This is a genomic window from Geomonas ferrireducens (genome assembly GCF_004917065.1).
In the GTDB taxonomy this organism is placed as follows: domain Bacteria; phylum Desulfobacterota; class Desulfuromonadia; order Geobacterales; family Geobacteraceae; genus Geomonas; species Geomonas ferrireducens.
Genome location: NZ_SSYA01000001.1, coordinates 1,275,361 through 1,390,703, shown reverse-complemented (window position 1 = coordinate 1,390,703; position 115,343 = coordinate 1,275,361). Strand labels below are relative to the sequence as shown.

Below are 115,343 nucleotides of genomic sequence, written 5' to 3'. Positions count from 1 at the left end.
TGCAAGTTCGACAGCAAGGAAGTCCCTTACGAGGAAATCGTGAAGGGGTATGAGTACAGCGACGGCGAGTACATCGTGCTCACCGACAAGGACTTTGAGAACGCGAGCCTTGAGAAGACCCATCTGATCGACATCGTCGACTTCATCGAGGAGAGGGAGATCGACACGCGATACTTCGAGAAGCCCTATTACCTCGAGCCCGACAAGAGCGGGCCGAAGGCGTACGCGCTTTTGCGCGAGGCGCTGAAGCGTTCCGGCAAGGTGGGCGTTGCCTATTACGTGTTGAGAAACCGCGGCAGTCTGGGCATTGTGCGCCCGCTCGGGGATCTGCTGGTGCTGAACCAGATAAGGTATGCCGAGGAGGTGCGCGACGCCGCGGAGCTTAAGCTTCCCGGCGACGAGCACGTGAAGGAGCAGGAAGTGGCGCTGGCGCTCACCCTGATCGACCAGTTGACGGTGAAGTTCGACGCTGCGAAGTACAAGGACCAGTACATCGATGACCTGAAGCGGATGATCGAGGAAAAGGCGCAGGGACGGCAACCAGTCGCTGCCAAGGCGCCGCCTCCGCCCAAGGTGGCCGACATGATGGCGCTTTTGAAGGAAAGCCTGAAGCAAAAGCGCAAGGAAGCGGCGTAGTCCGCAGCCGACCAGCCCCAGCGCCTACCCCCTCCCCAACCCTCCCCCTCCGGGGGAGGGGGCTCACGCCGCCCACGCCACCAAGCCGCAGCCCCGCTCCCCGGTCCACTCCCCCAGGCCAACGCCGCCTCCCCACCCCACAAAACATTCCCATGATTCCCATCACTCACATTCTTCCCATTACTCCCATCAGCCCCATCTGCCAAATTTCCCCCATCCTATTGCAAACCCGCCCCGCTCTGTTAGCTTTCTCTAATTGTTTTTCAGCCCCACCTTAATAAGAAACAAACCCCGCAGCTTCCAAGGAGGAATCAGCATGGAACAGAGCGAAAGCGAGCGCAGCGAATCCAGACCGTGGCAAAGGCCGCGGAAGATGAACGTCGGTCCCGCGGAGCGGAAAGCATCCCTGGCCGGAGGTGCGGCCCTGGCCCTTTCGGGGCTCAGGAATCTTAGCCGGAGAAACTACGCCTCCGGTCTCGCCATGATTGCCGCGGGCGGGATGTTCCTCTACCGGGGCCAGACCGGCTACTGCGGCCTGTACGACGCGATGGGGGTGGACACGATGCACACGCAACCGGGCGGTCTCAGGATAGAGAAGGCGGTGACCATCGGCCTGCCGCCGGACGAGGTCTACGAATTCTGGCGCAACCTGGAAAACCTGCCTCGCTTCATGAAGCACCTGGAAGCGGTTGAGGTCACCGGCCCGCGCACCTCGCACTGGAAGGCTACCGGCCCCGGCGGGATCAGCGCGGAATGGGACGCCGAGATGATGGAGGACACCCCGGGACAGCAGATCAGCTGGCACTCGGTGGGCGAGGCGGACATCCCCAACAAGGGGAGCGTCGAGTTCAAGGAGGCGCCGGGCAACCGCGGCACCGAGGTGAGGGTCACCATCGACTACTACCCCCCGGGCGGCGCCGCAGGTAAGGCCGCAGCCAAGATCGCACACGGCATCAACGCCCAGCAGTTGGAAGAGGACCTGAAGCGGCTCAAGCAGATCCTCGAGGTGGGCGAGGAAACCACGGCACGGCGCACCGCCGACTAAACCCGGCTCCCCGCCCGGCGGGGAAAGGAGGAGATATGAGGGCAGTTTGCTGGCACGGCAGACACGACGTGCGGGTGGACGAGGTCGCCGACCCGCAGATCTTGAGCAAAAACGACGCGATCGTGAAGGTGGCGCTCACCTGCATCTGCGGCTCCGACCTGCACCTTTACAACGGCTACGTCCCTACCATGAAGAAGGGGGACATCCTGGGCCACGAGTTCGTGGGGGAAATCGTCGAGGTGGGAAGCCGCGTCACCCGCTTCCATGTCGGCGACCGCGTCATCGTCCCGTTCCCCATCTCATGCGGCGCCTGCTGGTATTGCAAGCACGAGCTGTGGTCCCTTTGCGACAACAGTAACCCGAACGCCTGGATGCTTGAGCATATGTACGGCGACACCGGCGGCGGCATCTTCGGCTACTCCCACCTCTACGGCGGTTTCGCGGGGGGGCAGGCGGAGTACGTGCGCGTCCCGTTCGCCGACGTGGGTCTCGAGAGGATCCCGAGCGGCGTCCCCTACGAGCAGGTGGTGCTCCTGACCGACATCCTCCCGACCGGCTACCAGGCCGCCTACTACTGCAATATCAACCCCGGCGATACCGTCGCCGTCTGGGGGTGCGGCCCGGTCGGTCTCATGGCGATGATGTCCGCACGGCATCTGGGCGCGGAGCGCGTCATAGGCATCGACCGCTTCCCGGACCGGCTGCAGGCGGCGCGTGCCCAGTGCCAGGCGGAGGTCCTCAACTATGAGGAGGTGGATGTCGCTGAGGCGCTGCAGAATATGACCGGTGGGCGCGGCCCCGATTCCTGCATCGACGCCGTCGGTATGGAGGCGGTGGGAACCGGCTTCGAGGGGGTCTACGACTCGGTGAAGCAGGCCCTCAGACTGGAGACGGACCGGGCCTCGGCGCTGCGCCAGCTCGCCAAGGCCTGCCGCAAGGGCGGCACCCTCTCCATCGTCGGGGTGTACGCAGGCTTCGTCGACAAGTTCCCGATGGGCGCGCTCTTCGCCAAGGGACTTACCCTGCGCTGCGGCCAGGCACACGTGCACAAGTACCTGCCGCACCTGGTGAAGCTGGTCGCGGAGCAGCAGTTGAACCCGTCGTCCATCATCACGCACCGGCTCCCGCTGCAGGAGGCCCCCATGGGGTACAAGATGTTCCTGAACAAGCAGGACGCCTGCATCAAGATCGTCCTCGACCCGCAGGCAGGCGCCACGGGTACGGAGCGGGCGCCGCAAGGTGAAGGTGCGTGAAAAAAGGCAGCCGTCCAACGTACAGGAGGTGACCGATGGCTCAGCAGGATGAGAAACCATTCCCGCGCCAACGCCAGGAGCAGCCTGGCATCGAAGCGGAGATGACGCCTAAGCCGCAAAGCGGCGAGTTCGAATACAGGGGAGCCGAGAAGCTGAAGGAGAAGGTCGCCCTGATCACCGGCGGCGACAGCGGCATCGGCCGCGCCGTCGCCATCGCTTTCGCCCGCGAGGGTGCGAGTGTCGCTTTCGCCTATCTCGAGGAGGACCAGGATGCGAAGGAGACCCGCGACATCGTGGAACGCGAGGGGGTGCGCTGTCTCGCCTTCCGCGGCGACGTGGGGCAGGAAGCGTTCTGTGCCGACATCGTGGGGAAGACCGTGGCGGCCTTCGGCAGGCTCGACATCGTCGTCAACAACGCGGCCGAGCAGCACTACCGAGAGGAGCTGGAGCAAATCTCGGAGGAGCAGCTCGAGCGCACCTTCCGCACCAACATCTTCTCCTATTTCTTCCTCACCAAGGCGGCCCTGAAGCACCTGCAGAAGGGGGCCCGCATCATCAACACCACCTCGGTGACCGCTTTCAAGGGGAGCCCGATGCTGCTCGACTACTCCTCCACCAAGGGAGCCATCGTTGCCTTCACGCGCTCCCTCGCCCTCTCGCTAGCCGAGAGAGGGATCCTGGTGAACGCGGTCGCCCCCGGGCCGATCTGGACCCCGCTCATTCCAGGGACCTTCCCGGAGGAGAAGACCGAGAAGTTCGGCACCGAGGTACCGCTAAAGCGTGCCGGTCAGCCGGTTGAAGTGGCGCACAGCTACGTCTTCCTCGCCTCCGAGGGGGGATCCTACATGACCGGCCAGGTGCTGCATCCAAACGGCGGCACCATCGTCGGCGGGTAAGAGAGAAGCCCGGCGCGCCGCGCCGCCAACACAAGGAGTGCGACCATGTTATCTATGCGCGCCTACTTCAAGCTCGGGGACACCAGCTACAAGGATTTGGCGAAACGGGTCTTCCGCAAGTTCAGCGACGAGGACTGCCCCGAGCATGCGGCTGCCATGGCCTACTACTTCCTCTTCGCATCGTTCCCCTTCCTGCTTTTTCTGACCACCCTGATCGGGTACCTCCCCATCCCGCACCTCCTGGAGTACCTGCTCTCCAGCGCGCAGCGCTTCCTCCCATCGGAAGCCTTCTCGTTGATCGAGAGCAACATCCGGGCGCTTTTTATGAACAAGAAGGAAGGGCTTCTCTCCATCGGCATCCTTCTGGCGCTCTGGGCCTCCTCCAACGCCATCGTCTCGGTTATGGACGCGATGAACAACCTCTACGACGTAAAGGAGGGACGCCCGTTCTGGAAGGTGCGCCTGATTGCCATCGCCCTGGTGCTAGGTCTCTCCCTTCTCTTCCTCGGCGCGATGGTCCTGCTCATGTTCGGCCTCAAGATCGGAGACTTCATCGCCAACCTCATCAACTTCGGCATGGTCTTCAAGGCCGCTTTTGTCATCGCGCTGGTGCCGGTCACCCTCTTCCTGCTGGTGCTCGCCGTCGCGATCATCTATTACTTCACGCCGGACGTTGAGCACGAATGGAAGTGGATCAGCCCCGGCGCCGTCGTCGCCATCCCCTGCTGGCTCGCCATGTCCATCGCCTTCTCGTTCTACATCAACAATTTCGGTTCCTACGACAAGACCTACGGTTCCATCGGCGCGGTAATCGTCCTCCTTCTCTGGCTTTACCTGAGCGGACTGATCATCCTCGCCGGTGCGGTAATCAATGCCGTGATCGAGCACAGTTCGGAGGAGGGGAAGGAGCCGGGGGAAAAGGTGGAAGGGGAGCACGCCGCCGAGCGCGGCACCCATTCCAAAGCGGAGTCTCAGCAAAAGGCTAAGGAAGAGGCGGCAAGGTCGTAGCAAAAGCAAAAAGTGAACGGGATTTTGTACCGGAATCAGGATTTAGCATGAAACGTGACGCATCGGTTGAAAGGGTCTACTCCTCCCCCCGAGGGGGGGAGGTCGGGATGGGGAAAGGTTTGATGAAGAAGGAGGGGGTGCAGCTCAGCTATTTGATCTGTCCGCGGATCTCGCCCAGCGGGTAGGTCACCGTAAGCACGTCCACGTACGCCTCGCCCGCCTCGATGATCCGAACCAGGTCCTCCACGGTTTTACCTTCCAGCTCGCCAAGCAGGCTCTCGTCCGTAATGAGCCCCTCGTCCAGTATCCCCTTGAAGGGCCCCATCTTGGTCGGGCCGCCGAACAGGCCGACCAGAGGGGATCCGTTTTCGCCCGGTTTCCCGCGGTGAATGTGGGCCGCGGTGGGACTCGTGATCCTGCTCACGTTGAGCTCGTAGCTCATCTCCCCATCCTTGTAGATCATCTTCAGGTCCCCCCGGGCCGGGGTCTTCACGCTCGGCACCTCCTGCTTCCCGGAAAGCGTCGCCCGAAAGATCTTTTGTTCCGCGCCGGCCGCTGGGACCTGTGCAAGGGTCAGCATGCAAGCAAGTGAAAGCAGTAGTTTTTTCATGTCGCTCCCCCTTTTTACCAGTTTTGTGATCCGGTCCTGCAGTTTCCGTGGTGCGCCCGATTGCTGATCATCTCGTCACGCCCGTTTCCTGCGCGAGCAGTTGCAGGATGCCCGAGAGCGGAATAGAGACCCACTCCGGGCGGTTGTTGAGCTCGTAACCCAGCTCGTAGATCGCCTTGTCCAGCATGTACGCCTGCAGCATGATCTCGATCTCGTCCGCCTCGGCAGGCATGAAGTTGGCCCCGGCCGCCCTTTCCCGGTAGGCGTCGAGAAAGACCTTCGCGTTGTATTGGTACCAGGCATGGACCCAGGGGAGGAGGTAGGCGATGTCCTCGTCGCGCACCTGGGTCCGCTGCATGATGACGGCGTGCGCCGCATAGTGGAAGGAGCGCATCATCCCGGCCACGTCACGCAGTGGAGACTGCTTGATCCTCCGTTCGCTCAGTGACTTGATCGGCTCACCCTCCAGGTCGATGATGAGGAAGTTGTCGCCGGTGTAGAGGAGCTGCCCCAGGTGATAGTCGCCGTGAATGCGGGTTTTCATGGCGCCGAACTTGCGCACCAAAAACTTCTGGAAGACGGCGTAAAGGTCGTTCTCCATACTGAGAAGCCCCTCCGCGTCGCTCGCCGTATGCTGCGGTATGGCGGCCAGGTTCCTGCGCAAAAGCTCGAAGACCTTCCTGCAGCGGGTGCGCATGGACTGGTAGACGGAACGCTGGTACAGGAGCGCGAACGGCTCCGGTGCGAAATCGGGGTCGTCGCTGCGCGAGGAGATCGCGATGTGGAACTCGGCGGTCCGCCTGCCGATCAAGGCCACCATGTCGGGATAAACCCCCTGGATCAGCTCCAGAAGGGCCGGCGTATAGCCGCTCGACTCGTTGCCCGGATGGGGCTCGAAACCCGACTTCTTCGCCTCCTCGCGGTAAGCGAGGACGCGGTCCACAAACTGCCCCACTTCGCCGAGCGTGAAGGTCCAGGCGTCCCCCTGGTTCGGCACGAACCCCTGCAGGAGCCCGAGGGCGAAGAACTCGCCGCTGTTGCGCCGGTACTCCAGGGTTCCCCCTAACGGCGCGACATGCGGGAAACGGACCCGGTCGAGGAACCTTCCGATCTCGAGTTCAGGATGGGCCCCCTCCTCCATGCGCCGGTAGAGCTTAAAGAAGAAGTTGTTGCCGAAAAGAACGGAACTGTTGCTCTGCTCCGTCTTACCCACTTGCGACGGGAAGGGGGGCGCCTTCCCTTCCATGAGCGGCGAAATCGAGATGGCGGGCTGGCCCGACAGGCGTCCGCCATCCCCTTTCAGCGATTTCCTGCGCCAGATGAGCTCGAAGAGCACCCAGCGCAGGTGCGAGTTGTAGAGACCGTCGTAGAGGAGCCCCGGTCGGTCGCCGACCTTGAGCTGGCAGATCACCGCCTCCGGGGATGCGCCCAGAAGCGTTTCCCCGCCTCCGTCCATCGGGACGTAGTGCAGCGGTAGCAGGTACACCTCGGGGATCCCCTCGCTGTAGGTGACCTCCAGGAAGGTGAGGATCACCGAGGAGCCATCGATCGGAACGGGGAGTTGGTCGACGACGGAGAAGCGGACCATGATGCGGCTCTTCCCCTGGAACCAGCGCGCTTTTTTGAGGTAGTCCGGGAGGACAGACTGCTCCAGTTGGCGCAGCCAGGCGACTTTCAGCACGTTCTCCCAGCTTCCCGGCACCGCCACCTCCTCCAGCACCCCCTCCTCGCGCGGCTTGATCTTCTCGCGCCCGTCGGTCAAAAGGAGCAGATGGTAGTCGTACGCCCCCATGATGATCCCGTAGGGGGAGTCCTTGATGGCGGGGAAACGGTTGCGGCTGAACATCTCCTCCGGGTAGAAACCGACGAAACGGGGCTGGTTCACCTGCACGAACTGGGTGGCGCGGGAGAGGTTGATCAGCACCAGGATGGTCTGGTCCTCGTACTGGCGCAGCATGGCGAGCACCTTCGGATTGTCCAGCGGCACAAACTCGAGGCTCCCCCAGCCGAACGCCTTGAAGCGCTTTCTGAGGTCGATCATCCGCTTCATCCACCAAAGAAGGGAGGACGGGTTCTTCGCCTGGTTCTCGACGTTGCGCGCCTCGTAGTGGTACTCCGGGTCGATGATGGCGGGAAGGTAAAGCTTCTGGGGGTTCGCGGGCGAGAAGCCGGCGTTTCGGTCCGGGCTCCATTGCATCGGGGTACGAACGCCGTTGCGGTCGCCGAGATAGTAGTTGTCACCCATGCCGATCTCGTCGCCGTAGTAGACGATGGGGGTCCCCGGCATGGTGAAGAGCAGCACGTTCATGAGCTCGATCTTGCGCCTGTCATCCCCCATGAGCGGCGCGAGCCGGCGCCGGATGCCGAGGTTGATGCGGGCGCGCGGGTCGCGGGCGTAGATGCGGTACATGTAGTCCCGCTCCTCGTCGGTCACCATCTCCAGGGTGAGCTCATCGTGGTTTCTCAGAAACATGGCCCACTGGCAGTGCGGCGGGATGGCGGGGGTCTGCTGCATGATGTTCACGATCGGGAAGGAATCCTCCATCTGCAGCGCCATGAACATGCGGGGCATGAGCGGGAAGTGGAACGCCATGTGACAGGCGGCGCCCCCGCCGAAATAGGAGGCGGCGTCCTCGGGCCACTGGTTCGCCTCGGCGAGAAGCATCCGGTCCGGGTACTTGGCGTCAATGTAGGCGCGCAGCTTTTTCAGGAACTCGTAGGTCTCAGGGAGATTCTCGCAGTTGGTCCCCTCCCGCTCGTACAGGTAGGGGACCGCGTCGAGCCTCAGGCCGTCCACCCCCATGCCGAGCCAGAAGTCGATCACCTTGAACATCGCCTCGTGCACGCGAGGGTTGTCGTAGTTGAGATCGGGCTGATGCGAATAGAAGCGGTGCCAGTAGTAGCTCTTGGCGATCGGGTCGCGGGTCCAGTTGGAGACCTCGAAGTCCTTGAAGATGATGCGGGCGTCCAGGTACTTATCAGGGGTGTCGCTCCAGACATAGAAATCGCGCCAGGTGGAGCCGGGCTTCGCGCGGCGCGACTTCTGGAACCAGGGGTGCTGGTCCGAGGTGTGGTTCAAGACGAGTTCGGTGATGACCCTCATGCCGAGGGCGTGCGCCCCCTTCAGAAAATCCTGGAAGTCGCGCAGCGTGCCGTAATCGGGGTGGACGGTGCGGTAGTCGGCGATGTCGTAGCCGTCGTCCTTCAGCGGCGAGGGGTAGAAGGGGAGTACCCAGACCGCGGTGACGCCCAGGTCGCGCAGGTAGGGGAGCTTCTGCAAAAGCCCGCGAAAGTCCCCTATGCCGTCGCCGTTACTGTCGCAAAAGCTCCGGATGTGCACCTCGTAGATCACGGCATCCTTGAACCAGAGCGGGTTTTTCTCGTTGCGAAACGGCATGGCTTCCTCCTAGAAATAATAATCGAAGTCCGACTCGCGCTTCTGCCAGGTGCTGATGCGGTAGATGCAGGCCGGGTTCACCTGCGGGTCGAGCCGTACCGTGGTCATCCCCCCCTCCCAGATGGAGCGTTCGCCGCTGATCAGGTCGTGCAGCAGGTAGGACTGGCCGGGGGCTACGCCGAACAGATCGAGCGGCACGCGCAGCTTCGCGGTACGCGCCCGGAAAGGATCGAGGTTCACCGCCACCAGGAGCGAACTCTTCCGCTGTTTCGCCACCTTTACGTAGAAAAGGACGCTGTCGTCGTCCGACTCCAGGAAGGCGACGTTGTTGGTCCTCTGCAGCGCGGTGTACTCGCGGCGGATCCGGTTCAGCGTGATGATGAGCTCCCGGATGTTCCCCGGGGCCTTCCTGTCCCATTGCCGGATCTCGTACTTTTCGGCGTCGAGGTACTCCTCCGAGCCCTGCTTTTCCGGCATCCCTATGCAGAGCTCGTAAACCGGGCCGTAGATCCCGTAGCTGGAGGAAAGGGTACCGGCCAGGACCAGCCTGATCATGAAGGCGGGGCGCCCGCCGTACTGCAGGAACTCGGTGAGGATGTCCGGGGTGTTGGGCCAGAAGTTCGGACGCATGAACTCGCTCGTGTCGCCGCGGGTCAGCTCCATCAGGTAATCGGTGATCTCCCGCTTACTGTTGCGCCAGGAGAAGTAGCTGTAGGACTGGCTAAAACCGAGTTTCGCGAGCCGCGCCATGATCTTCGGCCTGGTGAACGCCTCGGCCAGGAAGATGACGTCGTGCGACTTCTCCTTCGCCTTCCCGATGAGCCACTCCCACATTGGGAAGGGCTTCGTGTGCGGGTTGTCGACCCGGAAGATGCGCACCCCCTGGTCCATCCAGAAGAATACGACCCCCTTCAGCTCCTCCCAGAGCTCCTCCCACTGCGGCGTCTCGAAGTTGATCGGCACGATGTCCTGGTACTTCTTCGGGGGGTTCTCGGCGTACTGCACCGTGCCGTCGGGGCGCCACTTGAACCACTCCGGGTGCTCCTTCAGGTAGGGGTGGTCCGGCGAGCACTGGAAGGCGAGATCCATGGCGATCTCGATGCCGTGCTTTTCGGCTTCCCGCACCAGGTCGCGGAAGTCCTCGATGGTCCCGAGCTCCGGGTGCACCGCCTTGTGCCCACCCGCCTCGGAGCCGATGGCCCAGGGGCTTCCGGGGTCGTCCGGTCCCGCCTCGACCGCGTTGGCCTTCCCCTTGCGCTTGCTGGAACCGATGGGATGGATGGGAGGGAGGTAGAGAACGTCGAAGCCGAGCTCCGCAACGTCGGGGAGAAGCCCGATGCAGTCGCAGAGGGTGCCGTGGCGCCCTTTTCCGCCCAAGGAGCGAGGGAAGAGTTCGTACCAGGAACTGAAAAGCGCCTTCTGGCGGTCCACCCGGACCACCAGTTCCTTCTGGTAGCGCGTGGCGAGCCCGCGCGCGCAGCAGGTGCTGACCAGGTCGGAGAGCCGCGTGTCGAGCCCTAAGGCCACCGCCCCCTCCTGGTTCCGTTCGGCAGAGAGCGCCGCCACCGCTTCGCGCAGCCGGGCCGCGTCCTCCTCCCCCGCCTCCGCCACCGCCTGCTCCAGAATCTTTCCACCGATCTGCAGATCGACCGCCACGTCCTGTCCCGCCTCGAAACGCTTCTGCAGATCCCGCTGCCAGGTGCGGAAGTGGTCCACCCACCCCGTGATGGTGTATTGGTAAAAGCCAGGGTGACCCAGGAGAAAGGAGCCCTGCCAGCGGTCGTTATCCAGGCGCTGCATCGCCGTTTCCAGCCAGCGCTCCTCCCCCACGCGGCGGTAAAGAAGTACGGCCACCACCTCGTCGTGACCGTCGCTGAAGACGTCCGCCTGCACCACCATATCGTCGCCGACCACGCGCTGCACCGCGAACCTGCCGCAGTCGATCTGGGGATGCACCGCCTCGATCGCTATCCGCGCCCTGCCTTCCATAGATCACCTCACTCAGATTCCAGCAGCGCCACGCTCACCTCGGCGAAGAGCGCCGCGAGGGGGAGGGCGCTTTGGTCGTCATGGGGAACGGCCTCGACCGTCGCGTCGTTCACCCCGTTTCTGAAGCGCCCCCCCACCCCTTCAGGAAGAAGCAGCACCGTGTCCTGCCAGACCGCCTCGCCTAAGGGGCTGCTCCCCTCCTCCGGCATCAGGGTCGCCACGAGCCGCGCCGCCGCGACGATCACCACCCGCCCTCCCGCTTTGCGTGCGAAGGCGCACAGATGTCGGCCACGCGCCCCTTTCACCTCCAGCGGCAGGTACTCGCCGCCGTCGAAGACGTCCTTGTGCTCCCGGCGGTAGTTGAGCACCCGGTAGATGAGAAAGAGCTTCGCCCTCTCGTCCTCCCGTTCCAGCAGCTCACTCCAGAGCCGGGGCGCACCCTCCTCCTGCTCGCGCCGCTTGAGTTCGGCTAGCGCCTCGATCCTCCTGCCGTAGTCCACCTGGCGCCGGTTATCCGGGTCCACCAGGGTGAACTCGATAAGCTCGGTCCCCTGGTAAAAGTCGGGAATGCCGGGGGAGGTCATCTTCAGGAGGGTCTGAGAGAGCGAGCTGAAGAAGCCGCAGCGGGAGAGCCGCCTTTGCAGCGGCAGGAACTCGCGCAGGAATTCGTTGTCTGGAGTACGCGCGAGAATGGCGTCGACGAAACCTGCCACCGCATCCTCGTAAGGCCCATTCGGGCTCACCCAGCTCGTGTTCACCTTCGCCTCGCGCAGCGCCTTGATCATGTACTCCCGGATGCGCCCCCGGAACGCCTCGTATCCGGCGTCGTCCACCTCGCCGACCGGCCAGGCACCGATCAGGGTCTGGTACAGGAGGTATTCCTCGTTGTGCTCCGGGACCCTGGCGTTCTCGATCAGGGAGCCGCGCCGTTTGTTGAGTCGGCTCCAGCGCGCCACCTGCTTCTGCCACAATGCCGGGATCTCGGAGAGCGCGTCGATCCTCGTGCGCACGTCCTCGCCGCGCTTGGAATCGTGCGTCGCCGTCGCGATCATGGCGTGGGGGAAGTTCTTGTTCCGCTCCAGGTTCTGCCCGTGGAAGGCCTCGAGCGTGGTGCCGAAGCGCCCCGGCATGCCGCCGACGTCGTTCAGGGAAATGAGACGGTGGTAGACGTAGAAGGCGGTATCCTCGAGCCCCTTGGCCATCACCGGCCCGGTGATCTGCTGGAAGCGCATGGCGAAGTAAAGCCAGTCGCGGCGGCTCTCTTCGCTTGCGCGCTCGGGGGATCTCAAAAGGAGCACGTCGCGCAGGAAATCGAAGACCGACCCGCTGATGGCGGGGTTACGACGCTTCGCCTTGGAGACCGCCGCGTCGATGTACTGCACGTCGCGGTCGCGCACCGAGGCGGAGTTGGCGTAGGTGCGGTACACCGGGAAGCAGGCGATCACCTCGCTTATGGCGCGGGCCAGGCTGTTCAGGGTGAAATCGCGGGTGAGACGGTCCTCCTCGGCGATGTTGTTCAACTGGTGCGCCAGCATGTTCACCTCGCCGGAGAGGGAGACCTGCATCACCAGCTTCTTCTTCTCGTAGACGATCTCGGTGAAATCGGACTCGTGCTTCACGAAGCGGTCGTAGATACAGTCGAACTGCTTCGCGACGTCGCTCGCCACGAAGAGGCCGTTCACGCTGTTCAGGAACTCGTAGCCGGTGGTACCGCAGACCGGCCACTGCTCGGGGAGGAGCTCCCCCTTCATGAGGATCTTTTCCACCACGGCGTAAAAAGGCTTGTAGCCCGGGTCCCTCTCCAGCACCTCGTCGTACTGCCGCGCCCACTCCTCCCGGATCGCTTCGGCACCCTCCTCGGGCGGGGCCCCCTCGCTTCTTTCCTTAAGATTCATCCAGGCGCTTTTCTGCAGGTGCTGCAGGTAGGCGACCGGGTCGTAAAGCCCGTCCACGTGATCGATCCTAACCCCGGTAACCTTCCCCTCCCGGATCAGCCGGAACAGCAGGGTGTGGGTCAGGTCGTAGACGGCCTGGTCCTCCATCCGGATCGCGGCGAGGGCGTTGATGTCGAAAAAGCGCCGGTAGTTGATCTCCTCGGTGGCGACGCGCCAGTAGGAGAGGCGGTACACCTGGTCCCGCAGCAGCCGGTCCAGCAGATCAAAGGAATTGGCGTCCCCTTTGATCCCGTTGAAGATGCCCACGTTTTCCGCAATTAACTCAGCCACCTCGGGGGAGTCCAGACAGAGCTGGGAGAGCCTCTTCTTGATGATCTCCTTCTCGCGGTGCCGCTCGTTCATCTTCTCCGGGTCCTGCTCGGTGGGAAGGGGTAGGTGCTGAAGGGCGGTCTCGATGCTGAGCAGTTCCTGGAGCGGCCCGGCCTCCGGGGGGAGCTTTTCCTTCAGCGCGTCCAGCCGGTGCTGCAGGATCAACAGGTAACTGCGCGGTTCCACCGGGATCTGCAGCGCGTTGCACTGGACGAAGAAGGCGCCGTCGCGGAAGAGAAGCTGCAGCCCTCCCCCCTCAAGCACCCGGCCGTACTGGTCACCAAGAAGGGGTAGCAGCACCTTCCCGGTCAGCTCCTTTTTCACCGGCTCCCAGTCGATGTCGAAAAAGTGGGCGCAGAGCGAACTCATCCCGTTCTCGAGCACGTCCATCCACCAGACGTTGTCGCTGCTTTCGATGCACATGTGGTTCGGGACGAAGTCGAGGATGTGCCCCATGTCATGGCGGGAGAGCTCGTCGACAAAGGCCTGGTAGTTTCCCTCGTCGCCGAGCTCCTTATTGAAGATGGTCTGGTTCACGACGTCGTAGCCGTGTACGCTCCCCTCCTTCGCGGCTAGGTAGGAGGAGGCGTACACGTCGCTGACGCCTAGGTCGTGCAGGTAGCCGACGATCCTTTCGGCGTCGGCGAAGGTGAACCCGGCGTTGAATTGCAGCCGGTAAGTGGCACTTGGTATGCGGGCCTGCGGCAGGTGCTGGTCCATGCTCTCCCCCGTCTATCCTTGCGGCAGCACCGCTCCTGTGTTGAAGCGCAAGGTGTCCCCGAGCCTTTGGAAGGCTTCGAGCCACTGGCTTGCTCCTTCCTCGCCCTGGCCGGAGCGCTCGAGGAACTCGGGATAAACGGTCTTGGCCAGCGTGTAGTAGTCGTTCTGCATCTGCCACAGCACCAGGTTGATCGGGATCTCGTTCAGCAGATCCATGTACTTCTGCATCCTTCCGATCACTTTCACGTCGGTCGGGTCCTGGACCAACTGGGCGGAGAGCTTCTCCAGATGACGCCGCATGTAGTATTCGGTCTCGGGCTCCTCGATCCCTACCCCCCAGGTCCTGATCTGGCCCACAATGCGCCGCACGGCCTCCTCGTCGACGTCCTCCTCGCTCATGGCGTGCTTGAGCGCCTCGTTCAGCGCCGGCTGGGCCACGGCCATGAAGACGTGCGGCACCGGCACGCGGGTCTCCTTCACGAACTCCATCAGGGGACGGATATGTTCGTACATCTCCTGATAGCTTGCGATGCTCTCCTCGAGGTTCTGTTTGATGATCTGACCGATGATCTTGCGCTGCTCGTCACTGAAGAGGTTCAGAAGGGAGAAGCTGTGCGTGCCGAAGTGCTTGTCCATAAGGAGCACCAGGTCCGAGTACAGCCCCTTGTCGAAGGCGGCGCTCATCTCCTCGCGCATGGCGGCGTATCCACCCTGGTCGCAGACCTCCATCACCCCACCCTTGAAGTCATGGCTCCCGATGCGCACGACGCAGAAGGTGAGACAGCTCTTCTCCTCGGTGATCTCGCTCGCGACGTGAATGCGCCCCATGGCGATGACCGCATCGGGATTCGCCACCTTGTGGTATTCCTCCCTCGCGATGGCGTAGCAGTAGATCTGGGAATGCTCCTCGTAATCCTCATAGAGGGAGCTGAACGCGTAGTGAGCACCCACCTTCACTAGGTCGAGCCGTATCGGGAGCACGAAGTTGCGGTAGATCCAGAGTCCGTCCTGGTAGTCCGGTATGTTGCTCTTCGCCTCCTTGAGCCGCTCGAGAAACCCCTTCTCCACCGGCCCATCGACCACCCCCTCGGAAAGCTGCAACGCCCGGCTCGCGTAGTCGATCACCTGAACGGTCTCAAGCCCGGAGAGTTCGTCGAAGAACCAGCCGCAGCTCGTGTACATGAGCATGGCGTGCCGCTGCATCTCCAGAAGCTTGAGGGCCCGGATCTTCTCCTCCGCCGTGAGTTCGCGTAAGGCGTGTCGGGAAAGGAACTGCTCCGCCACCTCCATGCCGCGATTCAGGATCACCTCGACGTACGCGTCGCGCACCCGCCATGGGTTCTTGAAGAGCTCGCGCCCTTTCTGTTCGAAGCCCTTCGCCAGCCGGTCCCGCAGCCAGTCGAGAGAGGCGCGCAGCGGCTGGCGCCACTGCTGGTTCCACCCGGGTACGCCGCCGGAGCAACCGCAATCGCTATTCCAGCGTTCCACCCCGTGCGCGCAGCTCCAGGAGGTGCGCTCGTGGATTCTCACCTCGGTGTCCGGGGGGCAAAGCTCCAGGTATTCACCGTAGTTGGTGAGCCGCGCCAGGTTATTGCTCTCGATGTGGTTCAGGCAGGCGGCAAGCGCCATGTCGCCGAACTTCTGGTGATGACCGTAGGTCTCCCCGTCCGTCGCGATGTGCATGAGCTGGGACCAGCCGCGCTCGTCGTTGAAACCACCGACCAGCCTGCCGGCGAGCGCCTCTCCGCTCTCGAGGAGTTTTTCGAAGGCTACGGCACGGGAAATGGGGCCGTCGTAGAAGAAGAGGTTGATGGAGCGACCGGATGGGAGGTTGCAGAGGTAGCAGCGGGTCGGGTCGATCTCCGCCTCGAGCCACTCCTCCTCGCCGATGGCGCGATAAGCCGCGGCCTGGTGCGGCGCGAGGATGGTGTACTTGATCCCCTGTTCGGCGAGGATGTCGAGCGTCTCGAGGTCCACCGCGGTCTCGGCGAGCCACATCCCTTCCGGGAAGCGCTGGAAGCGCTTCTCGAAGTCGGCAATGCCCCATACGATCTGGGTCCGCTTGTCCCGCGCGTTGGCCAGCGGCATGATCATGTGGTTGTAGACCTGAGCGATCGCCGAGCCGTGACCGGAGCGCCACTCTATGCTCTGCTTGTCCGCGTCGAGGATCGCCTGATAGATCCTGGGGGCCGCCTGCTCCATCCAGGAGAGGACCGTGGGGCCGAAGTTGAAGCTGATCTTCGCGTAGTTGCTGGAGATGTCCATGACCCGGCTGTCGCCATCCAGGACGCGGGAAGCCGAGTTCGACGCGTAACACTCGGCGGTGATGCGCTCGTTCCAGTCGTGATATGGGAAAGCGGAATCTTGTATCTCTACAGCCTCGAGCCACGGGTTCTCCCTGGGAGGCTGGTAGAAGTGACCGTGAATGCACACGTAACGCTGGGTATCGTTCTCCTGCGCCATGACTTCCTCCTCAAAGCTTCGCGCTGTACACGACAACGCTGAAGGGGTTGATCCTCACTGTCTCCTGATGTCCTCCGTTACCCGCCTCTATCCTTTCCGGTGCTTCCTCACCCGGGCCGCGCCACTCCGCGGCCGAGGAATCGAGCACCCGCTCCCAGCTCCCCCGGAGAAGGGCAAGCGGGACCTCCTGCTGGATGTTGCTGAAGCTGAACAGGCAGATGGCTGCCTCCCCGTCGGTCCATCTCCTCAAAAAGAGCACCTTCTGCTCGGGCAGCCCGGAAACCTCCATGGCGTCGCGCTGGAAGACCCGCAGGGCCGGAAGCGAGCTGCGCAGGGAGAAGAGCTTCTTGTAGAAGGCAAGGATGACCGCCTGCTCTCCTTCTTTCGGAGTCCCCACGCTCACCTTCGACTCCAGAAAGGTCTCCTCCGCCGCCGGGTCCGGGATCTCCCCTTCACAGACGCCGGATGCGTGCTCCTCGTGTTTCCCTTTGCGCACCATGTCGACGAGCTCCGGGTCGCTATGGTCGATGAAGTAGTGGAACGGCGCGCGCTCGCCGTATTCCTCCCCCATGAATAGAAGCGGCAGGTAAGGGGAAAGGATGACGGCCGATGCAGCGAGGAGGAGCTGGTTCAGGGGAAGGGTGGCGCTCAGCCGGTCACCGCACTTGCGGTTGCCGACCTGGTCGTGGTTCTGGGAAAAGACGACGAACTGGAAACCGGGATGCCGCTCGGTCGGGCCGCCGTGGCGCCGCCTGCGGTAGCGGGAGTACTCGCCGGTGTAGACGAACGCCTCGCTGAAGGCCTTCTGCAACTGCGCGAACTGCCCGAAGTCCTCGTAGTAACCGGTGGTTTCTCCGGTCAGCAGGGCGCGCAGGGCGTGGTGGAAGTTGTCGCACCACTGGGCGTCAAGGCCGAAGCCGCACTTGTCGGGGGAGTTGATCAGGCGGACGTCGTTGGTGTCGTTCTCTGCGAAGAGGTAGATCCGGCGCCCAAGACGCTCCCGGTGCCGGTGCACCTCGTCGGCCAAACGCCTTAAAAGCGGCTTCGGCGTCTGGTCGAAGATCCAGTCCACCGCGTCCAGGCGCAGCCCGTCGAAGTGGAACTCGGTGATCCAGTAACCCGCGTTGGAGAGGAAATACTCGAGCACGGGGTCGCTGTCGGCGCCATCCAGGTTAATGGCACGCCCCCAGGGAGTGCGGTACTTGTCGGTAAAGTAGGGGCCGAACTCGTCCAGGTAGCACCCCTCCGGTCCGAAGTGGTTGTAGACCACGTCCAGGAGGACGGCGAGCCCCTTTCTGTGGCAGGCGTTCACGAGGCGTCTGAGGCCGTCGGGCCCGCCGTAGCTGTGCTGGGGGGCGAAGTGGTACACCCCGTCATAGCCCCAGTTGCGCGTTCCGGGGCACTGAGAAACCGGCATGATCTCGATTGCCGAGACCCCCAGTTCCACCAGGTAGTCGAGGTGCTCGATGACCGCCTCGAAATTCCCCTCCCTGGTGAAGGTGCCGACGTGGATCTCGTAGATCCGGTAATCCACCAGTGGGATCCCCTGCCACCCCTCATCCGTCCAGGTGAAGAGCCCCGGGTCCACCACCTGGGACGACTCGTGCACCCCGTCGGGCTGGTGACGCGAGAACGGGTCGGGGTAGGTCTTGCCCGATTCCAGTTGAAAAAGGTAGCGGTCGCCGTCCATCACGCCCGGAACGGACACCGAGTAATACCCCTTTCCCTCGGGCTGCATCGGCACCGTCCCTGCCGCCTTCCCTGACAGGATAAGAACGCTCGCCGCCTTCGACTTCGGGGCCCAGAGCCGGAACTGAACGCCTTCCTCCAACACCGTGGCACCTGATTCCATCCGCCAACCGCTCGCAACCATACGCCACCTCCCGGCCCGTGACGTCCCCGCCATGGGCCTTACGCATCGGCGCAAAACCTCATCAACGATACATGAGAGCCCCCCCGTGTCAACACGTCGAAATGACGCAGTTCCAGGGAGTGTTAGGCCGCTAACATTTTGTTTTTCATTAACAAAGGGAGCCCGAATCCTGCCGGACCCGGGCTCCCTTTTCATCGGTGAACCGCGCGGGCTTTGAACCGCACTGACGCTGTTAGAAACCTCCCCCGGATTACTTGCGCACCGTCGGGAGCGCCTCGCGGATGAAGGAGAGATGGCGCTGTTCGTCGGCGTAGTTGGCGCGCACGATGGCGGAAATATCGACGGGAAGATCCAGTTTCGACGCCTCCTCGTAGCGGCTTGTGGTGAGCCGCTCGTTGCTCTCCATTGCCTCAAGGGCACCCTTCGTCCCGGTCAGACTCCTGAGAGCGGTGAAGCCGGAGATCAGGAAACCTTTGAAGTCCGAACTGAGCTCCGGCGGCGTCCCTCCCAGTTCCAACATCTTCGCCGAGAGAAGGTCGATGTGCTTTCTGTGGTCGGCCTGGAACTGGATCAGCTTGTCCTTGATGATCGGCTCGTTAACGTTCTTGATCGCCTGATCGTACGCATGGGTTGCGTCGACGTCGAGCTGGATCAGTTTTTCCAATTGATCGAGAATGTCGTCCCTGTTCATGCTGTTACCTCCGGATAGATTTTGGTTGTCCGCACTGTTTTCCCTCCTGCAGGCAGCATGAAGCGCTGATAGCATGGACTGCAGCCCCTATTCCTCCTTCATCTTTTCGCGCAGGACCCAGTTGTGCCCTGTGGATCTGCCATGATTTTCTCCCGCCTCGCGGGCCATTTCCCTGCTCTCAAGCCAGTCGGTTATCGCACCGCAGCCGTCCTTGCACTCGGGGAGGTAGCGGTACTTTGTGTAGTCGAAGTCCATGGAGCCTCCTTTACGGTCCCGGCGTCAGTTGCAGTCTTCGGCCCAGAGGCACCCCTGCTGGCCGCACTGCCCCGACTGCCCCGAATCGAAACACGCGATATTCCCTTCTGTGCTTTGGATTAGGCGGATCAATTCGCCCTTTTTCAACTTGCCGCAGGGGATCTCCATACGTTGTGCTATTTCCTTGATTTCCTGAACCTTCATCTTGCTTCTCCTTTCTGCGCCTCAGTGGGCCTCGCTTCCTTAAAATTGACAACGCCTAATAATCTAACCGCCGGTCTCCCGTTGTCAAAGACAAATGGCGATAATCCCTCCCCGGATGACCATACCTCTAAACTAAGTTGCCGAGGGTCCCCGCCCCCGGAGGGGGAGGGACAGGGAGGGGGCTCCACGTGCTTCCCCCCTCCCGCCCTCCCGCCCTCCCCCCTCCGGGGGGACGTGTGCCCACCGCCACTTACAATGCGCAGATGATGAAGTCGTCCCGCGAGCCTGAGGTTTTCGCTGTGATAGACTCATGTGCAGCAAAAGGAGGTGTTCTCATGGGGCTGGAGGAATACCGTCGCAAGCGGGACCTGGGGAAGACGCCCGAGCCGTCGGGCCAGGGCGGGAAGGGTTCGAACGCGCTGCGCTTCGTGATCCACAAGCATGCGGCCTCGCACCTGCACTACGATTTCCGCCTCGAGATCGACGGGGTGCTGAAGAGCTGGGCGATTCCGAAGGGACCGTCCCTGGACCCGTCGGTGAAAAGGCTCGCCATGATGGTCGAGGATCACCCCTACGAGTACGGCGATTTCGAAGGCGTCATCCCGAAGGGCAATTACGGCGCCGGGGAGGTGATCATCTGGGACACCGGGACCTTCCACGCTGCTGCCTCCGAGGAGCGGGAGCGGAGCCTCGAGCTTCTGCGGGAGGGGCTGCGGAAAGGGGACCTGAAGTTCATCCTGCGCGGCGAAAAGGTGAGCGGTGAGTTTGCTCTGGTACGGATCAAGGGGGAGAAGGGGAACTCCTGGCTGTTGATCAAGAAAAACGACCGCTTCGCAAGCACCGAAGATGTGACCCTGCAGGAGCGCTCCGTGGTGAGCAACGTGACCATCGAGGACCTGCGCGCCGGGAGGGCGCCCGCGCTCCGCGTCGGCAGCTTTGAGGCAGAGCGGGCGGCCCAGCATACCCAGGCTGCTCTGCCAGCCCAGTCGGACCAGTCGGACAGGTCAGACACTCCCGGCACCGCCCCCCCCGCCGAGATGCCGCACCAGATTGCACCCATGCTCGCCACCTCGGCTGCCGAGCCCTTCGACGACCCGGACTGGCTCTTTGAGATCAAGCTCGACGGCTACCGCACCATCGCCGAACTCTCCGGTGCCGACGTGCTCCTCTACTCCCGCAACAACCTCTCCTTCAACCGCAAGTTCCCTTCCCTGGTGCGCTCCCTTGCCGCCCTAAACCTTAACGCCGTCTTGGACGGCGAAGTGGTCGCCCTGGACGAAAGCGGCAGATCCTCGTTCCAGCTGCTGCAAAACTACCAGCGCACCGGGCGCGGCAACATCTGCTTCTTCGCCTTCGACCTCCTCTACCTGGACGGGGAAGACCTGCGCGACCAGCCGCTTCTCGCCCGCAAGGGAAGAATGCACACCCTGCTCCCCGACCTACCGGACATCCGTTACAGCGACCACCTCATGGAGTACGGCAGGGAGTTCTTCGACCTCGCCCGCCGCAACAACCTGGAAGGTATCCTCGCCAAGCGGGCGACGAGCACCTACCAGACCGGCCGCAGGAGTAAAGACTGGCTGAAAATCAAGATCCGCATGCAGCAGGAGGCGGTGATCTGCGGCTTCACCGAGCCGCGCCGCAGCAGGAAGGGGTTAGGCGCCTTGGTGCTCGGCGTCTACGAGGACGAACGGCTGGTCTGCATCGGCTTTGCGGGCGGCGGGTTCGACGACGCCGGACTCAAGGAGATGCACGATCTGCTGCAACCGCTGGTACAGGCCGCTTCTCCCTTCAAAATGCCGGTAAAATCCGACATGCCGATCACGTGGGTCAGGCCCGAGCTGGTCTGCGAGGTGGAGTTTTCCGAGTGGACAGAAGAGAACGTGATGCGCCACCCGATTTTCCTGGGCCTCAGGGAGGACAAGGATCCGAGGAGCGTGGTGCGGGAACTGGTCCGGACCGAGGTTGCGCATCCGCCTGCCGCAGAACCGGAGCCCCTCGCCGCGCCGTTGACAGTCGCGCCTTCCCCCTCAAAGACGGATGACGCCCCCGCATCGGCGGAGAGCCGCCCCACCTCGCGCAGGAAGGAGCACTCCGTCGGCAACGGCCGGAACGAGACCCTGGTGCTCGACGGGCATCGCATCGAACTCACCAACCTCGACAAGGTGTTCTGGCCGCAGGAGGGATACACCAAGGGGGACGTCGTCGCCTACTACCGGACCGTGGCCCACGCCATGCTGCCGCACCTTGTCGACCGCCCCGAATCGCTGTACCGCACCCCCAACGGCATCGCCGAACCCGGCTTTTTCCAGAAGGAAACCGGGGATCTTCCCCCCTCCTGGATCGCCACCCGCGAGATTTTCTCGAAGCACGTCGACAAGAACATCAAGTTCCTCATCTGCCAGGACGAGGCGACCCTGATCTACATGGCGAATCTCGGCTGCATCGAGATCAACCCATGGCTTTCGCGACTGCAGCAGCTCGACTATCCCGACTATTTCGTCATCGACCTCGACCCGGAAGACATCCCCTTCGCAAAGGTCATCGACGCGGCGCTCGCGGTGCGGGAGGTGCTGGAAAAGGCGGGCGCCGCAAGCTTCCCCAAGACCTCCGGCGCCACCGGGATCCATATCTACGTCCCCCTTGGCGGGAAGTACGACTACGACACCGCGGGCGGCTTCGCGAAGATCGTTGCAACCCTGGCGCATCACAAAACCCCGGAGTTCACCAGCCTGCTACGCAGCCCAAAACTGCGGCAGAAACGGGTCTATCTCGACTTCCTACAGAATAAGCCGGGGCAGACGCTTGCCGCCCCTTACAGCATCCGTCCCCGTCCGGGCGCGCCGGTCTCCGCGCCGCTCAAGTGGGAGGAGGTTAAGCCGGGGCTCGACCCCGGTCAGTTCACCATCCGGACCATGCCAGGGCGCCTGGAGCGGATGGGCGACCTCTTCGCCGGCGTACTCGGCCCCGGCATCGACCTGGAACGTTGCATCGAAAACCTGGAGCGGGGATGAGCGGTTGCGACCGGTGAGACAGCGGCTATAATCGGGCCTGGTTAAAATTATCCAACAAAGGAGGAAAGGCCATGAAAGTGGAAGAGGGTGATGTCCTGGTCTGCAGCACGGAGGATTGCGAGGTTGAACTGACCGTCACACGGGCCTGCAAGTCCAAGACCTGCGGTGCCGCCTGCGAGATCGAAGCGACCTGTTGCGACGAACCGATGGAGCTCAAGTAAAGGCGGGGCCGACCCCACAATGGGTCGGCCCCTCTCTTGTCAGCCGTGTCTTTTTCAACTCCAAGTATTAAAAAAAGACAAGCTATTAAAGCCGAAATCCCCCATGATACACTTTATACAAGGAAGTTAATGAACCATGGGGAGGTGAAAGGTCATGCTACGTTGGGCAGTGATATTCTTCATCATCGCGATCATCGCTGCGGTATTCGGCTTCGGTGGTATTGCAACAGCGGCGGCCGGTATCGCGAAACTGCTCTTCTACCTGTTCCTGGTTGTCGCCGTAGTGATGCTCGTGGCAGCTCTGTTGGCTGGCCGCGGCATTACTCGATGACACAGCACGAGGTACGACCTTCAATCGAGGCGGCGCAAGCCGCCTCTTCGCTGTCAGCCCTTTGCCAGTTCCTGACGAATCCTCTGCAACTCATCCCGTCTTTCCTGGGACACTTCCGGATATTTCATCTTGAGTCCCTCCAAAAGGTCCAGCAGCACCTGCGCCACGATGAGCCTCGCGTTCTTCTTGTCATCCGCCGGGACGACATACCAGGGTGATTCCTTGGTGCTTGTCGCGTTCAGGCACTCCTCGTAGGCATCCATATAACGCTTCCAGAGCTTGCGTTCGTCGATGTCACCCCGGTCGAACTTCCAGTTCTTCTCCGGGTTGTCGATCCTCTCTAGGAACCGCTTGCGCTGCTCATCCTTGGAGACGTGGAGGAAGAACTTCACGATGCGCGTGCCGTTGCGGGTAAGGTGCGCTTCCAAATCCGTCATGGATCTGAAACGGTCATGCCAGATCCCTTTCCTGGCAGCCAGGGCGTCAGGCAGGTTTTCGCCGGCCAGGATCTCCGGGTGCACGCGGACGATCAGCACCTCCTCGTAGTAGGAGCGGTTGAAGATGCCGATGCGCCCGCGTTCGGGCAGACGCCTCATGCTGCGCCAGAGAAAATCGTGGTCGAGCTCTTCCGCGCTCGGGTGCTTGAACGAGTAGACCTCACATCCCTGGGGGTTGATCCCCGAGAGGACGTGCTTGATCATGCTGTCCTTCCCCGCCGCGTCCATCGCCTGGAAGATGAGCAGGATCGACCAGCTGTTATTCGCGTAGAGGAGCCCCTGCAGGGCGCTCATGCGCTCGATCTGCTCGTTCAGAAGCTCGCGGTACTCCTCCTTGGAGCGGTAGAACGGATCTACCATGGTGGGGGACTTGGCCAGCTTCACCTGGTCTTTCGGTTTCACCCGGAACTGCTCGGTCTGAATTTTCATGCGCCCCTCCTCGTCGGTTGCGACAGTTTGAGGCTAGCGCAGTTTCCCCGGTTTTCAATGAGAGTGAAACGGCGGGAGGCTCATTGGCCGTGCGCACCTCTCCTCGCCGGGAAGCGACGTCCCCTCCCCCGGAGGGGGAGGGCCAGGGAGGGGGCGCGTAGCGTCGTGTTCCCGGCTTCCCCCCTCCCAACCTCCCCCCTCCGGGGGGAGGAGTGCTTGCAGCCTATGATTTCTCGTTTTTCACCAGGAGCTTGGACATCATCTGTTTGGCGGACTGGCTCATGATGCCACCAAGGTTCGGATCCCCTTTGAAGAGCGAGGCGACGAATCCCTTTGCCTGCTCGAAGGTGATGTGCGGCGGCAGGGGGGGGACGTCCGGGTCGCACATGGCATCAATCACCACCGGCCGCTTCGCTCGCAGTGCGGTCTTCCACGCCTCACGCACCTGCCCCGGGTCCTCCAGCCTGATTCCGTCGAGGCCGAGCATCTCGGCGTAACCTGCATATGGGAAGCGCGGGATGTCCTGTGAGGCCGCGAACTTGGCGTCGCCGTTCATCACCCGCTGCTCCCAGGTCACCTGGTTCAAGTCTCCGTTGTTCAGCACCAGGATCACAAGGTTCGGGTTGCTCCATTGCTTCCAGTACTTGGCGATGTTCACCATGCCGTTGATCCCCTGCATCTGCATGGCGCCGTCGCCGACCATGGCGATAACGGGACGATCCGGATAGTTCATCTTGGCGGCGACCGCGTAGGGAACCCCGGGGCACATGGTGGCGAGCCCCCCGGAGAGCGAGGCCATCATGCCGCGGCGCAGCTTCAGATCGCGGGCGTACCAGTTCGCCGCCGAGCCGGAATCGCAGGTCAGGATAGCCTGGTCCGGCAGCTGTGCCGAGAGCTCCCAGAAGAGGAGTTGCGGGTTGATCGGGTTCGCTGCGAGCTTCGCCCGCGCTTCAAGCACCTCCCACCACTCCGCCACGTCCTTCTCGATCCCCTCACGCCACGACCGGTCCTGCTTCTGCTCCAGAAGCGGGATCAGCGCCCGCAGGGTGAGCCTCGCGTCCCCCTGCAGGTTGACCTCCATCGGGTAGCGCAGTCCGAGCATCCTCGGGCTGATATCGATCTGCACCCCGCGCGCCTGCCCCTCCTTGGGAAGAAACTCGGCATATGGAAAGCCGCTGCCGACCATGAGCAGGGTGTCGCACTCCTTCATCATTTCCCAGCTTGGCTTCGTGCCTAGAAGACCGATGGAGCCGGTCACGTAAGGGAGACCGTCCGGAAGGACCGCCTTGCCGAGGAGTGCCTTGGCGACACCGGCGCCCAGTTTCTCCGCTGCGATGGAAACCTCCTCGCCGGCACCGAGGGCACCGGCACCGACCAGCATCGCCACCTTCTTTCCCGCGTTAAGAACTGCCGCCGCCCGCTGCAGCTCGTCGCGTAGGGGGAGCACCTCCGGCCGTGAAAAACCAAGCCCGGTGAAGGTCGAGCCGTGCTTGCGGACCGGCGCGGCTACCTCGTCCTCCTCCTGGATATCGCTGGGAAGGATGACGCAGGTGACGGTGCGCTCGGCGAGGGCGATCCGTATGGCGCGGTCCACCAGTTGCCGGACCTGTGCAGCACTGGTCGCCATGTGCACGTAGTGATGGGCCACATCCTTGAAAAGCGAGAGGAGGTCCACTTCCTGCTGGTAGTCCGCCCCCATGGCCGTGGTTGCCTGCTGCCCCACGATCGCCACTACGGGCTGGTGGTCGAGCTTCGCATCGTAAAGACCGTTCAACAGGTGTATGGCGCCCGGGCCGGAGGTGGCGATGCAGACGCCGACCTCGCCGGTGAACTTAGCGTGGGCGCACGCCATGAAGGCGGCCTCCTCCTCGTGGCGCGTCTGAATGAACGAGACCTTCTCCTGTTCCCGGTTCAAGGCGCCCATCACCCCGTTGATGCCGTCCCCGGGGTAGCCGTACACCCTGCGCACCCCCCAGTCGTAGAGGCGCTGCACCAGGTAATCGCTGGCTGTTGCCATGAGACCTCCCTTGTTCATTAGATTTGTTGTTTCTAATTTGACTCCAACAGTCTAGAGAGGGGCGTTTCATTGTCAACCCCAGCGCGCCCCGGCGGTTATTTCAGGACTCCCTTGACAACCAACCTCGCCTTGATAAAAAAGGTTAAACTTTTTTCATCTTCCTTTTCATTGATCCTGGACCTTGAAAACCGCGGCGCGAGGGAGAGCGATGTCCGAGATTTCCAGACGCACCTTCTTGTGGATCACGGGTGGCAGCAGCATCGCCCTGGCGACCGATCCCCCGCGCAAGCTGGTCAACAAGCTTATCCCCAAGGTGATCCCGCCGGAGGAGATCCGCCCCGGACAATGGACCTTTTACGCCACGACCTGCCGTGAATGCCCGGCGGGGTGCGGCATGCACGTCGCCCACCGGGACGGTCGCGTGACGAAGGCGGAAGGAAACCCGGAACACCCGATAAACCGCGGCGGGCTCTGCGCGCGCGGGCAGTCCTCCCTGCAGGGGCTCTACGACCCGGACCGCGTGGTCCGCGTGCTGCAACGCGCAGGCGACGGCAAAACCGGACGGAAGAGCTGGGACGAGGCGCTCGACGCCATATCCTCCCGCCTTCGCTCGGGGGGGAAGGTGGCCATCCTCTCCAGCCTGCAGACCGGAGCCCTCGCCGACCTCATGAAACGTTTCGCCGCTACCTTCGGCTCGAACCGGGTCCTTTTCTACGAGGCGTTCAATTACGAGGCGCTGCGCGCCGCGCACCAGCGCGTTTTCGGCCTCCCCGCCGTCCCCCGCTACGATCTGGAAAACAGCGACTTCATCCTGAGCTTCGCCGCCGACTTCCTGGAGACCTGGGTCTCGCCGGTTTCCTACGCGCGCCAGTTCGCGGCCATGCACGGTTACCGGGACGGAGCCACCCCGAACCGGATGGCATACGTGGGACCGCGCCTGTCCATGACCGCGAGCAACGCGGACCACTTCTTCCAGGTGGCGCCGGGAGAGCTCCGGCTTGTGGCGGCAACGCTTTTGAAGATCATCATGGACCGCGGCTGGCAACGAAATAACGTCTCCGCGGTGCGACCGGCGATCGAGACCCTCGTCACATCCTTCCCCCCGCCTGCCGTCGACCAGGGAAGCCTGGTCGCCCTGGCGCAGGCGTTCAGCCATGCGCGCCGCCCGGTGGCGCTGGCAGGCCCCGGGGCGGCGAGCGGTCCGGCGGCAACCGATGCGGCCCTTTGCGTCGCACTTTTGAACTACGCCGTTGGCGCCGTCGGCACCACGGTCGACTTCTCCCGCCCCCATGCCCTGAGTGACAGCGCGCGCGACCACGAACTCGACCTCTTCTTCTCCTCGCTCGGACCGCAGGACGTCCTCTTCGTGCACGACACGAACCCCGCCTACAGCAGAAGCGGGGCGGCTGCGCAGATCGGCAGGGCGGGGACGGTGGTGTACCTCGGCTCGCTGATGGATGAAACCGCCTCCCTCGCCCACTGGGTCCTTCCCATCGACACACCTCTCGAGTCCTGGGGGGAGTACCAGCCCGAGCCAAGCATCAACGGCCTGATGCAGCCGACCATGGGGCGCCTTCACGACACGCTCGGTGCGGCGGATGTTTTCCTGGCGCTGGCGCGAAAGGCGGGGCGCCCGCTCGTCACGGAGCGCGGATCAGCCCCTAAGGACTTCCAGGGGTGGCTCAGGGAACGTTGGAACGGGAGCGACCTGAGCTGGAATGCGGCGCTGGAGCAGGGAGGAGTGTGGCAGACACCAGCATCGGACTCCGGTGGCTCACCTTCGCTGCATCCCGAAGGCGTCACCTTCGCCGCGCGACCGGCTGCTGTTCCGGTACGCCGTGATGAAGCGGAACTCTGGCCGTGGCCCTCCATCATGCTCTTCGACGGCAGGCTCGCGAACCGCGGTTGGCTGCAGGAGGTACCCGACCCGATGACCTTCTTCGTCTGGGGGAACTGGATCGACCTCCATCCCCGGAAGGCGGCGGTGCTGAAGATTGACGACGGCGACCAGGTGCAGCTCACCACCGCGTCGGGTTCACTGCGCGCCACGGTACGCATCACCACCGAGGTGAGCGAACACGCCGTGGCGGTCGGCCTGGGACAAGGGCATACGGCATTCGGCAGGAACGCGCGCGGAGTGGGGGCGAACGCTTTCGTCCTCCTTGGCGGACAGAAAAGCGGCTTCTTCACCACCTGCCGCATCAGCCGGGTGACCGGAAATGCCCTCCCCCCGATCCGCACCTCGATAGAAAGCAAACAGCTGCACCGCGACGTGATCCAGTCGGTACGCTTCTCCGTGCTGCGCACCATGAAACCCGGGGAGGGTGACCGCCTGGATCTACCGCTTCCGGAGGATTACCGCCCGGAGCGGGACATGTACCCGCCGCACCAGCACAAGAAGCACCGCTGGGGGATGGTCATCGACCTGCAGCGCTGCATCGGCTGCGGCGCCTGCACCGTCGCCTGCTACGCCGAGAACAACGTCGCGGTGGTTGGGAGGGAGCTCGTCGCGGACGGGCGCGAGATGGCGTGGCTCAGGGTCGCCCCCTACCGGGTGCCGGAGCAGCCGTGGCGCTACGCGTGGTTGCCGCTTTTGTGCCAGCACTGCGACGCCGCCCCCTGTGAGCCGGTCTGCCCGGTCTTCGCGGCGGTGCACAACGAGGAGGGGCTGAACGCCCAGATCTACAACCGCTGCATCGGCACGCGCTACTGTTCCAACAACTGCCCCTATAAGGTGCGCCGCTTCAATTGGGTGAACCAGGAATGGAAAAAGCCCCTGGACCTGCAGTTGAACCCGGAGGTGACGGTGCGCCAGCGCGGCGTGATGGAGAAGTGCACCTTCTGTGTGCAGCGCATCCGGCAGGCCGAGTACAAGGCCGCGCGCGAGGGGCGACCGGTCAGGGACGGCGAGATCGTTCCCGCCTGCGCCCAGACCTGTCCAGCCGGGGTGTTCACCTTCGGGGATCTGATGGACCCGAACGCCGCAGTGACCAGGCTCACCCGCACCGATCCGCGCCGCTACCACCTGTTGCACGAGCTGCACACGAAACCGGCGGTGACCTTTTTGAGAAGAGTGGAGAACGACCTGGTCTGACAGGGTCGGACAATGGAGAACACCGTGCCAGAACTGAGCTACGGCCAAATCAACGACGATGCCCTCAACCCCATGGGAAAGCCCGGCCTCGCGTACCTGCTCGCCATCGTGATGCTGGCGGGGCTCGCGGGACTCGGGGCGCTCTGCCTCATGTACCAGACCCAGGCGGGCATGGGGGTGACCGGGCTGAACCGCCCCGTGGGATGGGCGGTCTACATCACCAACTTCGTCTTCTGGGTCGGGATCGCCCACTCGGGCACCCTCATCTCCGCCATTCTCTACCTGATGCGCGCCAAGTGGCGCGACGCCGTCTCCCGATCGGCCGAGGCGATGACCATCTTCGCAGTCATGACCGCCGGGCTCTTCCCGCTCATCCACCTCGGACGCCTCTGGGCCGCCTACTACATAGTCCCCTACCCCTCCCAGCGCGAGCTCTGGCCCAACTTCGTGAGCCCCCTCGTGTGGGACGTCCTCGCCGTCACCACCTATTTCACCGTGAGCCTCATCTTCTGGTACATCGGCCTCGTGCCAGACCTCGCGTCGGCACGGGACCGCTACCTCGCGGAACTCGGCCCGGAGCACCTGAAGAGCAGGATCTACCGCGCCCTGGCGCTCGGATGGTCCGGCTCGGGAACCCAGTGGCACCACTACGGCCGCTCCTACCTCTTCTTCGCTGCTCTCGCCACGCCGCTCGTGGTCTCGGTGCACTCTGTGGTCTCCTGGGACTTCGCCATGAGCCTGCTCCCCGGATGGCACAGCGCCATCTTCCCCCCCTACTTCGTCGCGGGCGCCATCCACTCCGGCCTCGCCATGGTGCTCACCCTGATGATCCCGATGCGGAAGCTTTTGCACCTCGAGCGTCTGGTTGAGATGCACCACTTCGAGATGCTTGCGAAGACCATCATTCTCACCGCGACCATCGTCGGTTACGCCTACGCCGTGGAGGCGTTCATCGCCTGGTACTCGGGGGACGTCATCGAGTGGCAAAACCACAAGTGGCGCGTGTTCGGCCCGGTGGCCTGGATGTATTGGCTCTGCGTGGTCTGCAACGTGCTGATTCCATGGCTCTTCGTGTTCCGGCGCATGCGCACGAGGACCCTCCCCCTTCTTGTGATCTCGCTCCTCGTGAACGTAGGGATGTGGTTCGAAAGGCTCATGATCATCTATACCTCGCAGGCGCACGACTTCCTGCCGCACAACTTCGGACGCTACCTCCCCACCTGGGTGGAATTGACCATCACCGTCGGCTCTTTCGGCTTCTTCCTCCTCTTCTTCTTCGGCTTCACGAAACTCCTCCCCACCGTACCGCTAAGCGAACTGAAGGGTCACCTGGCCGAAAAGGAAGTGGTGCCGACCGAGGCGTGCAGCCACCGCGTCCGTCCGAGACTGCCGCAACATCGCCCCGCCGTGCTCGCCGTCTTCTCAAACGCCGGACGTCTCTTGCTGGCGGCCAAGGGGTGCTGTGACGGCGGCTTCAAGGTGATGGAGACCTTTTCGCCTGTGAAGATCGAAGAGCTATCCATGGTCATGAAGCAGGCGAAGAGCCCGGTGCGCTGGATCACCCTGGCGGGGGCCCTCGCGGGACTCGGGGGGGGCTTCTGGCTCGCCGCGGGGACCGCACTCGTTAACGGCCTCGTGGTCGGGGGAAAGCCCCCGGTCTCCATCGTCCCCTTCTGCGTGGTCGGTTTCGAGGGAACCATCCTTCTCGGCAGCCTCGCGAACTTGGCCGGGCTCGTGCTCTTCGCCCGACTGTTCCGGCTCGAGCCGCACCCCTTTTACGAGCCACGCTTCTCCCGCGACAAGTTCGGCCTGCTGATCTCCTGCGGCGCCGACGAGTACGAACGCCTGAAGGAGCAACTGGCGCCCGCCCATCCGGAGGAACTCCATGTCCACCAGTGACGGCACGTCGACGAAATCCTGGCTCGTGCTCTGGATGGTGCTCGCCGTAGCCGGGTGCGCCTTGTGGCTCTACCTCCTGAACGGGGCAGATGAGGCACGCGTTTGGCGTGCGCTCCTCGTCAACTTCCTCTTCTTCACCCCGCTTGCGGCGGGACTCGTCGTCTGGCCCGCCATCGTCGCGACCTGCAAGGGGAAATGGCACCACCCGGTCGAGCGGCTGGCGAGCTCCGCGATCGCCTTCGCCCTTCCGTCGCTCGTAACGCTCCTCATCCTTTGGTGGGGGAGCGCGCGCTGGTCCCCCTGGAACGGAGTGAACCACCACCAGGGGGCGTGGCTGCACCCCGGCTTTCTCTTCGGGCGCGACCTGGCCGCGCTCCTTATCTTCTGGGGGCTCGCCCTGTACCACCTGCGGCTTACGCGGCGGGGCGAGGCGGCGCGCTCCGGCGCGGTTCTCGTGCTGGTTTACTGCCTCGCCTTCTCCCTCATCGGCTTCGACCTCGTCATGGCCCTCGATCCCCTCTGGCACAGCAACCTGGCCGGTGGCTACTTCTTCATGTCCGGGCTCTACGGCGCCATGACCTGCTGGGCGCTCTTGTCCGTGTGGCACCCGGAGGCAGGGCCGGACCAGCTCCACGACCTGGGGAAACTGACCGTCGCCTTCAGCCTCATGACCACTTACCTCATGTACTCGCACCTCCTCCCTTACTGGTACGAGAACCTGCCGCGCGAGATCAGGTTCCTAGTGCCGCGCATGCACATGCCGCGATGGCGCCCCTTGAGCTTCTTCCTCGTGGGGCTCGTGTACTTCGGGCCGCTCGTGCTTCTCCTCCCGATCCGGACCAAGCGCAGCCGTGCCGCCCTCGGGACCGTCGCCTTCCTCGTCCTGTGCGGCCTTTGGCTTGAGCGCTGGTGGCTGGTGGCCCCGACCTTCGCCCCGGCGGCGCACCTGGGCCTCGCCGAACTCTCCCTGGCCGCCGGTTTCGCCGGCATCCTCGGCCTTGGCATGCTCGGCGCGCGCAAGAGCGGAGGTACCCCGTGAGCGGGCCGGAGAAAAAGGGGGTGCCGCGCTGGGCGTCTTATGCCGCCGCTACCGCGATCCTGGTTTCGGCGCTGGCCGCGCTCGTCTACCTGAACCGCCTCTACCCGGTGGGGCTCGGCCCGCGCCAGCCCATCCCGTTCAGTCACCGGGTGCATGCCGGGATCAAGCAGATCAGCTGCTTCATGTGCCACGACTCCGCCACGCGCTCCTCCCGGGCCGGGGTCCCGCCGCTGGAGACCTGCCTTTTGTGCCACTCCCGCATCATCCGCAACTATCCGTGGATCGCGCGGCTCAGGGGACACGTGGCGCAGAACCGGCCGGTGGTCTGGGAGAGGGTGAACTGGCTTCCCGAGTTCGTCTATTTCGACCATTCCATGCATCTCATGCGCGGCGTGGACTGCGGCCACTGTCACGGCGACGTGCGGCAGATGGACCGGGTGGCGAAAGCGCGCAAGTTCGAGATGGGTTTCTGCATCCGGTGCCACAAGAAGAACCGGGTAACTCACGACTGCTTCGTTTGCCACAGGTAAACTCCTCCCCCCGGAGGGGGGAGGTCGGGAGGGGTGAAAGTTCCCCGCTGGCGCCCGCTTCCCCCTCCCCAGCCCTCCCCCTCCGGGGGAGGGAGATAAGAGCAAATGTCACCTAGGAGAAGTCGATGATCAACATGATCCGCAAGCCGCAGAGCGCTTCGCTGGCTTTCATGGTCGCCGGCGCGGTCTGGTTCGTGGTGGGCGCCGTGTACGGCATGTTTTCCGCCATACACTTGGTGGCACCGGAGTTCCTGCCGCACGTGGCACCGCTCGTTTTCGGGCGGGAGCGCCCGGTCCACGTGAACACCATGCTCTACGGCTTCGTCGGCACCATGCTCACCGGCATCGGGCTCCATTACGTCCCGGCCCTTCTGAAGACGCGCCTTTGGTCCGAGCCCCTCGGCTGGGTCACCTTCCTCTTCTGGAACCTGACCGTCCTGAGCGGCCCGCTCGGCTTCGCCTTCGGCTTCACCCAGGGGCGCGAGTACAACGAGTACGTCTGGCTCGCCGATGTCTCGCTTGTCATCGCGGTACTCTGCATGATCGTCAACGTCACCCTCACCATCATGAACCGGCGCGAACCGCAGCTCTACGTCTCCATCTGGTACTTCGTGGCGACCTTCCTCTGGACCGCCTGCAACTATCCGCTCGGCAACGTCATGTGGCACCCCGCCACCGGCGCCATGCCCGGCCTGATCGATTCCATCTTCCTCTGGTTCTGGGGGCATAACCTCCCGGGGCTTTTGATCACGCCGCTCGCCACCGGGGCCGCCTATTACGTGATCCCGCGCGTCGCGAAGACCCCGCTCAACTCGCATACACTGTCCCTTCTCGGCTTTTGGCTCCTGATCGCACTCTACAGCCACATTGGGGGGCACCATGTGCTGCAATCCCCCATTCCGAGCTGGCTGAAGACGATCTCGGTGGTCGACTCGATCTCCATGGTGCTCCCGGTCTCCATCGTGGTGATCAACCTATGGCTCACCGCACGCTTCGTCGGCGGACGGGTCTGGAGCGATCCATCGGCGCGACTCGTCATGGCGGGGGTGATCTGGTACATCGTCACGTGCATCCAGGGGCCGCTGCAGTCGCTCCCCTTTCTGCAGCGCGTGACCCATTTCAACAACTGGACCGTAGGCCATGCGCACATCGCCATGCTCGGGTTCGGCGGCTACATCGCCCTAGGCGCCATGTGGCACACGCTCCCCCTGGTTAGCGGCCGCCCCGTCTACTCGCAGCGGCTCATCAACCTGCAGTTCGGCCTGATCACCTTCGGACTCACCGGCTTCTTCGTCGTCCTCACCATGGCGGGGCTCGTGCAGGGGGAAGCCTGGTACAACGGCGAGACCGTGCTCAGGGTGCTGCCGCAGCTCATCCCCTTCATGGTGATGCGGGCGGCACTCGGCGTATTCATCCTCACCGCGTCGATCGTGGGGCTCTTCAACGTCTACATGACGCTGCGCGGCGAAAAAGAGCCGGAAGCGCTGCGGCGCCTCGAGGAGGCGACATGAAGATGACCCCGGCCTTCGTCATCGTCGGCGCGCTCCTCGTCTTCTGGGCCTCCGCCTTCATCATCGTCGGGATCCCGTCGCTCACCATGAAGGAGACCCCCTCGGAGATCTGGCGCCCGTTCACCCCGCTGGAGGCGCGAGGGCACCGGCTCTACGTGGAGAACGGCTGCAGCTACTGCCACTCGCAGTTCATCCGTGTGATCGACTGGGGGATCGGGGCAGAGCGGGTCGCCAAGGCGGGGGACTACGTCGGGATTGAACCGGCCATCCTCGGGAGCGAGCGTACCGGGCCTGACCTCTCGCAGGAAGGGGGGGAGCACAGCGACGACTGGAACCGGGCCCACTTCCTTGACCCGCGCAACACGACGCCGATCTCGCTCATGCCCGCCTGGGACTTCCTCTCCGACGCTGAGATATCGGCGCTCATGGCGTACGTACAAGGGCTCGGGGGGAAAGCGGCGGACCTCAGGGTAAAGCGGCAGCGGGATTGGAAACGGCAGGCTGTAGCGGCGTACGCGGCCGGTGTCGATGCGAATATCGAGTGGCTGCACGGCCAGGTCCCGGAGGTGTGGCGCAGGATGCCGAATCCTTACCCGGCGACCGAGGCGGCCCTGCAGCGGGGCAAGAGGATCTACCAGCAGCTGTGCATCAACTGCCACAGCCCGATCGGCGACGGCAACGGCCCGGCCCAACCGCACCTCAGCCCGCCCCCCTTGAACTTCACCATCCTGAGGCGCCACCTGGTGGAGAACAGGTACATCGGGGGGATCTTCTACTACCAAATCATGAACGGCGTCACCGGCACCGCGATGCCGTATTTCAAGAAGCACCTGGAGTCGGAGAAGATCTGGGACTTGGCCAACTACCTGGCCGTTTCCTTCGTCGGCTACACCGATGCCAACACCGATCCCCGCGGCATCGACGCCTCCTACGAGAACGGCTGGGTGAATCGCTATCAGCCGCCGGCGCTCGCGCCGGGACGCTAGGCGGGCAAAGGGAAAGGTAGGCATTGCGGGCAAGGTGCGGTTCTCGAATAAACTTTTCGGATTTGCCAACGAAAAGCAAATCCCCCCTGTCCCCCCTTCGCAAAGGGGGGAACCTGATGGCTTCGTTTATCCTTCGTGGGAAAGGCCTCTTTCCTCAGGAGTACTGTTATGAACAACCCGCTCGACAGCACCGCCTTCGTGCTCATCTGGATCGGCTTTCCGCTCCTCGCGGGGAGCGTGGCGGCGCTATTTTTCTTCTGGGGGATGCGCAACGGCCAGTTCGCCGACCAGGAGCGCGCCCGCTACCTGCCGCTGGAGTCCGGTTGTGAGGAGGAGGCCCCCACGCGGTCGGAGCCGCCACGTCATGATCGGGGTGACCAGGAAGTGGTGGAGATGCCTTCGCTTTCGCAGCCCGGGCGTCCTGAGACAGGCGGAGGCCCTAAAAAGGGTGTGGGAGGTACGCGTCCATGCTGACCCTCTACCTGTACGTGCTGCAAAACCAGTGGCTCGTCATGACGCTTTTGTGCGGGGTGGCACTCGTAATCGCAACGGCGCTCGTCTACCAGGCGCTCTGGCTGCCGCGCGGTACGGAGAAAAAAAGCGAAGAGATCAAGGTGAGGGGACCGGCAAGCTTCCTCGCATGGCTGCGCTCCTTCATGCCCTGGATCATCATCCTGCTCTTTCTGGCCTGCATCGCGTTCACATTCTTCGAGATCTCGTACAACGCCGGCACCCCCCCCAACTGGTGAGGCCAACATGGAAGAAAAACCGGAATACGACGAGCAGCAGGAGCTGCGTTCCCCCTGGGAGTGGGTGATCCTGATCGTCTTCAGCGCGGCGCTCATGGGGTACGGCTGGCTGGTCTACCTCCTCGTCCAGGACGCAGCAAGGCGCTGGGACTTCGGGCAGCTCCCCGACACGCCGGCGGAGTCGATCTACTCGAGCGAGCAGCCGCGCAGACCGGCGCAACGCCAGATCCAGGCGCTGCCGGAGGCGATACCACTGCAGCCGGCACAGGAACGCGGTAAGGACGGGGGGAAAAGATGAAGAAGCTGATCGCGTTCATGGTCCTCGCCCCCCCGCTGTTCGGTGCCGTGGTTTTCGGCTGGATCCTGGTGCGGGGGCCGAGGATGACGGTGCAGCACCATATTCGCGAATTCCAGATGGTGTTGCCGGGACCGGCGCAGGGGAGCGTGAGCGTTAGACCGATGGCTGCATCGGAGGGCGTGATGGAGGGACCGCGGGCGACCCCGGCGCTCCTCGCGCAGGGGAGGGTGTACTATGATTATTACTGCCTTTTCTGCCACGGTAGTGCGGGCGCAGGAGACGGACCGGTGGGAAACAGCTACGTGCCGAGGCCCGCCGACCTGCGCCGCCCCTCGGTGGGCGCCTACCTGGACGGAGAACTGCTGCACAGGATGCTCACCGGGACGGGACACGAGCCGGTACTCGAACGCGTGGTGCCGCAGCGGCACCGGTGGCCCCTGATGCTTTACCTCCGTGCGCTGGGCGCTCCGCGTTGACCGGAGGGCTACCCCTCCTGCTCCGGCCCTTTCCCGGACAGTACCTCCTGCACCAACTTGGCGAGCTCTTCCATCTGAAACGGTTTCTTCAAAAAAGCCGCCCCTTCCCGGCGCACGCTCTCGTCATCGAGGATGGCGGCGGTGTAGCCCGACATGTAGATGCACTTCGCCCCCGGCCTCATCCTGCGCAGCGCTTCCATCATCTCCTGGCCACGCATCCCGGGCATGAGGACGTCGGTCAGCACCAGGTCGATCTCCACATCAGGGTTTTCCGCCACGACGAGCGCCTCACGGGGATCGGCGATGGCGAGGCAGCGGTATCCCATGCTTTCGAGCATGGACATGGTCAGGTCGCGCACCATGTCCTCGTCCTCCACCAGAAGCACCGTCCCGCTCCCCCGCGCCGGGGCCGGCGCCGCGGGCTCCGGCTCCTGGCACCGCGCTTCCCGGCACCTAGGGAAAAACACTTTAAAGGCGCTGCCGCACCCCGGCTCGGTCTCCACCTCGATGAAGCCGCCGTTTTGCGTGACGATGCCGTACACCGTCGCGAGCCCCAGACCGGTCCCCTTCCCCTGCCTCTTGGTCGTGTAGAAGGGCTCGAAGATGTGCCGTCGCGTCTCGGCATCCATCCCCTCGCCGGTGTCCCGGCACTCGATCCAGACGAAACCTCCCGGCGCCACGTCCGGCGCGCCCGGTGGGGGCGCCTTGAGTTCCACGTTGCCGGTAGCGATGGTGATGGTCCCCCCCTGCGGCATGGCGTCGCGCGCGTTCACCACGAGGTTCATGACGATCTGGTCCAGTTGCACCGGGTCGATGTTGATCTGCCACAGCGCTTCTCCCGGCACCACGACGATGGCGATGTGCTCCCCGATCAGGCGCCCTAGCGACTTGCGCAGCTCCTCCAGCACGGCGTTTACCTGGACCGGCTTGGGCGCGACCACCTGCTGGCGGGAAAAGGCGAGGAGCTGGGCGGTGATGTCGCGTGACTGCTCCGCGGCCTTAACGATCTGCCCCAGGTGTTCTTTCAGCGCCGGATCTCCCGTCTTGTACGAGGCGAGCTCGGCGTTGCCAAGGATCACGGTGAGCTTGTTGTTGAAGTCGTGCGCCACCCCTCCTGCCAGGCGCCCCACCGATTCCAGCTTCTGGGACTGGCGCAGCTGCTCCTCTATGGCGCGCCGCTCGGTGATGTCGCGCACCGTCGCGATGATCCCGACCACCTCTCCAGAGCCGCTGCGCAAGGGAGCGGAGGCGTCGGAAAGCCAGATCTTCCGTCCGGCCGCGTCGCGCCCGCCGAATTCCAAAGTCACCGGGGCCCCGCCCCTCAAAAGCTCCTCCAGGCGCGCCAATAAGCCGCTCTCCCTGAGCCACGGGAAGACCTCGACCGCCTCCCTACCCAGGACATCCTCCGCCCGGAAGCCGCTCAGCTCCTCCATGTACGGGTTCCACACCAGGTAGCGCAGCTCGCGGTCGTACACGATGATCCCCTCGCGGGCGCTGTTGATGATCTCCTGGTTGAACTGCAGGGCGTCCGAGAGCCTTTCCGCGTGGAGCTTCTTCTCGGTGACGTCCTCGTAGACGCCGAGCACGCCCCAGATCGCTCCCTCTTTGTCCCTCAGCGGCATCTTGCTCGTGTCGATCCAGATCACGCTGCCGTCGGCCTGGGTGAGGTTCTCGATGATGTGCATCTTGGCCTGGCCGCTCTCCATGACGGCCCGGTCGTCCGCCAGATACCCCTCGCACTCCTCATCGGTCCAGGGGAGGTCGTGGTCGGTCTTCCCCACCACATCGGAGGGGTCGGAAAGCCCGGCACCCGCGGCGAACTCGCGGTTGCAACCCATGTAGACGCTGTCCCGGTCTTTCCAGAAGATCGACTGCGGGATCGAGTTAATTATGTGACGCAGCACGTCGTTGGTAAGGCGCAACTCTTCCAGGGCCTGGTGCAGCTCGCCGTAGGGACGCTGAACGGCCGCGGCGAACACCCCGTGGTAGATCATGGCGAAGGCAATCAACTTGTACAGGTGCCCCAGCACGTTGTAGGTGTCGTAGACGCTTTTGTAGAGGGTGAAGACGAGTTCGCTGAAGATGCAGAGGGCGAAGGCGCAGACGAAACAGCGGTAGTGGACGTCCTCGGACGCGGTGAGCCGCCTGAGGTATACCGCTATGGCAAGGCAGAGCAGGATGATGATGAGCCACTCCGCCCCCTTCTTGAACGGGGTGAGCCCGTAGCCCGGCACGAAGGTCGCGGGGAGCGCATCCGGGAAGAAGGTGACCAGGACGAAGACGGCGCCGGTGACGGCGAGGACTGCGGCTAAAAGAGGCCAGCGCCCGGACCAGCGCGACCGCCCCTTCTTGCCGACGAAGCCGCTGGCGAGGAAGGAGGCCGCACCGAAGAGGCGGACCGCGATCCAGAACTGGGTGGACTTGTTTGGGGAGTTGGGGGTGATGAAGGAAGGCATCCCCGGATAACCCATGGTGTGCATGAAGTCCATGAGGCCGATCCCGAGGAAGGCGACGCCGAGAAAGAGCGTGTGCCGGTCCCCGCTTTGGCTGTGCGAGAACCAGGCGGCCCCGAAGATGGAGAGGGAAACCATGACGCTGAAGAATTCCACGGTGTTGTGGAAGACCAGGTAGTCGGACGCATCCAGCACCCGGTAAAGCGCCGAGGGGAAAAGTTCGACGAGCAGAAACGGCAACGCCGCAATCAGGCTCACCGCGACGAGCGCCACCCGGCTTCGCATTGGCATGTCGGTCCTAGTCATGGTCTCTTTCCCGGGGGCTGCGTATCTAGATCAGGCTACATGCACACCTTCAGCACCTGCTCGAGATCCGTCTCCCCCTGCATCATCTTAAAAAGGCCGTCCATCTTCAGAGTCCACATCCCGTCATCCATGGCGATGCCGCGCAGCTCGTCCATCCCCTTGCCGTGCCTGATGGCGACCTTCACCGCTTCGGTCCCGGTCATGAGCTCGTGCAGCGCGATGCGCCCCTTGTAGCCGGTTCCCCCGCAGCTGTCACAGCCGACCGCCTTCATGAAGCTCGCTTCCTTGAAGTCCGGGATGACGACGGGCCTCTCCCCCGCGATCTGCGTGAGCGCCGTCACCGCCTCGTCGTAATGCTGCCGCTGGTCGCGCGCCGGCTTCTTGCAGTTCGGGCAGAGCTTCTTGGCCAGGCGCTGCGCCAGGATGCCGAGGAGGGCGTCGGAGAAGTTGAAGGGGTCCATCCCCATCTCGATGAGGCGCACCGCCGCCTCCGGTGCGGAGTTCGTGTGCAGGGTGGAGAAGACGAGGTGACCGGTGAGGGAGGCCTCGATGGCGATCTTCGAGGTCTCCGCGTCGCGCATCTCGCCGATCATTATGACGTCCGGGTCGGCACGCAAAAAGGAGCGCAGCGCCTCGGCGAAGGTGAAGCCGATCTTCGCGTTCACCTGCACCTGGCAAAGCCCCTGCTGCGTGATCTCGACCGGGTCCTCCGCGGTCCAGATCTTGCGCTCCTGCGTGTTGATATGGCCCAGTGCCGAGTGCAGCGTGGTGGTCTTACCCGACCCGGTCGGCCCGACGCAGAGGATGATGCCGTGCGGCTTCTCCAGGATCTCCATGAACCGTTCCAGGTTGTGCGGCGTGAGCCCGAGCCCGGTCAGGGGGTAGGGCTTGCTCGCGGCGAGGAGCCTCAGTACCGCCGCCTCGCGCCCCCCCACCATCGGGGTGATCTCGACGCGGTACTCGAGCATCTTCTGCCGGTAACGGAGCAGGATCTTGCCGCTTTGCGGACGGCGCCGCTCTGCGATGTTCAGGTCCGCCATGATCTTTATGCGCACCAGGATGGCACCCTTGTAGGAGGCGGATACCTTGTGCGCCGCCACGCACTCGCCGTCGACGCGGTAGCGGATCCCCAGCGGCTCGTTGCCGGTACCCGGCTCGAAGTGGATGTCGGAAGCCCCCTGGTTGTAGGCGTCGATGAGGATTCGGTTCACCAGCGAGATGATCTTCGAGTCCGGCTCGAAGAGCAGGCGGGTATCGTCCGCCTCCTCCTCGATGGTGACCGTCTCCGCCTCCCCCTTCATCGAGTTCAGCAGGGTGTCCACGGTGTCGATCCGGTTCCGGTAGTACTTCTCGATTGCCGCGGTGATCTTTTGCTGCGGGGCCACCACGAGTTCGGTGGCGAAGTTGGTCGAGAACCTCAGGTTGTCGCCGATGCTGAGATCGGTGGGGGAGGAGGTGGCGACGGTAAGGGTCCTACCCTCCAGCGAGATCGGGAACACCTTCAGGCGGGTGGCGAGCCCCTCGGAGATGGCGCCGAGCGCTGCGTCGCTCGGGACGACCGTGTCGAGGTCCACGTAGCGGAGCCTGAACTTGGTAGCGAGCGCCGAGAGGAGCTGCTCCTCGGTGATGAGCCCCTTCATGATGAGGAGTTCGCCTACCTGCAGCTTCTTACCCTTCTGGCTCTTGAAGGCTGCCTCCACCTGCTCGCGGGTCACGAGCCCCGACTCGACCAGGATGTCCCCCACCCTCGCGTGGTGCATGAGGGCGTGCTCCTGCGCCTCGCCTTCGTCGACGGCATCGGCCAAAAGGATCGCGGCGTCCGGATCCCCCCCCTTTGCCTGCTCGGACTGCAGCCTTATCGCGGCTTCCACCTTTTCCGGCGATACGTAGCCGTGGTCCTCAAGGATCTGCCCCGTGCGCCGGTCGTCCTGGCGGTACCTGATCCCAGAGTCGGTGAAGAACGCGGTGTGGTAACTCTCCTCCCCCTGCAGCATCCCGAGGAACCCCTTGAGGAACTTGCCGTTGGCCGGGACGGAAACCCTGAAGGTCTCCCCGGCTATGGTTTGCACCTCCTCGATGGTCTCTTTTCCGCCGCCGATCCCCGCCGGCGGGTTCAGGAAACGTATGTAGCAGATCTCGTCGAGCGAGAAGACAAGCGTCTCCTTCCCCCCCTCCACCTGCACCTCGATCTCGCTGTCCTGGTGCTTGAAGGAGCGGGTGAGTACCCCCCTCACCTCGTCTCCGGTCTTTAGCCTTATCCTCAATTCGTTCATGTCCGTTACCTCTCGGCGCTTCTCCCGCGCCGGTGCTATGCCGCATCCCCGGCCGGGATGCCGGTACCTCGTTCTTGCCTCAGACTGTCTTCATCGGTGAAAAAACGCGCAACTTTCTCGGCGTTCACCGGCCGCGAGATCAGGAAGCCCTGGATCTCGTGGCATCCCTGGTCCTTCAGGGCCTCCAGCTGTTCCACCGTCTCCACACCTTCCGCCACGATCTGCATGTTGAGGCTTTTGGCCATGGCGATAATGGCGGTGACGATGGCCTGATCCTCGGTGCTCTTCATCATGTTGAGGATGAAGGTACGGTCGATCTTCAGCGTGTTGATGGGAAACCGGTGCAGATAGGAAAGCGACGAGTAGCCGGTGCCGAAATCGTCCACGGAGACGGTGATACCCATCTCGCGCAGTTCCCCAAGCACACGGCAGGTGTACTCGTCGTTCTGCATGAGCGCCCCCTCCGTGATCTCGATCTCAAACAGCGCCGGGTCGAGCTCCGTCTTCCCAAGTACCGCGAGGATCGACTCCTTCACGTCCTGGCGCTGAAAGTGGAACGGGGAGAGGTTCACCGCCACCCGCACCGGGGGGTGCCCCACCTCCTGCCAGGCTTTCGCCTGCCGACACGCGGTGCGCATGACCCACTCGGTGAGCTCTGCGATCAAACCGCTCTCCTCGGCGAGGCGGATGAAGCGGTCCGGTCCCAAAAGCCCCAGCCTCGGGTGCATCCAGCGCACCAGCGCCTCGACGCTGGTCACCTTGCCGGTCAGCACGTCGACCTTGGGCTGGTAATGCAGCACGAACTCACCCTGCACGATAGCCTGGCGCAGGTCGGTGAGCAGGGTGACCCGCTCGCTTGCGTGCTCGTTCATCCTCTTCTCGAAGAGGGCGTACACGTTCTTGCCGGCGCCCTTCGCGTGATACATGGCGATGTCGGCGTTCATCAAAAGCTCGTCCACCGTCTTGCCGTCGTTGGGGAACAGGGTCACCCCGATGCTTGCGGTGACGTGGATCTCGCTTTCGCCGAGCCGGAAGGTGTCGGCAAAAAGAGCAACCAGTTTCTGCGCGACGAGGGCGGCGTTTTCCGGCGTGGCGATGTTCTGGCAGAAGACGGTGAACTCGTCCCCGCCAAGCCGCGCCACGGTGTCACAGCTTCGCACCACCGTCGAAAGGCGGCTTGCCACCTCGATGAGGAGCAGGTCGCCGATCCGGTGCCCCAGGGTGTCGTTGATGTCCTTGAAGTGGTCAAGGTCGATGAAGATCACCGCCACCGCCTCCCGCGCCCGTCCCGCAAGTGAGAGCGCCTGGCTCAGCCGGTCGTAAAACAGGGTGCGGTTCGGGAGCCGGGTCAGGGGATCGTAGTGCGCGAGCTGCTGCAGATGCGCCTGGCGCTGCCTGAGGATCTGGTTGCGCTCCTCGATCTCGCACAGCATCTCGTTGAAGCCGTCGTAGAGAAGGCCGATCTCGTCGCTCGAAGGTCTCTGCACGCGCAGAGAGAAGTTCTTGCTGGCGGAAACCTCCTTCATGGTGGCGAGCAGTTCCAGAAGCGGTGACGACACCATCTGCTGCAGCCGCGCAGAGAAGAGGTAGGCGGCAACGAAGGCGGCGCCCATGAACATAAGGGCCGCGACAAGGGTCCAGCCCAGGTTGCGCAGAAAGCCGGAGGCGTTCGCATGGAGCACCACGGTCCCGACCTGCTCGCCGTCGAGATAAATCGACTTCACCGCGCTCGCGTAACCGGAGAAGAACGAACTCCGGTAGGCCTCATTTTGTACCTGTTGTACCGCCCGGGTGATGTCGGCGGGGGTCGCCCCCTCGGGAACGAGCTCCAGGGGGAGCTTCTCCCGCTCCGCGCCCGGGGCCAGGTACCGGGCGAAGAGTCGGCCGTCCTTGGTGATGATGTACGCCGCCAGGATGGAGCTCTTCGCCGCCAGGGGGCGCACCGTGTCCTCCGCCGACTTGGGGTCGTTGAAGACGACCGCCGAGGCGCTGTTTTCCCCGATCACCTCCGCTATGGAGACGAGGTCCTCCTCCTGGGCCCGGTACAGCACCTTCGCCTCCCGCGCCACGAAGAAGAGCGATGCGAGGAGGAGGGTCGCCGTGCAGCAAAGCATGATGATCAGCATCAGCTTGCGTTGCAGCGGGAGGTTTCTTATGAAGTGCTCTCCGGGACGGCTCATGAATCACCCTCTTTTATGATCCTCGCGAGCTTCAGGAGTTGGGAGCTGATCTTGAACCGGGACTGGTGCGCCGCCTTCATGTTGATCTCGAAGCGGACCCTCCCCTCCTGCTCCACGAGCCCGATGATCCCACCTTGGCGGGCAAAATCAGGGAGATCCCCGACGGTGAGTACCGACCTCCTTCGCGCCATGTCGAGGACCCCCGCCAGGTAGCGTTTCTCCACCCCGCTCACCACGAGAAGGTGGCACTCTCCCAGCTCTTCGCCGACCTGCAGGTGCCGGACCAGGACAGGATGTCCAAGCACCGTCTTGCCCCGGTACGGCTCGAGCGCCGCAGCAAAGGGGCCGCGCCCCATGCTGCAGATCATGAGGGGGGCGCCGTTCGAGGCGAACGCCCCCGCCGGCCACTCGATGTACTTCGCCATGTTGTAGACCATGGCCCCCTTCACCTGGTACTCCTGTGCCCCCTCGGCCCCGAGGGGCCGGGGCCCGGACAGGACGAGGGAGGCGGTCAGAACCCCCAGGATGAGCCGGCGCGTCATGTTGAAAATGGTCGGCATCGACATCTCCCCTAAAACCGGTAGCTCGCCTGGAGCCGGTAGGTCCTGCCGTCCTGCGGAATCACGTTCTGCACGTGATCCGTGGTGGCGGGATCGACAATACGCCGGTCCAGGAGGTTGTAGACGGAGACGGAGGTTTCAAGCCCGGGCAGCAAGGCTGTGGAATAGAGCGTCGCGTTGGCGACCGCGTACCCTCCCGCCGCCACCTGGGCGTCGTTGTGGGTAAAGTCGCGCCGGCTCACCCCCTGCAGTTCGATGCCGGCGAACAACTTCTTCCGGTACAGGGGGGCCGTCACGTTGAGCTTCGCCAGGTGACGCGGCGAGTAGTCCAGGCGCTGATCGGTCACGTCGTTGCGCGCCGAGACGAAGCTGTAACTCGCTCGGGCCGAGAAGCCGCTGTTCCACTGCCCCTCGACCTCGAACTCTCCTCCGAGTGCCTTCACCCGCTCCATGTTGGCGAAGGCTACCTGCGTTGCCGAGACGTCCTCATAGCTGATCAGGTTGTCGATCTTGTTGTAGAAGAGGCTCGCGCTGGTGCGCACGACGTCGCCGTAGTACTGCTCCCAGATCGCCTCGTAGGTGCGCACCGTCTCGGGCCTGAGCGACGGGCTCGTGGCGTAACCGTTGAAGACGTCGTTGTAGTAGAGCTCGTAGGCGTTGGGAGCGCGGAACGCCTTGCCGTAGATCAGCTTGAAGACGGTCCCCTCCACGGGGGTGTAGATGAGCGCGAGGCGCGGGCTCGTCGCGCCGCCGAAGGTCTCGTAGTGGTCGTAGCGCACCCCCGCGTTCAGGATCAGCTCATCCAGGATGCGCAGCTCCGCCTGCCCGAAGAGGGCCCAGAACAGGTCGCTGTGGTCGTTTTCCACGCTGCGTCCCCCGGGGACCAGGTCCACGTTCGGGAGCTCCAGTTGGAAGTTGTCCCTAAAGCGCGCGCCGCCGGTCAGTTGCAGCCTCGGGAGCACCTGTCGGCTTGCCTGCGCCTCGGCGCCCCACCAGCGCGCCAGGTGATCATCCCGGTTCACGTAGGTGGCGGGATAGAAAGGTGGATCGTCGATGCCGCGCTCGTAGGCGAAGTCGCCGATGAAGCGGTACTCGTCGTAGAAGAGCCGCGCGGTAACGCTGGTCCCCTCGAAGGCCTTGTCGTATTTGAGGTCGAGGAAGCTGCGCCGGTCGGTGGACTTGGTGCGGGGGTCGTCGAAGATGGTGCCGAAGGAGGCGGTCGGGATGCGCTTGTCGCGCGAGACGAGAGCGCCGGTCAGGGTGAAGTCATGCAGGTGCCCCGAGGCGAAGAGCGAGTAGTTGCGGTCGCGGTCCATGTTGTCCGCCATGCCGTTGTTGGTTGCGGGGTCGTTGAACTCGGGATAGAAGAGGCGGTCGTCGCCGCGGCTTACGTAACGTGAACCCGAGACGAGGAACTCACCACCGTTGAATGCCTTCCCGAAGGTGAGGCGCCCCGAGCCGCTCTTCTGACTCCCGAAGCTTCCCGCCGCCTCCACGCCGTCCAACTGCTTGCCGCTTTTGCTGATCACGTTGATGACGCCGAAAAAGGCGCCCGCGCCGTAGAGCGAGGAGCTAGGCCCCCTGATGATCTCGATGCGGTCGACGAGGGCCAGGTCGAGGATGAATTCGGTCCCTATGGCGGCGGACTCGTAGATGACGTCGTTGATCTGGTGCCCGTCGAGCAGGAGGAGGACGCGGGTGTTGTAATCGCCGGGGCGGTTGAAGCCGCGCGTCCCGATGTAGCTGTAGTTGCGGTCGTAGGTGACGAAAAAGCCGCGCGTCGCCTTCAGGACGTCCGCAAGGGTACGCCAGCCGTAATGCCTGATCTCGTCCGAGGTCACCACGGTGACCGATGCCGGCGCCTCGGTCACCACCTGTTCGAACTTGGAAACGCCGTACACCTTCTCCACCTTAAGGTTGGTGAGCTGCTCCAGGTCCATGGTGCCGAGATCCGGGGCGGGCTGCTCGGCGGCGTCATCCGCGCGCGCCGTCCCGCAGAGCAGGGAGAGCAGCAAGCCGGCCAGTGGCACCAGAAGCCTGCAACGGTTTCTTGTCATCGTCTTCCTCCAGCAATCCACTTCCTCTGTACCAGTGCCGGCTGGTCGTAACAACGAGACCGGGGAAGAAGGCGTGGCGATGTATCAAGCGGGTGGCCGAAACGGCCTGATAGGTAACGGATAATTTAATATTTTATTATTATTGTCAATGCTTAATATTAAACCTAAGCTCAGGTACTGCTGTGAGAGATAGCAATTGAGACTATGCGATAGAGTCCCGCAACTGTTACTTTGTTAAATGTAAATAGTTGGTGTCCTTTGCAATGCCGGAAATCGTATCATACATAAGGTACATTGCAATTGAGCATATAAGCCATGTACACTTCTGGTTCTCCTAACTGAGTTGATATGACTTTTCGGCTGTTCTTCTGCGAAAGTTAGCTCGATTATGTGCGCCTGAGGAAAGTCCTTCCGGGAACGAAAAAGGGCCAGTTAAGCTGGCCCTTTTTCCGTCGGTTTTACTGTGTGGTGTGCGTACTAGGCGGGGATATACGCCGCGGCGCCGATTTCGGTCAGGTAGAGGCGAACCGTAACAGAGCACTCGGCCCCTGCGTCCTTCACCAAAGCCACCACCTTCTCGAGAATGGCTCCCGCCAGCTTGTTCTCCACGGCGGTACGGGGTCCGAGGCTACGCGCGAGCACGATGATGCGCAGGTCCGCCCCGGTGTCACGGCCGCTAGCCTGGGAGAACTGCAGTGAGATCTGCTCCGGTTTGAGGATCGCCATCTTGCCGCCGCGGATTTCCAGTAACCCTGAAATGATGGAAGGGACATCCTTCGCGAGGGCGTCCAGCACCTCGTCCTTCACATTCGCCTTATGGACTATCGCCACATTCATGATTACTTCCTCCTTGTGCAGTATGAGCGGTGAACAATCGGGGCAGTATAGAAGAAAATGAGTGAGACATCAATAAAGAGAATAAAAGGACCAGTGTGATGACTGGTCCCTTGAAAGGAATGGTTGTGAGAGCTGATACTTACGTCGGCGTGAAGAAGATGGCCCCCTGTCCCTTTTCCGACTCTCGCCCAAATCTTTCCCTGATGCCGCTGCAACAAAAAAGATCGATTACTTTTTTTTGGCCGGATCGCCTTCTACCGCATCAGATCTCGTGCCCGTGGAGCTGATGCAGAAGCCGCTTCAAACGTTCCGCTGCAGACGAAAGCGAGAGAAAGCGGCCGCCCCCAAGGGCCTGTTGCGTTCTTGACCATCATGGGCCGATCGCCCCAACACACCCTAGGCCGTTTAACCCATACCATGGGTACTTTCACCCAAAAAGCAATCTCGCACCGCTGCGCCGTTCCCTCACCGTAAAAACTTATCCCCCCGCAATCCCCGACCAGATCCGGTTATACGAAAATCATTATTGCTTATCATCGCTTGGCGCGTACCGCTGGTACAGGTCATGCTATCCACTCTGTCGCACTTCCCCTATCCATCATGTTTGGCACGTCAGTGCCTTACTGCCCCCATCTTCTTGACCGGGGCAGCCATACCCAAAGGAGGAAGCAACGGATGAAAAAAAGCATCGTAGCACTGTGCAGTATCGGCAGTACCCTGCTGGCACTGGTCGGCACCGCGTTCGGTCTCACCCACCCGACCCTGACCTGGACGGGGTACGCCATGTGCAGCTCCTGCCACACGACGCAGGCTAAGGCTATGTACCAATCGGTCCACTACCAGTGGAAGGGTTCCGCCGCCGAGATGACCACAGGCCCGACCACACAGGGAAAGATCGACGCCGTCGACGGGTCGAGCGCCCTCAACGCCTACTGCATCAACATCCAGGGGAACTGGGGCCCCTGCGGCGCCTGCCATGTCGGGACCGGCGCCAAACCTGTGGCCACCAGCAACCCGACCGCGGCGCAGCTTGCCGCCATCGACTGCCTGATCTGTCACAACGACACCGTGAACGCACCATATTCCCGCGTGCGTAACGCGACCACCGGGCTCTTCGAACCGGCGGCAGGCCTTAACATGAACCTCGTGGTGCAAAAGGCCGCCATAAAGCCGGTGCGCAAGAACTGCCTCGGCTGCCACGCCAAAGCGGGGGGCGGCGACGCGGTCAAGCGCGGCGACATCGCCCTTGCGAGCGGGACCACGGCAGACATCCTCTACGATACCCACATGGCAACCGGCAACGGGGGCAATCTCGCCTGCCAGGCCTGCCACACCTTCAGTGCGCACCGGGTCGCCGGCCGCGGCACCGATCTCAGGCCGCAGGACACCACTGTCCAGATGGCCTGCGCCACCACCACCTGTCACCCCACCAAGACCAGCACCACCTCCAGCCACGGTAACGAGTACGTGAACCGCCATCAATCCCGCGTCGCCTGCCAGACCTGCCACCTCGCCAAATACGCGAAGAACGCCGGCGACTCGGCAGCCAGCGAAGCCACGGAAACCCACCGTACCTGGGTCTCCGCGGAATGGAACTCGACTCTGAACCGCTACGAGCCGGTGCCGACCAAGGCCAACAACCTGATCCCCAAATATGCCTTCTGGAACGGCAAGAGCTGGGGCAACAACACCTTCAACACCGCCGTTCTCGACGCCGCTACCGGCGCCTACAAGATATCCCGTCCGGTGGGCGCCATCACCGACGGCGTAGGCACCAAACTCTACCCCTTCAAGTACAAGACAGCGACCCAAGCGCTCGCAAGCGGCAAGATCGTCCCCATCTCCACCGCGAAGTTCTTCGCCACCGGTCTCTATGACGACGCGGTGCGGGACGGCCTCGTCTACCTCGGGCTGTCCAGCACAACCCCCTATACCACCGTCACCACCGATGAATACCAGTTGCTGAACCACCAGATCCCGGCGGCCTCCGGCAACACCCTGGCATGCGCCGCCTGCCATCCGAACGCCGGTGCCACCCAGTTGAAACTCGTAAACACCCTCGGCTACGGCATCAAGGGGACGGCAACCACAACCTGCACCCAGTGCCACAGCTTCAAGGACGTCCATTCCCTGGACTACATCAGCATGCACGACAAGCACGTCAAGGATAAGCAGATCGACTGCTCCATGTGCCACGGCTTCACCCGTCCCGAACGCAACCTCAGGATTGGGATCCTGCCTGGCTAACCCTTCCACCTTTCATCCCATGCAATCAGGGCCCGGCAACGGGCCCTCTTTTTTTACGAGTTTGGAAGACCCCACTCCGGTGAAGTTGATCAACCAGCCTGTCAAAACTCTTTTTGCCGCACTCGTTGAGATATTACTTAACCGCGTTGTACCGGTCAGTCCCCCGAGAATAACCAATACTCACCAGCAGATATCTTTTTCTTTTCCCGTGCAGACTCTCCCGACTACTACGGCAGCGTAAGTGATCCCAAATCCAGAACACGCTACCTACTTTCCATTTCGATCTTCCCTCTTTCTGAGGCGTCAACTCTTCCAACAGGCCCCTACGCTCCCTTTTTATCCCTACGAGGAGTTCTGCCGGGTTTGTATTCTAATCCGGGGACCGCGACTAAGTGTGGCGAAAATCCTCCCGCGGAAAAATCAGGTTTCATTTTTTCTCGGGGAAACAGGTTTTTTGCCGCTCTAACAACTTATAATGTTTGGTGAATTCAGGCGGCCTTAAAAAGAAGTTTGTTTTTCACCCGGCAAGGTCTGTTTTTGGGGGCGGCATGCCTGGTATTTACGGCAGCAAGTCCAGCAGGTGGATGTCGACACAGTTACGCGTCCCTAGGAAAACCTCCCGTTCCGCAAGGCCTTGTTTCGAAGGTGCAAGAAGGACACACAATGGTGATCCAAGTCGTACCAGATGAATTTTAGAGCTGCAGGGAATGTAGCGAAGAGTGGCGAAGCTGTTTCGAAACGACAAAAGGGCCAGGTGAAATCAATCACCTGACCCTTTGCTTTGATGGCGCGCCCGGAGCGATTCGAACGCCCGGCCCCAAGATTCGTAGTCTTGTGCTCTATCCAGCTGAGCTACGGGCGCAAACTGTACTTTTACTGCGTGCTTCTTTTTATGGCGCGCTCGGAGAGATTCGAACTCCCGACCTACGGATTCGTAGTCCGTTGCTCTATCCAGCTGAGCTACGAGCGCATTCTTTATCAACTGGCCGGCATGTAGTCGACCAGGGTGAAACCGTATTGCGGATGCTGATAGGCATGCGCGGTGGGGTACAGAGAAAACAACCACCCCTTGTAGATCTCCTTCCCGTTCTCCCTGATCACCAGCTGTGCCGCCGGGTTCACCAGGTCGTTCGACTGGGAGGTGAGGGTGGTACCTTCCATCACGAAGTGCGGCAGGAACGTTTCCACCTTGAGTGTCAGATCCGATCCGGGGAGCTTGAAGTCGGAACCTATGTTCAGGGTGTAAACCTTCTTCAGGTGGGCGTTCTTGTCGGCAACCCGGATCTGGACCGCCTTCCATTTGCCTTTCACCTGATCCGGAACCACTACAACCGATGGAGCCCTTGCCGGGCGTGGGCTGTTTGCTTCCGGTTTCTGCTTTCCCTTATCGTTGCATCCTGTCGCGAAAGATAATGCTACCAGGGATAAAACCAGCAGTTTCAGCAACACCTTCACCAAAACCTCCGCTGACTGCAACAACCTTCAAGGCACTGCATGCTGCAAAAAAAGTGGCGGAGAGCGAGGGATTCGAACCCTCGATACCGGTTTCCCAGTATACACGCTTAGCAGGCGTGCGCCTTCGACCTACTCGGCCAGCTCTCCGTTTCAAACCGTACTGCTATTTCGTGCTGCTAAAACCTATTGGCGGAGGAAGTAGGATTCGAACCCACGGAACTTTCGTTCAACGGTTTTCAAGACCGCCGCCTTCAACCACTCGGCCATTCCTCCAAAGCCTAGCTGATACGCTCCGCTCCGCCCATGTAGGGCCTGAGCACTTCGGGGATCAGCACTGAACCGTCGGCCTGCTGGTAGTTCTCCAGCACCGCCACCACGGTCCTGCCGACTGCGAGGCCCGAGCCGTTCAGCGTGTGGACAAATTCCGGCTTCGCCTTCTCGTCCGGGCGGAAGCGGATTCCGGCCCGACGCGCCTGAAAATCTTCGAAACAGCTACAGGAGGAGATCTCACGGTAGCAGTTTTGCCCCGGCAGCCAAACCTCGATGTCGAAGGTCTTGGCGGCGGAGAAACCGATGTCACCCGTGCACAGTTCCACGACCCGGTAAGGTATCTGCAACCTGCGCAGCACCTCCTCGGCGTGGCCGAGCAGCTTCTGCAACTCCTGGTAGGATTCCTCGGGGGAGGTGAACTTGACCAGTTCGACCTTGTTGAACTGGTGCTGCCTGATCAGGCCGCGGGTGTCTTTGCCGTACGAACCGGCCTCCTTGCGGAAGCAGGGGGTGTAGGCACAGTATGAAATCGGCAGGTCGGATCCTTTGAGGATCTCGCCGCGATGGATGTTGGTTACCGGGACTTCAGCCGTGGGGATGAGAAAAAAATCGACCCCTTCCAGATGGAAGAGATCTTCCTCAAACTTGGGCAGTTGGCCCGTACCGGTCATGCTGTCCCTGTTTACCATAAAGGGCGGGAGCATTTCAATATAATTGTGCTCGCCGGTATGCAGGTCCAGCATGAAGTTGATGAGCGCTCTTTCGAGTCTTGCACCGGCCCCTTTATAAAGGGTGAAACGCGCGCCTGTAAGCTTGGCACCGCGTTCGAAATCCAGTATGTCGAGGTTCTCACCCACTTCCCAGTGCGGTTTCGGCTCGAAAGAATAGCTCGGGATCTCACCTTCAAGGCGGACCACCACGTTCTCTTCTTCGGACTTACCCACCGGGGTCGTCTCATTCGGTATGTTCGGGACGGTCAGGAGGAAGGATTGCAGTTCCTCTTCCACGCCCTTCAGTTCTTCGTCGATCCCCTTGATCTGCTGGGAGACCTCGCGCATCTGCGCTTTTTTATCGCCGGCCTGGCTCTTGTCCTGGAGGCGGGCGATCTCTTCGGTGACCTTGTTGCGCAGGGCCTTGAGCGTTTCGCCCTTCAGCAGGAGTTCGCGACGACGCTCGTCCAGCTCTTTGAAGCGGGCAAGACTGATCCCCTCGCCTCTTGTCTTGAGCCGTGCTTCGACAGTATCCAGATTTTCACGTAAGTATCTAGCGTCAAGCATGGATGCGCGCCTTTACTTTCAGATCACCAAAGCTATACTGTCTAGCATTCCCGCCCTGGTTAGTCAACCATTTTTTCGCACCTACTGCAAACAGAGCTTCGCGCTGACAGGAGGAATCGTGGCCAGGCTTTTCATAGCGATCGAACTTCCCGGCGAGATAAAGAAGACTCTCTCATCCCTTTGCTGTGACCTACCCGGCATGCGCTGGGTACCGCCAGACCAGATACATCTCACCCTGCGCTTTCTGGGCGATGTGCAGCCCAAAGACACGCTCAGACTCAAAGAAGCCTTGCCCGCAATCACCTTCGCACCTTTCCCGCTCACCGTGCAGGGGGTCGGGCACTTTCCTCCCCACGGGCACCCGAGGGTGCTCTGGATCGGCCTTGAGGAATCGAGCCCCCTTCTTGAACTGCAGCAGCGCATCGAAACCGCCATAACCGGAGTCGGCATCGTTCCGGAAGAGCGCCGTTTTTCACCACACATAACGATCGCCCGCATAAAGGAAAACGCCTCTGCCGAGGTGGCCCTTTTCGAGGCAAAGCATCGCCAGCTCAACTTCCCGCCGTTCACCGTCGACGAATTCGTCCTCTTCTCAAGTGTCCTGAGCCCGAAAGGGGCTACCCACCGCAAGGAAGGGACCTTCCGCAACAGATCCTGATGCTGACACCTGAGCGGGGTGAGCCTGCCGTCAAAATACCGTCAGACAATCTTGATTAGCGTCGATCTTTTGCTAGTCCCTCTCCACATGCCTGTCCCTAAGCGCTTCATCCGCCAAGGGGTGTGGAGATTTTGCCGGGGGATCGAGGTTAATCTGGGAAAGAAAAGCTGCTTGCGAAGGGATTCAAAGGTTGGGCTGGCAGGGGATGAAAGGTCGCTCCGGAGGGGGAATTCCCTCCGGAGCGGGTTGAGGTTTAGAAGAGTTTGAGGACCGACTGCGCCGCCTGTGAAGACATGGAAAGCGAAGTGGTACCCAAGCTCTGACGGGTTTGCAGCATCAGCATGTTGGCGCCTTCCTGGTTCATATCGGCCAGTGTCAGGTTGTCGGCGCCGGTCTGCAGCGTTGCGATCATGCTGTCGGTAAAGGTCTGGCGCGTGGTGATGATGTTCAGGTTCGCGGCCAGGGTCTGGGTGTTGGTCCTCAAGGTCGAAATTGCCGTGTCCATCTTCGCCGTGTCGGTGGTGATGTTGGAGTTGGCAGCCCACGAGCCGCTTGCGGTGGTGAGGCTCAGACCGGTTGAGTTTGCGAGGAAGCCTTTGACGTCGAGGCTCGAGCTCGCGTCCTCGTTGAAGTTGACCGTCAGGGTGTTGGTGGCGCTCAGCAGGTTCAGGCCGCGGTAACCGGAGTCTGAGGAGACGTTGTCGATCTGGGCCCGAATGGTGTCGTACTGGGTCGACAGCGTGGACCTGGTCGTGGTATCGCTGGTGGAAAGAGCGGACTGCGCGATACCTTTGGCCGCATTGATCAGGCCGGTGATGGCGGTGATGCCTGCGTTCGCCGCCGAGACGGTCTGCACCGCCTCGGCCATGCCGTCCTTGCGGTCGGCGAGGTCGCTGGCGCGCTGGGTCGCGTTCTGCGCGGCGAAGTAGTTAGTCGGGTTGTCCAGAGCGCTGTTCACCTGTTTGCCCGAGGAGAGCCTCTCCTGCGTTCTGTTCAGGAGCTTGCTGGTCTGCTGCAGGTTGAGGAGGTTGGTCCTCATTCCTGCGGTTAAAGAGATATCGCTGGTTGACATTGGTATTTCCCCCTTCTGGTTTGGTTCCCGGCTTTCTTGCCGGTTTTCTTTGGTGCGGCCGATATGGGGGAGGCTCTTTTCACCATGCGTGCCGTTCGGCGGGACTTTTTCCTCGGAGGAGGGAGTAAAGGCGTCTCTAGCAGAACTGCGCAAACAGCGACTTACCTGTAGTTTCCGACATTTGCCGCACGTGCCCTGACCACCTAGAAGATCAAGGGCAGGTGAAAACACAGCGCCAAACGATTGTACTTTTCTAACACAACCGACTTCCCGTAACTAAAGCCACGCGCCGAATCTCGCCTGACAGGGCCTGCAGATCGCCGCAGTCAAAAAACCGGCACGCGATGAAGCGAGCGGCGCAAGGGTGCGTCAAAAAATAAAAAGCCCGTGCATCGCGAGGATGAACGGGCTTTGGGGTCTGGACCTTTCGGAGCCGGCCTACTCCACCACCATGGGCCCCTTCTGCAGTCTCTTATAATAGAAATTCTGGCCGTACAGGACGGCGGCGGGGTTGTGGCCGGTGACGCGGTCTTTTACGACCAGTGTGGTAACCGGGGCCTTCGAGTACTTGTTGAAGAGCATGTCGTGCCCCACGCAGAGCCCTACGATCATGTTCATGTCGGTCCCAAGCCCGTTGCAGATCTCGGCCTGGGCGATCGGGTTGCACGCCGGCTCGAAGGTCCCCGGACGCACCTTGTCGCCCTCGGCGAGTCCCAGGTCGTTCTTGTCGATGCTCCCCGCCTTGCAACAGACGCTGTACGGTGTGAACCCCTGCGCCTTCAGGATGGCGACCAGGCGTTCGCACTCTTCCAGAAGCCCGATGCAGGTGGCGATGCCGATCTTTTGGTAACCCATCAACTTTGCAAAGGCGATGGTGTCCTCGACGCGGGTCCAGCGTGCGTTCACCGCGTCGCTTCCAGGGATGGGCTGGTAGCAAAGCCCCTCGACGCGCGCCGCCACGAACGCCATCTTCGCGTCTTCCCCCTCCCCTTTCATCAGCTCGAGCGCCTCAGCGATCACCTCGCCGTGCGTTCCGGCGGGACAGTTCCCAGGGCGCGGCGGGGCTACAGCCGGGTCGCCGCTCCAGCAGTTGGTGGTGCCTTCCTTGTGCCAGACCGCGCTGCAGTGCGAACAGGTGACACTCGCTCCTTGCTCATTTTCCATGCCGCCTCCTTCTACCCCTTTGCCGGGGCCGGTTCCTGGATCAAAACATACGGGGAAATGATCAGGCAGTTGAAGGTCTTCCCCTGCTCCGCGTCCCACATGCGGATCTGCTCGAGAGACGGCTTGGTGAGAAGCGCAGAGGAGAGCCAGCGCTCGACCGTCTTCACATCGTCGGCAGCCAGCGTGCTTCCCACCTCGGCAAGCTCCAGCAGCGGGTCCACGAGGATGACGCCGCCCCGCTCCAGATGCGCCCTGAGCGACAGCCAGTCCGTGATGTCCACCTTGGTGGCGAGCTCTTCCTTGGAAACAGTCATGACAGCACTCCTATTCGAAAGATTTCCTGAATTCATCCATGGCCAGGCGCAGGGCCGCCACTTCCTCGCGCAGATCGGCCACCTCCTGTTCCAGTTTGGCAATCCGGTCGTCGCCCCCGCCGTTACGCGGGGCTTCCGGCGCCGCCGCTTCGCTCATATCCGGCTCGCCTGCGAAGAGCTGACAGTAGCGCGACTCCTTGCGGCCGGGCTGACGCGGCAGGCGAACCACCAGGGGCGGAGTCCGCTCCATGAGATCCTGCAGCACGCTTTCCACCTCGGTCAGGTCAGCGAAAGGATGCATCCGCTCGCCACGGGTCCTCAGTTCCCCGACGGTCTGCGGGCCGCGCAGCATCAGCTCGCACAGCACGGAGAGTTCGGCCGGGGAGAAGCGGAACTTCTCCACCAGGGTGTGGCGGTATTTGGCGACGCGCCCACCGGTGCCCGAGATGAGCGCGAACTGCTTGAAACGGAGCGAATCGAGGGCGCCGGTCACCTCGGCCTCGTCGAGGTTCAGCACCGGGTCACGGTTCGACTTCTGGTTGCAGGCGTTCACGAGTGCGTTCAGGGAAAGAGGGTAGTATTCCGGGGTGGTAAGCTCCTTCTCAATAAGGGATCCCAGCACCCGCAGTTCGATTCCGTTCAGTGTCACATCCATTAAAGGGCCTCCTATTGCGCCATCTTGGCGGGGGCACGGACCCCACGAGAGTCGCCAATAAAACAGGATACGTCGGTCCGCCGGCGCCCCCGCGGCTCGAAGTCGCTACAACTTACTAGATTCCACGTGGCGGTTCAATCCAAAAAGACGGTCGCCGATCGTTCAGACTGGGAACTTGTAAAACAATATTTTATTTGCTATGTTATTGCAAGCTGAGGCTGCAGCAGGCAACACCGACCAAAGGAGACGACATGCCGGCTATCCTGGACCAGAAGAAGATCAACAAGACCGTCAAGATATTCACCGTTGCGCAATTCGGACTTATCGCGCTGCTGGTGTACACCGCGGTGAAGTTCCAGCACCATCTGCTGGCAGTGGGTAGGGGTTATCGGTTCATGAACGGCGTGGTCGCCGCGTTCGTGATCCAGCTCCTGCTTTTCTACCCGATCTACCGCTTCGCGGCCAAAGAGGCCGAGCGCGATTTCTCGTTGGTCGACAGGGAACTGAGTGAACGGGAATCCAAAGAATTCACCAAAAAGAAACGCTGGGCCGACATCACCAAAATTTCCACCATGGGCTTCTACTTCATCTTCTCACTGGCCGCGCCCGCGGACCCCTTCATCCTTAGCATCATCATCTACAGCTTCCTGCTCACCATCCTCACCTACCTGCAGTGCTACAGCTTTGCCGTGAAGAAGCTCAGCAAGTGATACAACTGACAACCTGGGGACTTAAGTAAAGACAAAGGGTGACGGGCGATTTTCTCCCGGGAGCAGGCTTCGCTCTCCCGGGAGATGCCCCTAAGGCAGGTTACTTCTCGGTTCATTTCTTCGATTCAGCGGATTTCGAGCACACCTGAGCGGTCCGCTCCTCGGGCAGCCCCAGCCACTCTTGGAAGCTTTCATGGCCGGAGGGATTCTCTCTTTCGAACAGGGTATGCCAGTGCCCGAGCAGGTTATCGTCGACGCCCAGGGTTCTGAACCTGGAGTTGCGCTCTTCAATTGTCACTTTCTTCCTCGGTTCCGTCATGGCCGGTCCTCCTTCCCCCCTTTATTCAATGATTTCACATTGCCACTCACGCTGTAAAGCCTCGCGTGCATCTTCATGCGAGGGACGCAAAGTGCAGATCCGTCGAGAAAAAAGGAACCTGTGAGAGATTTTACTGGACGAGCGGGGGGCGTCCCACGTAACATCCCCCTGAACAGCCACGGGCTAGATATCAACCCCACAGAAGGAACAAATTAAATGGCATTTGCAAAAAAAGGCGACAAAGTTCTCATCAATTACACCGCAAGCCTGGAAGACGGTTCGGTCTTCGACACCACCATCAAGGAAGCTGGCTGCTGCGAAGACGACGACTGCGGCTGCGATGATGACTGCGGCTGCGACGACGACGGCTGCGGTTGCCACGAGACCGGTCCGCTCCCCATCACCATCGGCAACGAAGACTTCTTCCCGCAGATCGAGGAGGCCCTGGTCGGCATGGCTCCCGGCGAGAAGAAAACCATCGTGATCCCCGCCGCGGACGCTTTCGGCGAGTACGACGAGGACGAGGTCTTCGCCATCAGCCGCGAGCAGCTGACCGGCGACATCGTCCCGGAAGTAGGCATGGAACTGGAACTCACCGGTGAGGACGACGAACCGGTAGAGGTGGTCGTGGTCGAGGTGAACGAGAGCGCCATCGTGGTCGACGCTAACCACCCGCTGGCGGGCGAGGACATCACCTACGAAATCGAACTGCTCGAAATAGCCTAGATACCTGAAGAAGGAAGACCGGGAGGGGGATCAACCGTCGCACGAAGCGATCGGGGAAGTCCCCCTTCCAGTCCCTCGTAAGATACATCCCCGATGAACATGCCGACCTCAGAAGCAAGCATTCCCACCAACCAACCGCAAACGAAGCACGTCCTCCCCTGGAATCCCGGGGAAAAACCGCTCATGCTCGCACCGATGCAGGGGCTTACCAACCGCGCCCTGCGCGAGGCGTTCACCACCTGGGTGCGTCCGGACGTGGTGTGGACCGAGTTCATGCGGGTGAACTCCCAATCCGAGAAAAAGCTCCTCATGCCGGGCGACCTGCGCGAGATAGCCCCAGCCGAGAACGGCGTGCCGCTCGTGGTGCAGCTGATCGGGCACGGCCGCGACGCGCTGGTCGCCGCGGCCAGGACGGCGCAGAACGCGGGGGCGGTGCACATCAACCTGAACATGGGATGCCCCTACGGCCGCATGACCAGCGGGTTGACCGGAGGGGGGATGTTGAAGCGCCCGGAGCTTCTCGAGGAGATCATCCCTGCGCTGCGGGAGACCATCCACGGCTCCTTCTCGGTGAAGATCCGCGCCGGCTACGAAGATCCCCGGCAGATCTTCTCGCTCCTTCCGCTCTTCGAAAAGGCGCGCGTCGACTTCCTCGTGCTGCATCCGCGCACGGTGCGCCAGGCGTACGAGGGGCTGGCCGACCACGCCGTCACCGCCGAGGTGATCAGGCAGACCTCCATACCGGTCATCGCCAACGGCGACATCCGGAGCACCGCCTTCGGCCTGAAGCTCCTCGAGGAGACCGGTGCCGCCGGGCTCATGCTCGGGCGCGGCGGCGTCGGCGATCCGATGCTCTTCGAGAGGCTGCGCGGTCGTGCCGCCGCCGAGCCTGATCCTGCGGAACGGCGCGCCATGCTGCACCGCTACCTGAACGACCTCCTGCCCCGCTTCTGCGCGCTCTTCTGCGGCGACATGCAGGTGCTCGGCAAGATCAAGGGGGTCGTCTCGCAGGTTGAAGACCCGGAACTCGCGCGCGAGCTGAAGCAGTTCACCCGCGCCAAGAACCTGCACGCCTTCCGCGCCGTCATGGAAGCCCTCGCCGGCTAACCCGTTTCCCTGCCTTTTATCTATTTTTCCCAGTAATCCCTTGCGAAGAAGAACATGGCCGCGGCCAGCGCCTGAACGCCGACCGGGAAAAGGAACGCCGAATGGAAAGCCTGCGCCGTCGCTTCCGGCGTCGTTTTCCCGACCGCACCGATGATCCCACCCATGATCTGCTGCACCGACGCCGCACCGAGCAGCACGAACAGGTTGATCGAGGTGAGGGCGGTGCCTACGATGGAGACCGGGAACATGGAGCGGTTGATGGGGTAGATCATGACGCCGCTCGAAACGGCGAGTCCTAAGCAGAGGAAGAATATTGCCAGAAGCGGCATGGAGAGGTGGTCGAGCGGCCCCTGGAAGGCCGTCATCAGGATGAGCAGGACGATCTGTCCGCCGAGAAAGGTCTTCTTGTAGGAACGCACCAGCTTTCGGGCGATGCTGTCGATGACGAGGCTGCCGCAGATGAAGCCGATCGAGGTGCACATGAGCATCCGCCCCGTCTCTTCCCGTGTAAGCTTCAACACCTCCATAAGGTACGGGCCGCCCCATAACCCCTGCACCGCGAGATAGCAGCCGTACCAGGCGAAGGCGAGCCCGGCCAGGAGCCAGAAGTCACGGTTGCTCGTGATCCGCTTCCATGCCTCCAGCATCCCCATCGCCGCGGGTGCAGGCTCGCTCGTCGTGTTCTCACAGGCTGTAGCGGGCCGGTCCTTTACCACCAGGAAAACGAGCAGCGTTGCAAGCGCCTGCATCACGCCGACGGTCAGAAACGAGTTGCGCCAGCCGATCCAGGAGACGGCCAGGGCAAGCGGCGCCGTTCCCGCCAGATTCCCCATGTTCCCCACCGCCACCATGAGGCCGGACGCCTTGCCGAATTCCTGCTTGGTGAACCAGTGACTGAAGAGGCTGAAGGTAGCCATGAGGACTGCCGCGGTCCCGACGCCGATGAATACGCGCGCCACGAGCGCCTGCCCCATACCGGACGCCTGCGAGAAGAGGATCCCCCCAACGGCGGTCAGCACACCGCAGCCGCTGATCACCACGCGGCTCCCCAGCCGGTCGATCATCGGTCCCAGCGGGATCTGCGCCGCGGCATAGACATAGAAGAGGATGCTTGAGAGGGAGCCTAGCTCGGCAGGCGTCAGCTTAAGGTCACGCGCGACGTCCTTGGCAACCACCGCGAGCGAGACGCGGTAGAAGTAAACGAGGATGTAGATCAGTGACAGTATGCCAAAGATAATCCAGCGCTGACGGCGCTGACGGTGATCGAGCATGCGTAGTCCCCCCGGCGGCACTCTATCACACGCTCCCGCCAAACTCAACCAACCCGGCGGAATCACACGCTCCTTGTGCTCGATCCTTTTTCCTGTACTCTCTTTACTGGTCCGACACAGGGCCGATCCGAATCTCACACAGTACCGGAGGCGTCCAGATGTTTCTCGAGAGTGACGTAAAGCTTGGATTCAGTGACGTGCTGATCCGACCGAAGCGCTCGAACCTGAAAAGCAGGTCACAGGTCGATCTGCAGCGGCACTTCAGATTCCTGCATAGCAAATACGACTGGACCGGCGTGCCGGTCATCGCCGCCAACATGGACACCACAGGCACCTTCGAAGTGGCGGACCGGCTGGCGGAACACGGGATGCTGACCGCGCTGCACAAACACTACACCATCGCGCAGTGGGACGCCTGGCTGGAAAACCACAACCATGGCGACGACATCTACAACCGCATCATGGTAAGCACCGGCACCTCGGATGCCGATTTCGACAAGTTCTCCACCATCATCGCCAACCACCCGAAGCTGCAGTTCATCTGCATCGACGTCGCGAACGGCTATGCGGAGAGCTTCGTCGAATTCGTGCAGCGGGCGCGCGACGCTTTTCCGGAGAAGACCATCGTCGCGGGCAACGTGGTCACCGGCGAGATGGTCGAGGAACTCCTCCTGTCGGGGGCGGACATCGTGAAGGTCGGCATCGGCCCCGGCTCGGTCTGCACGACGCGGGTGAAGGCGGGCGTCGGCTATCCGCAGCTCTCCGCGGTGATTGAGTGCGCCGACGCGGCGCACGGCCTCGGGGGGAGGATCATCTCCGACGGCGGCTGCACCTGCCCCGGTGACGTCGCCAAGGCGTTCGGGGGAGGGGCCGATTTCGTAATGCTCGGGGGGATGTTAGCCGGCCACGACGAGAGCGGCGGCCAGGTGGTGGAACGCGGGGGGCGGCAGTTCAAGCTCTTCTACGGCATGAGCTCCGCGACCGCTATGGACAAGCATTCCGGGGGCGTCGCCCATTACCGGGCATCGGAGGGGAAGACGGTGGAAGTCCCCTACCGGGGACCGATCGACGAGACGGTGCGCGACATCCTCGGCGGGGTGCGTTCGGCCTGCACCTACGTCGGCGCCTCGGCGCTAAAAGAGCTCACCAAGAGGACCACCTTCATCCGGGTGCAGGAACAGGAGAACAGGATCTTCGGGTAATTTTCTTCTCCCTCTTCTCCCTCTTCTCCCTCTTCTCCCTCCCTAACCCTCCCCCTCCGGGGGGAGGGAACTGTGGTCATCGCCTTCTTACATTCCTTGGACGCGGGGGCGGTCGATAGGCACTCATGGCGTACCCTCCTCCTGCATGGCAGACAGGCCGGTCCATGGCTCCTCCCCCCGGAGGGGGGAGGCTGGGAGGGGGGATCTAATACGCATCAATTGAGGGTGATCACCGCGTAACCCTTGTTCTGGTAGCCGATCAGCGAGGTGAGCCCGTTTCCCACCAGCTTCACCTCAGGGACCAGTTGCGCGGGATCCGCCTTGAAGACCCGCACCGCCACCGAGCAGACCTCGAAACGCACCCCCTGCTTCTTAAGCCCCCTGATCAGTTCCAGCGCCTCCTTGTCGATCACGGAAGCGGTCAGCAGTTTCACACCCGGCCCGCGGAAGGAAACCACCATCTCCGGGCGCACCCCCTGGGCATTCATCCCTTCCAGCGTCTCGGCGAGGAGCTCCAGGTTGAAAATGAGCCTTTCCAGGTCCGGGACCCGGACATCGAAGATGACCCGCGCGCTCTTAAGCCCGGCCAACGCCTCGTGGTCGTCAGGCTTGGGTGCTGCCTGCGACACCCCAGCGAACAGCAGCAAAAACAAAAGCGGCAGCAACCGTTTCAGCATACGTCACCTCCCGGGCACCCCCTCCAGGGCCGCCCTCATGCGCCTGAGCGCCTCCCGCAGGAGCTCGCGGCGGCAGCCGAAATTGAGCCTCACGTATCCGGGAAGTCCGAAGTCGCTCCCCCCGGAGAGCCCAACACCTGCGTTCTCGAAGAACGCCACCGGATCCTCGATCCCGGTGGTCCGCACGTCGATCCAGGAAAGGTAGGTCGCCTCCACCCGGGCCACGGGGAGTCCCAGTGCGGTCATCTCCCGCTCCACGAGGTCGCGGTTTTCGCGCAGGTACTCGACCAGTTCCCGGCGCCACGGCTCGCCGTACCGGTAGGCCGCCTCGGCCGCGGTGTAACCCAGGAGGTTCACGTGGGGGACGATGCGCCCCATCGCCTTCCTGAAGGCACGACGGAGGGTGTCGTCCTCGATGACGGCGAAGGAGCAGCCAAGGCCCGGGACGTTGTAGGTCTTGCTCGGCGCCATGAGCGTGATGGTGCGCCGGCTCGTCTCCGGGGAAAGGGTGGCGATCGGGATGTGGGCGACACCGGGCTCAAGGACCAGCCCGGCGTGGATATCATCGCTGCAGATCACAAGTTCGTGGCGCGCGGCGAAGGCGTCAAGCGCGGTCAATTCCTCGCGGCTCCAGACCCGTCCCACAGGGTTGTGCGGGCTGCACAGAAGGAGCTGGCGCGTCCTCGGGGTCACCGCCGCCTCCAGGGCGGCAAGGTCTAGGCCCCAGTGCCCTTCCTCGCAGGCAAGCGGCACCTTGATCACGTTTCTTCCCGAGAGGGGCGGGGCCGACATGAAGGGGGGATAAACCGGGGTGAAGGTGATGACGTCGTCGCCCGGCTCACCCACGGCGCGGCAGGAGACGTTAAGGCCGGTGACGAGACCCGGCAGCCAGGTGATCCACTCCTTTTTGACCTGCCAGTTGTACTCCGCCTCGAGCGACGCGATCACCGCGGCCGCGAGCCCCCCCGGGGGGGCGGTGTAGCCGAAGACGCCGTGGCTCACCCGCTCGTGCAGCGCCTCGATGACCGGCGGGGGCGAGCGGAAATCCATGTCCGCCACCCAGAGCGGGATGATGTCCCGCCCCTCGTACTTGTCCCACTTTTCGCTCGCAGTGCCGCGCCGGTCGATGATCTCGTCGAAATCGAAGTTGCCCGTCATTTAAGCTCCCATACGGTTAGTTGTGCGATGCTGTGCTGGAACTTCCTGCGCGTCTCCCGTATCACGAAGGGGACGTCGCGCGGCTCGCCCAGCATCCGGAAATGCGGCTCGAGCTCGGCCTTCAGCCCGTCCAGGGTCCAGACCGGCTCGCCGGCCTCGCGGTAGCCCCCCAGCCACTCCTCCTTCTTCGTGTACTCCTCGAGCCAGGTGTAGGGGGAGGCGAGGACCAGTAGACCGCCCGGGTTCAGCCGTCCGCGGATCCCGGTGAGGAAGCGGCGCGGCGAGTAGAGACGGTCCAAGACGTTCGCCGCCAAGACGAGGTCGTAGCCGGTGAACTTGTCAGGTAGGTTGCAGGCGTCTCCCTGGAAGAAGCTCACCCGGTCACGCATCCCGGCAAGACCCAGTTCCTCCAAGCCAAGCTCGTGGTAGGAGACGATGTCACCCTCCTCGGGAAGCGCGTAGCGTAGGTACCCCTCCTCCTGCATCCGGGCCGCCAGCCTGAAGAAACGGCTGGAGAAGTCGATCCCGGTAACCTCGCCGAAGCCCTGCGCGAGCTCGAAACTCGCGCGCCCAACGGCGCAGCCTAGATCAAGGGCGTGCCCCGTCGCGCGTCCCGAGGCGACCTCGAGGCAGATCTCGGCGCACGCTTTGGGGAAGTTGGGCACGCCGAAGTGCTCCGCCCCGTAGTGGGCGTCGCAATACTGCGCCGCCAGCGCGTCGGTCTCGTAGGGGTCGTCGTGCAGCTCGATTGCGTGCGCGCTCTCCACGTAACGGAAGCCGGCGTGCTGGAAGAAGTGGCGCCGGAAGGCGTAGCGCGACTCGCGGGTCGCCTCGTTGCCGGTGGAGATCCAGGAGCCCCCCTTGATCAGGTTGTGACGCGTGTCGAAGGTCGGCGTCGAGAAATCGTCGTACCAGGGATGGATCCTGAAGCCGTGGAAGGCATAGATGGGGGTCTCGGTCCACTGCCAGACGTTGCCGATGATATCGTAGAACGCGTCGAAGCGGAAGCGGTCCACCGGGCAGGAAGAGGCCCAGTACGCGAGGTTGATGTTACCCGGCGCCTCGCCCCACCCCTGCGGGTCTTCGATCCCCGCCAGGTCGTACATGCGGTACCACTCGTCCTCGCTCGGCAGGCGAATCGCCTTGCCGGTCTTTGCCGCGAGCCAGTTGCAAAAGGCCTTCGCCTCCAGGTAGTTCACCTCGACGGGCCAGTTCCAGGGGAGGTCGATCTCCTCGGCCATGGTGCGCAGCCCCCATCCCTCCCCGCGCTTCACCCAGAAAAGCGGATGCTCAGCGTTACGGAAGGTGCGCCAGCGCCATCCCTCCTCGGTCCACCAGCGCTCCTCGCCGTAACCTCCCGCCTCGACGAAGGCGAGGAACTCCCGGTTGGAGACCAGGTACTTGGAGGCGGCGAAGCCGCCGACCTCCGCCTCGTGACGGCCGTACTCGTTGTCCCAGCCGTAGAGCGGGTGCCCCTCCTCTTTCCCCAGCACCACCTTTCCACCCGCCACGGGGAGGAGCTCGTTCACCGGCGCCTCACCGGCGTCGCGGCAGACATCCCAGAAGTCGAGCCGGCGCACCCGATCGATTGGGAGCTGACGGATCAGCACCGAAGAGGTCTCCAGGTGGATGCGTTCGTGCTCGATCCCCATCATGATCGCCCAGAAGGGGCTTTCCCAGGTGACGGGGAGGGTGAGCGGCATGGTGGCGATGAGCCCCGCCACGAGCTCGCGCACCTGGTCGCGGTACGCCTTCACCTCGTCGCGGGTCGGCCAGTCGTAATGTGCCTCGTTCAGGTCGTCCCAGGACATCTCGTCCACGCCGACGGCGAAGAGCGCCTCGAAGCGCGGGTTGATGCGCTTTTCGGTGACGCGCGCGATGACGAGCTTGTTGATGAAGAAGGTCGCGGTGTGGCCGAAGTAGAAGATGAGCGGGTGACGCAGCCGGTCCGCCCTCAGATAGAAGGCGCCGTCGTCCTTCAGCGTGTCATAGAGGAGTTCGTCAATGGAAAAGGTCGCGTGGAAATACTCAAGGATCTCCGCCCGCTTTTGCTCGGGGTCCCCTTCGTTCAGTACAACTGAATGTGTTTTCTTCAGATCCATCTCATCCCTCGCACTTGGTAGTCATGCCGTATTTACTTCAAGAGGAAAGTTACCGTTAGAATAGTACCAGAACTTTCCAGTCAGGCATGACACAGTCAGGTGAAGAGGCACAAAGAGTGGCCGACAGGTCGGGCAAGATCGGGGCGGGATGCCGGACGTTGGTGGAGTCAGTCACGACCAGCTTCTGAAAAAGAGGTAGAGTAAACCGTTTAAGGCGTGATCAGACGAAACCGAGCTCCACGCGCCGGCCAAAGACCTTCGCAATTTTCTCCAGCGTCTTTACGGTGGGGTTCGCCTTGCGGGGATTTTCCAGACGCTGGTACACCTGGTAGGCGATGTTCAACTGCCTGGCGATCTCCATCTGGGAGCGGTCGGCGCGCAACGTCCTAAGCATGATGGCAACGGCGATGTGCGGCGCCACAGGGACTTGGTACACGTTCTTGCCGACGATACGTGACGGCTCAGGGATCTTGAAATTGCGTTCGAAGTCGGATTCAAGACAACCGTTCAGCGCCTCTTCGGCGTTCAGTAATGCTTCTTCTGTCGTCAGGCCGTAGGTCATCACGTTCTCGAAGTCTGGGAACGTCACCAGATAGCCGTCGGTATCCTTCTTTATGCGCGCCGCGTATGAAAGCATCGTCTACCCCTTTATACCCGCCTGTCTTAGAATCGCGTGCACCAGTCCCTTCGGCAAATCCGCGTTCCCGTGGACCGGAACGGGGATCGAGCGTCGGTCTTCCTTTATCATTATGTGGTGGCTGCCTGAAATGCGGTCCAGTTGCCATCCCGATTCAAGCAGCAGCTTTTTAAGCTGTTTTCCGGTCATCCGGATGATATACAACTTATAAGGTGTATGTCAACGGCACCTTTCCAAATACAAGAAGGCGTCGCCGGTCCGCGGTGACGCCTTTTCTGTTACGGCTTCGCGGCTTGGAGTGACAGCCGCACTTGAAGTTGTATTCCTTAGCGGCGGGCGGCATCCGTGACGGCATTCTCGATGCCGGCAAGGAACTGCTCCGATGTGAAAGGCTTCGGGATGAAACTGACGCGGTCATGCTGCTGCGGGTTGTGCACCTCGACGTCGAAGGTGTAGCCGGAGATGTACAGTACCGGCAGATCCGGGATGCCCGCCGCCAGACGCTCGTAAAGCTCGGGGCCGCTCATCTCTGGCATGACCACGTCGGTGACGAGCAGGTCAATGGCCATTCCCGGCTGCCCGGCGATCTGCTGCGCCCTGGCCGGCGTCTCCGCCAGCAGCACCCGGTACCCCGACGCTTGCAGGAGTTCCAGGGCCATCTCGCGGATCGCCTCGTTGTCGTCGACGACGAGGATGGTGGCACGGTTGTCCTTACTTTCAAGCTTCCGGGCGATCTCCACGGCCGGCGCCTCCGCGCCCGCCTCGGCGGCGCAAGCGGGAAAGTAGACCAGGAACGAGGAGCCGTGACCGGCCCTGCTCTTCACCTTGATGCAACCGTTGTGCTGCTTGATGATGCCGTAGACCGTGGCGAGCCCGAGCCCCGTCCCCTCCCCCACCGGCTTCGTGGTGTAGAAAGGTTCGAAGATGTGTTGCAGCACTTCCTCCTTCATACCGCAGCCGTTGTCGGTGAAGGAAAGGAGAACATGGGGGCCCGGTTTGGTGCCGGGGTTCACCCTCACGAACTCGTCGTCCAGGAGCACGTTCCCGGTCTCGATCACGATGGTCCCGTTCCCTTTTATGGCGTCCTGCGCGTTCACGGCGAAGTTGATCAGGACCTGCTCCACCTGCCCCCGGTCCGCGAAGATCCAGGCGCCGAAGTCGGTCAGGTTGGTTCTGATCTCGATGTTCGCCCTGATGGTGCGCTGCATCAGATCGAGGAGCGCCCGGATCACCTCGTTTAGTTCGATCACCTCCATGTTGAGCCGCTGCTTGCGGCCGAAGGACAGAAGCTTTTTCGTCAGGTCGGCCGCCTTGTGCGCCGAGGAGAGGATACCTTCCAGCTTCTTGCAGTTGGGATCGTCGGCCGCCATGCTCTTCCTGGCGATGTCGGCGTAGACGAAGATCGGGGTGAGCAGGTTGTTGAAATCGTGGGCGAGTCCCCCCGCCAACTGCCCGATCGCCTCGATTTTCTGCATCTGCCTCATCTGTTCTTCCAGCCGGAAGCGGCTCTCATCGCTGCGCACCCGGCCGATGGCGATGCTCGCCATATGCGCCGCCGACTCGATGAGCGCAAGCTCAGCATCGCCTGGGCTGCGGCAGCTCCGGTAGTAGACCGCGAAGGTGCCGAGGAGTTCCCCGTCCACCGACAGCACCGGCTCCGACCAGCAGGCCTTGAGCCCCGCGTCAAACGCCGGCTGGAACCCTTTCCAGTAGGGATGGGTCTCCAGGTCCTCGACGATGACCCGCCGCTTCAGAAATGCCGCAGTCCCGCACGAACCCATCCCCTCCCTGATCCTTAGCCCGTTCACCGCCCGGTTGTACTCGGCCGGGAGGCTAGGCGCCGCGCCGTGCATGAGCTGCGTCCCTTCTTCGTTGGCGAGAAGCACGGAGCAGAGGGCGCCCGGACTCTCCTGTTCCACGAAGCCGACGATGCAGACCAGAAGTTCTTCTAGGCTCGCCCCGGTAGCCATCTGCTCCAGGATCTTGAGCCTTGTGTTCTCGCGCCGCTCCACGAGTTTTCGCTTCGAGATGTCGCGCACGACGCTGAGGATCGCCGGGCGCCCCAGGTAATCGATGAGCCGGCTGCTCACCTCTATGGGAATCGCTGCGCCGTCCTTGGTCCGGTGCTCGGACTCGTACAGGGCACGTCCTTCTCGCTTTAGCGCGGCCAGGCGCTCCGGGAGCTTCTCGGCCTGATGCGGCGCGTTGATCTCGTTCAGGGTAAGTTCCATGAACTCGTCGTGGCTGTAACCCATCCGGTCACAGGCCGACTGGTTCACCTCGAGGATGCAAAAATCGAAGTCGTGGATGTAGATGGCGTCGCCGGCGCTGTTGAAAAGGAGCCGGAACCGCTCCTCGGTAAACTGCAGCTCGCGCTCGAGCCCTCTTCTCCGCTCATTGTTGAAATATAGCGCCGCGAGTGCGGAGACCACGAAGAGAGCGAAAAGCGCGCCGGTCCAGAAGGCGGTCTTGTTCACCGCGTAGAAGGAAACCGGCTCGTTAATGACAAGCGACCCGGGCGGGAGCTTGCGTCGGTCGATGTCCCAGCGGCGCAGCAAGGTGTCGTCGAACATCGGGCGCGAAAGGGTGCCGGTGATGACCGGGATCGCCGAAGCGCTTTCGCCCGAAAGGATCCTCACCGCAAGCTCGGCCGCCTTCTCCCCCTGGCTCCTCCCCTCCATCATCATGCCGCCGACCACGCCGTACCCCAGTTGCGCTGCATGCACGGCGTAGACCGGCACCGGGCTCACCGAGGTTACTATGCGCGCGGCCTCGGCCTGGGTGAAAGAGCGGCCGGTACTCTGGTCCATCGTGTAGGAGAGCATCAAAACGAGCGCGTCAGGGGAAAGCCCCTTCAACTGCTGGACCGCCTGTTCCAAGGGCAGGTCGCCCAGGAACCGGAAGGCGACCTTGGGAAACTTGGCGGACGAGGTGACCAGTTCATGGCGCATGGCGCGGCCGGTGTCGGAGTAGTCGCTTACTACGACCACCTCTTTTGTCCCGGGATGCAGGCGCAGCGCCATGGCAACCGTCCCGACCATGTCGTGGTACTCCGCCACTCCGGTGACTTTCGACTGCCCGGCGACCATCTCCGGCTCGTAGTCGTTGATGCCGCAGAACACCATGGGGACGTCGGGGAAGAGGCGCTCCCGGTAGCGCAGGGCGAATTCGAGGGCGGCGTTGTCGAGAGCCACCACCACGTCGAACCGGATGCCGCGATGCTTTATGGAGAAAAGGTTCGCAAGCTCGGGGAAGTGCCGCTTGTCAGGGAACTTCTTTGTATCGAGGTGCTCGACCAGCATCTCCATGCGGGGCAGCTTCTTGAGCAGCGCCGCCTGCAGACCTCGCATCTCGTCGTCGGACCAGTCGTACCCGTAGTTGTAGGAGTTGATGACCAGCAGGTGGGGCACCGTGGACTCGGCGTGCAACGGCGACGCGGTGAGCAGCAGCGCCAAAAGGCACAAGCCCAACCACCACCGGACACTGAAAAGATGTGCACGTTTGCTACGCATCGCGACCTCTGGGTGTTTGTGGTACCTCACCCGGGTATCCGAAAGGAACTGTTCCGAGAAGAGTATGCACATTTATCGGCAGCTTACGGCGCCGGCTTGAAGCATTAATGGTGTGGGAGCGCTCACGAAAAACGGGAGGAAGCGGTGAGGAAAGACCGCGGCCGTCGCGCAGCAGGCGACGCCGCGGCTGGGACGTGAGGATTACAGCGGCCGCGGGTTGCAGAGGTAGTCTTCCCCGTCAGCCTTGGCGCGGCACCTGTTGCAGACGAACTTGGGTTTCGCCGAGTGTTTGTCCATCTCCTCGATCCTTCCCTCGTGTTTCAACTGGCACATGTGCGCCTTGTGCTCTTTCGGTTTTGGGCAAGTCTCGTTTTCGCTCATGGCGTTCTCCTGTGTGCTTAGTGACCCTTCTATCATAGCAGATCAGTCCCACCAACCATAACGTGCACATCTTTTTTCTCATTTGCTCCATATTTCATCCTCAATTTGCTCCTAACCTGAATGTACTGGCAATGGGTCCAGTAAAGAGGAGAACTGAGATGAAAAAGCTTACTAGGATATTGTTGGCACTGGTCGTCCTCCCGGCGCTCCTGGCCGGCTGCATCCTCGTCCCGGTGGACGACGGCTATTATCACGGACGGCACCATGGCGGAGGCTACTACGACTACGACGGCCGCTATGATCGCGGCGGGTATTACGGACGCAGGTATTAATTGAAGGATAGGTCGTAATCCCCCGTCCTTCTTTTGCAGCGCGCGCTATTTACATGGCCTTCGATGTTGGTAACATTAATGAGCCGAAAACGGCCACCACATTAAAGGAGTCCCACCATGCAAAAGACGATGCGCGCGCTCGTGAAGAAATACCCGAAGCCGGGGTTGTGGCTGGACGACGTCCCGGTCCCCGAGATGGGGATCAACGACGTGCTGATCAAGGTGCACAAGACGGCGATCTGCGGCACCGACCTGCATATCTGGGACTGGAACGCGTGGGCGCAAAAGACCATCCCGGTGCCGATGGTGATCGGGCACGAATTCGTCGGACGGGTTGAGGCGATCGGCAGCAACGTGGCCGACCTGAAGATCGGGGACATCGTATCCGGCGAGGGGCACTTGGTCTGCGGTAGGTGCCGCAACTGCCTCGCCGGTCGACGGCACCTGTGCAAGGACACCAAGGGGATCGGGGTGAACCGCACCGGCGCCTTCGCCGAATACATCTGCATCCCGGTGACCAACGTCTGGCACGCCGACCAGAGCATCCCGATGGAGGTCTTGAGCATCTTCGACCCCTTCGGCAACGCAACCCACACCACACTCGCGTTCCCGGTCCTTGGGGAGGACGTCCTCATCACCGGTGCCGGCCCCATCGGCATCATGGCCACCGCCATCGCCCGCCACGCCGGGGCGCGCCACATCGTCACCACGGACATGAATCCCTACCGGCTCGACCTGGCGAAGAAGATGGGGGCGACCGTCGCGCTGAACGTCAAAGAGAGGACCCTCGCTGACGTGCGCAAGGAGCTCGGGATGAAGGAGGGGTTCGACGTCGGGCTCGAGATGTCCGGCAACGGGTCCGCCTTCAAGGAGATGCTCGACAACATGTGCCACGGCGGCAAGATCGCCATGCTCGGCATCCCTTCGGGCGACCTCGCCATCGACTGGAACCAGGTGATCTTCAACATGCTCACCATCAAGGGGATCTACGGCCGCGAGATGTACGAGACTTGGTACCTTATGCAGTCCATGATCAAGACGGGGCTGGACATCACGCCGGTGATCACGCACCGGATGCACTACACGGAATTCGAGTCTGCTTTCGAGGCGATGGGAAGCGGCAACGCAGGCAAGGTCATCCTGAACTGGGTGGAGGAGTAACCGGCAATGACAGATAAATTCGCCTGGATCAACGATGAGATGGGCGCCATGGAAGCGGAAGGGCTCAGGACCAACATACGCACCATCGGCTCGGCCTGCGGCCCCTGGATGGTGGTGGACGGCAAGAAGGTGCTGAATTTCTGCACCAACAACTACCTTGGGCTCGCCAACCACCCGCGCCTCAAGAAGGCGGCTCAGGAAGCGGTGGAGCAGTGGGGGGTCGGGCCGGCCGCGGTGCGGAGCATTGCCGGGACCCTCGAGCTGCACCGCAGGCTCGAGTCGCGTCTGGCCGCTTTCAAGGGTGTGGAGGACGCGCTCTACGTCCAGTCCGGCTTCTGCGCCAACCAAGCCGCCATCCCTCCCATGGTGGGGAAGGGGGACGTCATCTTCACCGACCGGCTGAACCACGCGAGCATCATCGACGGCTGCCGCCTCTCCTCGGCGAAGATCCTGGTCTACGAGCACTGCGATCTCGAGGACTGCGAGCGGGTGATCCGTGAAAACATCGGGCAGTACCGGCGCGCGCTCCTCATCACCGACGGCGTCTTCTCCATGGATGGCGACATCGCCCCCCTGGACCGGCTTTTCGAACTCTGCGAGCGCCACGGCATCATCACCATGGTGGACGATGCCCACGGCGAGGGGGTGCTTGGAAGGGGTGGGCGCGGCATCGTGGATCACTTCGGGCTGAACGGCAAGTTCGACCTGGAGATCGGTACGCTCTCCAAGGCGTTCGGGGTCATGGGGGGCGTGATCGCCGGGAAGAAGGTCGTCATCGACTGGATCAGGCAGAAGGCGCGCCCCTTCCTCTTCTCGAGTGCGGTGACTGCTGCGGACACCGCCGCCTGCCTTGCCGCCGTTGATCTTCTGGAGGAGAGCAGCGCGCTCGTGGAAAAACTCTGGGACAACACGCGCTACTTCAAAGAGGGGATGCAAAACGCGGGCTTCGACATCGGGGTGAGCGTCACGCCGATAACCCCGGTCATGCTCGGTGAAGCGACCGTGGCGCAGGAGTTCTCGCGCAGGCTTTTTGCCGCCGAGCCCGGCATCTTCGTGATGCCGATCGGTTTTCCGACCGTGCCGCAGGGTAAGGCGCGCATCCGCGTGATGATCAGCGCGGCCCACACCCAGGGGGACCTGGAAACCGGCCTCGCGACTTTCACCCAAATCGGCCGCGAGCTCGGGGTGATCGGACGCAAGGGATAAACACAACAAAGGCTCAACGCAAAGACGCGGAGGCGCCAAGACGCTAAGAAAATCCGAAAACCGTTTAACAGGGATAAAGGGGATAAAACCTTAAGCCTAAAAGGGGAAAGGCTTAGAAACTGGGTATTTTAAAGGCGCCAAGACGTTGAGAGGCAAAGGATGGTTGAAATCTTTGCCTCTCCGCAACTTGGCGCCTTTGCGTTGAGGGGTTGCGGTCGCGATTACCGCGCGGGCTTGATGCTTCTCGGATTGCAGACCACTAGCGGGTCGTTCGCCTGCACCTTGCACTTGTTGCAGTAGACGATCGGCTTCTCCCCGTGCCGCTCGTACTCGTCCATCCGGCCATCCTTCTTCAGCTTGCACATGTGTGCCTTGTGACGCGCAGGCTGCTCGCACTTCTCCTTGTCTGCCATGAAAACTCCTTCTCGGAAAGCTCCCGTAGGGAAGGCTACGGCGTGCTGTACAGCGCCAGGGTGACCAACGCCGGGAAAACGTTGATGCCGACGTAAGCTGCCGCCTCGAAACGCTGAAACGGTGTGAGCAGCAGCGGAACGCAGAAGGCGAGGCACCAAAGGGATACGTTACTGCCGGCGATGAGGCCGAAGGCGGGGAGCATCAGGGTCGCCGCGACGACGGCGGCAAGCCAGAGCACGAGAAACGGTCCGGGACCGCGAAAACTCTGCGGCGCGAACAGCGGAAACCCGGCCAACCGGTAATCGTCGGCGTGCCTTTTCTGCAGCATCCAGAAATGGGGGACCTGCCAGAGGTACAGGATGCCGCACAAAAGGACGATCCTGAAATCGCCGAGCGCGCCCCCGGCGGCGCTCCAGCCGATGAGCGGCGGGAGGGCACCGCAAAAGGCCCCGGCGAGGAGTGCGAAGGGGGTGCGCCGCTTGAGCGGCGTGTAGACGGCGAGGTACCAGGCAAGAGTCGCCAGGGCGAGGAGAAGGGGCGCGGCACCGAGAGCAGCAAGGATGACGGCACCAGACAAAAGGACCAATACGGCGATCGTCACCCCCCAGTGCGGTGCGAGCTCTCCGGCGGGAAGCGGGCGCGTCATGGTGCGGCGCATGAGGGCGTCCACGTCGCGCTCGAGGAGCTGGTTGAAGGCCGAGGCGGCGCACGCCATGAGGGTCACGCCGATAAAGAGCATGAGCCCGGACACGCCGGGACGCACCTCACGGCAGAGCAGGTACCCCCCGAGCGCCGCCGTCCCGTTCATGAGCGCCAATGGCAGCCTGAACAACCGGCACATCCCGGCTATCGTTTTTCGTGCGGAAAAGGTCACTTCTCTCCTTCCAGGAACTCGACCATCACCTTAAGATCGCCTTCCGGAATGTCGCTCTTCGGCATGATCGGGGGGAAGCCTTCAACGATGGCCGCACCCGGGTTCAGGATCGATTCGCGCAGGTACGCCTCGTCCGCCTTCACCGTCTCCGCCTTACCGCCGCGCGTCACCTTCACCTGGCTCCCGTAGAGCCCCTTGAAGGTCGGCCCCACCTTCGTCGAGCCATCCAGGGAGTGGCAGCCGAGACAGCCATGGCTCTCCAGCAGGGCCTTACCCTTGGCCGCCCCGCCTTCTGCCGCCTTCTCGTTCAGCCACGCCTCGAACTTGTCCGCCGGTACCGCTTCCACGGTTGTTATCATGGCGGAGTGGCCGGTGCCGCAGTACTGCGAACAGAAGAGGTCGTAGGAGCCGGGCGAACTGGCAACGAACCATACGTGGTTCTTCATCCCCGGCACCACGTCGCGCTTGATGCGGAAGGCCGGGACGTAGAAGCCGTGGATGACGTCCTCGGATTCCAGGTTCACCTGCACCGGTCTTCCCACCGGGACTACCAGCTTCGGGCTGTGCTTGCCGTTTTGATAGATGAAGTCCCAGGACCACATGCGCGCCTCGGCCTTCACTTGCATGGCGTTCTTCGGTACCGTCCTGAGCGACAGGTAGCTGGTCCAGCCGTAGTAGAACATCCCCATCACGAGGATCGTCGGCAGCAGGGTCCAGACAACCTCTAGAAGCGGGCTTCCCGATACCTGCGAGGTCGGCTCCGGGTTCTTCGAGCGGCGGTAACGGACCACGAAGAAGATCATGGTTGCGGTGATCCCGACGAGCAGCACCAGGCAGGCGCCGAAAAGGAACATGAACACGGGATCGACTGCTTGCGTTGTTGTGAGTAGTTGATTTTCCACGTTCGCCCCTTTATCGGTAGAGTACGTCGAAGAAGGTTCCCCCGATGAAACCGGCCAGGGTGAAAAGAGCCACGAACAGGATGATGCGGAACAGCCGCGGCTCGTATTTCATGTGCATGAAGAAGGCGATCACGAGGCCCGATTTTATGCTCGCGATGGCAAGCGCCGCCCAGACCTTCCAGACGCCAAGCTCCACGCGCGTGACCATGATGGTTGCCGCCGTCAGCACCAACAGGGTGACCCAGACGGTAACCAGTTTCCCGTAACTCAGGATGTTTTCCGCGCTTTCGTTTGTCATGTTCATGTCTCCGGTATATCTCGACCCACGCACCGACCCGCCGTTAAAGGATCAGGTAATAGAGCGGGAAAATGAAGATCCAAACGAGGTCGACTAGGTGCCAGTAGAGGGTCACGTTCTCTAGCGTCACGTTGTCCCCTGCATGCAGCACCTCCCGCTGCACCATCACCGCGGTCCACGCCATAAGCACGGAGCCGATGATCACGTGGATGCCGTGCAGGCCGGTGGTGAGATAGTACAGCCCGAAGAAGATCGACTCCCCCGGAGGCCCCTCAATCAGCTTCGGGGAGTTCGGGTAAATGCCGTGATGGATCTTGGCGCTCCACTCGAGGTATTTGATGAAAAGGAAGATAAAGGCGCAGCCGATGGTCCCCGTCAAGAGACTGAGAGTCGCCTTTTTGGCGCCGCGCTTGATTGCGGTGACCGACATCGCCGCGAAAAGCGAGCTGGTCAGGAGAACCACCGTGTTGGTGGCGCCGTAGACCAGGTCGAGCTGCTTTCCCCCCAGGCCGAACTCCTTTGGATACTTGGCCAGGTAGACCGAATAAAGGAGGAATACCCCGCCAAAGAGAAGTATCTCCGTGAACAGGAACAGCCACATGCCGAGTTTTGCTCCGAAAGCGTCCTTTTCCAGATGGCTCATGGGACCCCCGCCCCTTTGAAGTCGTACGGTCCGTGGGTCACCACGGGATCTTCCTCGAAATTCTCCGTCGGCGGCGGCGTCGGGATGCTCCACTCAAGGGTGGCACCCCCCCACGGGTTCCCGGTGAACGGCTCACCCTTTAAAAGTCCGCGCCACAGGTTCCAGAGCACGATGAGAATCCCCGCGACCATGATCCAGCTCCCCACCGTCGCGACGAAGTTCAGGCGGGCGAACTCGGGGAGGTAGTCGTAGTAGCGCCTCGGCATCCCCTCCATCCCGAGCACCTGCATGGTGAAATACAGGACGTTGAAGCCGATGAACATGAGCACCCAGCCGATGATGGCGGGCTTTTCCTCATAACGCCTGCCGAAGTACTTGGGAAGCCAGTAGTGCGCCGCGGCGAAGAAGGCGAAGCCGGTGCCGCCGAACATGACATAGTGGAAGTGCCCGACCACGAAGTGGGTGTCATGCACGTGGATATCGGTGGACGCGGCGCCGAGGATCAGGCCTGAAAGCCCGCCGATGGAGAAGAGCAGGATGAAGGAGAGCGCGAAGAGCATGGGCGCCTCCAGCGATATCGACCCCTTGTACATGGTCGACACCCAGTTGAAGACCTTGATGGCGGAGGGAATCGCCACCAGGAAGGTGAGGAAGGAGAAGACCATGACGCCCAAGTCGCTCATCCCCGAGGTGTACATGTGGTGCCCCCAGACCGCGGAACCGGCCGCGGCGATGGCGAGGCTCGAAAAGGCGATCATCTTGTACCCGAAGATCGGCTTTCGCGAGAAAACCGGGATGATGTCGGAGATCACCCCCATGCCGGGGAGGATCATGATGTAGACCGCCGGGTGCGAGTAGATCCAGAACATGTGCTGGAACATGATGGGGTCGCCGCCACGGCTTGGGTCGAAGAGGCCGAGCCCCAGGATCCTTTCGGTCACCACCAGAAGGAGCGTGATGGCGATGATCGGGGTGGCGAGGATCTGGACCCAGGCGGTCGCGTAGAGACTCCAGGTGAAGAGGGGGATGCGGGTCCAGGTCATCCCCGGGGCCCGCATCCTGTGAATGGTGGTCACGAAGTTGATACCGGTTAGGATCGAGGAGAAACCTAAGATGAAGACGCCGAAAACTGCGAGGGAGACGTTGGTCGTAGTCCGGGCCGAGAAGGGGACGTAGAAGGTCCATCCCGTATCGGGGGCGCCGCCGCCGGTGAAAAGCGAGACCAGGACGATCACCGCGCCGATGACGTAGAGCCACCACGAAAAGAGGTTCACCCGCGGGAAGGCCACGTCGCGCGCGCCTAACTGGATCGGCAGCACCAGGTTCCCGAACGACGCCGGTATCCCGGGGATGATGAAGAGGAAGATCATCACCACGCCATGCACCGTGAAAAGTGCGTTGTAGGTCTGGGCGGTGACGATGGTCGGCCCCGGCGCGATCAGCTCGAGCCTGATCAGTACCCCCAACAGGACGCCGACCATGAAGAAGCTCAGCACGCAGTAAAGGTACATAAGCCCGATGCGCTTGTGGTCGGTGGAGAAGATCCAGGACCCGATCCCGGTCTTGCCGGAATCGCTCCAGAACCCGCCTTCCGCAGTTGCCGTTTCTTGACTCATTTATTCCCCCGAAACCCTGCAGATCCGCAGTTTAGGTTTCCTTGCCTTTATTTTTATCCGTCTTCTTGCCGCCTAAGATCAGGAAGATCAGGAACCCGACCACGCAGACGATGATGACCGTAGCACTCACCCGCAGCAGGTTGAACGCGTAACTCTTGCTCTCAGGATCGAAGCTGAAGCAGTAGCTCACCATCTTGCTGATGGTGGTCCCGATCCTCCCCTGTTTCGCCTCCATGAGCGCCAGGGTCAGGTCCTTCGGGAGGAACTGCGTGCCGTAGAGGTAGCGCACGATCATGCCGTCCTTCGCCACCACGAAGCTCACCACCGGATGGACGAAATCGTTTCCCTTGCGCTGGAAATGAAAACCTGCCGTGTCGGTGAGCTTGCGGATGTTCGCCGGGTCACCGGTCAGGAAGATCCAGTTCCCCTCCGGGAACTTCCCCTTCATCACCGTCTCGTACATGTGCTTGGAGCGGGCCGCGCGCTGCGGCGTCTCGCGCTCGTCGAAGCTCACCGACAGGACCCGGTAGTCCTTTCCAGGGGTGAGCTTTAAGTCCGGCAGGACCCGCGCCAGTCCCTCCTGAAGGTAGTTGCAGACGTTGGTGCAGGAATAATAGACGGGGAGGATGACGGTCGGACCGGTGATGAGCTCGGCGAGGCGCCGCTGCCGCCCGCTCTCGTCGGTGAAGACCAGATCAAGCGGGATCTTTTTGCCCAGATGCTCCTCAAGCCCTACGTTCCCCTCTTCTTGCTTCGAGGCGCCCTGATGTTCTGCGTGCGGAGTTGTCTCTTCTTCAACATGGCATTTGGCAGAGGCGGGGAACAGCAACGCCGCCATCGCTCCGACAAGTACCATGCGCCTTATGGCCGTAATGATCACATATGACTCCGTCCGATCTCTCATGTGAAAAAAACAAGTGCTCATTATAAATGATGATTCCCGGCTGTCCACCGGAGGCAAACAATTTCCTTACGAAACGCGCCGGGGCGAGGCTTCATCTCCTGCAACGGTCAATCATGAGCCGTACCGGGGCAAGATTAAACTTGACTTAATTTTCCATTACATTAGACTGTGCCAATATTTTTCCCATGAAAAGGCAGTCCAGCGGAGTACCCCGATTCCCCCAGTCCAAAGGAGGCCGGTTATGAAAGCTTTTCCCGCGAAACTCATCATGGCGGCGATCATCCTGTCCTGCGGTTTTGTGATGCAGGCAGAGCAGTCTGAAAAGGCGCATCAGAAGCAAGACGGCGCCCCCCATAGGTTCGTCGCCGGTACGATTGATCGCTCCCCTGGCACCGACAGCAGCCGCACCTCCTGGCGATAGCTGAAGCAAGGGGGCGCCATCGCCATGCCCACCACATCCTGCCGGGCGGTCCTCGCATTCCCGTATACGATACTCATGAATAGTTAAAGTTTCCGCCCGGGCAGACGATACACTCCTTGAAACTCTCAAAAGTCGTGTTTGCAAAGGAGATCGTCCATGTCTTTCAGCGCCCGCCTCATCACGATCAACCTGATTGCTATCTTTGCGACGGTTGCCTCCACCATCGTCGTCGGCAGCTGCGGCAACATCGCCGGAATGGTGCTTGCCGGTCTCATCATATTCCTACTCTCGGCACTCCTGTGCTGGCAGGTTGCCCGCAGCGAGACCCGCGCCCTGCGTGACGTGGCGGAAGCGATCGAAGCTGCCGCGGGAGGCAATCTCTCCTGCCGGGTGGAACAGATCGCCAGCGGAGAAATCGGTCGCATCGGTACATCCTTCAACAACATGATGGGGGACTGGAACAAGACCATGCACCAGTTCTTCACGGTGACCGACCTGGTCCGCGACTCCGTTTCCCTGGTGAGCGCCACCAACGACGCCATGGCTGCCGCGGCGGAAGATGTCGCCATGCAGGCCTCGACAATCGCCACGGCGAGCGAGGAGATGTCGGCAACCTCGGGAGACATCGCCCGCAACTGCCTCATGGCCGCCGAGAATGCCCACAGGGCCACCGACGAGACCAACGCCGGTGCCGCCATCGTCAGAAGCAGTGCGCAGCTCATGGAGAACATCGCCCAGCGCGTCACCACCACCTCAACCTCGGTTGCGGGCCTCGGCGAGCGCTCCGACCAGATCGGCGCCATAGCCGGCACCATCGAGGACATCGCCGACCAGACCAACCTCCTCGCGCTGAACGCCGCCATCGAGGCCGCGCGCGCCGGCGAGACCGGCCGTGGCTTTGCCGTGGTTGCCGACGAGGTCAGGGCGCTCGCGGAACGGACCACAAGGGCCACGAAAGAGATCGACGCCATGATCAAGTCGATCCAGAGCGAGACCCGCGAGGCGGTCGGCGCCATGAGCGAAGGGGTTGAGCAGGTGAACCAGGGGACTGCGGAAACCTGCCGCTCCGGTGAGGCGCTCGCCGGCATCCTCACCATGATCAACGACCTGACCATGCAGCTCTCCCAGATCGCCACCGCCGCCGAGGAGCAGACCGCCACGACCCACGAGATCACCAGCAACATCCAGATGATTACCAGCGTCGTGAACAGCAACCTGGAGAGCGCCCGGAACACGAGGGCGGCGACCGGCAAACTGGTGCAGCAGGTCGATGAACTACACGAGCTGGTCTCCCACTTCCAGCTCTCCGACGCCATTCTCTGGGACCCGAGCTACGCCACCACCATCAACACCTTCGACGACCAGCACAAGAAGCTCTTCGCCATGATCAACGAGCTGTCGCAGGCGATGCAGCACAAGCGGAGCAAGGACGCCATCGGCTCGGTGCTGCAGCGCCTCATCGAGTACACCGGCAGCCACTTCGCTGCCGAGGAAGAGGCCTTCCGCAAGTCGGGCTATCCCGAAGAAACAGCGCACGTTCAGCAACATAGGGACCTGGTTCGCCAGGTGCTTGAACTTCAGGAAAAATTCAAGTCGGGCGAGACCGTTCTTACCCACGACGTCATCGAATTCCTGCAGAACTGGCTCGTGAACCACATCAAGGGGACCGACAAACGCTACGCCCCCCACCTCACCAAGGCCGGTATCCGCTAAGCCGCCGCACCTTCCTTGGGATGATCCCCTCCCCCGGAGGGGGAGGGCCAGGGAGGGGGAGCGTAGCGGCAACAGTCAGCCTTGNACCGACAAACGCTACGCCCCCCACCTCACCAAGGCCGGTATCCGCTAAGCCGCCGCACCTTCCTTGGGATGATCCCCTCCCCCGGAGGGGGAGGGCCAGGGAGGGGGAGCGTAGCGGCAACAGTCAGCCTTCCCCCCCTCCAACCTCCCCCCTCCGGGGGGAGGCTCTCAGACACCTGCCACTAAAGAAACCCCTCCGCATCGCAGCCTCCCTTCCCAATGAATTAAACCAGTTCTCCTTCCTCACGTTTTCTGCTACATTTCTCGGGCTGCCAACTCCCCAGAAGAGGTCGTCATGTCAGAAAAAACCGCAGTCCTTTTGCTGCAAATGGGTGGACCCGACTCGCTCGACGCCGTGCACCCTTTCCTCATGAACCTGTTCACGGACCGCGACATCATCAAGATCGGGCCGGCCTTCCTGCAGCCCTTCATCGCCCGGCGCATCGTGAACAAGCGCGCCCCGCACGTCGCGGAGTACTACCGGCAGATCGGCGGCAAGTCCCCGATCCGGGAGCTGACCGAGGCCCAGAGGGAGGGACTGCAGGCGCTTTTAGGTGAGAATTACCGCTGCTTCGTGGCGATGCGCTACTCCCGCCCCTCGACCATCGACGCCCTCGCGGCCATCAAGCGGGAGGGGATCCGGCGCGTCGTGGTGCTGTCGCTCTACCCGCACTACTCGAAGGCCACCACCGGCTCCAGCGTGAACGAACTGCAGCGCGTCCTGAAGGAGGCGCGGACCGATTTCGAGCTGACCTTCATCGACCGCTTCTACGACCACCCCCTCTACATCAAGGCGCTCGCGGGTAAGGTCATGCGGGGGCTGCAGGCCTTCCCGGACCGAAAGGACGTGCAGATCGTCTTCTCCGCCCATTCGCTGCCCCAATCCTTCATCGACGAAGGGGACCCGTACCTCGACCACATACAAGAGACCAGGCGTCTCGTCATGGAGCAGGTAGGCGAGGCGAACCATCTCCTCTGCTTCCAGTCGAAGGCGAGCCGGGTGAAGTGGCTCGAGCCCTCCACGGAGGCAACCATCGAGAAGCTGGCGAAGGAGGGGAAACGGAACCTGTTGATGGTGCCGCTCTCCTTCGTTTCGGACCACATCGAAACCCTCTACGAGATCGACATCCAGTACGGCGAGGAGGCGAAGGGGTACGGCATCGAGCGCTTCGAGCGCATCGAGTCGCTCAACTCGGACCCGATATTCCTGGACTGCCTGGCGGACCTGGTGAGAACGGCGAAGGCATGAAGACCTGCAGCATCTGCAAGATAGAATTCGATGAGAACGAGCCCGACTCCCTCTACGGCGAGGCGGGGCAGTGGCTGGCCGAGGAGTTCTGGAAGGACGCGGGCGAACTCTGCCGCACCTGCCGGGAGAACCGCGCCCGGCTGGTGATGATGTACGGACACGAGATGAACACCTGAGGTTTACATGGACAGGACCACTATAGACGGCATAAATCTCACCCTCGCCAACCCCATCGAGCTGCCGCTGCGCTGGGTGGGGGACGAGGAACTGCTCCGGCAGCTTCTGGCGGCCTGGATGGTGATAGACGAGCGCGACATCCCATTCAACCCGCGCCTGATCGGTAAACCGGGCGTAGGGAAGACGACCCTCGCCTACGCCGCGGCCAAGAAACTTGGCCGCCAGGTGTACCTCTTCCAGGCCACCATGGACACCCGCCCCGAGGACCTGATCGTGACGCCGGTGATCGGCCCCGAGGGAGCGATACAGTACGCCGCTTCCTCGCTCGTATCCGCCATGATCTCCGGCGGCGTCCTCATCCTCGACGAGGGGAACCGGATGAGCGAGAAGGCCTGGGCCTCCCTCGCGCCGCTTCTGGACGACCGCCGCTACGTCGAGTCGATCATCACCGGCCTGCGGATCAAGGCCCATCCCGACTTCCGCATCGTCGTCACCATGAACGAGGACTCCTCCACCTTCGAGGTTCCCGAGTACATCCACTCCCGCCTGCAGCCCCAGCTCTTCATCGACTTCCCCGAGGCGGACGAGGAACTGGCGATCCTGAAGGAGAACCTCCCCTTCGCCGGGAGCTCGATCCTCAATTATGTCGTGCAGTTCCTGCAACGCGGCCACGCCGCCGACGAACCGTACTCGGTGCGTGACGGCATCAACATCGCACGCTACGCCTTGAAGATGATGTCGGCGACCAACAAGGACCCGCACGAGCTCCTGCCGCTCGCCGTCGAGCGGATCCTCGGCGAAGAGGCGCTGCGCTACCTGAAGTAGGCAGGACTTATGCCCGACCGACTCTACCTGGAACAATTCGGCAACGTCCACGCCCTCCCCGTCCTGCACTACCGGATGGAGTTCGCCCACCTGGTGCGCGATGCGTTCGACCGCGTGAAGCCCGACTGCGTCGCCCTCGAGCTGCCGCAGACGCTGGAAGAACAGTTCCTGCGCGGCGTCCGGCGCCTCCCCGAGGTCTCCGTCCTCGCCTACCATGTTGCCGCCCAGTCCGTCTTCCTGCTCATCGAACCCGCCGATCCGCTGATCGAAGGAGCCCGGCTCGCCCTGGAGCGTAAGGTTCCGCTGCACCTCGTCGACATTGACCTCGACTCCTACCCGTCACACCCGGAACACCTCCCGGACTCCTATTCGGTGCAGCGCATCGGCCTCGAGCCCTTCTACCGGGAGGTGGCGAAACTCTACCGGGAGATACCCCCTTGCGAGGAGGACCTGCGCCGCGAGCGCGGCATGGCCTACCGCCTGAAGCAGCTCTCTGCGCAGCACGAACGCGTCCTCTTCATCTGCGGCATGTCGCACCTGGAGCGGATCCGGCACTCCTTCGACGCGCCGCTCGCCCAGCCGCTTACCCGGACCCGGCGCGAAGGGATCACCATCCTCAACCTGCACCCGGAGTGCCTCCACGAGGTGCTCGCCGAGTACTCCTTCCTCTCCGCGGTGTACGAGACGCGCAGGACGCCTCTTGGTCCCGAGCCCGCCGCCAACGGGCACTCCCTCAGAAAGAGCTTCAACGCCTTCGAGCTGATCCTGGGTGGGAAAGAGAGCATCCCCGAGGAGGAGGCACTGGCGGAATCGGTGCAAAGGAGCGCCCACCGTATCGGGATGGAAGGGGAGTTCCCCGACCGGCAGAAGATCATGTTGCGCCTGTTCCTCGAGGCGGCCCGTCACTACCGCCAGGAGACCGGTGACAAGGTGCACTTTTGGCAGAAGCGCGCCTTCTTCAGGTTCGCCCGCAACTACGCGCTCATGACGCGCATGCTCCTTCCCGACCTGTTCCAGATGCTGGCCGCCGCCCGCGGCTGCCTGGACGACAACTTCGCCTACGCCTTCTTCCGGCTCGCCGCCCGTTATCCCTGGCAGCGCGAGACGAGCGATCTCCCGACGATACGCCTCTCCGCCGACGAACTCTGGTCTTCTACGAAGAGGATCCGTTTCCGGCCGCGCGAGCGGGTGCGGGCGAAGGGGTTCTCGCACCTGAAGATGATGAACCGGAAAAAGGAGAAGCGCCCGGGGGACTGGCTGGAGGGGTTCGACGATCCGTACATCTGCTCCTACCCCCCCGAGGACCTGAGCATCGAGGAATACGGGCGGAACCTGAAGCGGATCGGGGCGCGGCAGCTGAGCGAGGAGGGGAGCAAAAGCGAGCCCTTCACGTCGTCGCTTCTGGACGGGGTCGACATGCGGGAGACGCTCCGGAACCTGCACGAGGGGAAGATTTACGTCAAGGAGAACAAGCGCCTGAAGAGCGGCGTCGGGTGCGTCGTGGTGGTCTTCGACGAGGACAAGGAAGGGAGCAGGTACCCGTACTGCATGACCTGGCTCGGCGAGCACGCCCAAGAGTCCGACATGGCCTTCTACGCCACCCCGCCCACCGACAACATCGTCGGTCCCGGGATCTCGCGCTGCGAGTACGGCGGATTTCTCTTGAGCTATCCCCCGCGCCGAATGGTCGACGTCTGGCGCGACCCGGATTACCGGCACGCCACCGGCAAGGGAGAGCTGCTCCTGCTGGCGGCGCTCGACTATTCGCTGGAGAAGGACGTGGTTTACGCCGCGGCGAAGCCCCCCAGAAGTTTCATGAAGCAACACGCCGCACGGCTTAACAAAAGGATCATCTACCTGCCGCTCGGGAGTCTATCGCCGGTGGCGCTTAAGAAGCTTCGGGCCTTCCACATCCTCTACGGCAGGGACAAGCGCGACATCGCCAAGGATTACATTTGGTGATGACAGCAACTGGGCGGTAGGCGCCGTACTCGAAGTGCCCTTCTCGTGATGGCAGCCTCTTCCCCCTCCCCAGCCCTCCCCCTCCGGGGGAGGGAGCGCTCACCACTGATGGAGGGAGAGCCGGCCGTGAGCTATTAGGGAACCGGTGCCATGCGTGGGTGGTATGTGAGAAGGGTGTCCACGTCCCCTCCCCCGGAGGGGGAGGGTCAGGGAGGGGGAAGAGGGTTCCTGCCGTAGTGAACTTCCGCCCTCTGTAGCAGCGCCCCGTAAATCTCTTCCAAAACTCCTTCCAGATTTGAGAAGACCTCGTTGTTCCAGACCCTTAAAACGAAAACGCCCTGCGCCTCGAGGAAGTCTGTCCTTCCTTGATCGCGCAGGGCGTTTTTAGTCAGGTTGTGCTGCCCGCCATCCAACTCGACGGCAAGCCTCGCCTCCGGGCAATAGAAATCCAGCACGTACTTCCCGAAGGGGTGTTGCCTCCTGAATCTGAAACCATCCACCTGCTTGCGCCTCAGGCAGAACCAGAGCAATTGCTCGGCGTCGGTCATATGCTGGCGCAAAGTGCGGGCGGCCTTAAGCAGCCCGTCGGGAACCGGGAACCGGGTGAAATCAGTCTTGCCAGCGTTCATGTCTTCCCCCTCCCCCACCCTCCCCCTCCGGGGGAGGGAGCTGAGACTACGGAAGGATAATCGACATTTTGTGCCCGGCAACACCGGTTCGACTGTCTATCCTTTGCGGAGGATCCTCTTGTCGCCCATGCGGATGGTGAGCTTTTCGGAGTCGAAATACTCCAGGAGCGGAATCATGAACTTCCGGGAAAGACCCGTGACGTCGCGGAACTCTGGGGGGGTGATCTCCTTCTTCTCCTTTAGGAGAGCGACAAGCTTCTCGCGCAGCTCGGAAACCGCACCGGGGGCGTAGAAGATGTCCCCCTTGATCTTCGCCACCCTCCCCTCGCGGAACATCATGTTCGCGTGATCGAGCACCTGCTTCTCGGTGGCGCCGACCAGATCGCAAAGCTCCTTCAGGGTCGGCGGCTCGAACCACCCCTTGGTGAGGGCATCTTCGAGGGTGCGCTGCACGCTCGCCTGGTCCTGGGTTACCCCCACCTTGCGCCCGGGTAGCTTGACGAGTTCGCGGTCGGAAAGCGCCAGTCCGTCCTTCTCGAGGCTCGCCAACACCGGCCCGAAGAAGCGCGCGTCACTGCGCCTCGGGATGCGCGACTTCAGCTCTTCCTTGCCGATACCCTCCTGCATCGGGTTCTCCTGCAGGTACTCCACCAACTCGTCGGAGAGCTTTTTCTTCAGCATGGCGAAGGCGTCCTTGCTGAGGAAGATGCGCGGCTCCTTCACCACCTGCAGCACGGCACCGCTGGAAAGAAGCGGCGCCAGCGCCCCCTCAATCCTTTTACCCGACATGCCGGAGCGGTTCACCATCTCCTGGATGGAAATGCCGGAGAGGAGCGAGGAGTCGACGAGCAGCCTGATGCGGTCCTGGTCGACGCCGGACTCGACGGCCGCCAGAAGCTCGAGGGCCTCGGCGGAGCGGCGGCGGCGGCGCGGCGGTGCGGGGTCGAGGACGGTGCCCCCCCCGAGGGTCGCTTGCGGCGAGTAAGTACGCAGCACGAAGGGGTCGCCCGGCAACAGGAGCACCGGATGCTCGAGACGCAGCTGCACGTAGGCGCTCTCGCCCGGCTGCAGCGCGTCGCGGTCGAAGAGGATGATCTTGGCCGGGACCTCGTAGGTGGCCGAATGAAGGCGGATCGAGGCGCGGTGCTTCAGTTCCTTCTGGGCCGAGGCGAGGTAGTTGAGCCGGACATCGACGGCGCTGGTCGGCTTGTAGAGCCCCTTCGGGACGACGACGTCGCCGCGCTGCACCTCGGTGTGATCCACCCCCTGCAGGTTCACGGCGAGGCGCTCGCCCGCCCCACCCTTCTCAACCTTGGAGCCGAACGACTGGACGCCGCGCACGCGGCAGGCGATGCCGGAGGGGAGGATCTCCACCTCGTCGCCGACGGTGACGGCACCGGAGAGGAGGGTGCCGGTGACCACGGTGCCGAAGCCGGTCACGGTGAAGACACGGTCAACGGGGAGGCGGAACGGCGAGTCGACCCGTTTCTGCTCGATCTCCTTCGCCATCTTTATCAGTTCGGCCTTCAGCGCGTCGATGCCTTCCCCGGTACGGGAGGAAACCGCCACGACGGGCGCTCCGGCAAGGAAACTATCGGCGAGATATTCGCGCACCTCCTCGGTCACCAGGTCGAGCCAGTCCGTGTCCACCATGTCCTTCTTGGTCAGCACGACGATGCCGCGCTTCACCCCTAGGAGCTGGCAGATCTCCAGGTGCTCACGGGTCTGGGGCATGATCCCCTCGTCGGCGGCGATGACGAGGAGAACCAGGTCCATCCCGCCCACCCCGGCGACCATGGTGCGGACGAAACGCTCGTGTCCCGGGACGTCGACGATGCCGAAGCGGAGGTCGTCAGCCAGTTCCAGGTGCGCGAAGCCGAGTTCGATGGTGATGCCGCGGGCCTTCTCCTCTTTGAGGCGGTCCGTGTCGACGCCCGTCAACGCCTTTACCAGTGAGGTCTTGCCATGGTCAATGTGCCCGGCGGTGCCGAGTATCAGATGCTTCATCAGGGTGCTCCGTGAAAAAATTCTTTCCTATATCGCAATTTTTCTATCAAAGGTCAACCGCTCTTTCATGAACCAGCTGGCGAATTAACCCCATCCTCCTCCGGGGGAGGGAGTTAATCCTTGAACTGCAGCTGGTAGAGCCGGTAATAGAGCCCGCGCGCGGCCATCAATTCCGCGTGGGTTCCCTCCTCGGCCTTTTCGCCCCGGTGGATGACGGCGATGCGGTCGGCATCCCGGATCGTGGAGAGGCGGTGCGCCACGACGAGCGTGGTCCGCCCTTGCATCAGCCCCTCGAGCCCCTGCTGGATGAGCCGCTCACTCGCGGTGTCGACGCTCGCCGTCGCCTCGTCCAGTACCAGGATCTCCGGGTCGAAGGCGACCGCCCTGGCAAAGGAGATGAGCTGGCGCTCCCCTGCGGAGAAGTTCACCCCGCGCTCCCGCACCTCCTCGTCGTACCCATTCGGGAGCTCCCGGATGAAACGGTCCGCGCCGACCACCTTGGCCGCCTGCTCCACCCGTTTCATCGCCTCCGGGTCGCCAAGCGAGATGTTGTAGGCGATGGTCCCTGAGAAGAGGTAGGGGTCCTGGAGCACGACGCCGATCCTGCGGCGCAGCTGCTGCAGCGGCATGTCGCGCAGATCGGTCCCGTCGATGGTGATCGAGCCGCGCTGCACGTCGTAGAGCCGGGACAAAAGCCGCGTCACCGTGGTCTTGCCGCCGCCGGTCTCCCCGACGAGCGCCACCTTCTCGCCGCGCTTCATCTGCAGCGAGACCCCTTTGAGCACGTAATCCTCACCGTTGTAGGCGAACCAGACGTCGTTGAAGCAGATACTCTGCAGCACGTTTTGCGGCGCCGATACGCAGGCGGGTGCGGCGGCTTCCTCCCGCTTCGGCGCAGGGGCCGCACCGGGCTCCCACTCCTTATTGTCGAGGAGGGTGAAGATGCGCTCGAGCGACGCCATCGCCCCCTGCATCACCGAATACTTCGCCGAGAGGTCACGGATCGGGGAGAAGAACTTCTCTATGTACTGAATGAAGGCGACCAATGCACCGAAGGAGAGCGTCCCCCTGATGATCTCACCGCCGCCGTACCAGATGATCAGCGCCACCGCCACCGAAGAGAGCGTCTCGACTACGGCGTATAGGGCAGCGTCCCAGGTGATGACCGGGAGGTTCGCCTCCACGTAGGACTTGTTCAGCCTCTGGAACTCCTTGGCCTCGTCCCGCTCCCGGTTGAAGAGCTGCACCACCGCCATGCCGCCGATGCTCTCGGTGAGGAAGGCGGAGAGGTTCGCCTGGCGGGAACGCACCTGCCTGAAGGCGACGCGCATCCAGTTTCGGAAAGAGAAAGCGACCCAGATGAGCAGCGGCAGCACCGAGAAGGTGACCAGCGAGAGCTTCACGTTCATCCAGAGCATGATGCCGACGATGCCAGCCAGCACGAGGATATCTCCCACCACGGTGACGATCCCCGCCGCAAACATCTCGCCCACCACCTCGATGTCGCTTGTGAGTCGTGAGACCAGGCTTCCCACCGGGGTCTGGTCGAAGAAGCGGGCGGAGAGGCGCTGGATGTGAGTGAAGAGCTGCACGCGGATGTCGTACATGACCCGCTGTCCAACCCAGGTCAGCATATAAACCTGCGCGAACATGAGGATGGACTCGGCGAAGATGATGCCCAAGAAGGCAGCGGCGAGCGCCGGAAGCCCTTCCATCTGCCCCTTCACGATATGGCCGTCGATGGCCATCTTGAGGATCCAGGGCTGGGAGAGCTTGGTTGCGGCGATGAAAGGGAGCAGGGCGAGCGCCGTGACCAGCGTGCGGCGGTACGGCAGGATGTAGGCGAAGAAGCGCCCCATCAGGCGCCGATCGTACATCTTGCCGACTACTTCGTCCTCGTATATGCCGCCGAAGTGCATGTTTCTCCTTTAAAAACCTAAAACCCAACGGCCTAACGCAAAGGCGCAAAGCCGCCAAGGCGCTGAGGAAACCGGAAACGGACAAAGGTTTTAACCCAAAGACTTTCCTTGCGTCTCCGCGCCTCCGCGTCTTTGCGTTGAAGTCTTTGCCTGTGAATCCCGTAAAACCCAACGGCCCAACGCAAAGGCGCAAAGCCGCCAAGGCACTAAGGAAACCAGAAACAGACGAAGGTTTTACCCCTCAAAGACTTTCTTTGCGTCTCCGCGCCTCCGCGTCTTTGCGTTGAAGTCTTTGCCTTTGAATCCCGTAAAACCCAACGGCCCAACGCAAAGACGCAAAGCCGCCAAGGCGCTAAGGAAACCGGAAACGGACAAAGGTTTTAACCCAAAGACTTTCTTTGCGTCTCCGCGCCTCCGCGTCTTTGCGTTGAAGTCTTTGCCTGTGAATCCCGTAAAACCCAACGGCCCAACGCAAAGGCGCAAAGCCGCCAAGGCGCTAAGGAAACCGGAAACGGACAAAGGTTTTAACCCAAAGACTTTCTTTGCGTCTCCGCGCCTTTGCGTTGAAGCCTTTATCTTTGTCTTTAAAGCCTTTCTATCTCCGCCTTCAACTGCTCTTCCGTGTGGATCGCGGCGTAGCGGCCGTTCAGCTCCAGGAGCTCCGCGTGGCTCCCCTGCTCCACGATCGACCCCTGCTCCAACACGATGATCTCGTCGCAGCCGCGCAGAGGGGAGAGGCGATGCGAAACGATGAGCACGGTCCGCTCGCCGTAATAACCGGACAGGGCTGAGAGGATCTCCTCCTCGGTGTCGGCATCGACGGCGGAAAGCGGATCGTCGAGTATCAGTATGCTCGGCTCCTTGATCAGAGCCCGGGCGATGGAGACGCGCTGCTTCTGCCCGCCGGAAAGGGTGACGCCACGCTCCCCCACCAGGGTGTCCAGCCCCTGCGGGAAGCGCGCGATGTCCCCGGAAAGCCCGGCGATACGCGCCGCACGCTCGATCTCCTCGCGGGTCGCGCCCGGCTTTCCATAACCTATGTTGTCGGCGATGGTGCGGGAAAAGAGAAAGCTCTCCTGCGGCACGAAGCCGACTGCGGAGCGGATGCGCTGCAGCGGAAGACGGTTCACATCGATACCGTCGATGAAGAGCGTACCGTCGGCAACGGGGAAGAGTCGCGGGATGAGCCGTACCAGGGTCGACTTGCCGCTCCCGACCACCCCCACGATGCCGATGCGGGCCCCCTTCCTGATCGTCAGATCGATGCCGCGCAGCATGTCGGTGCCGCCGTAGGAGAAGGAGAGCCCCCGGTATTCGATACGCCCCTCGATATGCCCGGGGTCAACCGGATCGGCCGATTCGACCACCTCTGGGCGGGAGTTCAGGATCTCTCCCAGGCGCCCCATGGAGGCAGCTCCCCTCTGCATCAGGTTCAGGATCCAGCCGAACATGATGGTCGGCCAGACCAGCATGGCGAGGTAGCCGTTGAAGGCAACGAAACCGCCGAGCGTCAAGCCGCCGCTGATTACCAGGTTTCCGCCGACAAAGAGCACCACCAGCGTCCCGAGTGCGCCGGTCGCCGCCATCACCGGCAACATGAGCCCCCTGATCTTTGTGACGGCCATGCTCGCCTCGCTGTAGCTGTCGCACGCCGCGGCGAAGCTCGCGATCTCTCCGTCCTCGCGGCTGTAAGCCCGCACCACGGCGGCAGCCGAGACGTTCTCCTCGACGCGAGTGGTGAGCCGCGCGAGCGCTTCCTGCATGAGCTTCGAAGTGCGGAACATCGAGGAGCTCAGCCGCTTCACGATAAGCACCATGATCGGGAACGGCCCGACGGCGCAAAGGGTGAGGAAAGGGGAGATGCGGGTCAGCAGGATGAGGGTGGCGGTGTAGATGATGACGGTGTTGAGCGAGCTCAGCACGCCGAACCCCAGGAGCATCCTGACGTTGGTGAGGTCGTTGGACAGGCGGGAGAGGATGTCTCCGGTGCGCCAGTTCGAGAAATAAGTACGGTCGAGGGTGAGCAGCCTCGCGTAGAGGTCCTCGCGCAACCGGTACTCGATGCGCCGCCCCGCGTTCAAGAGCGTGGTCCGGGAGAAGACGCGGATCCCCCCCTGTCCGATCGCGGCGGCTGCGATCATGCCGCCGAACTGCGCAGGCGAATATCCCGCCTTCGCCGGTGCCTGCAGCGCTTCGATGGCGAGCTTCATGAGCCAGGGGATGGCGAGCCCGCACAGGTTGGTCCCCACCAGGAGGAGCGCCCCCAGCAGGTAAGCCCCCTGGCAATCGCGCATGTAGCGGTATAGTCTTCTCAACTCGCCGATGGTTCACCTCGCACCGATAACGCCCCGTACTCTTATTACATTTGGCATTTTCTGTCAAAGTATTTGCCGATTCCAATCTCGGTGTTTGATTGTTTTAAAAAAATGTAAACACGTCAACACTCTCCCTTAATCCCGCCTCATCCCCGCCGACCGCCGGATAGGGAACTTTTAACCAATTTCAACGCAACTTCAGAGACTTCCACGTCAAATTCCCATACAACCCCTGTTGTTTTAAAATGGCGCATTTTTGTACAAATTCACGACCAAAATTCCGCTAAAGATAGGCCGTTTCTGCAGCTACTTTCATAAATGTCTTTGTTTTTCAAACCTTTCTGAAGCAAACAAAAGCTTGCTTTTTTGTTTTAAAATGGCGTATAGTCCTCCCCAATTTCGTGTATGACAAAAAACTCCTTGATTTTAAAACAGCGTTCTTGCAAAACAGGAAAACTGTCCGTTAAGGGCTTGCCTTTTCCCTTTCCATGGGCGTATGATTTCGAGCTGTTTATTAACAAAATGGTCGCTGGCCATTAACCAGTCACGAGGTCCGCAGTGAAAAACAAGTTGATGCACCTCTCCAACGAGACCATGAACGTCGGTTTCGTTAAAAAGGTGGAAGCGCTCTCCGGCAGTTCGGTCCGGCGCTGCTTCCAGTGCGGCAAGTGTTCCGCCGGCTGTCCCATGTCGACCTTCATGGAGCACCCACCCAACCGGATCGTGCGCCTGCTGCAATTAGGCCAGGGGCAGCGCGTCCTCGCCGGCCGCTCCATCTGGTACTGCGCCTCCTGTGAGACCTGCACCACCCGCTGTCCGAACAAGGTCGACCTTGCCGCCATCATGGACGCGCTCAGAAAACTCTCCTGGGACGCCGACGGCCCCTCGAAGGAAAGCTACGTGCAGCTCGCCAACCGTCTCTTCATCGAGAACATCCGCACCTACGGCCGCCAGTACGAGCTGCGCCTCGGCGCCATCTTCAACATGAAGAGCGGGCAGTTCTTGAAGGACCTCATGCTCGGACCGAAGCTCATCTCCAAGGGAAAGCTGAAGATGTTCCATTCCAAGAACCGCAACATCAGCGACATCGAGGGGATCTTCAAGAGAGTCGAGGAGATGCGCAAGAAGGGGGAGGCACTGTGACGCCCGGCAAGAAAAAACTCAGTTATTCCTACTATCCCGGCTGTTCGCTGCACGCCTCCGGCCGCGAGTACGACATCTCCACCCGTGCCCTTTTCAAGGCGCTCAACGTGGGGCTCAAGGAGGTGCCGGACTGGTTCTGCTGCGGCGCGACCCCGGCCCACAACGTGGACGAACTCCTGTCGCTTTCGCTTTGCGCGAAGAACCTCTCCCTGGCCGAACAGGTCGAAGGGGACCTGGCCGTCGCCTGCGCCGCCTGCTTCTCGCGCTTAAAGACCACGCAGCACCACCTGAAAGAGGACGCAACCAAGAGAAAGCAGGTCGAATACGCCATAGACGGCCCGGCGTCGCTCAACAAGCCGGTGAAGCACATCCTCGAGATCCTCGCCCGCGAGTACGGCCTGGCGAAGCTCGAGGAGAGCGTCAAGAAGCCGCTCATGGGGCTCAAGGTCGCGGCCTATTACGGCTGCCTCCTCACCCGTCCCCCCGAGGTGCCCGAACTCGACGACTGCGAGGACCCGAGCATCATGGAGGACATCCTGCGTGCGCTCGGTGCCGAGCCGGTCAAATGGTCGCACCGCATGGAGTGCTGCGGCGCGAACTTCACCCTCTCCCGCCCGGGGGTGGTGCTGAAGCTCTCCAACGCCATCCTGGAATCGGCGCGCCTTGCCGGGGCCGACTGCATCATGGTCGCCTGCCCCCTGTGCCACGGGAACCTCGATATCCGGCAGAAGGAGATCAAGGAGGCCTTCGGCGCTCCCGACTCCACGCTGTTCGGCAGCATCTTCGGGTCCGACCTGCCGATCAGCACCACCAGCGAGGACCGGCGCGACCTCCCCATCTTCTACATCACCCAGCTTGCGGCCCTCGCCATGGGCGTCGCCTCGCAAAGCCTCGGTTTCGAGAGCGTCATCATCGACCCGAAACCGCTGTTGAGAGATAAACAGCTGCTCTAGCCCCCGGCGGCAGCAACGGATTGAGGAGCTTATGTCCAGAATCGGCGTTTTTGTTTGCCACTGCGGCGAGAACATCTCCCGCACCGTGGATGTGGAGCGGGTCGCCAAGGCCGCGGGAGAAATCCCGGGAGTGGCGTATTCCTGCGATTACAAGTACATGTGTTCAGACCCGGGACAGACCCTTCTGAAGAAGGCGGTCGCCGAGCACAAGCTGGACGGCGTGCTCGTCGCGGCCTGCAGCCCGCGCATGCACGAGAAGACCTTCAGGAAGGCGGCCGAGTCCGCCGGGCTCAACCCGTACCTGTGCGAGATGGCGAACATCCGCGAGCACTGTTCCTGGGTCCACGAGGACCGGGAGATGGCGACCGAGAAGGCGACCGACATCGTGAAGCTCATGGTGGAGCGGGTGCGCAAAGGTAAGTCGCTCGCACCGATCACGGTACCGGTCACCAAGCGGGCGCTCGTCATCGGCGGCGGCATCGCCGGGATCCAGGCCGCGCTGGACATCGCCGACGCCGGGCACCGCGTGGTGCTGGTCGAGCGCGACCCCTCCATCGGCGGTCACATGGCCCAGCTCTCCGAAACCTTCCCGACGCTCGACTGTTCCCAGTGCATCATGACCCCGAAGATGGTCGACGTGGCGAACCACCCGAACATCACCCTCTACACCTACGCGGAAATCGAGAAGGTGGACGGCTACATCGGCAACTTCCAGGTGACGGTGAAGCACAAGGCGCGCTCGGTGGACGAGTCGAAGTGCACCGGCTGCGGCGTCTGCATGACCAAGTGCCCGAAGAAGAAGATCCCCAACGAGTTCGACCAGGGGCACGGCATGCGCCCCGCAATCTACGTTCCTTTCCCGCAGGCGGTTCCCAACACGCCGGTCATCGACCGGGAAAACTGCACCATGTTCCAAAGCGGCAAGTGCGGCGTCTGCGCCAAGGTGTGCGGTCCCGGCGCGGTCGATTACGAGCAAAAGGACAGCTTCACCGTCGAGGACGTGGGGGCCATCGTGGTCGCCACCGGCTTCAAGCTCTACACCATCGACAGGAAACCAGAGGACAGCCCGATCCAGGGTTACGGCGAGTTCGGCTACGGCACCATCCCCGACGTCATCGACGGCATGACCTTCGAGCGTCTCGCCTCCGCCTCCGGCCCGACCGGCGGCAAGATCCTGCGCCCCTCGGACGGCAAGGAGCCGAAGCAGGTGGTCTTCATCCAGTGCGTCGGTTCGCGCGCCAGGGAAAAGGGGATCTCCTACTGTTCCAAGGTCTGCTGCATGTACACCGCTAAGCACACCATGCTCTACCACCACAAGGTGCACGACGGGCAGGCCTACGTCTTCTTCATGGACGCGCGTACTCCGGGCAAGGGTTACGACGAGTTCTGGCGCCGCGCCGTCGAGGAAGAGGAAGCGGTCTACATCAGGGGCATGGTCTCCCGCATGTACCAGAAGGGGGACAAGATCGTCGTGATGGGGAGCGACATCCAGGTCGGCGTCCAGGTGGAGATCGAGGCGGACTTGGTCGTGCTCGCCACCGCAGTGCAGGCCCAGGACGGCGCCGACCTCTTGGCGCAGAAGCTCGGCATCTCCTACGACAAGTACAACTTCTACTCCGAGGCCCATGCGAAGCTGAAGCCGGTCGAGTGCGCCACCGCCGGGATCTACCTTGCCGGTGCTTGCCAGGGACCGAAGGACATCCCGGACACCGTCTCCCAGGCCTCAGCAGCCGCTGCGAAGGTGATGACCCTGTTCGCGAAGGACCAGTTGGAGCGCGATCCGGTGGTCGCCAAGGTGAACGAGAAGTACTGCGTCGGCTGTTTCGCCTGCAAGAAGGTCTGCGCCTACGGAGCAATCGAGGAAAAGGAGATCAGGGACCGCCAGGGGAACCTGGTGAAGAAGGTTGCGTACGTGAATCCCGGCGTATGCGGCGGCTGCGGCACCTGCCAGGCCACCTGCCCCTCCAAGTCCATCGAGCTCGACGGCTACACCGACGAGCAGATCATGGCGATGATAGAGGCGCTGTAAAGGCAAGAGGCCGTTCAGCGTTCAGCGTTCAGCGTTCAGCGTTCAACGTTCAGCGGGTTTCTTCCCTAAAGCGCTTTTTTGGATAGTGACAAGACAGTCAACACCCCGTTCCGTCAGGGCAATCACGTTCTCGAACGTTGAACGCTGAACGTTGAACGGCTCCAGAGGTTTCCATGCACGATTTTGAACCGAAGATAGTCGCCTTCGTCTGCACCTGGTGCACGTACGCGGGGGCGGACCTTGCCGGCACGAGCCGGATGCAGTACCCGCCCAACGTCCGGGTGCTCAAGTTCCCCTGCACCGGGAGGATCGATCCGGTCTTCATCCTGCGCGCCTTCCAGAAAGGGGCGGACGGGGTGCTCGTTTCCGGCTGCCACCCGGGCGACTGCCACTACATGGCCGGCAACTTCCACGCCCGGCGCCGCTTCGCCGCCTTCCGCGCCCTGCTCGACTTCATCGGGGTCGACCTGAACCGGCTCCAGTTCTCCTGGGTCTCCGCCGCGGAGGGGGGAAAGTGGGTCGAGGTGGTGACGGACCTGACCGAACGGGTGCGCACCATGGGACCGATGCCGGAGTTCAAGGAGCTGGAGCACGAGGAGTTGTGGTCCACCTTCGCCGAGGCTACGGCGGGCAAATCCACAGGGCTCAACATCACGGCGGACAAGTCCCAGGTGCTCAATACGCCGGGACTGAAAGAGGCGTACGACAGCATCAGCTGAGGTGCCGCCACGCTGGAACCCGGGCGAATGATTAATCTCCCCCACCAACGCCACGCCCCTGCCTAAAGGGGAAAATGAACGGACAACGTCATGAACGCTAAAGCAAGCAAGAACCAACTGACGAGCATCGAGCCGGCCTACTACGAGGCGGTCACCGAGGCGATCCGCAAGGAAGCGGTGAAGATCCTTAAAGAAGAGACGGTGGTCGGCGTGGTCGGCTACCTCCCTGGTCGCCGCAAAGGGACCGCCACCCCGGCGCTGGTGACCTCGGTGGAAGAAGCGGAAAAACTCATTTTCTCGCCCGCCTGCGTCAACAACCTCTCGGTCTACCTCACCAAGGCGAAGAAGGGTGTGCTGAAGCAGGGTAAGGTCGGCATCGTAGCCAAGGGTTGCGACATGCGCGCCCTGGCCGGTCTGATGACGGAATCGCAGCTCCAGCGGGAGGACCTCTTCATCATCGGCGTGGTCTGCCCCGGCGTGTACGGTTTCGGCGTCGAGCGGACCGGGACCTTGACCGAGGCCAACATCGCCCGCAAGTGCCGCGAGTGCACCGTGCACATGCCGGAGGGGGCCGACGTCGCCGCCGGAACCCACGCCGAGCTCGCCGACCTGACCCCGGAAGAGGCGGAGGAGATGGCCCGCATCGAGGCGATGCCGCAGGCGGAGCGCTGGGCTTTCTGGAAGGAACATTTCTCGCGCTGTATCCGCTGCATGGCTTGCCGCCAGGTCTGCCCCTTCTGCTACTGTGAACAGTGCCTGTGCGACAAGAACCGGCCGCAGGCGGTGGAGAGTTCGCCGCGTCCCGCCGGCAACATGGCCTGGCACCTCGTGCGCGCCATGCACCTTGCCGGACGCTGCGGCGGCTGCGCCGAATGCGAGCGCGTCTGCCCGATGGACATCCCGTTGAACCTGTTGAACCGCCGCATGGCAAAGGAGCTGAAGGAGCTCTACGACTACGAGGCGGGGCTCGCCCCGGTGGAAAAGGGGCCGCTCAACCAGTACAAGGAGGACGACGACCAGTCGTTCATCAAGTAGCCGTAAAGCATAAAAAAGCTGAACCACCAACGACGACCGCTCAAGGCCGCCATGAAAGAGAACCCTATGCAGATCATTACGGAACAGAACCTTCGCAATCTGATCGACCTTCTGGTCAAGGAAGCCAAACTTGTCGTCGGCCCGAAGCTGTCGGGATCGGTCGTCCTCTACGAACCGCTCACCGCGGGGACCGAGCTGACCCTAGACGCACTGCCGCGCCGCTCCTCGAAGGAGCTCTTCTTCCCCGTCTGCGAGGACATCCTCTCCTACAAGCGGGAAGGCGGCGGCATGAAGGTGACCGATGTGGACCGTTCCAAATTCCCGGAAACGGTACTGATCGGTGCGCCCCCCTGCGATGCCGGCTCCCCCTCCATCCTGGACGCGGTCATGTCCTGGGACTACAAGGACGAGTTCTACCTGGAGCGCCGCAAGAAGAGCACCATCGTCGGGATCGCCTGCACCAAGGGTGACGACGCCTGCTTCTGCCAAGCGGTGGGACTGGCGCCGGATGCCGAGAACGGCAGCGATCTCTTCCTGACCCCTCTCAAGGACGGCTCCTACGCCTGCAACGCGGTGACCGAAAAGGGACAGGCCCTGGTTGCCGCGCACAAGAACCTTTTCGCGGAAGGGGCGGGTGCCGAGCCCGTGCCGTTCGTGGACCAGGCCGTCCAGAAACTGGATCTCGTGAAGATCAAGAAGTGGCTGGAAGAGCACTTCGAGGACCCGCTATGGGAGAGAATCGCCGACATCTGTGTCGGTTGCGGCGCCTGCGCCTTCATCTGTCCGGCCTGCCACTGTTTCGACATCAACGACGAGGGGAGCACCGACGATGGTGTGCGGCGCAAGCACTGGGATGCCTGCGGCTTCGCGAAGTTCACCAACCACGCCTCGGGGCACAACCCGCGCGACGTGCAGAACAAGCGCTACAGAAACCGCATCATGCACAAGTTCAAGTACTACGACGACAAGTTCGGCAAAACGCTTTGCACCGGTTGCGGCCGCTGCATCCGCGCCTGCCCCGTCGGCATCGACATCGCTGAGATCCTCGAAACGATCAACGGCAAAGCGGAATAACCGTAAAAACCATATTCACAGGGATGAATGGGATAAAAGGGATAAAACCTTAAACCTTGAAGTTATCCCTTTCATCCCCTTCATCCCTGTTAAACGCCTTTGTTTTAACGAGAGAACCGATCTATGTGCGAATCCAAGAACATCTACCTCCCCAACCTCGCCACCATCGAGGCCATCGTCGACGAGACCCCGGATGTCAGAACGCTGCGCCTGGTCTTCCAGGACGAAGCGGTCCGGGAAAACTTCACCTTCCGCGCCGGCCAGTTCGCCGAGTACTCCTCCTTCGGCTTCGGCGAATCGACCTTCTGCATCGCCTCGGCCCCGACCCGAAAGGGTTACATCGAGTGCTGCTTCAGGAGCGTCGGCCGCGTGACCGAGTCGCTCAGAAGGCTTGAGGTGGGCGATACGGTCGGGGTGCGCGGTCCTTATGGCAACTCCTTCCCGATCGAGCAGTTCTACGGCAAGAGCCTCGTCTTCATCGCCGGCGGCATCGCCCTTCCGCCGCTTCGGACGGTGATCTGGAACTGCCTCGACCTGCGCGACAAGTTCAAGGACATCACTATCGTGTACGGCGCCCGCTCCGAGGCGGACCTGGTCTACAAGCACGAGTTGAAGGAGTGGCAGGAGCGCGGCGACGTGCGCCTGGTGAAATGCGTCGATCCAGGCGGCGCAGGCCCCGACTTCGACGGCAAGGTCGGCTTCGTCCCGACCGTCCTCGAGGAGGCGGCGCCGAGCGCCGAGAACACCATCGCTCTTGTTTGCGGTCCCCCCATCATGATCAAGTTCACGCTGCCTGTTCTGGAGCGTCTCGGATTCTCCGACGACAACATCTACACCACGCTCGAAAACAGGATGAAGTGCGGCGTCGGCAAGTGCGGCCGCTGCAACGTCGGCAACGTCTACGTCTGCAAAGACGGCCCGGTCTTCACCGCCCGGGAAGTGAAGGCGATGTCGCAGGAGTTCTAGCTATGCAAAGGGGACTGGCTCCTTTAGGGCCAGTCCCCCCCGTCTAACGTGCTTTTCATCGCCTTTATCCCTTTCATCCCCTTCATCCCTGTTCAATTTGCTTGACCAACTGCGCGAAATGAGCGAGTCTTTGCGCTTTGGCGCCGCCCTCACCCGGCATTACCATTTACGGACTAGCGCTTGGCGCAGGTTCATCATAGGGTATCTCCATGCCGTACCTCCTTCTCACCCTGAGCGCCCTGATCTGGTCCGGAAACTTCGTGATCAGCCGGGCGATGAATAACGTCATCCCTCCCGCGGGCTTCGTCTTCTGGCGCTGGGTGGTCGCGCTCGTAGTGCTTCTCCCGATCGCACTGCCGCGCCTGCGCCGCGAGTGGCCCATCCTGCGCGCCAACCTGCCGCTCGTCGGCATCTCCGGGCTCTTCGCCGTCACCCTCTTCAACTACCTGATCTACATGGCGATGCACTGGACCACCGCCATCAACGCGGCCCTAGTAAACTCGGCCATCCCCATCTTCATCATCATGTTCGCGCGCATCTTCTACGGGCAGCGCGTCATGCTGCGCCAGCACGCCGGGGTCTTGCTTTCCCTGGTCGGCGTCGCGGCCATCATCCTGCGCGGCGACCCGGCCCGCATCCTGACGCTCACCTTCAACCGCGGAGACCTCCTGGTACTCTTAGCCGCGATCGCGTGGGCGCTCTACTCGGTGGCCATCAAGCGATACCCCCAGGGGCTGAACCCGTTCGTGTTCCTGTTTTCCATGACCGTGGTCGGCCTCGTGCTCCTAATCCCGTTCTACGCCTGGGAAATCTCCGCCGGGCACCACATGACCTTCAACCTCCCCACCGTGCTGAGCGTTCTGTACGTCGGCGTCCTCGCGTCGGTGGTCGCCTTCACCGCCTGGAACCACGGCCTGCGCCGGGTCGGCCCCCACATAGGCGGACAGTTCGTGCACCTGATGCCCGCCTTCTCCACCATCATGGCCGTGATGTTCCTCGGCGAAACGCTGCAGGGCTTCCACATCGCCGGCATCGTGCTCATCTTCGCCGGCATCGTCTGCGCAACCTATAAAGTAAAGGCCTAGCCCCCTCCCCTGCCCTTCCCCGCAAGTCGTTTGAGCAGTCGAGTCGTCCATTGTCAATTCTCCATTGTCAATTGTTCATTACCCCTGCTTTTCCGTATACTTCCTTGCCCTTCCCCCCTCGCTGCTGATATCGTATTCACTACGCTAAAACAGCTGCAGCATATCTCTTCTCCAAGAAGGTGACCCCAATGTTCGAAGTTGTAAGCAACGAGATTCTCGCGGAAAACCTCCACAAGATGGTGCTGGTCGCCCCCCGCATCGCGCGGGCAAGAAAGGCGGGACAGTTCGTCATCGTCCGCCTCGACCAGGGCGAGGAACGCATCCCGCTCACCATCGGCGACGCCGATCAGGCCGCCGGGACCATCACCCTCTTCATCCAGGCCATCGGCGCCTCGACCCGGAAGATCGTGGCAACGCCCGCGGGCGGCTTCATCCGCGACGTCGCAGGCCCGCTAGGCAAGGAAACCCATATCACCAACTGGGGCAGAGTCGTCTGCGTCGGTGGCGGGGTCGGCACCGCAGTCCTCTTTCCGCTGGTGAAGGCCCTCGCCGAGGCGGGAAACGAGATCACCACCATCATCGGCGGCCGTTCCGAGAAGTATGTCATCCTGGCCGAAGAGCTGGGCGCCCTCTCGAAAAACCTCATCATCACCACTGAGGACGGCAGCCAGGGGTACAAGGGGTTCGTGACCGGTCCTCTTTCCGAGATACTCGCCGACCCTGAGCGCGTGCCGCAGGCGGTTTTCGCGGTCGGCCCGGTCCCGATGATGAAGGCGGTGGCGAACATCACCCGCGAACCGGGGATCGAGACCATCGTGAGCCTCAACCCGATCATGATCGACGGCACCGGGATGTGCGGCGGCTGCCGCGTGCAGGTGGGCAACCAGACCAAGTTCGCCTGCGTGGACGGCCCCGAGTTCGACGCGCACCAGGTCGACTTCGACGGCCTTTCCGACCGCCTCACCAGCTATCGCAAGGAAGAGGCGGCAAGGCACGCAGCCGAGGGCTGCAAACTGGCTAAGGAGGTAGCAAAGTGAGCAACGACCTTTCGCCCAAAGAGAGGATGGCGATAGACAGGGTACACATGCCGGAGCTGCCGGCGGACGAGCGGAACAAGAACTTCGAGGAGGTCAACCTGGGACTCTCCGGGGATCAGGCGCTCTCCGAGGCGAAGCGCTGCCTGCAGTGCAAGACGAGAAACTGCGTCGCGGGCTGTCCGGTGGGCGTTTCCATTCCGGAATTCATCGACGCGCTCGCCTGCGAGGACATGCCGCGCGCGGCCCAGATCCTGCGCGGCGACAACGCGCTCCCCGCCGTCTGCGGCAGGGTCTGCCCCCAGGAGACCCAGTGCGAGGCGCTCTGCATCCGCGGCAAGAAGGGTGATGCGGTGGCCATCGGCTACCTCGAGCGCTACGTGGCCGACTGGGCCATGCAGCACCCGGACCGTCTTCTCTCCGAGCCCACGCCCGAGCCGACAGGCAAGTCGGTGGCCGTGGTCGGCTGCGGCCCTGCCGGGTTGACCGCTGCCGGCGAACTCGCGCGCCAGGGTCACAAGGTGACCATTTTCGAAGCACTCCACGACACCGGCGGCGTCCTCCGCTACGGCATCCCGGAGTTCCGCCTTCCCAAGGAGATCATCGACCGCGAGGTCGGCGTGCTCGCACAGCTGGGCGTCACCATCGAGTGCAACGTGATCATCGGCAAGACGCTCACCGTTGCCGAGCTGCGCAGCGAATTCGATGCGGTCTTCATCGCCAACGGCGCCGGGCTCCCCACCATGCTCAACATCCCGGGCGAGAACCTCAAAGGGGTGTACGCGGCCAACGAGTTCCTCACCCGCGTGAACCTCATGGAGGCCGGTCGCAGGGAAGACAGCGCCACGCCCATCCTGCAGCGTGACGAGGTCGCCGTAATAGGCGGCGGCAACACGGCGATGGACTGCGTAAGAACGGCGAAAAGGCTCGGCGCCAAGCGCGCCATGATCATCTACCGCCGCGGCGAAGCTGAGATGCCGGCGAGGGTCGAGGAGATCAAGCACGCCAAGGAGGAAGGGGTCGAGTTCATCATGCTCACCGCCCCTCTCGCGATCGTCGCCACCGAAGACGGCTGGGTGAAGGCGCTGCGCTGCCAGCGCATGGAGCTTGGTCCCGCCGACGACTCCGGTCGTCGTCGTCCGCAGGCGATTCCCGATTCCGAGTACGACATTCCGGCGGGAATAGTGATCAACGCGGTCGGCACCAACGCCAATCCGCTCCTCACCGCCACCGCGCCGGACCTCAGCCTCAACAAGTGGGGCAACGTCGTCACCGACGATAACGGCCAGACCAGCATCCCCGGCGTCTTCGCCGGCGGCGACATCGTCAGGGGCGGCGCCACCGTCATCCTCGCCATGGGCGACGGCAAGCGCGCCGCCGCTTCCATCGATGCCTACCTGAAACGCTAAGTTACGCGGTGACGTCTGCCGCACAAAGGGGGAGGGCCTATGGCCCTCCCCCTTTTTTTTAGTTCTCGAGATTCCAGTGAGCAAAGATTGAGCTCGCTCGCGAAGGAAAAGAGCAAATCCCCCCTGTCTCCCTTCGCAAAGTTCGCTACGGGGGGCAAGCTCCACCTTCGAAAAGGAGGGGACGTTCTGCCGTGCTCACCGCTTCGAGGAGATATCCGCCTAGTACCCGGAATTCTGAGCTAAAAGGGGAGCGCCGGGGCTCATGCAGTGCTGTGTGAGCAGCTTTTCCCACTTTCCTCGTTATTTCCTGCGGTTGACACCTCGCCTGTCGGGGGTACCTTTTAATGGTTTTGCTGATCTCACCTTTCTAATAGGAGGCAGTCATGAAAAAGAGGGCGTTATTGTTGTTCGCACTACTTTGCCTTGGCAACTCCGCGTTCGCCGCCGATGATCTGACGACGCAGGCGAAGAAGCTCTTCAAACCGATCCCGTCCAAGGCTCCATCCCTGAAGGAGAACCCAGCCACCGCCGCGAAAATCGACCTCGGAAGGAAACTGTTCTTCGATCCACGGCTTTCCAGCTCACAGCTCATCAGCTGTAACACCTGCCATAACGTCGGGCTTTTCGGGGCGGATCTACAGGAAACTGCAGTTGGACACGGCTGGCAGAAAGGACCACGCAACTCCCCCACCGTCTTCAACGCGGTGTTCGATGCTGCGCAGTTCTGGGACGGGAGGGCGAAGGACCTGCAGACGCAGGCGAAGGGGCCGGTTCAAGCTAACGTCGAGATGAACAGCAATCCCGAACTCGTGGTGAAGACGCTGAAGAGCATCCCGGGTTACGGACCTCTATTCAGGGCGGCCTTTCCCGGGCAGAAGGATCCGGTAAGCTTCGACAACATGGCGAGGGCAATCGAGGTCTTCGAGGCGACCCTTATCACCCCGAGCTCCCCGTTTGACCGCTTCCTGCAAGGAGACACCAAGGCCCTGAACGCCGCGCAGAAAAGAGGGCTCAAGGTCTTCATGAACAAGGGGTGCGCCCCGTGCCACGCCGGGGTCAACGTCGGCGGCGCCGATTACTACCCCTTCGGCGTGCGGGAAGCCCCCGCTACCGAGATCCGCCCATCCGGCGATACCGGCCGCTTCATGGTCACCAACACCGAGAGCGACCGCTACGTCTTCAAAGCCCCTTCCCTGCGCAACGTGGCCTTCACCCAGCCCTACTTCCATTCCGGGAAGGTCTGGAAGCTGCGCGACGCGGTGGCGGTCATGGCTTCGGCTCAACTCGGGATCAAATTATCCGACCATGAGGTGGACGATACCGTAGCCTTCCTGCATGCGCTGACCGGAAAGGAGCCGAGGATCGCTTACCCGCTCCTTCCGCCGAGCTCCGACACGACACCACAGCCAAAGCTCAAGTAGCAGTGGTACCACCTGACAACGCGCCCAAGGCCTTCCTCAGGGATTCCAGGTCGTACGGTTTCTGTATGAACTGCGCCCCCTTCTGACCGGAGAGCCTTCTTGCCTCCTCCGCCGCGCTGTAACCGCTGGAAAGCACGATTTTCACGCCAGGCCGAATGCGGCGTAACTCATCCGCCGCGGTGATCCCGTCCATCCCAGGCATGGATAGATCCATGATCACCGCGGCGATTTTTTCAGCGTGCTCCCGGAACAGGGCAACCGCTTCCGCACCGTCACCTGCTATCAAGGTCGGATAGCCAAGCCCCCTTACCATGGCCCGGCAGACCAGTCGCACCATCTCCTCGTCGTCGACAATGAGCACCGTCCCCTCTTCCCCGGCCTCCTCAGGGACCTTGAGCGGGATCCCCGCCTCTGCTCCTGGTGAGCTCTTCGCAGCTTCTTCTCGCGCCACCGCTCTCTCAACGATCGTCGTCGGTGTCAGCTTTGCCGCAACGCTCTTCTCAATCAGTTCCGGTTCGGGAACAGGCAACAGCACCTTGACGCTGGTCCCCTCCCCCGCTTCAGACCGCACCAGGATCGCTCCGCCGTGCCCGCGTACGATCCCCTGCACGGCACAAAGCCCGAGCCCGCGCCCGGTGAACTTCGTCGAGAAGAACGGGTCGAACATCCGGTCGCAGGTGGCACGGTCCATACCGGCACCATTGTCGGCAACCTCAAGGACGATGAAGCTCCCCGCCACCGGCTTTTCGTCCAGCCTGCTGATGGCGAGCTCTGCGGCCCCCACCTCGGCCACGCCTGTGCTGACCGTGACGGCACCTCCCTCCCCTACCGCTTCGAGGGCGTTGGTGATCAAGTTCACGATCACCTGCTGCATCTGCCCCGGGTCGGCTTCGAACGATGGAATACCGGGGTGCAACTGCGCGGTGAGGACCGCTCCCTTGCGCACCGACGCCTTCATCAGGTCCACGTTCTCCCCTACCAGCCGGTTCAAATCGACTACCTGCAGGGTGTAGCCACCCTTGCCCGAGTACGCCAGCATCTGGCGGGTGAGATCGCCGGCACGCTTGGCCGCCTGGTAGGCGTTCTCCAGGTACTTTATGGCCGGACTATCAGGTTCCACCACGTGACGGACCAGCTCGAGGTTCCCGCCGATAACCATCAGCAGGTTATTGAAGTCGTGCGCCACTCCGCCCGCCAGTACGCCCAAACTCTCCAGCTTCTGGGTGTGCAGCAGCTGCCGCTCCAGTTCCCGTCGCTGCAGCTCCCCTTGGCGCTTCTCGGTGATGTCGGTCCCGGAGCTAAGCACCCCCTGCACCTTGCCCTGGTCGTCGCGCAGCAGGATGTTGTGCCACGAGATGAGGCGTGCCCCCTTGTCCCTGGTGACGATGCGGTTTTCGAAGAACTCCAGAAACTCGTGCTCGCCGCGCACCAGCCCGTCGAAGATCTCGCGTACTTCCCTCTTCTCCTCCGCCGGGACGAAGTTTTCACACCAGTCCATGCCGCGGAGCTCCTCCACCGTCCCCCCCAGCAGCACGGCGCCGGTGCGGTTGATCATCGCTATGCGGCCGCCGGTATCCACGAGAAGCAGCATAACCGCAGCCACATCGAGGTAGCGGCGGGCATTCTCCTTCTCCTGTTCCAGTTCCCTGGTCCTCTCGGCGACCTGCCGCTCCAGTTCCTCGTGCCAGTTGGCGATGCGCTCGGCCATGCTGTTGAAAGCCGCACCAAGCTCGGCGATCTCTTTGGCGGCACCGCTACCTGTGGCCGTCCGGGCAGAGAAATCCCCTCCCTCGAGAGCGGCGACGCTTCTGCGCAACTCCCGGATAGGACTCGCAATCTTGCCGGCTCCCCACCACACGAAGATCAGTGCACCGGAAATCATGGCGAGTCCGAACAGGGCCGCCCGGCTCCTCGTGGCTGCCAGTGGCGCGAAGGCGGTCTCCTCGTCGACCGCGACGGCGATGCCCCACCTCCCGGTGCCCCCAACCTCGAGGTAACGGTAGGTGGCGAAGAACCTTCTGCCGTCACTAAGCGTCTCCAATTGCGACGACGCCGTCTTCCCGAGGACCCGCCCGGTCAGTTTTTCCGTGAGAGCATCCCTGCGCGTCGGGGTCCGTCTCTGCTCCGGCACCGATGCGAGCAGTTCACCACGCGGTCCCACGAGGATCATGATGCTTTGCGCACCGGCCGTGCCGGGAAGCAGCGTAAGAGCCTCGAAACTCGGCCTCGGTCCGGCCTCGGCAACCACCACCCCCGCAACGTCCCCGGTCGCCCTCCCCGCCCTGTCCCGGACCAAGACTTTCCGTCCGATGAGGATCGCCGGTTCCCCGCTTTCGCCGAAGACGTCGATGTGCTCGGCTGCACCGGCGGCGAGTGTGGCCTCCACGAACGCCTTGTATCGGTAGCTCGCGCCAACGAGGTCCATCTCGCTCGCCGCCAGAACCTTCCCTGCCGTGCCCACCAGCACGACCGACGTATAAGTGTCCGGAGAGATGATCTTCAGGGTGCGCAGATGCTGTGAGAGTGACTGGATATCCGCCGCGTCGGGCTCGTCGCCTCCCGCCAGGGCCGACTCAGTCGTCCTCACGAAGTCGCGCGAGTTGGCGACGACGGCAAGCTCGGCGCGCCTGGAAGCAAGCCAGGTCACCACCGACTCCACCTTCAAGTCCGCCGCGTCCTCCAGCGCACGCACGATCTCGCTCTGCTTAAGCGGGTAGATCCCTTCGATCCCCAGTTGAGGCGAACCGTACACGAGAACGAGGATCAACGCCGCCGAACCGGCAAGCGAGATGACGCTGAAGTAGGCTATGATCCGTTCGCGCATACCGCACGAGGCGGGGTATGGTTTTTCTTTTACGGTCATGGTTGGTGGTTGGGGCCTGGCGGCTCCGCATTTGCGGCGGCCGGATCTGCAGGGCGCCGTTCGCCCGGTTAGGCAGCCTGGCGGGGGAGGGGAGGACAAAAGGCTGCGTACCGTGGGGGCAACGTGTGACAAGTTCTGATCTTTTCCACCGATTTTATCGGCATATACGGCGCTTTCTTGAGTTTAATGTTTTCGGTGGGGTAGGGGGGAAGTCTTGGGCAGGTCAAAAAAAAGCCCCCTCTGGCTGAGGGGGCTTCTGTTGCAATGCGTACTCACACTACATGAAATGCCATATGAGTCCGATGTCGTACGAGGTTTCCCGTACCTTGGAGGAGAAGGTGTAGGTGCCGCTCGCATCGCTCTCGCTCACGCTGTTGCTGAGCGCGCACATCCCACCGAGATGTGCTTCGAACGAGCCGGTGAACTGGTAGCCGACCCCGAAGGAGAAGTGATGTTCGGCTATTGCCGGGAAGCCTATGATGCGCAGATATTCGTACCCCGCGTTTGAGACCGTGTTCCCCTGAATCTGCGTCGTCCCCATCAGGTCGAAGTTCTTGTGCAGCCGCACCGGGTTCTTGCCGTAGTTGTAGCCAAGGCGCATGGTGAGCCCATCCGGGTCCTTGTACTGCATCCCCAGCGCGTAGACCCACTGGTCCTTCCAGTCAAATTCCCGATAACCGTCGGCATCGCTCCAGTTGAGCCACTTGGCGTCAGCCTCGAGGAGGAGGTTATCCGTTGCGTGCCAGGCGATCCCCGCCGAAGCGGTGCGCGGCGACTCCATCTCCAGCGTTTTTTGCTCTGTCCCGCCGAAGTCGGAAACCCTCTCGTGCGAAAGTTTCTCCGCCGTTGTGTAGCTGGCCCCGATCGAACAGGGACCCATGCGGTAAATGGCGCCAAGTTGCTCGCCGATGCCGTAGTTGTGCGAGGTACCTTCGCCCAGGTCAAGCGAGCCGTACAAAAGGTGCAGCGAAGTCCCTATCGAGAAGTTGGGGGTGACCAGGAAGGCGACGTTAGGGGCGAACTTGAGGATCTGGAGCTGCGTGTAGATGTCGCCTTCGGCACCGGGTGAGCCGGGGTTGAGGTCGATCCCTTTGTTCCGGTAGTCGACCCCCATACCGGTGATCCCGAACATGCCGAGACCGAAGCGGAACCGGTCGCTGATCGGAGTGACCATACCGACGGCGGGGATGATGAACGGCCTCATGTCGCTCTTCGCGCTGACGACCTGGGGCCCCATGGTCACGGTGGCCTTCACCGAGGGGTTGTAGATCGTCGAGGCGAAGACCACCTCGGTGCCGGGGCAGTAGGGCCCCATGCAGACCGCGGCGGGATTGGCGAAGATGGCGCTTATGGCGTCTTGTGGGGCGGCGACGCCGGCCCCTCCCATGGCGCGCGACGCAGGCGCCACGCCGATCAGGGTATCGCCGTTGGTTGCCCATGCTTCGGGTGAGGAGATAGAAAGTAACAGTGCTGCTGCCGCAAGTACCGCCTTCTTTGCCATAAGCCCGCCTCAATTAATGAATTTCAAGCGGACCTTATAGCATTTTTCTTACAGGGTGTAAATAATCCATTTTTCCGTATACAGCTATGAAAAACACTAAACGCGAGGGGGAAAAGTTACAGCCACCCCTTCCGCTTGAAATACCAGTAAGGTGCGATGCCCGACAGGATCATCAGGGCCAGGGCCCAAGGGTAGCCGAGTCCCATCTTCAGCTCGGGCATGTAGTCGAAGTTCATGCCGTAGATGCTGGCGACAAGGGTAGGGGGGAGGAAGACCACCGCCGCAATGGAAAAGATCTTAATGATCTGGTTCTGCTCGATGTTGATGAAGCCCTGGGTTGAGTCCATCAGGAAGTTGATCTTGTCGAACAGGAAGGTGGTGTGCGACATGAGGGTCTCGACGTCTCGTGCGATCTCCCTGAGCGTTTCGGCCTGGTCGGTCCGATCCCTCAAGTGGCGCAACAAAAAGGATATGTCGCGCTGGGTATCCATGAGGCAGAGGCGGATCTTCCCGTTGCTGTCCTCGAGCCGCGCCAGCTTGTCGATGGCGTCCTCCAGCTCCGCCTCCTCGTCTTCGAGCACCATGTGGCTCACCCCCTCGAGCTGGCGGTGGATGTCCTCCAGGGTGTCTGCGTGGTTCTCTACCTTTTGATCCAGCAGGATGACGAGAAGTTCCGCAGCGGAACGGCACTCGACGTGGCCGCGGCGGGCGCGCATGCGCAGCAGGCGGAAATCGGCTAAGTCTCCCTCGCGGATGGTGATCAGGTGGTTCGTCTGCAGAATGCAGGCGACGGTAAGCGTCATGTGACGCCCCTCGCTCTGGGAGAGGAAGAGCGGGTGGACGTGGATCCCGGCGGAATCGACGAAGCATCGGGCGGAGATCTCGATCTCGTCGACCTCGTCGTACTCGGGGATGTCGGTGTGCAGGAGGAGCTCCAGCAGATCCCTCTCTTCGTCGTCCGGTTCGTGGGCGTCGATCCAGTCGGCCTTTAGGATCTGGTTGGGGAGGTCCTCCCGCTCGAACTCCATCTCTGTGATGAGTCCGTTTTCTATCTTGAAAAGCCTCAGCATGATGCGCTCCTGCCTGGTCCGCGCCCTCGGTGCCGGCCGTGGCACTGCGGGCACCGGACCCCTTGCCCGGTTGAAACAAGAAGGGCGGCCTTATCGGCCGCCCCAGTCTGTGGTCCTGAATTATTTCTGCGACAGCCTGTGCACGCAGTCGACCATGAAGATCGCGTTTTCCGGTGGTACCGTGGGGAGGATGCCGTGCCCCAGGTTGAAGATGAGACCGGGCCTGCCGGCGTTCTCGTCGAGCACGCGCTTCACCTCGCGCTCGATGATCTCTTTCGGTGCGAAGAGCACGGTCGGATCGAGGTTACCCTGTACCGCCATGTCGCCCAGGATGTCGCGGGCCTTGCCGAGGTTCACGTGCCAGTCGAGGCCCATGACGTCGCCGCCTGCTTCTTTCACGATCTCGAGCATGGTGCCTGCGCCCTTCACGAAGTGGATCACCGGAACGTTGGTGCGGTTCAGGCCGTTGATGAGGCGCTGGGTGTACGGGAGGACGTAGCGCTCGTAGTCGGCGGGGGAGAGCATGCCGCCCCAGGTGTCGAAGATCTGGATCGCCTGCGCGCCGGCCTTGATCTGGGCGTTCAGGTACTCCATGTCCATGGTGGTGATCTTGTCCATGAGCGCCGCGTAGATCTCGGGCTCGGCGTACATCATCTTCTTGAGTGCGGCGAAGTCCTTGGACCCCTTGCCTTCGACCATGTAGCAGGCGAGGGTGAAGGGGGCGCCGCCGAAGCCGATCAGCGGTACCTTGGCGGCGAGCTCTTTCCGGAGGAGTTTGACGGCGTCGAGCACGTAGGGGACGTCGGTCTCCATCTTCGGGATCTTGAGCGCCTCCACGTCGGCCATGGTGCGGATCGGTTTGGTGAAGACCGGGCCGGGGGTGAAGTCGAGCTCCATGCCCATCGGCTCGATCGGGGTGAGGATGTCGGAGAAGAGGATCGCGGCATCGACGCCCAGGATGTCCACCGGCTGGATGGTGACTTCAGCGGCGAGTTCCGGCGTCTTGCAGAGTTCCAGGAAGGTGCATTTGGAGCGGACGCGCATGTAATCGGGGAGGTAACGGCCGGCCTGACGCATAAGCCATACCGGTACGATGTCGACCGGCTTACCCCAACATGCGTCTAAAAATCGAGTATTCATAGTAATCCTCCTGGGTGAAATTTTGAGGGATCAAGTATCAAAGTTGTTAAACACACATTCCACAACTTTGATTGCCATCGTCAAGAAAAAGCTCAATGAGAGCATGGCACAACCGGTCCCTCTCCCATCTAGAGAGGGGTCCGCTTTAAAAGTCCCCCTCCGCAAAGGAGGGGGAGCAAATCTCAAATTATTTCTGCTCTTTCCTCTGCACCTTGATCGGCACGTAGTTGCAGAACGGCTCCTCTTCCATGTAGTCGCCGTACACCGCATCGGCGCGGGCGCGGCAGCCACCGCAGACGTTCAGGTACTCGCACTCGCCGCACTTACCCTTGTAGGCTTTGAAGTCGCGCAGTTCCTTGAAGATCTCCGAGTTTTCCCAGAGCTCCTTGAACGGGGTCTCCTTCACGTTCCCCGCGGTCCTGTGGAAGTAGGAGCAGGGCTTCAGGTTGCCGAAGCAGTCGATGAGGCAGATGGTCTGGGCCGCGATGCACCCTTTGCCGCCGCCGGTGGAGAAGGTGAGGGAGCGGCGCTCGAACTTCTCCCCCTCCGCCTTGGCCTTCTGCGGCACGATGCGGTAGTAGTGCGGTGCGCAGGTCGGGCGCATGAGGATGTCGTCCTCGTTTTTCTCCTGGTGGTAGTGCCAGTCGAGGATCTCCTCGTAGTCTTCCTTGGAGATCAGCTCGCTCATGATCTCCTCGCCGCGACCGGTCGGGACGATCATGAACATGTACCAGGCGGTGGCGCCGATGGACTTGGCGACCTTGAAGGTGTTGGCGATGTCGGTCTGGTTGCGCTTGGTGAAGGAGGAGTTGACCAGGAACTTCTGGCCGTGCTTTCTGAAGAGTTCGGCGGCCTTCATCACGCCTTCGAAGGCGCCCGGGCACTGGCGGAAGTCGTCGTGCACGGCGGCGGTGGAGCCGTCCAGGGAGAGCGACACCATCTTGATGTCCGCCTTCTTCATCTTCTCGCACACCTCGTCGGTCACGAGGGAGCCGTTGGTCGCCATGCACATCCTGAGGCCGAGCGAGGTGCCGTACTCGGCGAGTTCAAAGATGTCCGGCCTCATGAGCGGTTCGCCGCCGGAGAGAACCACAACCGGCTTGGAGAAATCGGCGATTTCCTTGAGGAGCTTCTTTCCTTCCTCGGTGGTGAAGTCACCTTCCGACGAGGTCATCTCGGACGAACAGCGGCAGTGCACGCATTTGAGGTTGCAGCGCTGGGTGGTCTCCCAGGCGATCCATTTCGGTACGAACTCTTCGGCCATGGTATCTCCAATGTGACCCTGGAAAGCGTGCAGTGCGGCGGGGGGAATCGACTCGGGGCAGGGAACGAATTCGCGCCAAAAACGGTCGGCTCTGCGACAAGGAACGCTTCGGCTGCCACCTTTCCGACACGGTGTCGCAAGGGGCATCCAGGAGGTAAAAAGTTTACTGCGAACTTTACTATGAAAGGCGCGGCGAACTCAAGAAGAATCGCTTATTCCGCCATTTTACGATTGAAGACGTATACGGCAACGGCGAAAGATACTGCCGCACTCAGAACCAGGTTGACCAGGTAGTGAGTGGGGACGGCTCCAGTGAGGAGAGCGTCGCGAGCCCCCTCGAAAACAGCCGTGGTGGGTAGCAGCTCAATCAGTGGCAGTATGGCTGAAGGGTAGGATGAGAGGGGGAAGAAGATGCCCGCCATGAATATGAGCGGGACGATGATCACGGACTGCACCCGGCCTATGTTTTCCGGCTTGTCTATGACAGTGCCGCAGATAGTGCCGAGGCAGGAAAAGGTCATGGAAGAGAGTGCGATGCACCCTAAGTAGCTTGGGAGGTGCGTGTAATCGATGCGGAAGGGGGTGAGGGCGAGGATCACCAGGAAGACGACCGAACCCTTTACCGCCCCTTGTGAGAAACCGGAGAAGATCTTGCCGATGACGATGTCGTAGACGGTCACCGGGGTGACGCGGTACTCCTCTATGGTGCGCTGCACGCGGCGGTGAAACCACATGCTCCAGGAGCTCTCGTCGAAGGCCGCGTTGACCGCGGTCATCGATATGAGGCCGGGGGCGATGAAGAGAGGGTAGGGGACCCCGTTCACGGCGGTGATGTACCCTTTGAGTCCGAAGCCGAAGGCGAGGTAGAGGGTGAGGGGGTATGCCACCACCGAGACGAGCTCAGAGACGATGCTGCGCCTTAAAACCAGCATGTCCCTGCCCCAGATGGAAAATGCGCCTTTGAACATTGGGCTTCCTCTTCTTGGTCTGACTGGTCTGACAGGTCCGACGTCGGACGCTACTCCCTGACCTTCTCCCCGGTCAGTGCGATGAACACGTCCTCCAGGGAGGGCTCCTTCAGACAGATGCGCCGGATGTCGGCGCCTCCCAGACGGTCCATGAGCGGCTTGATCGACTCCTCGTCGGCCAGGGTGATCTGGAAAACCGCTCCCTCCCGCTCCACCCCTTTCACGAACGATAACCCGGCCAGCACCCCCTCGTACCGCTCGGCATCACGCTTGAACTCCACCTGGTAGGTGTGCGCCCTGGAATAGGCGTCCTTCAGCTGCGCGGCGGTCCCGTCGGCGAGACACTCGCCGTGATCCATGATCATGATCCGGTCGCAAAGCGCGTCGGCCTCGTCCATGTAGTGGGTGGTGAGAAACACGGTCATCTTGCGGCGCAGACCACGGATGTAATCCCAAAGCGCACGCCGGGACTGGGGATCGAGCCCGGTGGTCGGCTCATCGAGAAAGAGCACCCGCGGCTCGTGCACAAGGGAGCGCGCCACCACGAGGCGGCGCTGCATGCCGCCGGAAAAGGTGTCGGGGAAGTCTTTCCCGCGCGAGGCGAGTCCGGTCATCTCCAAAAGCTCGTCGATGCGGGGGTTGTAGGAAGCGGGGTGCATGCCGTGCAGCCTCGCGTGCAGGGTGAGGTTCTCGCGCGCGGTCAGGTAACGGTCCAGGTTGTTCTCTTGGGGGACCACGCCGATCAGGCGCCGGACCTCCTTGCCTGCCGCCAGCACGCTGTGCCCCTCGACGAAGGCATCCCCTAAGGTCGGACGCATGAGGGTGGTGAGGATCTTGATGAGGGTGGTCTTGCCGGCGCCGTTCGGGCCCAGAAGGCCGAAGACGGTGCCGCGCGCGACCTCGAGCGAGAAGCGGTCCACCGCGGTGAAACCGTCGTAACTTTTGGTGATCTCGTGGAGCGTGATGGCGTGGCTCATGATTGCCCCGGTCTTTTGTTACTCCTGCGGGAAAAGCAGTGAGAAGGTGCTCCCGCCTCCTTCGGCCTCTTCCACCCACACCACACCCTCGTGCGCATCCATGATGCCCCGCACGATGGAGAGCCCGAGCCCGCTCCCCTTGGACATGAACGCGGTGTCGCCGCTCGAATGGTGAGCGATGTCGCCCACGCCGTAGAACTTGTCGAACACGCGGACCCGTTCGTCGGCAGGGATGCCGATGCCGTTGTCGCTCACCTGCAGCAGGTAGTAACTTTTCACCGCAGCGATGTTGTTGGGAAAGGAGGAGTAGAACTGGCGCACCAAAGGGGTCAACTCCTTCAGGCGCGCATGCTTCAGCGTGCGGCCTATGAGCCGCACCTCGCCGCCGTCGCGCGTGAACTTGATGGCGTTCTCCATGAGGTTTCGCACCGCCAGGGTCACGAATCCCTCATCAACCGGTACCGCGCTCTCCTCGCCGGTGATCTTCACGGCGATGTGCCGCTCGGAAAGGGGCAGCGCAAAGAGGTCGTGCACCTCGCGGCAGAGCTGGATCAGGTTTGCAGGCTTTTTCTGCGCCAGCGGCCCCTGGGCCTCGATCCTCGAGATGGAAAGGAGATCCTCGACCAGCTTTCGGAGCTGCACCGTTCCTTCGTACACCGAGGAGAAGATGTTGTGCTGCTCGGGGGTCATCGGGATCCCCGAGTACTTCAGCAGGAACTCGACCCCGCCCATGATCGAGGTGATCGGGGTCTTGAGCTCGTGGGAGGCGATGCCGATGAAGTTGTTCTTGGCGGTGTTGAGGCGCCCGAGTTCGATGTTCGCCCTCTTGACCTTCTGCAGGTTTTCCTTGAGCTCCATCTTGCTCTTGTAGAGCTCCTCGGCCTTCTCCTTCATCTTGTCGTAGAGGCTGTAGTTGTCGATCAGAACGGCGAGCTGTCCGGCAATGGAGCAAAGCAGGAAGACGTCGCGGTCGCTGTAGTTGCGCCCGGAGATGGTCCCGACCGTCATCACCCCCATCACTTCCTGCCCGATCTTCAAAGGCACCGTGCACCAGGAGTGCAGCCCC

General features: G+C 62.2%; 95 protein-coding genes and 4 tRNA genes (2 of these 99 only partly in view). 44 read left to right on the top strand and 55 right to left on the bottom strand.

Annotated elements, in window-relative coordinates; translation table 11 throughout:
- From ku to E8L22_RS05920, 5 genes are all read left to right on the top strand, one after another.
- Positions 1-636 carry the 3' portion of a non-homologous end joining protein Ku gene (gene ku, locus E8L22_RS05940; RefSeq protein ID WP_136524276.1) on the top strand. The gene continues 141 nt to the left of window position 1, outside the view, so only the last 636 of its 777 coding nucleotides appear in the window; its start codon lies beyond the left edge, outside the window; the stop codon is at positions 634-636.
- A gap of 316 nt (positions 637-952) precedes the next feature.
- On the top strand, positions 953-1,681 hold the full coding sequence (locus tag E8L22_RS05935; RefSeq protein WP_136524275.1) for an SRPBCC family protein: 729 nt from the start codon (positions 953-955) through the stop codon (positions 1,679-1,681).
- Positions 1,682-1,716: 35 nt separating this feature from the next.
- Positions 1,717-2,934 carry a zinc-dependent alcohol dehydrogenase gene (locus E8L22_RS05930; protein ID WP_136524274.1) on the top strand — a complete coding sequence of 406 codons (1,218 nt, stop codon included), beginning with the start codon at positions 1,717-1,719 and terminating at the stop codon, positions 2,932-2,934.
- 35 nt (positions 2,935-2,969) lie between these two features.
- The gene (locus tag E8L22_RS05925) at positions 2,970-3,830 is read left to right on the top strand and encodes an SDR family oxidoreductase (RefSeq protein ID WP_136524273.1); all 861 of its coding nucleotides are present in this window, start codon (positions 2,970-2,972) and stop codon (positions 3,828-3,830) included.
- A 45-nt stretch (positions 3,831-3,875) separates the two neighbouring features.
- Entirely contained in the window at positions 3,876-4,838 is a 963-nt protein-coding gene (locus E8L22_RS05920) for a YihY/virulence factor BrkB family protein (protein ID WP_136524272.1), read from the top strand.
- 148 nt (positions 4,839-4,986) lie between these two features.
- On the opposite strand, the gene E8L22_RS05915 is transcribed toward E8L22_RS05920, so the two are convergent.
- The 9 genes from E8L22_RS05915 to E8L22_RS05880 form a co-directional block, all read right to left on the bottom strand.
- On the bottom strand, positions 4,987-5,448 hold the full coding sequence (locus E8L22_RS05915; protein ID WP_136524271.1) for a CHRD domain-containing protein: 462 nt from the start codon (positions 5,446-5,448) through the stop codon (positions 4,987-4,989).
- A 67-nt stretch (positions 5,449-5,515) separates the two neighbouring features.
- On the bottom strand, positions 5,516-8,845 hold the full coding sequence (gene treS / locus E8L22_RS05910; RefSeq protein WP_136524270.1) for a maltose alpha-D-glucosyltransferase: 3,330 nt from the start codon (positions 8,843-8,845) through the stop codon (positions 5,516-5,518).
- 9 nt (positions 8,846-8,854) lie between these two features.
- Entirely contained in the window at positions 8,855-10,834 is a 1,980-nt protein-coding gene (locus tag E8L22_RS05905; RefSeq protein WP_136524269.1) for an alpha-1,4-glucan--maltose-1-phosphate maltosyltransferase, read from the bottom strand.
- A gap of 8 nt (positions 10,835-10,842) precedes the next feature.
- Positions 10,843-13,818 carry a malto-oligosyltrehalose synthase gene (locus E8L22_RS05900; RefSeq protein ID WP_136524268.1) on the bottom strand — a complete coding sequence of 992 codons (2,976 nt, stop codon included), beginning with the start codon at positions 13,816-13,818 and terminating at the stop codon, positions 10,843-10,845.
- A gap of 12 nt (positions 13,819-13,830) precedes the next feature.
- The gene (locus E8L22_RS05895; RefSeq protein WP_136524267.1) at positions 13,831-16,281 is read right to left on the bottom strand and encodes a DUF3536 domain-containing protein; all 2,451 of its coding nucleotides are present in this window, start codon (positions 16,279-16,281) and stop codon (positions 13,831-13,833) included.
- Between the two features lie 10 nt (positions 16,282-16,291).
- Positions 16,292-18,154, bottom strand: coding sequence for a malto-oligosyltrehalose trehalohydrolase (treZ, locus tag E8L22_RS05890; RefSeq protein ID WP_136524266.1), 1,863 nt, complete (start codon positions 18,152-18,154; stop codon positions 16,292-16,294).
- 250 nt (positions 18,155-18,404) lie between these two features.
- Positions 18,405-18,845, bottom strand: coding sequence for a ferritin-like domain-containing protein (locus E8L22_RS05885; protein ID WP_136524265.1), 441 nt, complete (start codon positions 18,843-18,845; stop codon positions 18,405-18,407).
- 87 nt (positions 18,846-18,932) lie between these two features.
- Positions 18,933-19,100 (bottom strand): hypothetical protein, encoded by a 168-nt coding sequence (locus tag E8L22_RS21490; protein ID WP_198420122.1) that lies wholly within the window; start codon positions 19,098-19,100, stop codon positions 18,933-18,935.
- A gap of 24 nt (positions 19,101-19,124) precedes the next feature.
- A complete protein-coding gene (locus E8L22_RS05880; RefSeq protein ID WP_136524264.1) occupies positions 19,125-19,304 on the bottom strand; it encodes an SAP domain-containing protein in 180 nt (59 codons plus the stop codon).
- A 335-nt stretch (positions 19,305-19,639) separates the two neighbouring features.
- Between E8L22_RS05880 and ligD the strand changes: the two genes are divergently transcribed.
- From ligD to E8L22_RS05870, 3 genes are all read left to right on the top strand, one after another.
- Positions 19,640-22,318 (top strand): DNA ligase D, encoded by a 2,679-nt coding sequence (gene ligD / locus E8L22_RS05875; protein WP_136524263.1) that lies wholly within the window; start codon positions 19,640-19,642, stop codon positions 22,316-22,318.
- A gap of 71 nt (positions 22,319-22,389) precedes the next feature.
- Positions 22,390-22,539 carry a hypothetical protein gene (locus tag E8L22_RS21365; RefSeq protein ID WP_162604783.1) on the top strand — a complete coding sequence of 50 codons (150 nt, stop codon included), beginning with the start codon at positions 22,390-22,392 and terminating at the stop codon, positions 22,537-22,539.
- 154 nt (positions 22,540-22,693) lie between these two features.
- The gene (locus tag E8L22_RS05870; protein WP_136524262.1) at positions 22,694-22,870 is read left to right on the top strand and encodes a DUF1328 family protein; all 177 of its coding nucleotides are present in this window, start codon (positions 22,694-22,696) and stop codon (positions 22,868-22,870) included.
- Positions 22,871-22,923: 53 nt separating this feature from the next.
- Here the strand turns inward: E8L22_RS05870 and E8L22_RS05865 are convergent, their stop codons facing one another.
- Together E8L22_RS05865 and E8L22_RS05860 are read right to left on the bottom strand one after the other, a co-directional pair.
- Positions 22,924-23,796, bottom strand: coding sequence for an ADP-polyphosphate phosphotransferase (locus tag E8L22_RS05865; protein WP_136524261.1), 873 nt, complete (start codon positions 23,794-23,796; stop codon positions 22,924-22,926).
- A 223-nt stretch (positions 23,797-24,019) separates the two neighbouring features.
- Positions 24,020-25,813 carry a thiamine pyrophosphate-requiring protein gene (locus E8L22_RS05860; RefSeq protein WP_136524260.1) on the bottom strand — a complete coding sequence of 598 codons (1,794 nt, stop codon included), beginning with the start codon at positions 25,811-25,813 and terminating at the stop codon, positions 24,020-24,022.
- A 208-nt stretch (positions 25,814-26,021) separates the two neighbouring features.
- Here E8L22_RS05860 and E8L22_RS05855 point away from each other — a divergent pair, with 208 nt between their 5' ends.
- From E8L22_RS05855 to E8L22_RS05805, 10 genes are all read left to right on the top strand, one after another.
- Complete coding sequence (locus tag E8L22_RS05855) at positions 26,022-28,907, top strand: 4Fe-4S dicluster domain-containing protein (protein ID WP_136524259.1); 2,886 nt, start codon at positions 26,022-26,024, stop codon at positions 28,905-28,907.
- Positions 28,908-28,931: 24 nt separating this feature from the next.
- Positions 28,932-30,806: a quinol:electron acceptor oxidoreductase subunit ActD gene (locus tag E8L22_RS05850; RefSeq protein ID WP_136524258.1), complete on the top strand. Its 1,875-nt coding sequence runs from the start codon at positions 28,932-28,934 to the stop codon at positions 30,804-30,806.
- Positions 30,793-31,845: an NrfD/PsrC family molybdoenzyme membrane anchor subunit gene (nrfD, locus tag E8L22_RS05845; RefSeq protein ID WP_136524257.1), complete on the top strand. Its 1,053-nt coding sequence runs from the start codon at positions 30,793-30,795 to the stop codon at positions 31,843-31,845. The genes E8L22_RS05850 and nrfD overlap by 14 nt, the downstream gene beginning before the upstream one ends.
- Positions 31,842-32,375 (top strand): cytochrome c3 family protein, encoded by a 534-nt coding sequence (locus E8L22_RS05840; RefSeq protein ID WP_136524256.1) that lies wholly within the window; start codon positions 31,842-31,844, stop codon positions 32,373-32,375. Before nrfD ends, E8L22_RS05840 begins: the two co-directional genes overlap by 4 nt.
- Before the next feature lie 125 nt (positions 32,376-32,500).
- Positions 32,501-33,886: a cbb3-type cytochrome c oxidase subunit I gene (locus E8L22_RS05835; protein ID WP_136524255.1), complete on the top strand. Its 1,386-nt coding sequence runs from the start codon at positions 32,501-32,503 to the stop codon at positions 33,884-33,886.
- Positions 33,883-34,872: a cbb3-type cytochrome c oxidase subunit II gene (locus tag E8L22_RS05830; protein WP_136524254.1), complete on the top strand. Its 990-nt coding sequence runs from the start codon at positions 33,883-33,885 to the stop codon at positions 34,870-34,872. The genes E8L22_RS05835 and E8L22_RS05830 overlap by 4 nt, the downstream gene beginning before the upstream one ends.
- A gap of 168 nt (positions 34,873-35,040) precedes the next feature.
- A complete protein-coding gene (locus E8L22_RS05820) occupies positions 35,041-35,346 on the top strand; it encodes a cbb3-type cytochrome oxidase assembly protein (protein ID WP_136524253.1) in 306 nt (101 codons plus the stop codon).
- Positions 35,340-35,621 (top strand): hypothetical protein, encoded by a 282-nt coding sequence (locus E8L22_RS05815; RefSeq protein WP_246044558.1) that lies wholly within the window; start codon positions 35,340-35,342, stop codon positions 35,619-35,621. The genes E8L22_RS05820 and E8L22_RS05815 overlap by 7 nt, the downstream gene beginning before the upstream one ends.
- 7 nt (positions 35,622-35,628) lie before the next feature.
- Positions 35,629-35,919 (top strand): hypothetical protein, encoded by a 291-nt coding sequence (locus E8L22_RS05810; RefSeq protein ID WP_136524252.1) that lies wholly within the window; start codon positions 35,629-35,631, stop codon positions 35,917-35,919.
- The gene (locus tag E8L22_RS05805; RefSeq protein ID WP_136524251.1) at positions 35,916-36,395 is read left to right on the top strand and encodes a c-type cytochrome; all 480 of its coding nucleotides are present in this window, start codon (positions 35,916-35,918) and stop codon (positions 36,393-36,395) included. The genes E8L22_RS05810 and E8L22_RS05805 overlap by 4 nt, the downstream gene beginning before the upstream one ends.
- An 8-nt stretch (positions 36,396-36,403) precedes the next feature.
- On the opposite strand, the gene E8L22_RS05800 is transcribed toward E8L22_RS05805, so the two are convergent.
- From E8L22_RS05800 to E8L22_RS05775, 6 genes are all read right to left on the bottom strand, one after another.
- Positions 36,404-39,154 carry a hybrid sensor histidine kinase/response regulator gene (locus tag E8L22_RS05800; RefSeq protein WP_136524250.1) on the bottom strand — a complete coding sequence of 917 codons (2,751 nt, stop codon included), beginning with the start codon at positions 39,152-39,154 and terminating at the stop codon, positions 36,404-36,406.
- 35 nt (positions 39,155-39,189) lie between these two features.
- The gene (locus tag E8L22_RS05795; protein WP_136524249.1) at positions 39,190-41,427 is read right to left on the bottom strand and encodes a GspE/PulE family protein; all 2,238 of its coding nucleotides are present in this window, start codon (positions 41,425-41,427) and stop codon (positions 39,190-39,192) included.
- A gap of 35 nt (positions 41,428-41,462) precedes the next feature.
- On the bottom strand, positions 41,463-43,607 hold the full coding sequence (locus tag E8L22_RS05790; protein ID WP_136524248.1) for a putative bifunctional diguanylate cyclase/phosphodiesterase: 2,145 nt from the start codon (positions 43,605-43,607) through the stop codon (positions 41,463-41,465).
- Positions 43,604-44,167, bottom strand: a complete 564-nt coding sequence (locus tag E8L22_RS05785; protein ID WP_246044557.1) for a YfiR family protein — start codon at positions 44,165-44,167, stop codon at positions 43,604-43,606. Before E8L22_RS05785 ends, E8L22_RS05790 begins: the two co-directional genes overlap by 4 nt.
- Positions 44,168-44,178: 11 nt before the next feature.
- Positions 44,179-46,224, bottom strand: a complete 2,046-nt coding sequence (locus E8L22_RS05780; protein ID WP_136524246.1) for a TonB-dependent receptor plug domain-containing protein — start codon at positions 46,222-46,224, stop codon at positions 44,179-44,181.
- A gap of 477 nt (positions 46,225-46,701) precedes the next feature.
- Positions 46,702-47,061 carry a hypothetical protein gene (locus E8L22_RS05775; RefSeq protein ID WP_136524245.1) on the bottom strand — a complete coding sequence of 120 codons (360 nt, stop codon included), beginning with the start codon at positions 47,059-47,061 and terminating at the stop codon, positions 46,702-46,704.
- Between the two features lie 675 nt (positions 47,062-47,736).
- On the opposite strand from E8L22_RS05775, the gene E8L22_RS05770 reads away from it, so the two are divergent.
- A complete protein-coding gene (locus E8L22_RS05770; RefSeq protein WP_246043824.1) occupies positions 47,737-49,308 on the top strand; it encodes an alpha-2-macroglobulin in 1,572 nt (523 codons plus the stop codon).
- 785 nt (positions 49,309-50,093) lie between these two features.
- Here the strand turns inward: E8L22_RS05770 and E8L22_RS05765 are convergent.
- The 6 genes from E8L22_RS05765 to serS all read right to left on the bottom strand — a co-directional run bounded on the left by E8L22_RS05765 (position 50,094) and on the right by serS (position 52,310).
- A tRNA-Arg gene (locus E8L22_RS05765) sits at positions 50,094-50,170 on the bottom strand.
- 31 nt (positions 50,171-50,201) lie between these two features.
- Positions 50,202-50,278 (bottom strand) — tRNA-Arg (locus tag E8L22_RS05760).
- Between the two features lie 8 nt (positions 50,279-50,286).
- Positions 50,287-50,763 carry a DUF2155 domain-containing protein gene (locus E8L22_RS05755; protein ID WP_136524244.1) on the bottom strand — a complete coding sequence of 159 codons (477 nt, stop codon included), beginning with the start codon at positions 50,761-50,763 and terminating at the stop codon, positions 50,287-50,289.
- A 54-nt stretch (positions 50,764-50,817) separates the two neighbouring features.
- A tRNA-Ser gene (locus E8L22_RS05750) sits at positions 50,818-50,910 on the bottom strand.
- Between the two features lie 40 nt (positions 50,911-50,950).
- Positions 50,951-51,036, bottom strand: a tRNA-Ser gene (locus E8L22_RS05745).
- A gap of 5 nt (positions 51,037-51,041) precedes the next feature.
- The gene (serS, locus tag E8L22_RS05740; protein WP_136524243.1) at positions 51,042-52,310 is read right to left on the bottom strand and encodes a serine--tRNA ligase; all 1,269 of its coding nucleotides are present in this window, start codon (positions 52,308-52,310) and stop codon (positions 51,042-51,044) included.
- Positions 52,311-52,428: 118 nt separating this feature from the next.
- Between serS and thpR the strand changes: the two genes are divergently transcribed.
- The gene (gene thpR / locus E8L22_RS05735; protein ID WP_136524242.1) at positions 52,429-52,968 is read left to right on the top strand and encodes an RNA 2',3'-cyclic phosphodiesterase; all 540 of its coding nucleotides are present in this window, start codon (positions 52,429-52,431) and stop codon (positions 52,966-52,968) included.
- Between the two features lie 253 nt (positions 52,969-53,221).
- Here the strand turns inward: thpR and E8L22_RS05730 are convergent, their stop codons facing one another.
- From E8L22_RS05730 to E8L22_RS05715, 4 genes are all read right to left on the bottom strand, one after another.
- Entirely contained in the window at positions 53,222-54,040 is an 819-nt protein-coding gene (locus tag E8L22_RS05730; RefSeq protein WP_136524241.1) for a flagellin N-terminal helical domain-containing protein, read from the bottom strand.
- 438 nt (positions 54,041-54,478) lie between these two features.
- On the bottom strand, positions 54,479-55,204 hold the full coding sequence (locus E8L22_RS05725) for a DUF1847 domain-containing protein (RefSeq protein WP_136524240.1): 726 nt from the start codon (positions 55,202-55,204) through the stop codon (positions 54,479-54,481).
- A gap of 11 nt (positions 55,205-55,215) precedes the next feature.
- Entirely contained in the window at positions 55,216-55,518 is a 303-nt protein-coding gene (locus E8L22_RS05720) for a DUF2288 domain-containing protein (RefSeq protein ID WP_136524239.1), read from the bottom strand.
- Positions 55,519-55,528: 10 nt separating this feature from the next.
- A complete protein-coding gene (locus tag E8L22_RS05715) occupies positions 55,529-56,173 on the bottom strand; it encodes a YceH family protein (protein ID WP_136524238.1) in 645 nt (214 codons plus the stop codon).
- Between the two features lie 251 nt (positions 56,174-56,424).
- On the opposite strand from E8L22_RS05715, the gene E8L22_RS05710 reads away from it, so the two are divergent.
- Complete coding sequence (locus E8L22_RS05710; protein WP_136524237.1) at positions 56,425-56,883, top strand: hypothetical protein; 459 nt, start codon at positions 56,425-56,427, stop codon at positions 56,881-56,883.
- Positions 56,884-56,995: 112 nt separating this feature from the next.
- On the opposite strand, the gene E8L22_RS05705 is transcribed toward E8L22_RS05710, so the two are convergent.
- Positions 56,996-57,202, bottom strand: coding sequence for a MerR family transcriptional regulator (locus E8L22_RS05705; protein ID WP_136524236.1), 207 nt, complete (start codon positions 57,200-57,202; stop codon positions 56,996-56,998).
- Between the two features lie 216 nt (positions 57,203-57,418).
- Here E8L22_RS05705 and E8L22_RS05700 point away from each other — a divergent pair, with 216 nt between their 5' ends.
- Together E8L22_RS05700 and E8L22_RS05695 are read left to right on the top strand one after the other, a co-directional pair.
- Positions 57,419-57,928, top strand: coding sequence for an FKBP-type peptidyl-prolyl cis-trans isomerase (locus E8L22_RS05700; protein ID WP_135869040.1), 510 nt, complete (start codon positions 57,419-57,421; stop codon positions 57,926-57,928).
- A gap of 183 nt (positions 57,929-58,111) precedes the next feature.
- The gene (locus tag E8L22_RS05695; protein WP_246044556.1) at positions 58,112-59,035 is read left to right on the top strand and encodes a tRNA dihydrouridine synthase; all 924 of its coding nucleotides are present in this window, start codon (positions 58,112-58,114) and stop codon (positions 59,033-59,035) included.
- Positions 59,036-59,055: 20 nt separating this feature from the next.
- On the opposite strand, the gene E8L22_RS05690 is transcribed toward E8L22_RS05695, so the two are convergent.
- Positions 59,056-60,306 carry an MFS transporter gene (locus tag E8L22_RS05690; RefSeq protein WP_136524234.1) on the bottom strand — a complete coding sequence of 417 codons (1,251 nt, stop codon included), beginning with the start codon at positions 60,304-60,306 and terminating at the stop codon, positions 59,056-59,058.
- Positions 60,307-60,464: 158 nt separating this feature from the next.
- Between E8L22_RS05690 and E8L22_RS05685 the strand changes: the two genes are divergently transcribed.
- Positions 60,465-61,508, top strand: a complete 1,044-nt coding sequence (locus E8L22_RS05685; protein ID WP_135869037.1) for a GMP reductase — start codon at positions 60,465-60,467, stop codon at positions 61,506-61,508.
- Positions 61,509-61,723: 215 nt separating this feature from the next.
- On the opposite strand, the gene E8L22_RS05680 is transcribed toward E8L22_RS05685, so the two are convergent.
- The 7 genes from E8L22_RS05680 to E8L22_RS05650 form a co-directional block, all read right to left on the bottom strand.
- Complete coding sequence (locus E8L22_RS05680; protein ID WP_136524233.1) at positions 61,724-62,185, bottom strand: DsrE family protein; 462 nt, start codon at positions 62,183-62,185, stop codon at positions 61,724-61,726.
- Between the two features lie 3 nt (positions 62,186-62,188).
- Positions 62,189-63,343: a MalY/PatB family protein gene (locus E8L22_RS05675; protein ID WP_136524232.1), complete on the bottom strand. Its 1,155-nt coding sequence runs from the start codon at positions 63,341-63,343 to the stop codon at positions 62,189-62,191.
- On the bottom strand, positions 63,340-65,445 hold the full coding sequence (gene ovoA, locus E8L22_RS05670) for a 5-histidylcysteine sulfoxide synthase (RefSeq protein ID WP_136524231.1): 2,106 nt from the start codon (positions 65,443-65,445) through the stop codon (positions 63,340-63,342). The genes E8L22_RS05675 and ovoA overlap by 4 nt, the downstream gene beginning before the upstream one ends.
- A 220-nt stretch (positions 65,446-65,665) precedes the next feature.
- Positions 65,666-66,082 (bottom strand): type II toxin-antitoxin system HicB family antitoxin, encoded by a 417-nt coding sequence (locus E8L22_RS05665; RefSeq protein ID WP_136524230.1) that lies wholly within the window; start codon positions 66,080-66,082, stop codon positions 65,666-65,668.
- Positions 66,083-66,085: 3 nt separating this feature from the next.
- Positions 66,086-66,271, bottom strand: coding sequence for a type II toxin-antitoxin system HicA family toxin (locus E8L22_RS05660; protein WP_129125116.1), 186 nt, complete (start codon positions 66,269-66,271; stop codon positions 66,086-66,088).
- A gap of 137 nt (positions 66,272-66,408) precedes the next feature.
- The gene (locus E8L22_RS05655; RefSeq protein WP_162604782.1) at positions 66,409-69,546 is read right to left on the bottom strand and encodes a PAS domain S-box protein; all 3,138 of its coding nucleotides are present in this window, start codon (positions 69,544-69,546) and stop codon (positions 66,409-66,411) included.
- A 249-nt stretch (positions 69,547-69,795) separates the two neighbouring features.
- Positions 69,796-69,975 carry a hypothetical protein gene (locus tag E8L22_RS05650; RefSeq protein ID WP_136524228.1) on the bottom strand — a complete coding sequence of 60 codons (180 nt, stop codon included), beginning with the start codon at positions 69,973-69,975 and terminating at the stop codon, positions 69,796-69,798.
- A 158-nt stretch (positions 69,976-70,133) separates the two neighbouring features.
- Between E8L22_RS05650 and E8L22_RS21485 the strand changes: the two genes are divergently transcribed.
- The 3 genes from E8L22_RS21485 (at position 70,134) to E8L22_RS05640 (ending at position 72,674) form a co-directional block, all read left to right on the top strand.
- Entirely contained in the window at positions 70,134-70,307 is a 174-nt protein-coding gene (locus E8L22_RS21485) for a hypothetical protein (RefSeq protein ID WP_198419499.1), read from the top strand.
- Positions 70,308-70,424: 117 nt separating this feature from the next.
- Positions 70,425-71,468 (top strand): L-threonine 3-dehydrogenase, encoded by a 1,044-nt coding sequence (gene tdh, locus E8L22_RS05645; protein ID WP_136524227.1) that lies wholly within the window; start codon positions 70,425-70,427, stop codon positions 71,466-71,468.
- A 6-nt stretch (positions 71,469-71,474) separates the two neighbouring features.
- Entirely contained in the window at positions 71,475-72,674 is a 1,200-nt protein-coding gene (locus tag E8L22_RS05640; protein WP_136524226.1) for a glycine C-acetyltransferase, read from the top strand.
- Positions 72,675-72,895: 221 nt separating this feature from the next.
- On the opposite strand, the gene E8L22_RS05635 is transcribed toward E8L22_RS05640, so the two are convergent.
- Genes E8L22_RS05635 through E8L22_RS05605 form a run of 7 tightly spaced genes read right to left on the bottom strand, consistent with a single transcriptional unit; the run spans position 72,896 to position 78,301 of the window.
- Entirely contained in the window at positions 72,896-73,087 is a 192-nt protein-coding gene (locus E8L22_RS05635) for a hypothetical protein (protein WP_136524225.1), read from the bottom strand.
- Positions 73,088-73,122: 35 nt separating this feature from the next.
- Entirely contained in the window at positions 73,123-73,929 is an 807-nt protein-coding gene (locus E8L22_RS05630) for a UbiA family prenyltransferase (protein WP_136524831.1), read from the bottom strand.
- A 29-nt stretch (positions 73,930-73,958) separates the two neighbouring features.
- Positions 73,959-74,864 carry a cytochrome c oxidase subunit II gene (gene coxB / locus E8L22_RS05625; RefSeq protein WP_136524224.1) on the bottom strand — a complete coding sequence of 302 codons (906 nt, stop codon included), beginning with the start codon at positions 74,862-74,864 and terminating at the stop codon, positions 73,959-73,961.
- A gap of 10 nt (positions 74,865-74,874) precedes the next feature.
- On the bottom strand, positions 74,875-75,162 hold the full coding sequence (locus E8L22_RS05620) for a cytochrome C oxidase subunit IV family protein (RefSeq protein WP_136524223.1): 288 nt from the start codon (positions 75,160-75,162) through the stop codon (positions 74,875-74,877).
- Positions 75,163-75,205: 43 nt separating this feature from the next.
- Positions 75,206-75,805 (bottom strand): cytochrome c oxidase subunit 3 family protein, encoded by a 600-nt coding sequence (locus tag E8L22_RS05615; protein WP_136524222.1) that lies wholly within the window; start codon positions 75,803-75,805, stop codon positions 75,206-75,208.
- The gene (gene ctaD / locus E8L22_RS05610; protein ID WP_136524221.1) at positions 75,802-77,421 is read right to left on the bottom strand and encodes a cytochrome c oxidase subunit I; all 1,620 of its coding nucleotides are present in this window, start codon (positions 77,419-77,421) and stop codon (positions 75,802-75,804) included. Before ctaD ends, E8L22_RS05615 begins: the two co-directional genes overlap by 4 nt.
- A 31-nt stretch (positions 77,422-77,452) precedes the next feature.
- Positions 77,453-78,301 carry an SCO family protein gene (locus tag E8L22_RS05605; RefSeq protein WP_246044555.1) on the bottom strand — a complete coding sequence of 283 codons (849 nt, stop codon included), beginning with the start codon at positions 78,299-78,301 and terminating at the stop codon, positions 77,453-77,455.
- 265 nt (positions 78,302-78,566) lie between these two features.
- Here E8L22_RS05605 and E8L22_RS05600 point away from each other — a divergent pair, with 265 nt between their 5' ends.
- From E8L22_RS05600 to E8L22_RS05575, 6 genes are all read left to right on the top strand, one after another.
- Positions 78,567-78,746, top strand: coding sequence for a hypothetical protein (locus E8L22_RS05600; RefSeq protein WP_136524220.1), 180 nt, complete (start codon positions 78,567-78,569; stop codon positions 78,744-78,746).
- Between the two features lie 156 nt (positions 78,747-78,902).
- Positions 78,903-80,459, top strand: coding sequence for a bacteriohemerythrin (locus tag E8L22_RS05595; RefSeq protein ID WP_136524219.1), 1,557 nt, complete (start codon positions 78,903-78,905; stop codon positions 80,457-80,459).
- Positions 80,460-80,838: 379 nt separating this feature from the next.
- Positions 80,839-81,792 (top strand): ferrochelatase, encoded by a 954-nt coding sequence (gene hemH / locus E8L22_RS05590; RefSeq protein WP_136524218.1) that lies wholly within the window; start codon positions 80,839-80,841, stop codon positions 81,790-81,792.
- Positions 81,789-81,968: a hypothetical protein gene (locus tag E8L22_RS05585; RefSeq protein ID WP_135869020.1), complete on the top strand. Its 180-nt coding sequence runs from the start codon at positions 81,789-81,791 to the stop codon at positions 81,966-81,968. Before hemH ends, E8L22_RS05585 begins: the two co-directional genes overlap by 4 nt.
- Before the next feature lie 7 nt (positions 81,969-81,975).
- Positions 81,976-82,794 (top strand): AAA family ATPase, encoded by an 819-nt coding sequence (locus E8L22_RS05580; RefSeq protein WP_136524217.1) that lies wholly within the window; start codon positions 81,976-81,978, stop codon positions 82,792-82,794.
- Between the two features lie 9 nt (positions 82,795-82,803).
- Positions 82,804-84,756 (top strand): TraB/GumN family protein, encoded by a 1,953-nt coding sequence (locus E8L22_RS05575; RefSeq protein WP_136524216.1) that lies wholly within the window; start codon positions 82,804-82,806, stop codon positions 84,754-84,756.
- A gap of 206 nt (positions 84,757-84,962) precedes the next feature.
- Here E8L22_RS05575 and E8L22_RS05570 read toward each other — a convergent pair whose 3' ends face one another.
- From E8L22_RS05570 to E8L22_RS05555, 4 genes are all read right to left on the bottom strand, one after another.
- A complete protein-coding gene (locus E8L22_RS05570; protein ID WP_136524215.1) occupies positions 84,963-85,385 on the bottom strand; it encodes an endonuclease domain-containing protein in 423 nt (140 codons plus the stop codon).
- Between the two features lie 96 nt (positions 85,386-85,481).
- Positions 85,482-87,392: a selenocysteine-specific translation elongation factor gene (selB, locus tag E8L22_RS05565; protein ID WP_136524214.1), complete on the bottom strand. Its 1,911-nt coding sequence runs from the start codon at positions 87,390-87,392 to the stop codon at positions 85,482-85,484.
- 113 nt (positions 87,393-87,505) lie between these two features.
- Positions 87,506-89,311: an ABC transporter ATP-binding protein gene (locus E8L22_RS05560; protein WP_136524213.1), complete on the bottom strand. Its 1,806-nt coding sequence runs from the start codon at positions 89,309-89,311 to the stop codon at positions 87,506-87,508.
- Between the two features lie 584 nt (positions 89,312-89,895).
- On the bottom strand, positions 89,896-91,605 hold the full coding sequence (locus tag E8L22_RS05555) for an ABC transporter ATP-binding protein (protein WP_136524829.1): 1,710 nt from the start codon (positions 91,603-91,605) through the stop codon (positions 89,896-89,898).
- Positions 91,606-92,184: 579 nt separating this feature from the next.
- Here E8L22_RS05555 and E8L22_RS05550 point away from each other — a divergent pair.
- The 11 genes from E8L22_RS05550 (at position 92,185) to E8L22_RS05500 (ending at position 104,494) form a co-directional block, all read left to right on the top strand.
- Positions 92,185-92,769, top strand: coding sequence for a 4Fe-4S dicluster domain-containing protein (locus E8L22_RS05550; protein WP_136524212.1), 585 nt, complete (start codon positions 92,185-92,187; stop codon positions 92,767-92,769).
- Positions 92,766-93,722: a CoB--CoM heterodisulfide reductase iron-sulfur subunit B family protein gene (locus E8L22_RS05545; RefSeq protein ID WP_136524211.1), complete on the top strand. Its 957-nt coding sequence runs from the start codon at positions 92,766-92,768 to the stop codon at positions 93,720-93,722. The genes E8L22_RS05550 and E8L22_RS05545 overlap by 4 nt, the downstream gene beginning before the upstream one ends.
- 31 nt (positions 93,723-93,753) lie before the next feature.
- The gene (locus E8L22_RS05540; RefSeq protein WP_136524210.1) at positions 93,754-95,751 is read left to right on the top strand and encodes a CoB--CoM heterodisulfide reductase iron-sulfur subunit A family protein; all 1,998 of its coding nucleotides are present in this window, start codon (positions 93,754-93,756) and stop codon (positions 95,749-95,751) included.
- 173 nt (positions 95,752-95,924) lie between these two features.
- Positions 95,925-96,470, top strand: coding sequence for a hydrogenase iron-sulfur subunit (locus E8L22_RS05535; protein ID WP_136524209.1), 546 nt, complete (start codon positions 95,925-95,927; stop codon positions 96,468-96,470).
- A 90-nt stretch (positions 96,471-96,560) separates the two neighbouring features.
- A complete protein-coding gene (locus E8L22_RS05530) occupies positions 96,561-97,505 on the top strand; it encodes a 4Fe-4S dicluster domain-containing protein (protein ID WP_136524208.1) in 945 nt (314 codons plus the stop codon).
- Between the two features lie 66 nt (positions 97,506-97,571).
- Entirely contained in the window at positions 97,572-98,579 is a 1,008-nt protein-coding gene (locus E8L22_RS05525) for a 4Fe-4S dicluster domain-containing protein (protein WP_136524207.1), read from the top strand.
- Between the two features lie 123 nt (positions 98,580-98,702).
- Entirely contained in the window at positions 98,703-99,545 is an 843-nt protein-coding gene (locus E8L22_RS05520; RefSeq protein ID WP_136524206.1) for an FAD/NAD(P)-binding protein, read from the top strand.
- A 209-nt stretch (positions 99,546-99,754) separates the two neighbouring features.
- Entirely contained in the window at positions 99,755-100,630 is an 876-nt protein-coding gene (locus tag E8L22_RS05515) for a DMT family transporter (protein WP_136524205.1), read from the top strand.
- 188 nt (positions 100,631-100,818) lie between these two features.
- Positions 100,819-101,667, top strand: a complete 849-nt coding sequence (locus tag E8L22_RS05510) for a sulfide/dihydroorotate dehydrogenase-like FAD/NAD-binding protein (protein ID WP_136524204.1) — start codon at positions 100,819-100,821, stop codon at positions 101,665-101,667.
- Positions 101,664-103,073: an NADPH-dependent glutamate synthase gene (gene gltA / locus E8L22_RS05505; RefSeq protein WP_136524203.1), complete on the top strand. Its 1,410-nt coding sequence runs from the start codon at positions 101,664-101,666 to the stop codon at positions 103,071-103,073. Before E8L22_RS05510 ends, gltA begins: the two co-directional genes overlap by 4 nt.
- A 383-nt stretch (positions 103,074-103,456) precedes the next feature.
- Complete coding sequence (locus tag E8L22_RS05500) at positions 103,457-104,494, top strand: cytochrome-c peroxidase (RefSeq protein ID WP_136524202.1); 1,038 nt, start codon at positions 103,457-103,459, stop codon at positions 104,492-104,494.
- Here E8L22_RS05500 and E8L22_RS05495 read toward each other — a convergent pair.
- The 8 genes from E8L22_RS05495 to E8L22_RS05460 form a co-directional block, all read right to left on the bottom strand.
- Positions 104,487-107,318 (bottom strand): hybrid sensor histidine kinase/response regulator, encoded by a 2,832-nt coding sequence (locus E8L22_RS05495; RefSeq protein ID WP_162604781.1) that lies wholly within the window; start codon positions 107,316-107,318, stop codon positions 104,487-104,489. The genes E8L22_RS05500 and E8L22_RS05495 overlap by 8 nt on opposite strands.
- Positions 107,319-107,634: 316 nt before the next feature.
- The gene (locus E8L22_RS05490; RefSeq protein ID WP_136524200.1) at positions 107,635-108,858 is read right to left on the bottom strand and encodes an OmpP1/FadL family transporter; all 1,224 of its coding nucleotides are present in this window, start codon (positions 108,856-108,858) and stop codon (positions 107,635-107,637) included.
- A gap of 116 nt (positions 108,859-108,974) precedes the next feature.
- Positions 108,975-109,928, bottom strand: a complete 954-nt coding sequence (gene corA / locus E8L22_RS05485) for a magnesium/cobalt transporter CorA (protein WP_136524199.1) — start codon at positions 109,926-109,928, stop codon at positions 108,975-108,977.
- 120 nt (positions 109,929-110,048) lie between these two features.
- Positions 110,049-111,068, bottom strand: a complete 1,020-nt coding sequence (gene hemE, locus E8L22_RS05480) for a uroporphyrinogen decarboxylase (protein ID WP_136524198.1) — start codon at positions 111,066-111,068, stop codon at positions 110,049-110,051.
- Between the two features lie 187 nt (positions 111,069-111,255).
- The gene (locus E8L22_RS05475) at positions 111,256-112,332 is read right to left on the bottom strand and encodes a radical SAM/SPASM domain-containing protein (protein WP_136524197.1); all 1,077 of its coding nucleotides are present in this window, start codon (positions 112,330-112,332) and stop codon (positions 111,256-111,258) included.
- Positions 112,333-112,544: 212 nt separating this feature from the next.
- Positions 112,545-113,300 (bottom strand): ABC transporter permease, encoded by a 756-nt coding sequence (locus E8L22_RS05470; RefSeq protein WP_136524196.1) that lies wholly within the window; start codon positions 113,298-113,300, stop codon positions 112,545-112,547.
- Between the two features lie 50 nt (positions 113,301-113,350).
- The gene (locus E8L22_RS05465) at positions 113,351-114,277 is read right to left on the bottom strand and encodes an ABC transporter ATP-binding protein (protein ID WP_136524195.1); all 927 of its coding nucleotides are present in this window, start codon (positions 114,275-114,277) and stop codon (positions 113,351-113,353) included.
- A gap of 18 nt (positions 114,278-114,295) precedes the next feature.
- Positions 114,296-115,343 carry the 3' end of a hybrid sensor histidine kinase/response regulator gene (locus E8L22_RS05460; RefSeq protein WP_246044554.1) on the bottom strand. It continues 1,088 nt past the right edge of the window, so the window shows 1,048 of its 2,136 coding nt (coding positions 1,089-2,136); its start codon lies beyond the right edge, outside the window; it ends in the stop codon at positions 114,296-114,298.

What these genes read in the sequence shown, in the direction of transcription:
- E8L22_RS05800 (WP_136524250.1), bottom strand. Translation starts at nt 39,154, where the DNA reads ATGACTAGGACCGACATGCCAATGCGAAGCCGGGTGGCGCTCGTCGCG.
- E8L22_RS21365 (WP_162604783.1), top strand. Translation starts at nt 22,390, where the DNA reads ATGAAAGTGGAAGAGGGTGATGTCCTGGTCTGCAGCACGGAGGATTGC.
- E8L22_RS05930 (WP_136524274.1), top strand. Translation starts at nt 1,717, where the DNA reads ATGAGGGCAGTTTGCTGGCACGGCAGACACGACGTGCGGGTGGACGAG.
- E8L22_RS05860 (WP_136524260.1), bottom strand. Translation starts at nt 25,813, where the DNA reads ATGGCAACAGCCAGCGATTACCTGGTGCAGCGCCTCTACGACTGGGGG.
- E8L22_RS05830 (WP_136524254.1), top strand. Translation starts at nt 33,883, where the DNA reads ATGAAGATGACCCCGGCCTTCGTCATCGTCGGCGCGCTCCTCGTCTTC.
- E8L22_RS05520 (WP_136524206.1), top strand. Translation starts at nt 98,703, where the DNA reads ATGTGCGAATCCAAGAACATCTACCTCCCCAACCTCGCCACCATCGAG.
- E8L22_RS05900 (WP_136524268.1), bottom strand. Translation starts at nt 13,818, where the DNA reads ATGGACCAGCACCTGCCGCAGGCCCGCATACCAAGTGCCACTTACCGG.
- E8L22_RS05500 (WP_136524202.1), top strand. Translation starts at nt 103,457, where the DNA reads ATGAAAAAGAGGGCGTTATTGTTGTTCGCACTACTTTGCCTTGGCAAC.
- E8L22_RS05475 (WP_136524197.1), bottom strand. Translation starts at nt 112,332, where the DNA reads ATGGCCGAAGAGTTCGTACCGAAATGGATCGCCTGGGAGACCACCCAG.
- E8L22_RS05585 (WP_135869020.1), top strand. Translation starts at nt 81,789, where the DNA reads ATGAAGACCTGCAGCATCTGCAAGATAGAATTCGATGAGAACGAGCCC.
- E8L22_RS05790 (WP_136524248.1), bottom strand. Translation starts at nt 43,607, where the DNA reads ATGAGCCGTCCCGGAGAGCACTTCATAAGAAACCTCCCGCTGCAACGC.
- E8L22_RS05785 (WP_246044557.1), bottom strand. Translation starts at nt 44,167, where the DNA reads ATGCCGACCATTTTCAACATGACGCGCCGGCTCATCCTGGGGGTTCTG.
- E8L22_RS05685 (WP_135869037.1), top strand. Translation starts at nt 60,465, where the DNA reads ATGTTTCTCGAGAGTGACGTAAAGCTTGGATTCAGTGACGTGCTGATC.
- E8L22_RS05925 (WP_136524273.1), top strand. Translation starts at nt 2,970, where the DNA reads ATGGCTCAGCAGGATGAGAAACCATTCCCGCGCCAACGCCAGGAGCAG.
- treS (WP_136524270.1), bottom strand. Translation starts at nt 8,845, where the DNA reads ATGCCGTTTCGCAACGAGAAAAACCCGCTCTGGTTCAAGGATGCCGTG.
- E8L22_RS05935 (WP_136524275.1), top strand. Translation starts at nt 953, where the DNA reads ATGGAACAGAGCGAAAGCGAGCGCAGCGAATCCAGACCGTGGCAAAGG.
- E8L22_RS05815 (WP_246044558.1), top strand. Translation starts at nt 35,340, where the DNA reads ATGCTGACCCTCTACCTGTACGTGCTGCAAAACCAGTGGCTCGTCATG.
- E8L22_RS05575 (WP_136524216.1), top strand. Translation starts at nt 82,804, where the DNA reads ATGCCCGACCGACTCTACCTGGAACAATTCGGCAACGTCCACGCCCTC.
- E8L22_RS05555 (WP_136524829.1), bottom strand. Translation starts at nt 91,605, where the DNA reads ATGCGCGATTGCCAGGGGGCTTACCTGCTGGGGGCGCTCCTCCTGGTG.
- E8L22_RS05515 (WP_136524205.1), top strand. Translation starts at nt 99,755, where the DNA reads ATGCCGTACCTCCTTCTCACCCTGAGCGCCCTGATCTGGTCCGGAAAC.
- E8L22_RS05490 (WP_136524200.1), bottom strand. Translation starts at nt 108,858, where the DNA reads ATGGCAAAGAAGGCGGTACTTGCGGCAGCAGCACTGTTACTTTCTATC.
- E8L22_RS21490 (WP_198420122.1), bottom strand. Translation starts at nt 19,100, where the DNA reads ATGGACTTCGACTACACAAAGTACCGCTACCTCCCCGAGTGCAAGGAC.
- E8L22_RS05725 (WP_136524240.1), bottom strand. Translation starts at nt 55,204, where the DNA reads ATGGAAAATGAGCAAGGAGCGAGTGTCACCTGTTCGCACTGCAGCGCG.
- E8L22_RS05820 (WP_136524253.1), top strand. Translation starts at nt 35,041, where the DNA reads ATGAACAACCCGCTCGACAGCACCGCCTTCGTGCTCATCTGGATCGGC.
- E8L22_RS05915 (WP_136524271.1), bottom strand. Translation starts at nt 5,448, where the DNA reads ATGAAAAAACTACTGCTTTCACTTGCTTGCATGCTGACCCTTGCACAG.
- E8L22_RS05640 (WP_136524226.1), top strand. Translation starts at nt 71,475, where the DNA reads ATGACAGATAAATTCGCCTGGATCAACGATGAGATGGGCGCCATGGAA.
- E8L22_RS05635 (WP_136524225.1), bottom strand. Translation starts at nt 73,087, where the DNA reads ATGGCAGACAAGGAGAAGTGCGAGCAGCCTGCGCGTCACAAGGCACAC.
- ligD (WP_136524263.1), top strand. Translation starts at nt 19,640, where the DNA reads ATGGGGCTGGAGGAATACCGTCGCAAGCGGGACCTGGGGAAGACGCCC.
- serS (WP_136524243.1), bottom strand. Translation starts at nt 52,310, where the DNA reads ATGCTTGACGCTAGATACTTACGTGAAAATCTGGATACTGTCGAAGCA.
- E8L22_RS05580 (WP_136524217.1), top strand. Translation starts at nt 81,976, where the DNA reads ATGGACAGGACCACTATAGACGGCATAAATCTCACCCTCGCCAACCCC.
- E8L22_RS05690 (WP_136524234.1), bottom strand. Translation starts at nt 60,306, where the DNA reads ATGCTCGATCACCGTCAGCGCCGTCAGCGCTGGATTATCTTTGGCATA.
- E8L22_RS05530 (WP_136524208.1), top strand. Translation starts at nt 96,561, where the DNA reads ATGAACGCTAAAGCAAGCAAGAACCAACTGACGAGCATCGAGCCGGCC.
- E8L22_RS05720 (WP_136524239.1), bottom strand. Translation starts at nt 55,518, where the DNA reads ATGACTGTTTCCAAGGAAGAGCTCGCCACCAAGGTGGACATCACGGAC.
- E8L22_RS05525 (WP_136524207.1), top strand. Translation starts at nt 97,572, where the DNA reads ATGCAGATCATTACGGAACAGAACCTTCGCAATCTGATCGACCTTCTG.
- E8L22_RS05535 (WP_136524209.1), top strand. Translation starts at nt 95,925, where the DNA reads ATGCACGATTTTGAACCGAAGATAGTCGCCTTCGTCTGCACCTGGTGC.
- E8L22_RS05675 (WP_136524232.1), bottom strand. Translation starts at nt 63,343, where the DNA reads ATGACGGGCAACTTCGATTTCGACGAGATCATCGACCGGCGCGGCACT.
- corA (WP_136524199.1), bottom strand. Translation starts at nt 109,928, where the DNA reads ATGCTGAGGCTTTTCAAGATAGAAAACGGACTCATCACAGAGATGGAG.
- E8L22_RS05780 (WP_136524246.1), bottom strand. Translation starts at nt 46,224, where the DNA reads ATGACAAGAAACCGTTGCAGGCTTCTGGTGCCACTGGCCGGCTTGCTG.
- E8L22_RS05680 (WP_136524233.1), bottom strand. Translation starts at nt 62,185, where the DNA reads ATGCTGAAACGGTTGCTGCCGCTTTTGTTTTTGCTGCTGTTCGCTGGG.
- E8L22_RS05595 (WP_136524219.1), top strand. Translation starts at nt 78,903, where the DNA reads ATGTCTTTCAGCGCCCGCCTCATCACGATCAACCTGATTGCTATCTTT.
- hemE (WP_136524198.1), bottom strand. Translation starts at nt 111,068, where the DNA reads ATGAATACTCGATTTTTAGACGCATGTTGGGGTAAGCCGGTCGACATC.
- E8L22_RS05770 (WP_246043824.1), top strand. Translation starts at nt 47,737, where the DNA reads ATGAAAAAAAGCATCGTAGCACTGTGCAGTATCGGCAGTACCCTGCTG.
- E8L22_RS05665 (WP_136524230.1), bottom strand. Translation starts at nt 66,082, where the DNA reads ATGCTTTCATACGCGGCGCGCATAAAGAAGGATACCGACGGCTATCTG.
- E8L22_RS05870 (WP_136524262.1), top strand. Translation starts at nt 22,694, where the DNA reads ATGCTACGTTGGGCAGTGATATTCTTCATCATCGCGATCATCGCTGCG.
- E8L22_RS05700 (WP_135869040.1), top strand. Translation starts at nt 57,419, where the DNA reads ATGGCATTTGCAAAAAAAGGCGACAAAGTTCTCATCAATTACACCGCA.
- E8L22_RS05495 (WP_162604781.1), bottom strand. Translation starts at nt 107,318, where the DNA reads ATGCGCGAACGGATCATAGCCTACTTCAGCGTCATCTCGCTTGCCGGT.
- E8L22_RS05880 (WP_136524264.1), bottom strand. Translation starts at nt 19,304, where the DNA reads ATGAAGGTTCAGGAAATCAAGGAAATAGCACAACGTATGGAGATCCCC.
- E8L22_RS05465 (WP_136524195.1), bottom strand. Translation starts at nt 114,277, where the DNA reads ATGAGCCACGCCATCACGCTCCACGAGATCACCAAAAGTTACGACGGT.
- E8L22_RS05510 (WP_136524204.1), top strand. Translation starts at nt 100,819, where the DNA reads ATGTTCGAAGTTGTAAGCAACGAGATTCTCGCGGAAAACCTCCACAAG.
- E8L22_RS05630 (WP_136524831.1), bottom strand. Translation starts at nt 73,929, where the DNA reads ATGTGCCGGTTGTTCAGGCTGCCATTGGCGCTCATGAACGGGACGGCG.
- E8L22_RS05660 (WP_129125116.1), bottom strand. Translation starts at nt 66,271, where the DNA reads ATGACCGGAAAACAGCTTAAAAAGCTGCTGCTTGAATCGGGATGGCAA.
- ovoA (WP_136524231.1), bottom strand. Translation starts at nt 65,445, where the DNA reads ATGGATCTGAAGAAAACACATTCAGTTGTACTGAACGAAGGGGACCCC.
- E8L22_RS05855 (WP_136524259.1), top strand. Translation starts at nt 26,022, where the DNA reads ATGTCCGAGATTTCCAGACGCACCTTCTTGTGGATCACGGGTGGCAGC.
- E8L22_RS05810 (WP_136524252.1), top strand. Translation starts at nt 35,629, where the DNA reads ATGGAAGAAAAACCGGAATACGACGAGCAGCAGGAGCTGCGTTCCCCC.
- nrfD (WP_136524257.1), top strand. Translation starts at nt 30,793, where the DNA reads ATGTCCACCAGTGACGGCACGTCGACGAAATCCTGGCTCGTGCTCTGG.
- tdh (WP_136524227.1), top strand. Translation starts at nt 70,425, where the DNA reads ATGCAAAAGACGATGCGCGCGCTCGTGAAGAAATACCCGAAGCCGGGG.
- E8L22_RS05715 (WP_136524238.1), bottom strand. Translation starts at nt 56,173, where the DNA reads ATGGATGTGACACTGAACGGAATCGAACTGCGGGTGCTGGGATCCCTT.
- E8L22_RS05895 (WP_136524267.1), bottom strand. Translation starts at nt 16,281, where the DNA reads ATGGCGCAGGAGAACGATACCCAGCGTTACGTGTGCATTCACGGTCAC.
- hemH (WP_136524218.1), top strand. Translation starts at nt 80,839, where the DNA reads ATGTCAGAAAAAACCGCAGTCCTTTTGCTGCAAATGGGTGGACCCGAC.
- E8L22_RS05695 (WP_246044556.1), top strand. Translation starts at nt 58,112, where the DNA reads ATGCTCGCACCGATGCAGGGGCTTACCAACCGCGCCCTGCGCGAGGCG.
- E8L22_RS05570 (WP_136524215.1), bottom strand. Translation starts at nt 85,385, where the DNA reads ATGAACGCTGGCAAGACTGATTTCACCCGGTTCCCGGTTCCCGACGGG.
- E8L22_RS05705 (WP_136524236.1), bottom strand. Translation starts at nt 57,202, where the DNA reads ATGACGGAACCGAGGAAGAAAGTGACAATTGAAGAGCGCAACTCCAGG.
- E8L22_RS05620 (WP_136524223.1), bottom strand. Translation starts at nt 75,162, where the DNA reads ATGACAAACGAAAGCGCGGAAAACATCCTGAGTTACGGGAAACTGGTT.
- E8L22_RS05835 (WP_136524255.1), top strand. Translation starts at nt 32,501, where the DNA reads ATGATCAACATGATCCGCAAGCCGCAGAGCGCTTCGCTGGCTTTCATG.
- selB (WP_136524214.1), bottom strand. Translation starts at nt 87,392, where the DNA reads ATGAAGCATCTGATACTCGGCACCGCCGGGCACATTGACCATGGCAAG.
- E8L22_RS05775 (WP_136524245.1), bottom strand. Translation starts at nt 47,061, where the DNA reads ATGAATGTGGCGATAGTCCATAAGGCGAATGTGAAGGACGAGGTGCTG.
- E8L22_RS05600 (WP_136524220.1), top strand. Translation starts at nt 78,567, where the DNA reads ATGAAAGCTTTTCCCGCGAAACTCATCATGGCGGCGATCATCCTGTCC.
- E8L22_RS05650 (WP_136524228.1), bottom strand. Translation starts at nt 69,975, where the DNA reads ATGAGCGAAAACGAGACTTGCCCAAAACCGAAAGAGCACAAGGCGCAC.
- E8L22_RS05865 (WP_136524261.1), bottom strand. Translation starts at nt 23,796, where the DNA reads ATGAAAATTCAGACCGAGCAGTTCCGGGTGAAACCGAAAGACCAGGTG.
- ctaD (WP_136524221.1), bottom strand. Translation starts at nt 77,421, where the DNA reads ATGAGTCAAGAAACGGCAACTGCGGAAGGCGGGTTCTGGAGCGATTCC.
- E8L22_RS05795 (WP_136524249.1), bottom strand. Translation starts at nt 41,427, where the DNA reads ATGAACGAATTGAGGATAAGGCTAAAGACCGGAGACGAGGTGAGGGGG.
- E8L22_RS05540 (WP_136524210.1), top strand. Translation starts at nt 93,754, where the DNA reads ATGTCCAGAATCGGCGTTTTTGTTTGCCACTGCGGCGAGAACATCTCC.
- treZ (WP_136524266.1), bottom strand. Translation starts at nt 18,154, where the DNA reads ATGGTTGCGAGCGGTTGGCGGATGGAATCAGGTGCCACGGTGTTGGAG.
- E8L22_RS21485 (WP_198419499.1), top strand. Translation starts at nt 70,134, where the DNA reads ATGAAAAAGCTTACTAGGATATTGTTGGCACTGGTCGTCCTCCCGGCG.
- E8L22_RS05905 (WP_136524269.1), bottom strand. Translation starts at nt 10,834, where the DNA reads ATGGAAGGCAGGGCGCGGATAGCGATCGAGGCGGTGCATCCCCAGATC.
- E8L22_RS05560 (WP_136524213.1), bottom strand. Translation starts at nt 89,311, where the DNA reads ATGCACTTCGGCGGCATATACGAGGACGAAGTAGTCGGCAAGATGTAC.
- E8L22_RS05805 (WP_136524251.1), top strand. Translation starts at nt 35,916, where the DNA reads ATGAAGAAGCTGATCGCGTTCATGGTCCTCGCCCCCCCGCTGTTCGGT.
- E8L22_RS05920 (WP_136524272.1), top strand. Translation starts at nt 3,876, where the DNA reads ATGTTATCTATGCGCGCCTACTTCAAGCTCGGGGACACCAGCTACAAG.
- E8L22_RS05710 (WP_136524237.1), top strand. Translation starts at nt 56,425, where the DNA reads ATGCCGGCTATCCTGGACCAGAAGAAGATCAACAAGACCGTCAAGATA.
- E8L22_RS05730 (WP_136524241.1), bottom strand. Translation starts at nt 54,040, where the DNA reads ATGTCAACCAGCGATATCTCTTTAACCGCAGGAATGAGGACCAACCTC.
- E8L22_RS05885 (WP_136524265.1), bottom strand. Translation starts at nt 18,845, where the DNA reads ATGAACAGGGACGACATTCTCGATCAATTGGAAAAACTGATCCAGCTC.
- E8L22_RS05615 (WP_136524222.1), bottom strand. Translation starts at nt 75,805, where the DNA reads ATGAGCCATCTGGAAAAGGACGCTTTCGGAGCAAAACTCGGCATGTGG.
- E8L22_RS05470 (WP_136524196.1), bottom strand. Translation starts at nt 113,300, where the DNA reads ATGTTCAAAGGCGCATTTTCCATCTGGGGCAGGGACATGCTGGTTTTA.